Consider the following 115,343-nt stretch of genomic DNA (forward strand, 5'->3'; position numbering starts at 1 on the left):
AATGCATTTAATAAGTCAGTATGACTATAGGTGGGAGATCCATGGCAAGTGATAAAAGACTTCCTTCACAGCAACTCAAATCCGAAATTATTCGAAATATTCGAATAGCATTATTAGAATTAGGAAGGGCTACGAAGGCGGAGTTAAGTCAAAGATTACAATACAGTTTTCCAACGATCAGTAAATTTCTAATGCAGATGGAAGAGACTGGGGAAGTGACGATCATTGGCCTTGATGAGTCTAGTGGCGGAAGAAGGGCTATAAGATACGCCTATAATCCGAATTATCGATTAGGGATAGCTATTTTTTTGGAAAAAAATGAAACAAACTATACGATCTATAATTGCATTGGCGATGTTGTAAAAGAAGGGAATTTACCTAGTATTCTTGAGGAAGACGTTAGTACACTGGTCTCGCTTATCGAAGGTGAAAAAAAGGCTAATCCTAAGATTCAATCCGTCGCTATTGGTGTTCCAGGTGCGGTGAGTTATGGGAAGATTTTTCTAATTCCAGGCTATCCGAAATATCAAAGTCTAGATTTGAAAACATATATAGAAGACCATCTCGCTATCCCGACTATTGTGGAAAATGATATGAATGCCGCTGTAATCGGTTATATGATGCAGAGAAATTTGAAGGAGAAGATTTCTCTGATGTATCTGTATTTAGGGAAAAATGGACCAGGGGCAGGGATAGCCGTTAATGGTGAAATCGTTCGAGGAAAGACGTTTTTTTCAGGTGAAGTTCAATATTTGCCCCAGTATGATAATAGAAATTTTATAGAGGCATTAACTGGAGAAAAAGGTGGTTTAGCGATGCAGTCAGAGCATAGAGTAGATGCGATTAGTCGGTTAGTGGCTACCAGCACCTCTATTTTGAATCCCCATTATATTATTTTTTGTGAGGATGAAGTAGCTCCAGCTATGCTAAATCAAATCGCTGAGCGAAGTGCTACATACGTTCCCAAAGAACATCTTCCCGAGTTAGCGGTAAGCAACTTAAAACGTGATTATCTGAATGGATTACAAAGTCTTGGATTAGGTTTATTGGTTTCACAACAAATAGATTAGAACCATTAAGGAGATAAACGATGGCAACTTTTTTTCTTATTATTATTTATTTAGCATTTATTAGTTTAGGCTTGCCGGACTCATTGCTAGGATCTGCATGGCCGGTAATGAGAATAGACCTAAATGCCTCATTAGGTACTGCTGGAATCCTTTCGATGGTTATTGCTGTAGGCACTATTGTCTCCAGTTTGATGAGTGGTACTATCCTTAAACGTTTTGGTACGGGAAAAGTGACCCTTGTAAGCTGTATTATGACGGCTGTAGCTTTATTTGGTTTTGCTTGGTCACCTTCGTTAGCATGGCTAATTGTTGCTGCGATTCCACTCGGTTTAGGTGCGGGATCTGTAGATGCCGGATTAAACAGTTATGTTGCTACACACTATAAAGCCCATCATATGAGTTGGTTACATTGTTTCTGGGGAGTTGGCGCGACGCTGGGTCCGATTATTATGGGTTCTTTTATCTCTGGTGAAGGTCTATGGCGTGAAGGTTATCTTACGGTTGCTTATATTCAATTGAGCTTAGTTGTTATACTATTCGTTACGTTGCCTTTGTGGAAAAGAGTGGCTGGGAACAATAGCAACTCGAATGCGGATAGTGATCACGAGTTTAATGATCCGGAGCTTGAGCATATCGCAGAGAACACAAAACCTTGGAAATTAAGAGGGGTAAAGCTTGCGATGTTAACCTTCTTATTTTATTCTGCCATAGAAACAAGTATGGGGTTATGGGGGAGTAGTTTTCTTGTGAATATCAAAGATATCCCTGCATCGACTGCAGCGACATGGGTATCGTTTTTTTACCTGGGAATTACTTTTGGTAGAATGGTTACGGGTTTCATTACTTTTAGAATGAGTAATAAAAAGTTAATTCGCTATGGTCAGCTTATTGCTTTAATCGGTACAGTACTGCTAGTACTACCGCTTCCAACTATAGTTTCGCTAGTAGGATTTATGATTATAGGTCTGGGATTAGCGCCTATCTTTCCATGTATGCTGCATGAAACTCCTGTACGATTCGGGAAGAAGCATGCCCAGTCGATTATGGGCTTTCAGATGGCAACGGCTTATACCGGTACCACGCTAGTGCCGCCATTTATCGGTTTACTGGCTTCTAATTTTACATTAGGTATCTTCCCTATGATGATCGTTATTTTCGCTATCGTTATGCTCTTATGTACAGAAATGCTTAATCAATACTCCACTAAAGTTAATGTAGGTTAAATTTGAAATGAATATATTACGGACTAACCCTTCATATATATAGATGTAGAAGGGGGGGAACCGTAATGTGGTTGTTAATGGTTATAGGCATTGGATGTCTCTCCGGTTTTATTTTGTTCAGAAAAAATACCTTGACCACTTATTACGAGCCTATTCAAGGACCGGAGAAATTGTCCATCATCATTCCCGCAAGGAATGAAGAATATAATTTGCGTTATCTGCTCGATTCACTTCAGTCTCAGACCCTTACACCCTATGAAATTATTGTGGTAGATGACTTCTCAGAGGATCGGACGAAAGAAATTGCCGAAAGCTATGGGGTTAAGGTGATTGCGAACAGCAGTCTCCCTGAGGGGTGGACAGGTAAGAGCTGGGCCGTATGGAATGGATATTTACAGGCCTCGGGTGATATTTTTGCTTTTTTGGATGCGGATATCCGATTAAAGCCGAATGCCTTGGCTTCATTATTAAAAGCAAGGGAGCTATCGAAAGGTGTCATTTCGGTAGTTCCTTTTCATCATACAGAAAAGCTGTTTGAGAAGCTCGCCCTAATCATGAATATGCTGGGGATTTTCACGTTCACCTCGGTTTTTGAAAGGAATAACGCCAAAAAAGGGCTGTACGGCTCGTGTATTCTAGCATTAAGGAAGGATTATGAAAAAGTTAATGGTCATCAAAGCATAAGATCTGAAGTGCTGGATGATTTGTCTTTAGGAGAACAATTTATTGCGGCAGGTGTTCCAATCACCAATTATATCGGTTATGGCTTAGTATCGTTTCGCATGTATCCGAAAGGAATCAAAAGTGAAATTGAAGGGTTCAGTAAAGGGGCTGTCTTAAGCACTTCAACGATAAGTCTGCGGACAATTATTCCAATTGCGCTTTGGGTGATCGGACTCGTTATTTCAGAAACCGTGTTTATTTTTGCGAATACTTCATGGTTTATGCCGTTATTGATCGGATATCTCCTTTATATGTTCCAGCTCTTTTATTTTATAAAATATGTAGGTGTATTTGGCATTGTCATACCTGTATTTCACGTGGTGGCAACTGTTTTCTTTATCTTGATCATGCTTTATTCGATATATCAGGTCGTTTTCCTGAAGCATGTAAGCTGGAAAGGAAGGCATATCCAGGTGGGAGGCCGTAAGGACTAATGATCATTTTGTGGGTCACGGGTTTATTTTTGGCGGGATCTCTTATGTTTTCCTTTTGGCTTGGTCTAGCGCGTAAAAAGAACCTGAAAGACATTGGCGATGGTAATCCGGGGGCTTTGAATCTATGGAAGTCGTCAGGCTATAAATTCGGAATTTTGGGGATTATATTGGATTTTTTAAAAGGGTATCTACCTCTTCTATGGGTAATGGGGAGTCATTATAGTCAGGGGTATTTCATTATTCCGTTAGCCTTAGCTCCCATTGCGGGTCATGCCTTCTCTCCCTTTCTTAAAGGAAAAGGTGGGAAGGCAATTGCCGTAACCTTTGGGGTATGGAGTGCATTGACAGGATTCAAAGCTTCTTTAGCGCTAGCAGTCATTTTAGCAGTGCTGAAAATGCTCAGCAGTTGGTTCAAAAGCAGAGGGAATTCACCTGTATCGGATGGTGTGCAAGTAGTTAGCGGAATGCTGCTTCTCTCCGTTTTTTTGTACATTAGTAATTGGTCTGCTCCTATCTTATGGGTATGGTTTGGGAGCTTTGTGATCCTTGTGTATACGCACAGGTTAGAATTGGCAGTGTGGGTGAGGAAGTATTCATCAAGGAAACGAAAAGGAACATAATATAGGCTTGGTATAAACGAGGGTGTCCCGGCAGCTAGCGCATAGCTGTTGAGACACCCTTGTTTGGTGAAGCAGTAGCATCCTCTTTTCAAAAATCAGTGTTCTAGGATTGAGGATTTATGTTTTGACACAGCACGGATAATAAACGCAGAAGCTAAAAGAAGGATAGTGGCAGTGGCAAGGACAACAATAAACGACTTATCAAAAGCTGATTGTGCAGCTTCAACGAGCGCGGATCCAGCGGCAGTAGGCATATTTTCTGCGGCTAGAAGAGCTTCGTCAAGGCTGTCGCGAACGATCGGTGGGACTGTTAGTCCATCAGGGAGAACTAATGATGCTGTATAGATGAATGACGAAAGACTGCCCAGAAGTGTAATACTTAGGGCGCTGCCAAGTTCGAACGATACTTCCTCTATAGATGCGGCCATGCCAGCTTTTTCGACGGGGACATTTAGCATGATTGAATTTGAGGCGGCAGTCATGGCTCCCCCAAGACCTGCACCCAGAATCATTAAGGATGCGAATTGTAACAACATATTCCCGTCATGGAAGAGCAGAAGGGTGCCCATTCCTATACCTGATACTAACAAACAGACCCACTGTACTTTTACTTTGTCCACACGATGTAACACTAATCCGATGAGTATCCCTGAGATGAAGGACGCTATCGAAGTGAATACAACGTACAATCCCGCTTCCAACGGTGTATATCCAAGAACAAGCTGGAGCCGTTGAGTCACGATCAATTCCATTCCAATAAGTGCAAAACAAGACAATAGAGCTGTAGCCACTCCTGTAGAAAAGTGGGAGTCTCTAAACAGTGCAAAATCTATTAATGGATTCTGGCTCTTACGTTGATGGCGCATAAATATGATCATAGCTACGAGACCAATCACGGCAGATAACACAGCGATGGCAATTGAACCTTCACGTCTGCTGATCTCCTTAACTGCATAAACAAGGGCAACCAGACCAATCATAATTTGAACAGAACCAATGAAATCCCATTTTTTATTCTTATTTCCTTTAAGATTTGGGATTAGTAAGATGGCTAAGATCAGTGCAAGAATAACTATGGGAATATTGATGAGGAACACCGATCCCCACCAGAAATGTTCCAGTAAAAAACCACCAACGAGTGGACCCATTCCTGCTCCTACAGAGGAGACAGATGCCCAAATACCTACGGCTAGTGAACGCTCACGCTCGTCCGAAAAGGTAGTTCGAATAATGGAGAGTGTTGCGGGCATCATCATGGCTGCACCAATAGCAAGTAGGGTACGCGCAGCAATAAGTACGAGTGGTGTCGGCGCGTAGGCAGCGATTAATGAAGCCAACCCAAAGATAGTAAGTCCCATAACGAAGAGTTTTTTATGCCCAAGACGATCGCCTAGTGTGCCTAGACCAAGTAATAATCCTGCCATTACGAGTGGATAAATATTTACGATCCATAGTTTTTCCGATGCAGAAGCAGCAAGATCATGCGTAAGTCGTGGTAGAACCGAATAAAGTACGGTCATGTCGATGACGATCATAAAGAGTGCGCTGGACACAATCGCCAGCACAATCCAGCGTTGAAATTTAGATAGATTTGATGAAAACATGGGTACTCCTCCTGAGATGATAGTAGCGAATAACGTTGCCTTGACAAGGTAATGGTGTTCCGTTATTGTACTTTGAGGTATAGGGTAACCCGATAGTCAAGAGGGGTGATTTGAATGTCTATTGATTATGATCAATACTTTACGACGAGCGAGTTCGCAAAGGTATGTGGGGTAACGAAGCATACGTTATTCCATTATGATGACATTGGTATATTAAAACCGGAGATCGTGAAGGAAAACGGATATCGTTATTATTCCTATAAGCAGTTTTATACCTTCGATATTATTGCCGTATTAAAAGGGACGGGAACGCCGTTAAATGAGATCAAAGAATATATAAAAGATCAAAACACATTGCATTTTTTATCCATGCTTCAGCAAAAACAGCTGAAGTTGGTTGATGAACAAAGAAAGTTAGAGCGCATGCAGAGGCTTTTGCAAGGAGCTATAGATAATACGAATCGTGCGCTCCATGTTAATTGTGGAGAACCTTGGGTTGAGGCATGTGATGAAGAGTATTTTATTGCGGTTAGACTCTCGAAGGAGAAGGGTGAGAAGGATCATGTTCGAAAAGTATATCGAATCTTCGATTATTGCGATGAACATCATCTTGAATATGACTTTCCGATAGGTTCGATTATTTGTAAAAGCAGTTTGGAAGAGGGCGACTATGACCCGGATTATTATTGTAATAAAATCAATGATAAACATAACGGCGAGTTACTCTATATCAAGCCAAAGGGTAAATATTTGATCATGAATCACAAGGGATCTTACGAGAGCTTACCTGCCTCCTATGAGAAGCTAAAGTCTTATATTGCAGAAAATAATTTCACCCTAACTGGAGACGCTTATGAATATGAATTACTTAGTTATTTAGCGGTTGGGGATCCAGATAAGTATGTCATTCAAATTGCGGTACAAATATAAGTGAACTCTGCAAGGATCTTAATTTGATCACTCCCAGTTCAAAATATTGGAGTGACTTTTAAATTGGTATTCAAACTGAAACGCTTGGCTTCCAAGCGTTTTTTTTGGTGATTAAAGGAAATTCAGAAGGAAGTGGCAGATGCGGCATTGTTATTGTCTATATTGGTTGACAATGATAATCATTATTATTACTGTGTAAACAGGCATGAATCCTTATGCTCACCTTACCGACGTCAATGCCTCTGAGGTGGTGCACTATGATTGAGTTTTGTTAGTGCCTCTACATAGAAGAAACTACTATTGAAATGAGGTATGCATTGTGAAGATAGACGTTAATCAGTTAGCAGAGCATTTTGCACACACTCCTTTCCAAGTAGAAGGAGTATATCGATATGCTGAAAATCCTGGTGTGCCTTACGCTGAATATACAGATTCTTTTCCTGGATTTGTGTTTCCACTTACAGGAAAGATTAAATTTAAATTTAATGGCACGCCTTATATCTTTTCGCCAGGAAAAGTGGTGCATGGGGGGGCAAAAATGAAACTTGATCAAAAAATATTAGTTAGAGGCAATTGGGAATATATTCTTGTTCAATATCGGATATGTAACTCAGAAGTAAAAGAGTCAAGCTTTTCTCATCAGCATTTTGAATTATTAACAGGTCAATCTCCTCGTCTTGTTGAATTAATTATGCGTCTTTGGCAGGTGTATAATCAGCGTGGAGGCATATCGATGTTTCAGACTGAAATGCTGTTTCGCGAAGTGCTGAATGAGACCTTATTATGTGTTATTAATAGGGAGGATAGCTGTGAATCACATACTTTATTCGAGCGGGTATCTAATTATATTCATCAAAACTATTATCAAAGTCTTACAATAGCTTCGCTTTCAGAACAAAATAACGTTAATCGAAATCGACTATCTTACGTTTTTAGAACGCATGCCGGTATGGGACCCGCAGAATATTTATTAAAATATCGTATAAATATAGCACGAAAAATGCTATTTACTAGTGATGCACCTGTACAACAAATTGCGCAAACGGTTGGAATGGCTGACCCCTTTTATTTTAGTAGAGTGTTCAAAAAACAATGTGGTATTTCTCCTACCGAATATCGAGAGAAGTTCATCAATAATCCATGGTAAATTCAACCTGCATCCATTCTAATCAAAAACCTACTTCACTATAATAATGGTTAAGCAAAGAAACCAATATGTTGGAGGAATTTCGTATGAAAAAGATTAGAGGACTGCTAGTCGCAATACTATTATTAGCAGGTATACTAGCGGGTTGTACTGAAACACCTGCTGAAAATAAAGAATCAACTAAAGAAGGCGTATCTTCAACAGCAGTTAATGTAGATGCAGCTGATTGGCCAAGAACATTTAAGGATGCCTTAGGTAAAGAAATCGTTATCGAGAAAAAACCGGAAAAAATAGCCTCTTTATGGTATTTTTATCCTGAAATTTTAGTTGCATTAGGTGAGCCACCTGCTGCAACTACTGAAAAAGAGTATCTATCTTCTTTATCTTATTTAAAAGGAAAGCTGGATTCAGCTGAAGAATTAGGAGATAAAGTGTCTCCTAGCATTGAGAAAATTCTATCTATTAATCCTGATTATATTTTAGCAACAGAGCATCATGAAGCAGTATATGATTCACTAAATAAAATTGCACCAGTCATTACATTAAAATACAAGGACATCTATGAAGATTGGCAATATGGACTCCGCACAGTAGCCAAGATTATTGGCAAAGAAGACGAAGCGGAAAAAGTAATTGATAACATGATGAAAGATATTACAACTGGGCGTGAAGCATTAAAGTCGATGGAAAGAGAGACAGTAGCGCTTATATTGTCTTGGGATGGAAAAACTTTTAATGTTCTAGGTGAAGGCAATCCGGTCTATAAACTTGCGTTTGATAAAGAAAAGGGACTGGGGCTTACACCGGATAATACATATACAGGTAATAATAATGAATTTACTTCGTTTGAAGGCATATCAACTGTTCAAGCAGACCATATTTTCCTTATAGGTGATATTACAAAAAAGGAGGAATTAATGAATAACTTAAAACAAAGTAATGTGTGGAATGCTATGAATGCCGTAAAGAAAGGCAATGTCTATTTAATGGATAATTCCGCTATTACCGGTGGCCCATTAGCTATTAAATACGCTTTACAAAATATATTATCCGCCTTGCTTAAGCTCTAATAAATTCAGGAAAATAAGGAGTGATTACTATCCACTATCAAGCTATTAATCTAAAAGATAAGTTATCTAAATTTAACGACCTTTGGTCTCCGAAAGTCATTGGTGAAATGAATGACTATCAATTCAAACTTATTAAGATCACTGGGGACTTTGAATGGCATAGTCATCCAGATACCGATAAGGTATTTTTCACCCTTGAAGGGGAGATGATCATTGATTTCCGTGATGGTCAGGTTAAAATTTCCGAAGGTGAGATGTTTGTTCTTCCAAAGGGAGTCGAGATGAAGCCTTCCGCCGAAAAGGAATGCCATATCATGTTAGTGGAGCCTAGAAGCTTAGTAAACACTGGCGGTACTGAGTCCGAATTAACTGCAGCCAATGATACTTGGATCTAGTGTTTGTTACTAGTACTCTATTAACTTTAAACGTATTTATAATGAAACGCTTTCCTCCGCTATTCCCTTAAGGTTTCTGCAAATTGACATAACACCAAATGGTGTTATAATAAAAATGAAACCAGAAGGTGTTACATTAAAATGAATCTTGGAGGAAATTTATGCCGACTCAAGGACCACTACAAGATATTCGTCAAACCATTACACTCAATGCGCCCATTGAAAAAGTATGGAAAGCTGTTTCCACTGCTGAAGGAATAGCTGCCTGGTGGATGCCAAGTACATTTCAACCAGTGGTAGGCCATGAGTTTATTCTACATGCTGGACAATTCGGGGATTCCCCTTGTAAAGTTACAGAGATTGATGAGCCGAACCGTGTCGGTTTTAATTGGGGGAAGGATTGGCATCTTGCTTTTGAATTGAAGGAAATTGATGGGAAGACGGAGTTCACCGTGATTCACTCTGGATGGGACCCAGAAAAGGTAACTGAATTTGGTCAACCGCATCCAATCGTTCGTGGCTTTATGAATGGCGGCTGGGAGAAAATCGTCCAAGAAAAACTTCCTGCTTATATCGAGGCTTAAGATGCCAGTCGCTGAATCTGGACATGATGTATTTCAAGCGATAGCAGATCCTACCCGCCGCAGTCTGCTAAAGCTGCTTGCTAATAAGGAAATGTCCATAGCATCCATCTCGGACTGCTACCCGATCAGCCGAACCGCTGTTAACAAGCATTTACAAGTATTGTCCGATGCACAGCTTGTTAGCAGTCAGAAAGTCGGTCGGGAGACTAGGTACAAGCTTCAGCCAGAGCCTCTACTGGAGCTTCAAGATTGGCTTACCTTTTTTGAACAATACTGGGCTAATAAACTGTTTGCGCTTAAAGAATATGTTGAAGCAGATCATAACAATGAATGATAAACCGAGAGGCGTGAGATCGCGCTTCTCGGTTTTTTTGATGCATAGAAGAATCAGATATAATGAAAATAAATAAAAGGATAAGTTTAACTCAGTTTAAACCTTCGTTTAAATTCAGTTTATAAATGGCGTTTATCATCACAATATAATCTGAAACGTTGGAGGAATTACAATGGTGCATGTACAGAACAAGATCATTTCACCAGACGATCATGAGTGGGCCGTCGAAGCGCGTGGACTGGTCAAAACCTTTGGTGACAATCGCGCGGTGGATGGCGTGAATTTGAACGTGAAAGCAGGTACGATCTATGGCGTACTTGGTCCGAATGGGGCGGGAAAGACTACCGTTATTCGGATGCTGGCAACCTTACTTCGTCCTGATGCAGGCACTGGGCGAATCTTCGGGCATGATGTGGTGAAGGAGTCGCAGATTGTTAGGCAATTAATTGGTGTGACAGGACAATACGCCTCAGTTGATGAGTCATTAAGTGCTACAGAGAATCTTATTATCTTCTCTCGGCTATTAGGGCTTGGACGCGCAGAGTCGCGAAAAAAAGCAACAGAATTACTGGAAGAGTTTGGTCTGACTGAGGCGGCTAAACGGCCTCTTCGAAATTTCTCTGGCGGTATGCGTCGCCGTCTGGATTTGGCAGCTAGCCTGATTGCACAACCACCTTTAATTTTCCTTGATGAACCAACTACAGGGCTTGATCCTCGCACTCGTTCACAGATGTGGGATACCATTCGTCGATTGGTGAATACGGGATCAACGGTTCTTCTGACTACACAGTACCTTGAAGAAGCAGATCAATTGGCTGATCGGATCGCAGTTATCGATCGTGGGCAAGTCGTTGCAGAGGGGACGGCGGATGATTTGAAAGCGTCTGTGGGTACCACATCACTACACCTGAAGGTTCAACATCTAAAAGATATTGAACTAGCTCGCCAGCGTGTGGAACATGTACTCCAAATTCAGTCCGTGGTATCGTACGAAACCGGGAAAATAACGGCACCGATGGCGGACGCTGATTTAGTTACAGACCTACTTATTGCACTTCGTGAGGAAGGTATTCACTTGGCTGAGATGAGTGTGCAGAAACCGACACTTGATGAAGTATTCCTAACAATTACTGGTCATGGTGCTACGGATGAAACGTCAACAGCGTCCCAAGAGTCAAATGTTAAGGAGGCAGCAAGAGTATGAGAACCACTACAATAAATTCGGGTGTTAACCGCCCATTGAAAAACCATACGAGTTTTCGGCAATCTGTACGCAACTCATTAACGATGGCTTATCGTGGGATACTGAAAATTCGACGTACCCCTGAGCAATTGTTCGACGTTACACTTCAGCCAATTATTTTCACGCTGATGTTTACCTATATCTTTGGAGGGGCTATATCTGGTGACGTGGTAAGTTATTTGCCTGTTATTATCCCTGGTATTCTTGTGCAGACCGTAATCACTACCTCCATCGTTACTGGCGTCCAATTACGTGAGGACATGGATAAAGGCGTGTTCGACCGATTCAAGTCACTGCCAATTGCTCGTATAGCTCCGTTAGCAGGAGCTTTGTTGGCGGACACGATTAGATACACGATTGCTACTGTGCTTACATTTACCATGGGCTACATTATGGGTTACCGTCCTGATGGTGGACTGGAACATGTCGCATTCGCTGCGCTTCTTGTTATTGTTTGTGCTTGGTCGATTAGCTGGATTTTCGCTTTCTTCGGTGTGATTGCACGGACTGCTTCTAGTGTGCAGGGGATATCAATGATTGTGTTGTTCCCACTTACGTTTCTATCTAATGCCTTCGTGCCTGTCGATACGCTGCCTAACTGGCTACAATGGTTTGTTAAAGTCAATCCAATCTCACACCTCGTTTCTGCAGTACGACAACTTACTAACTTTGGAACCGTAGGTTGGGATTTCGCGATCTCTTTGATTGGAGCAGCCGTCATCGTCGCAATATTTGCACCTATTACGGTACGTGCTTATATGCGCCGGACATAATATGAAATAAAAAAACGGCAGAAATGCCGTTTTTTTTAATTATGGCTTCTAAAGAACGTATGAATTAAATTGGATACTGATCTATCACAATGTTTTTGCAGTTTCTTCATTTTGAATATGTCCCCCAAAATGCAGATGAATGACGCCATCAATGACGCCCACACCAGGTTCACAACAAGGAGGATGGATTATTCCATGCTACTACTTCTTTATGTCTTTCGATGGTACTATGATATAAAAATAGATGTAAATAGAAAGGGCGACAGTATGAGAAGCTATCTAATTTTGGGGGCAAGTAAAGGTTTGGGAGATGCATTTGTGAAAGGTTTACCTGAGTATGGTGATCGAGTGTGGATCGTCTCCAGAAGCAGACCGGGCAGTCTGGATCTTAATGATGGTATACAGCGGATATGGATTGCAGCAGATCTATCGCAGCCAGATGCCGCACAAGTCTTATCAAAAGGCATCCAAGCGGAGAAGATTGATGTTCTAGTTTATAACGTGGGCATTTGGGAGAAGGAAGGTTTTGAGGATCACTATACTTTTGACAAGGATGAAGCAACTGATATTGCTAACATTATTAATGTGAATATAACTTCAACAATTACCTGCATACAGGCTGTAATACCTAATCTTCGCCAATCGGAAGCAGGAAAAATTATTCTGATTGGCTCCACAGCAGGACTGGATCATACCAATAACGCCCAGGTTTCATTTGTTGCTTCGAAGTTCGGTCTGCGTGGCATTACACATGCATTGCGTGAGCATGTTCGTAAGGATGGCATTGCAGTAACTTGTGTGAATCCGGGTGAGCTGGCAGCAGAAATTCCTTATGAGGATGGCGCAGAAAAAGCGATTGCAGAATATAACGGCACAAGAATTCCTGTTCAGGACATAGTCTCCATTGTGAAATGTATCATTAACCTCTCTAGCGCTTCCTGCGTCAAGGAAATTCATATTCCAGCAATGGCGGATTTGAATGCATAATAAATCTCATATATCCGTTAAGATTTCATTAAGATTTAATACGAAGATAAACCATATAATTGGATTATAGAAAAGGTGATCAAAAATTTAACTTGCTAGTTTTTTAAAAGAATTCCAGAGAGCAAAGCAGTAAATAGATAAGGCTGTCTACCAGTAGAATCATACTAGTAAACGGCCTATTTCTGTTGGAATTTAATAGAGAGTCGGGTGGTTTTTTTGAAAAGAAGGCTTATAAATTCCCAACTTTTTTTGGACATATATTGGGCTAACGAGAATATAACTATACAATAAAACACTTGTTGAAAAAGAGGAAAATACATTAACGGTTAGGAGAAATGAACGATGGAATTCGAACTAGGCAGCATTTTGAAACTAGTGAAACGTAGGCTGCTGTTCATCATTGTATTATGTATTGTTGCGGTCGGAATTGCTAGCTTCGTTAGCTATTATGTCTTGAAACCGAAATACGAGGCGACGGCTTCTATTCTTATTCAAGGGGATAGGCAACAGAAAGCAATCAATGACATTATGGCTGGGCAAAAACTAGTAACCACTTACGGAGAAATTATCCGAAGCAGTAGAATCGCTGAAGAGGTCGTTAGAAGACTGCAATTAAACATGACCCCAGAAAAACTATTAGAAAAAGTGAAGACAAGAACAAGCAGCGAGTCACTCGTGACGACGGTAATTGTAGCGGATTCTAATGCTCAGCGGGCAACGAATATCGCGAATGGCTTTGGTGAGGCCTTTAATGAGAACATCCAAGCGATTATGGGGGTAGAGAATGTTGTGCTTCTTGACCGGGCCAAGGTTCCTTTCGAGGCGATCTCCCCCAAGCCAGTATTCAATATGGTCGTTGCTTTCGGACTTGCATTGATTGCTGGGATCGCAATTTCCATTCTACGGGAATTGGCGGAGAAACCTGTGAAAAGCGCTAAGAATATTCAGTTGGATTTGCAGCTTCCTCTTCTGGGAACCGTGGGAAAATTGAAGCCGCGGAAACGGCGGGAGAAGACGAAATCCATTTCAGTAGAAGGAGCCAGCAGACATGAAGAAGAAAACGCCAAGATTGTATTGCCTGGAACAACCGAAATCATCTAATGGTGACCAATTCCGAACGATACGATCTAATATTCGCTATACCCGGGTTGGTGGAGAAATTCGATCTTTATTAGTTACAAGCTCACTCCCGGATGAAGGTAAATCAACAGTGGCGATGAACTTGGCTATAGCGATGGCGGAAACGGGAAGAACTGTGCTGCTGATCGATGGGGATTTGCGCACACCAACGGTGCATAAAGCATTCGATCTACCCAATTGGATCGGATTAAGTAGTATCCTAGTAGATCAAACCCGTGTGGATGATTGTATTTTCCCTATTGAGGGATCAGAAGGACTTTCTGTATTGACATCGGGTCCGATCTCTCCAAATCCAGCTGATTTACTAGGATCAACAGGAATGAAAAGGTTATTCGCAGAGCTTAGTGAGAGATTTGATACGATTGTTATCGATTCTTCTTCGGTATTAATGCCTTTTTCAGATGCGCTTATCTTGGCAAAGATGACCGAGGGGGTACTGCTAGTCGTAAAATCCGGGAAAGTGCTCTTGAAGCATACCAACTCTGCAAAACAGATCCTTGAGCAGCAAGGAGCGCATATTTTGGGAGCGGTTTTGAATTATCGAAAAAGTAGCAAACGTTACAAGATTCGCGGTGAAGATTTTGCCGATTGGGCCTCAACTTCAGGGTTGGTCTAACGCTTTATGACATTTGCATCTCTTCGTTATTTATTTGGAAATATCACATATGCAGGCGCTCAATTCGTGATTGTAATTTTGCTTAATAAATTTGGCTCATCCGAAATCGTTGGGCAATATTCGTTAGGGCTTGCGGTGACTGCTCCCATCTTTATGCTGTCGCATCTGCATCTGCGTTCGGTCTTGATCGTTGATACATCTGGAAAATATCTTTTTGGAGATTTTTTTGGCCTTCGTCTCGTGACAACCGCAGTTGCATTCACGGTTACAGCAGGTTGTTGCATCCTCAGTGGTGCTGATTGGAATACAGCTTTAGTCATATTTTTCATAGGATTGTATAGAATTGTTGAGTCGGTCAGCGATATTTTATTGGGTATTGTTCAGAAGCAGGAAAGGCTAGATCAAATCTCTTTCTCGAGAGCTGCTAAAGGATTGTTCTCCATAGTTGTCTTCGCCCTCGTATTTATCCCTACTCAGAGTCTCATTCTAGCGTTATTAGTCATGATTATCGGATGGTTAGCAATAACCATTGGATATGATGCTCGCAAAGCGAGAGTGCATACGTCGCTCAGGCCACTTTTTAACAAAAGACGATTATGGGGCTTATTGCTCGTAAGCTCACCCCTTGGCGTGGTGCTGGCGTTGATGTCACTAAATACAAATATCCCACTATACGCGATTTCATATTTTAAAGGTGAACATGACTTAGGCATATACGCTACGCTCTCATACATGATCGTTGCCTGCAATGTTGTTGTTACTGCACTCGGTGAAGCGATAACACCACGTCTTGCCCGTTGGCATGCTAGCGGACGACATAAGGAGTTCGTCTCTTTACTCAGTCGAATGATTGCAATGGGCATAGGAATTAGTGCGATCGCTTGTTTGATCGGGTGGATGTTTGGTCATCAGCTTCTAACTCTTCTATTCAGTCCAGATGTGGCTGCAGAGATAGGTTTATTTCATTGGTTGCTCGTTTCTACCCTATTGGTATTTGTAACGTCTTATCTGTGGTATGCCATAACGGCTACCGGGAAGTACAAAGCACAGATTCCCTTGTTTCTGTGTTCCGTGATCACTAATGGGCTATCTTGTCTAATATTCGTGCCTTTTTTTGGGGTGATAGGTGCTGCTGTAGGGGCTAGTATGGCCTTATTTGTTCAGATGATAGGCAGTGTGATCGTACTTTTCTTGGTAATCCGTCAGGCAAGGAAACAGGTACAACGGGAATTGGCCGCATAGAGGCCATTTCCCATAGGAAAGTAGGGGCTTGTATGACATCTGTACTCGTTGTAGGGAAACCCTACACCATGCGTAATTTATTTCTGTTTGCGGTTATGGGTTACATCATCTGCCTTCCGGCTCAAATTGATTTCGGTGGCACATTTCGAATCGCACCCTCTGACCTTTTCTTAATGCTTGGTTTGTTTGCAGCAGGTTTACACCTCAAATTGGACCGGAGACAGTTCAGTTCATGGCATTGGGGGATGTTGTTTATTTTCGTCCTCGCTTCATTTGTATCCATTTGGCGTAATGGATTCATTACGCAATACGCTCTATTGCAAAAAGATTTTGGGTTTATACTCCTACTGCTGACTTACATCATGTTAGTTCAGGCTGTAGACAGCTGGGATCGGTTATATAAAATGCTACGAGCTTTTTTGATCAGTGTACTGATCTTCAATGGCGTCGCTTTGTTCGATTTTTTTAGTGGAGTCAGGGTTCCGTTTATGGTGCAAGACGGTCGCCTCTCCGGGATGCTAATTGATCCGAATGCATACGGCGGATTACTAGTTACGGCTTTTGCCATTCATATCATGACGAGCGGAGACGGGGTGAAGCTGCTTAGGGGATGGGTGAGTACGCTAGCGACGATCACCTTAGCCGGGGGCATAATAATGACTTTTTCGCGTTCGTCATGGATAGGTCTGTTCCTTGTCTTGCTTACACTCCTGCTGATGAATCCTTCTCGGCTTCTCAAGATCGGCATGGGCTTTAGCGTCGCGTTTGGAGCATTGCTGTTGTATAAAGGTACAGCTTATCTGGATGTGCTTGGGAATATGGCCAGTAGACCCTCGCAGATTCAGTCGCGCCTTGACATCATTGGGAAGGCTGTGGAGTGGATCGCTCAAAGTCCATTATTAGGGATTGGACTCGGTAGCTATAACTATGAACTGCGGATTATTATCCATAATACTCCGATCTGGTTTATGACAGAATTTGGTTTATTGGGCTTGATTGTGTACGGCGGATTCATGATCTGGTTCTTCATCGTCGGGATCCGTTCTTATCGCGCGGCAGATAGGGTGAACAGACCGATCATTATGGCATTACTGCTGTCTCACGCAGCGATGATTGGACTTTCGATGGGTATTGAAGCCTTATTCCAGCGATATTGGTGGTTCATGATGGCTATGAACGCAGCTTGCATCCGATTAACGAATACGGGATGGAAAGGAGTGAAGCGATATCGAACCAAGGGCACTGAAACGTCAACGGGTCGTAACTTACGACAACAAACAGAACAAGCGCAATAAGCGCAATAACAAGAGGTCCGGGAGCATACCTGCTGAAGACTGTAGGCCGGTAAGAGTTGCTTTTGTAGCCTCCATTTTTGGGCATTTTGAGAGTTTCCATCTACCTTACATGGCGTTATTGCAGCAAAAGGGTTGTGAAGTGCATGCTTACGCGCAGCCCGGGGAAGCGAGATTACGGTTAGAAGAGAAGGGGATCGTGTGCCATGATGTACCCATTCAGCGTAGCCCTTTACAGATGCAGAACTGGAAGGCGCTAGGGATATTAACGGAAAGCTTCAAGGAGGAGGGGTTCCAGTTCATCCATGTACATACGCCAGTCGCTTCGATTCTCGGACGGATTGCGGCCCATAAAGCAGGTGTACCTTGCACATTGTATACAGCGCATGGTTTTCATTTTTTCAAGGGAGCTCCTTTTCTGAACTGGATGCTTTATTATCCGCTCGAGAGGTTAATGGCCCGCTGGACAGATGTGTTAATCACCATAAATAGAGAAGATTATGAACGCGCCCAGAAATTTTCTATACGAAAAAAGGTGACTTATGTGAGTGGTGTAGGACTTGATCTCCAGGTTTACGGCAGTGAACAGGGTCATCCTGAAACTGCGACGGAGAAGGCAGATAGGCGACGCCAACTGTTTGATCTGCCGAAGAGTGAGCATGATGAACCTCCCTTCGTCATCCTATGCATTGCTGAATTAAACGCCAACAAGAACCAGAAGCAGTTGATCGAAGCGCTGGGGCAGCTGGGGTCTCAAGCAGGCAACATCCATCTGGCTTTTGCGGGTATAGGACCGTTCGAGCAGACTCTATTAGAACTTGCAAATCGGCTGGATGTCAGCGATCGGGTGCATATCCTTGGGTACCGTAGTGATATTCCGGATCTACTCAGAGCATGTGATGTTGCTGCACTTGTGTCCTATCGCGAGGGGCTACCTCGGGCGATTATGGAGGCGATGGCAGTAGGAAAACCCGTTATAGGTACGCATATTCGGGGGATTCATGATTTGATCGAACATGAGTCAACAGGCATGTTAGTTCCTGTTGGTGATATTACCGCTACCGCTAAGGCTTTTACTCATTTACGTGATGATCCAGCATTAACTACGGCTATGGGAGAAGCAAACAAAGAGAGGATCATTCGTTACGGGTTGCCTGCGGTGCTCCGTGAAATGGACTCGATCTATATAGAAGCGCTAAACAAGGAGGAAAGAAAGCGGGTTCCGTCTGAAATGCATGCGAGCCTATCGGGGGATTGAATATTCACTCTCACTTAAAAGGGGAGTACATGAATTTTTAGTTAATTAGGGAGAAAGAAGTGATGAAAATGCGGATCGTCCGTTTGGTCATGTTGGATGCAGGGATTATTGCGGCTTCAGTGTGGCTTGTGTTTTTACTTCGGTTTGATTTTCAAATCCCTGAGATGTACGTGTGGATGCTTCCGTGGGCAATATTGATTCACATTGCGGTATATGCGGCCTTCTCATTTGGATTCAAAGTGTATAACAATATCTGGCGATACACTGGAATGAGAGAATTACTGCAGCTTCTAAAAGTGAGTGTATTAACCCTCGTTGGAGTGATTGTTGTCAACGTATCCACCCATGCAGTATTTCCTTCCTATCGACTACCAATTTCCATTTATTTTGCAGCCGGTTATGTATTTCTGGGCATTGTTGGGTTACGAATGGTTAAACGTCTTCTAAACGACGGGTTTGAGACAACGGGTGTGAAGGATGCCTTCGAAGGTAATCTTCTAATCGTTGGGGCGGGTAAAGCAGGAATCCTCGTTACGAAAGATATCAAGCATTCAAGGTTCAAATTTATGCATCCGGTCGCCTTCATTGATGATGATGCATCCAAACGAAAGCTGGAAGTAATGGGGCTGCCGATTGTGGGTAACCGGAATTTCATTCCCGAGGCCGTGAAACAGCTGGACATTGCGTTCATTATTATTGCCCTTCCGACAGCGCCACATAATGACTTAATGGAGATTATTGAGATCTGCAAATCAACAAAAGCACAGATTAAGCTAATGCCTAGTATGACAGAAATTTTGGACGGGAAAATGGCAGTCCATCGAATCCGTGAAGTGTCCGTAAACGATTTGCTGGGTAGAACTCCTGTTGAGATTAATACTGAAGAGATTCGTGAGAATTTAGGAAGTGAGTGTATTCTCATCACGGGTGCAGGAGGCTCCATTGGCTCAGAACTGTGCCGTCAGCTAGCTGCGTATCGCCCGAAGGAAATGTTGCTGCTGGGTCATGGTGAGAACAGCATTTACCTGATTGAACAAGAGCTACGCCAGTTATATCCCGATCAGAAGATTCAACCCATCATCGCTGATATTCAGGATGTGTCGCGGATCGATAGTGTTTTTCAGAATTTTCGACCTACGATTGTATATCACGCCGCCGCGCATAAACATGTCCCACTTATGGAGATGAATCCGGTGGAGGCGGTAAAGAACAACGTTATTGGAACAAGGAATGTAGCGGAAGCGAGTGCCAAATATGGTGCTAAGCGGTTCATTCTGATCTCTTCGGACAAAGCGGTTAATCCAACAAGTGTCATGGGAGCTACGAAGCGAGCGGCAGAAATGATTATTAATGATCAGAATTCATCTAGCAAGACGGTTTTTGCTGCTGTCCGTTTCGGTAATGTTCTCGGTAGTCGGGGGAGTGTTATTCCGTTATTCAAAAGACAGATCGAGAGTGGTGGCCCGGTTACGGTTACCCATATGGATATGGTGCGGTATTTCATGACGATCCCTGAAGCAGTGCAATTGGTTATTCAGGCGAGCATACTGGCAAAAGGTGGCGAGGTGTTCGTGCTTGATATGGGTAAGCCGGTTCGGATATACGATCTGGCAAGAGATTTAATACGTCTGTCGGGTTTAGAACCTGATAAAGATATCCCTATCGTGGTCACGGGCATTCGTCCTGGTGAGAAATTATTTGAGGAGCTCCTGACAGAAGAGGAAGGATTGATGGTCACCAATAACTATCGCATCATGATCAGTCGTCCTCAAAGTGTTTCCAGATCTGAACTGAATTTGGTCCTTGGTGTTCTGGAGAATTTGTGCAAACGGTACGAATTTGTGCCAAGCAGTTATCAGATTAAGAAATTATTAAAGCAGCTTATTCCAAGCTATTCGGGCTTTCAGGAAGAACCACAGGTGGCTACTCATGAGCTTGAACGGATCAAATCCGAAGTTCATGCGGGGATCTAAGTGATGAAGTCGTTTATGAGTAGATGGAACAAGAAGTTGCGTTTGCGTGGTAAGAGTGACAAGGAATTCACAAGAAAACAAATAGTCATAAGGCGAATTGGAAGATTCGCCCTGATTGTTTGTCTGATTGTGATTGTAGTTGGCGGCATTTGGATTAGAGGGGTGTTAAATGCTGAGCAGCGATTTCAAAAGGCTGTCCTTAATCCATTGACGATGCCTAACTCAAAAATTTCTGCATTGCCTGTGGGGAAGACGCAGTCGGATGGGACTCTTATAAATCGAGTGAATTCGGATGGCGTGGTACTACCATCGACTGAACCAGCAGCATCGTCAGGTGCAACTGATAAAAAAACTTCATCCTTTAATGTTGTATTAATTGGAACAGATACGTGGGGTGGGGAAATCTCCCGTGCAGACACGATCATGGTTGTGCATGTAATGCCGGAACAGCGGAAGGTGAACATCGTCTCTGTACCGCGCGATACAAGGGTTTATGTACAGAATGTTGGATACACCAAAATTAATCATGCTCATATTGTTGGTGAGTCCAAAGGTGGGAATGAGCAAGGAACGCTGACGCTCATTCAAGCGGTAAGCGACTTTATGAATATTCCCATTCATCATTACATCAAGACGAATTTCTCTGGAGTTCGTGATTTCATCGATTCAATCGGAGGGATCGACATGGTAATCGATCAAGACGTAACAATAACCCCGGAGATTACCATCAAAAAAGGCGAACAGCATCTGGATGGTGTGCATGCACTCTACCTTGCTAGGGAGCGATATTCAACTCCGAACGGTGACTTTAGTCGTCAAGAGGAGCAATTCAATATCGTTAGAGCTGTGGCTAATAAGCTGTTGAGCCCTGAGCATCTTCCGGATCTGGCGGGATTATTACTCCATGAAAAGAAAGACATTATCGATACAAGCTTCAGCGACAGCGATTTGCTTAGCTTAGCTTGGTTATTCAAGGGGATTACTTCCGCGGACTTTCAATACGAACAGATTCCAGGTAACAACAGTTTTGCTCCTGATCCGCTAGTCGGAACTAAGGTGTACTACTGGAGTGCCGATTTAAAACAGGTGAACTCACTTAAGGAACGTCTTTTTACGGATTAAGAGAAAGGCGGGAGGAGTACTAACATGTATCGCCATATGAAACGAGGCTTCGATCTTGTGGGAGCGATCGTTATGTTATGTGTATTTAGTCCAGTCATGGCTGTGGTGGCGTTGTTGATTCGAATGAAGCTTGGAAGCCCAATCTTGTTCAAGCAGCAACGACCAGGGCGGGGAGAGAAACCCTTCTTCATCTACAAATTTCGGACCATGGCTGAACTGTATGACTTGCAGGGTCAGCCGTTACCAGATGAGCGAAGATATATCAAATTTGGCGGAATCATCCGGAAGCTAAGTCTGGATGAACTGCCACAGCTGGTGAATGTTGTGAAGGGAGAAATGAGTCTGATTGGCCCAAGACCCTTACTGATGCGGTACAGCCCTTATTATTCCGAACAGGAGAGGCTGCGTTTCTCAGTAAGACCAGGAATTACGGGATTAGCACAGGTGTCAGGACGCAATACTTCGTCGTGGAAAGACCGGCTTTCGTATGATGTCACCTATGTCGAGACTTTAAGTTTCAGACTTGATGCGCTGATATTATGTAAGACCGTCTTGAAGGTGATTCGCCAAGATGATGTTGTAGCCAATCCAGGTCGGCATAGCCTACCTCTGGATGAGTACAGGTTGAATAAAAAGGAGGGCCAGGCATGAGTGTGCAGTTTAGACCGCTGCATGAAGACGATATACATCATGCATGCCGGCTCTTGAAGAGCAATTTACCGGAGCATGTGTACAATCAAACGATATTTGCTTGTACGGGTTATCCAGCATATCTACAAGCGGCTTGTAAATGTGGAGGCCATTCAGCCACGTTGTTGATTGGAGCCTATCTTGGAGAAGTGCTCATTGGATTCGCGGAATGGCGAAGAATGGAACAAATATTGGTTCTGAATAATTTAAACGTGGATGCGGCGTTTCGCAAGGACGGCATAGGCGGAATGCTCATGGCTTATGGCGAGAAATTAGCCAAGAGGGACGATATTAAGAAGTTGGTCCTGGATGTGTTCTCATGGAATGAACAGGCTCATGCTTGGTACCTTCGCCTTGGCTTTGTAGAAGAAGGACGTACTTATTGGTATGTGAGGGATCTGGAACGTTCATTAACGGCTAATGCAGATGTTATTGCTGCTGGAGCGGATATAGATAATGAAGAAGTGACTTACATTATTGATGATTACCCAATGGCAGAGGCACATCATCTAAAATACGGATTTTCTTCATTTAGGATTAGAACGAAGCAGAAGACTTCAGTTGTGGGTCGGCTCGGCGAGCAGTATTTTCGTATCCAACTGCAGAGTGGGGAGTGGGACGGTGGATATCCACTAACCGATGTGTTACTCGACCTTGACCGGGAGAGAAAGCTGTTATTGCTTTCATCCGATGCATTCTTACGTGAGAGAGACCCAGCGCTAAGCTTAAGCACTGAAAGTATACGCATGATCAAGATATTGGATTAGCAGCGAATGCTTCTGGAGTAATTTTTGTCGAAGGACATCAAGGAAGCGTACGCTAACATAACTTTTAGGAGGTGACGTATGAGTGATTTCATTGTGCTTAATAGCTCACATTCTGAAGAGTGGGATGCTTATTTGAATCAGATGAATAGTAAGGATATCTATTTTTCTGCAGATTTTTTTCGGCTGTTTGAGGATGAGCATCATCAACAGGCGGAGCTGTTTGTTTTTAAGCAGGGTGAGAAGCTCATTATTTATCCTTACTTACTTCGCTCTATTAACCATCTTCCCGCAGTCATCCAGCTGGGACTTGAAGGAGAATGGTATGACATCAGCACACCTTATGGATACGGGGGGCCAATATCTAATGTGCCACTAGGAGTGGAACGAACGGAGTTGTACCGACAATTCAGTGAAACGTTCACAGATTACTGCAGAGAGAAAAAGATCATGACCGAGTTTGTAAGATTCCATCCTTTCATAGGCAATGCCACTGAATACCAAAAAGGGCTTACTACAGAGCTCAATCGGAATACAGCTTACATGGATTTGACAGTTGGCTCAGAGTCAGCGCTAATCCAGAACTATGGCAGCAATCATAAAAGAAATATCCGTAAATTAAAGTCTGCTCCATTCACCATTCGAAAGTCGGATCTTAAGGATCGGATCGAGCCTTTCATCGAGTTATATTACGGTACGTTAAATGATTTACAAGCAGATCCCTTTTATTATTTCCCGCAAAAATTTATAGAAGATACAAGCCTTTTACCAGACGGACGGGTAGTACTGTTCGAGGCGATGGATGGGGAGAGGAGTATAGGGGCAAGTATTGTACTCCTTGATCGACCATGGATGCATTATCACTTATGCGGTTGGGATCGAGCTTATCTGCAGTGGTCACCCACCAAATTTCTCATCCACGCAGCAGCTGTGTGGGGGTTGGAGAATGGATACGAAAAATTCCATCTTGGTGGAGGATATAAGGGGAATGACGAACTGTTTCAGTTCAAGCTAAGATTCGCTACGCAACTAGAGCCACTGGACTATTACTTAGGGAAGCGAATTTTTTTTCCCGAGGTGTATGAGCGAATGATAGCACTCTGTGACACTGGAGTTGCAGGGAATTACTTTCCGCTCTACCGGCATCCATCTCTTTTGAATCAAAATATCATGGACCACGCTCTGAAGTAAGTCAATAAGATATGTATTCCATTTGGATTAAAGCATCCAAATGGAGAAAGGAGCAAGGCATGAGTATTCGTCAATCAAGCATTCTACCCCGAATCTTGTTATCCCCACCGCATGTAAGCGGACGTGAACAGGCTTATTTGGAGGATGCAATTCACTCTGGCTGGATCGCTCCCATCGGACCGCAAGTTGATGCATTCGAGCAGGAGATGGCCGACTATACAGGTTCAAAGGGGGCACTTGCGTTAAGCTCTGGAACAGCGGCAATTCATCTGGCACTCCGTCTTGCTGGCGTTTCTCAAGGAGATTACGTGATTTGTTCTACGCTCACGTTCGTAGCTAGTGCCAATCCTATTTTATATTTGGGGGCTACACCTGTATTTGTAGACTCAGAACCAGAGACATGGAATATGTGTCCATTAGCTTTTCAGCGGGCCTGCCAGGATTTGAATGATAAAGGGATACTGCCTAAAGCAGCCGTTGTTGTCAATTTGTACGGACAGAGCGCAGACATGGAGCCCATTGTAGAAATCGCGAATCGTTACGGTATTACTCTAATAGAAGATGCTGCGGAATCCCTAGGTGCCTTTTATCACGGAAAGGCTAGTGGTACATGGGGCCGCTTCGGAATCTATTCTTTCAACGGAAATAAAATTATCACAACCTCAGGTGGAGGTATGCTTGTGTCGGATGATACCGATGCATTAGACCAAGCCCGTTTCTGGTCTACCCAAGCACGTGACACTGCTCCACACTATCAGCATTCCGAAATGGGTTATAACTACCGGCTAAGTAACCTGTTGGCAGCCATAGGTCGAGGGCAATTGGAGCTACTTGAGGAAAGAGTCGAACGACGTAGATATATTTCTCAAGTGTACTCAGATCGATTGGGATCCATTCCGGGTCTTCATTTCATGCCGGAAGCGCCAAATTGCCGCAGTACACGCTGGTTAAGTGCGCTAACGATTGATGAAGAGATCGCAGGCTTCTCCGCTAATCAACTCTTAAAGTGCCTGGAATTCAACAATATAGAAGCTAGACCTGTTTGGAAACCACTACATCTGCAACCTCTATTCGAGAACGCCTTCTATTATCCATACATGGAGGAACATAGTGTATCTGATCAATTGTTCACAAAAGGTATATGTCTACCTTCCGGTAGCTCTTTATCGGATGATGATCTGGTACGCGTAATGGATGCGATAGAGTCTTGTATTCAGAACCGCTGAAGAATTACTTAGCGATCCATCCGTTAGCACCGGTTCCGCTTTCCTTCACATAAAAAGTGGCTTTCGCTACACCATCTGTTCGCATAGCCAGACTGCCAATCGGAGCGGTAATTGTTCCCTCAGGCGATCCTTCCACGATAAATACTGCAGGAAGTAATGTTCCACCAACGAGTCGGACTGCACGTTTGAAGTTGCCATAGGTAGAGAACCATTCAGTTAAAGCATACGGATTATACAAGGTACCAAGAGAAGTACCCTGCATGGCAACCAATGTTTCGAATTCAAGAATGCGTTTTACCTTTACAGAACGGGTATCAAACACTGCTACATTGTTCAGGTGCAGGAAGGGCTTAGCTGCACCATAAGAAGACGCTAGCACGACTTGATTGGTCCCGCTGTTACGGACAATTATATTGTCGACAGTAACCATCGCGTCAGACTCTGTTGTGAATAATTGCAAGGTACTGCCCGTTAAGTCTTGTGCATCTATCGTCCCCACATAAAGATCTCCTCCGTCGATTCGGACTCCGCTTGCTAAGGTGGAGCCCGAGCCGTACATCCCTAACGAGCCGATATGCAATCTTGGTTTTCCTCCAGCAGCATTAAACGCAGCGTAGATCGCAGGGCCGCCGATTCCATCGAACTTTGCGCTTGCGATATCAATAAATTGTGAATAGATCGTTTGTAAACCGTAATTTGCTTTATGATCCGTCGAGCGAATAGACAAATGGTTGATTTTTAGCGTCAATCCATAGGACAGCAATGCTGGACTTACTGATCCGCTTACACGCATATCTAGTGAACCGATGTCGAGAGTCCAGAGTCTCGTTATCTCATCTGAAAGCCCAGTTGTCATATCATTGCCGAAACCAATAGTCGTCAAGGAGTCAAATCTCTGATAAAAGCTACGCGTTCCCTTGAATATATCGGGTTCCACATCAAGTGAATTGGCGCCATTAAACCCAGGTGCACCACCGCGACTGTTATTTAATACCGCTCTGTTGACATGAAGCTGGTCTACAAAATGGACTACAAAGTTCTTTCGGCCAGCCGTTTCACAGAAAGCATATCCGATATGCACATTAACGGATGGGATATCTTCAGTCCCTCCAATGAAAATATTATCACCATAGCAATCATGAGAGTACACCGATTCGATCGTTATATTTTGCGAAGAAGAAATGAACAAGCCATGAAGTTGATCGTTGACGGCTGTTTTAACAGTCGAAGCACTTCCGTCTATTTCGAGGCTGCCGGATATCGTGATGTTTGAGGCATTTAACATAACAAGAACACGAGTATCCGAGGGTGGGTTAGGGGCAAGCACTAATTTTGAGCCGGCTTCAAAGCTCAGGTTAGTTCCGGTTGGAATACGAAGACACCACCAGTCGAGGACTGAAGGGTTACGCATGTGGCCGGAAGAGACTTTATATACACCAGGCGGAAAAATAACAACCTTGCGTTTGGCATTTCCAGCATTAATTGCATTTTGAATCGCGACGGTGTCATCTTTGGTACCATTCCCTGTAGCTCCATAGGATCGAACATTCACGTAACCGTTAGTTTCAGGATCTAATTTAATAGAAGTGACCGCGCCGTCCGCAATAACGGGCGTTGTTACAGAATTATCTGGAATAGGTGCAGTTGCCATATACTTCACTCCTTTATTTTTTGATTGGAAATATAAGAGTAATGATTGTCGTCCATAAAGGATGACAACATCGTTTCTTCATAAGTATTTTATGTGAACTTTTCTACAGATGCACGGTACAAAGAGCACTTTACAGGGCGAAAGGAGTTTTTTATTTGAAGGTATTAGTAACTGGGGGGCTTGGTTTTATTGGGTCACATGTTGTTGACCGGCTTATAAGAGAGGGGATCGAAACTGTAATTGTAGATAATTTATCGGGAGCTTCCGGCTCATTCTATAGAAATCCTTCGGCACTTTTATACCCGTACGACATTCGGGACGAGACACTGGGTGAAGTCTTTATCCGTGAGAAGCCGGATGTGGTTATTCATCTGGCGGCACAGATTGACGTAAGAGAATCACAGCGCAATCCATTGTTTGATGCGAATGTGAATATTGTTGGCACACTAAACGTTCTGCGGATGTGTGAGGTGCATCAGGTTGAAAAGATCGTCTACGCCTCGTCGGCCGCAGTATACGGTAATCCTGAATATTTGAGCATTGACGAGAAACATCCCCTAAATCCTGAATCTTGTTATGGGGTATCAAAAAGTGTTCCTGAATCTTATATTCGGATGTTTGCAAGCATGCATGGGCTGAAGTACACCATTCTTCGTCTTGCGAATGTGTATGGACCTCGACAAAGCTCGCATGGTGAAGCTGGCGTCGTTTCGATTTTTCTGGATCGCTTAAAGCAAGGCAAGGAGCTTGTGATTTATGGGGATGGAGAACAGACCAGGGATTTTGTCTATGTTGAGGATGTTGCACAGGCGTTTGTAAATGCGGCTTGTACAGACGAGAATGCGGATAATCAGATCATAAATATTAGCTGCGGGGTGGCGACTTCCATTAATACGATTGTAGAAATGATAGGCGGTATTACAGGTCGGGAATCCCAGACAACCTATGAGCTTGCTCGACCGGGAGATATTCTTCACAGCTACTTAAACAACAGTAAAGCAATGGAGCTGATGTCCTGGTCTCCTCACCATGACCTTCATCAGGGACTCAAGAAGACGGTTACAGCCCGATTGACTGTAGGCAGTGCTGTGGACCATTAATCGCAAATATCGAAAGGGGTCATCCCCATGGAACGAAAATTAAATTCGGAAATGTTTGTTCTACGTAGTATAGCCTGCTTAAGTATAGCGCTGTTGCATGCTTTATATCGAGTCTATGACGATGGTAACACGTCTTGGGTAGACTCAGTGGGTCTACTGCTTACCTTTGGCACACCGGTATTCGTATTTATCTCGCAATTCGTATTGTCTTTTGCATACCCGGACGGAATTCCCGCGAAATTTTGGGAGAAACGGATCAAGTATATTTTGCTTCCTTACTTTTTTTTCGGAGCTTTGTACGCAGGGTTAAAAGGATTGGATATGGCGAGCAGTGAGGGGATTCCGCTTCTTCAGGCTTTTTGGTACTTCCTGTGGCGTCATTGGTTACTTGGCGATTTTCATGGCTACTTTATCCTAATTATCTTTCAGTTTTATGCCCTATTCCTCTTATTTCAAAGGCATGCCAGAAAATTCACTCCACGCTCTATACTGATTGCGTCATTCGTTATAAATATGGCTTACTTAGGCTTTTTTAATTTCACCAAACCCGTAGATACGGTAGCTGCTCAATATATTTGGGATAAATTGTATTGGGTTTTCTCTCCGGGGTGGATTTTCTACTTTACTGCGGCTTATTACTTGGGGCGAAATGAGACTTGGTTCCGGGAAAAATTAAAACAGTTCCGTTTAGCTGTCTACGTGCTTCCAGTTGTAACAGGTGCGCTTGTGCTATTCGTGAATGGGCAAGGCTGGATTACGGCACATAGTTCTAAAAGAATTGATATGTTACTTTTCGCCATGAGCATGATTCTGCTACTCTTCACAGTGGCTTCTTCATTGAAAAAAGTGCCGCGTATGCTGGAGTGGAGCAGTAGGTACTCCTTCGGCATATATTTGCTTCACCCGTTGTTGTTGGCTTTATTCGTCAAACTTCCTTCTTCGTTCGGGTTGCAAAACTTTGGACTATTCAGTGTGCTGCTCCAATTTGTCGGATGTGTGGTTGGATCGGCGATCATCATGAATATAGCGAATCGTATTCCAGGCGGAGCCTTTGTCTTTGGTCGAGTCGGAATTGGAATCAATCAGAGGAAGAAACCGAAATCGTCGGATACACCGATAACTACGAGTATTGGGAACCCTTCGAATTAGCTGAAAATTTACCACTACCCTTCCGTTTTTTTAGTTGATTAGTGGTCTTTTAACATTCTCTGGGTAAATGGTCATTCCATCGTACTAGTTCCGCCCTTCAAGCCTTATTAAAAAGGTAAATAGTTGTAAAAAGTTCAATTGCGCTCAAACATTTGCTGCATAGTTTCGGTTTAATTGCATATTGTACAATTATTTTGCGAGAATTCCATCATATGGAGGTAAATGATCACTTTTAAGTGTATAGAGTGCAACTATATCCCAATAAGCTACCTAAAAAGCGCATATAGTTGCACAAAATACAATTAAACAGCGAAAGTCACGCCCACCGCGGCAAAGTTACAGTTTAATAGTGTGTTGTAGCCCGAAAGAGCGTAATCCTGCTGCATCGGACCGTATTGCAGCTATTGCTTCATTTTGCAATCGTTTCAGACTGTATAGCTCTTATTCCCACTAGAATATACATTTTATAGGTGAATTCAGTGAATAGTTGCATCTGAGTCCAATAGGTTAGAAAAATGACCAAAGTCATAAAAATAATGGCTCCTCTGTCCGATCTATAATCGAGGGATCTAAAATAGTTGGAATTATTGGAGAATCCTATTATAATGAGTTTCTTGATTCATAGTAATCATGAATATTTAAATATTTACATCTAGAGAATAATGCAACGTGCAGACATTAGGAGGAAATGAAAAGTGGAACTTGGAATAAGTACCTTTGTCGAGACAACGCCCGATGTCCAAACGGGTGAGACAATAAGTCATGCAGAACGGCTACGTGAAGTAGTGGAGGAAATTGTACTTGCCGAAGAGGTGGGACTAGATGTATACGGAGTGGGCGAGCATCATCGTCATGATTATGCGGCTTCATCACCTGCGGTTGTGTTAGCTGCAGCTGCATCGTTGACTTCGAAAATTCGGTTGACCAGTGCCGTAATGATCCTGTCTTCAGCAGATCCCGTACGTGTATTTCAAGATTTTGCAACGCTAGATGGCATTTCGAATGGACGTGCAGAAATTATGATCGGCCGCGGCTCGTTTACAGAGTCTTTCCCATTATTCGGCTATGATCTGAAAGATTATGAAGAACTCTTTAATGAGAAGCTGGAATTGTTATTAGCTATCCAAAAGTCAGAAAAAGTGACCTGGAGCGGCAAACATAGAGCGGCCATAAACAATCTGGGGATTTATCCGCGTCCGGTTCAAGATCCGTTACCAATTTCGATTGGGAGTGCAGGAAGCCCAGAGTCAGCGATCCGCACAGGGGCGCTTGGTTTGCCTTTTGTTTTAGCAATTATTGGGAATGTTCTTCCGCTTGATTATGCGAAACATGTGCAGCTCTATAAAAATGCAGCGGCTGAAGCCGGATATGATATTTCAAACTTACAGGTTGCCTCGCATTCTCACGGGTTTATTGCTGAGACGAATGAGTTAGCTTTGGAGAAATTTTTCCCTTCAACGCATGCTCGAACCAATGTGCGGGCGATAGAAAAAGGGACGCCACCCTACCATCGTTCCGATTATGATAAAGCGTGCAGCTTTGATGGCGCTCTTTACGTAGGTGATCCAGAAACCGTTGCAAACAAAATCATTCATCTTCGCAAACATGTGGGGATTCCGCGATTCTTTTTACATATGCCCCACGGTACAATGCCTCATGAGGATGTTATGCAGGCGATTAGACTGCTGGGAACGGAAGTAGCCCCTCGTGTTCGTGAAGAAGTAGCGCGCTGGGAAGCAAGTAATCGTTAATGAATAAGCTGCGTCCTTAGGACGTGGCTTTTTTTGTGCGGTATACTAAAATAACGAATAACGTTATATAAGGGAGGGGCCATGGAGACTATTCATTATTTATCTCAATTCAATTTGCTTCAATCGTTAGCGCTGGAAGATCTAATGGAAATGGAAGAGTTGACCCGAATAACAGTGGTTCCGAAAAATACATATATCCAAACACCGCCAACCTTCTCTGAAGGATTATTTTTTGTGAAAAAAGGAAAGGTACGTTTATACCGATTGAATGCGGATGGGAAGCAGTTTACTTCGGATATTTTGAGTGAGGGTAATGTTTTTGGTGAAATGAACGTGATTTCGTTTGGAACGAAAGATCATTACATTGAAGCCATGGAAGAGTGTCATATCTGTACAATTGATCCTGTAAGATTTGAAGAATTCGTAGCTACTCGACCTAGATTTTTGATGTCATTAATGCAAGTATTGAGCGATCGTATAAAAAGTATGAGTCAGTTAACTCATAACCTAGCCATCGGAAATCTGCATGATAAAATATTGTGCGTTCTTTTAAAGCTATCGGATCAACTAGGCGTTAAAAGTGAGGATAATTATTATAAAATCAATGTTCCACTGTCACATCAAGAAATCGCCAATTTGATTGGTGCGAGCAGAGAAGCGGTTACTATGGCATTGCAAGAGTTGGTAAAAGCTGAGGTGCTTCAGACTGGATTCAGAACTATACTTATCCACCATGATAAAGTCTCCGGTAGAAATTTATAAAGATTATGAGTTGTAAATGAGATTACATCTTTATGGTTAGAAATACCCGTATCCTAAATATAAGAAGAAGGTTATTCAAGCCTTTAAAATCATAGGTGAAGGGAAGATTTCTATGGAGCATAGGAAGGGAGCTCGAAAAGTTAGCGATATTCCTGCTGAAGTTGTAGGACTATTGCATAAAGGACAATTACAGACTGTAAATCTAACGGAATGGCTTGCTGTGGACCATATGGTTTTGTTGGGAAATGTGCTGGACGAGCTAGGTTTTGGACAGGAATCCGAACCGATTTTACAAAGGCTTCGCGATTCATCGGAAAAGAAAATCATGAAGCTCATACCGGCTATTGCGCGGGAGTGGCAACAGGTGTTGGAATGCAAATCAGAGGCGGAACAAGTCCGAGTATTCTCAGCTTTAGCGCAGCATCATTCCGATAGTGTCCGCTGTTGGGCTGCCTATATGATCGGTCTAAATCAATCTTTAAGTCTGTCGCAAAAGCTAATGGATATCCGTCCCTTTGCAGCGGATGATCATTTTGGGGTACGCGAGATTTCATGGATGGCTTTAAGGGAATCGGTCATTGCAGAATTGGATGAATCCATTAAGTTCTTAGAGAGCTGGGTTTATGATCAAGATACGAACATAAGGAGATATGCGATCGAATTGACGCGGCCACATGGGGTATGGGCGAAGCATATTATTGCGCTCAAAGAAAACCCAGCAATAGCTCTTCCATTATTAGATCCACTTAAATCAGATCCGGCAAAATACGTACAGGATTCTGTAAGTAATTGGCTGAACGATGCGAGTAAAAGCAATCCGGAATGGGTGCTGCAGCTTAGCGAGAAGTGGTTGATTTCTTCGGATTCCAAGGAAACGAAGCGGATTGTAACACGGGCAACAAGGAGTATAACTGCTCTACGTTGAAAATGAAGTATCACTTTAGAATGGATGATAGAACGTTAAACACTTTGGCTAATTAGCTAATAAGTGTTGGCGTTTTTTTTATGTAACGAAGAAGCGGGCTTGGATAATTAAAGATATCTAATAGTTATAACTTATTATTTAAGCTTAGAAGTGTATAAATATTTATATTGTTAATCTGGAATCCATCTGTTATACTCAAAAACACGATATGTTATAAAATATAACATTAAATTGAGTTGAGGAGGATCTGACTATGAAAAGACAAATATTCCTGAAGGTTAGTGTCATTTTATCAACGGTTTTGCTAGTTGATTCATCAGTTAGTGTTATGTATGCTAACACTGATATTGGTGCTTATAAACCGAAAACTCATGTTCTAAAGGCAAACTCGGAGACTGTTCGCTGGGGGAATATTGGTAAGGGTAATCCAGCTTTAACGGTACAATCAGGAGATATTGTAACGGTCGAGGCAATTACGCATCATTCCGGTGATGATTACGACCGAATGATTAAAGGGGATGCGGGTGTTGAAGATATTTTTCACTGGATAGAAGGGGAGAAGAACGAAGCGCTTCGTGGACCAGGCGTACATATTATGACGGGACCTATCGCAGTAGAAGGCGCTGAGCCAGGGGATGTTCTGGAAGTGAAGATTTTGGACATGAAGCTGAGACCTAATGGAAATGACAAATACGCAGGTAAAACCTATGGCGTGAATGCCGCGGCGAACTGGGGTTATCTATACGGAGATATGGTTGAGGAGCCGAAAAAACGTGAAGTGGTCACCATCTATGAGATGGATACTGAAGGTGGGACGGATTATGCAACTGCTGTTTATAACTACAGATGGACAGCGCAAACCGATCCGGATGGTCAAGTGCACCCGACAATCGACTACCCAGGTGTAATTGTAGACCATAATACGATTGATAAGAACTTTGATGTATTGAAAGGTATAAAGATTCCAGTACGTCTCCACTTCGGCACGATGGGTGTGGCGCCTAAAGAAGCAGATATCGTTGATTCCGTCCCTCCTTCTTACAATGGTGGCAATGTAGATGATTGGCGGATTACTGAAGGTGCAACGATGTATTACCCTGTATCCGTACCGGGTGCGCTACTGTCGATTGGTGATCCGCATGCCGGTCAAGGGGATTCTGAGATTAACGGAACGGCTATCGAGACATCGGTCACTGGTGATATACAAGTCATTCTTCATAAAAAAGCAACGCTTAACAAAAAATTGAATGGGTTAAGTTTCCCATTACTTGAAAATGAGTACGAATGGGTTGTGCATGGCTTCAGTTATGCGAATTATTTGGAGGCTCTCGGAGCAAGTGCACAAACAGATATCTTCAAAAACTCTTCCATCGACAAAGCGATGAAGGATGCTGCTCATAAAACGAAAGATTTTTTAATGGGTGGAATGGATTTGAGTGAGGATGAAGCGTACTCACTGATGTCTGTGTCCGCGGATTTCGGAATTACACAGGTGGTGGATGGTAATTGGGGCGTGCATGCTTTGATCGATAAAGGCCAATTCGGTGATTCGGAGCGCAAGGCAGTGGGATTACGTAGCAGCTTTGAAAGCTTTGGTGCGAAGGTGAGCTGGAAACCGGCTACTCAGACAGTAACTATAAGCTACAATAATAATGTTCTAGAGATGAAAGTCGGGGCGACGACAGGAATGTATAATGGAGAGGTCGTTAAGCTCGTTGCTCCAATAGAAGTTGTAAAAGAGAAGACTCAGGTCAGTGAATATTTCGCGAAATTTTATAAAGCTAAGTTATCTAAAACAGAGTAGGTGAATTAGTATAATTAGCAATCATTTCTTAATCATTATAAGATCCAAACCAGAGGAGAACCGTCTTTATAAAGTCGGTTCTTTTTTTATATATTTAGACCGTCCTGATTTTTATGGCGCTTTAATAAGATTTGGTTTTCTACACGGACTAGACCGTCCAGACAGTAGATGGATTCATGCATAAACCGTTCCATCTCTTCAAGGTTCTCAACTAGAATATGAATGTGAAGGATGCAAGGCCCTGTCATTTCATAAAGTACGGCTACGCGTTCATTTTCTTTCAAGATCCCGACTATATGATTTAAATGAGAAGGCTCTACTTCAAGCTCCAAATATGCGGAAATTTTCTTTCCTAGCTTTTCTGCGTTAATGACGATTGAGAATTGCTCAATAATTCCTTGATTGACGAGCCGGTCAATACGATCCTTAACCGCTACACTTGATAAATTAACTTCTTTAGCTAGATCGGTGTAGGAGATTCTGCTGTTTTGAGTTAGGCGTTCTAAAATATGATTATCGATTGGATCAAGCATACGGAGTCGTTCACCTCTTTTTTCGTAATTGTAACAGAAAAAAATAGGCAATGCCTAGTAGTGCATCACAGCAGGAGTGTGACTCAGCATTCTCAGCTTAAGATGTTGACATTGAAGAATTATTTCACTATACTGGCTGTAATCTTATATACGATATACGTTGAAGAAGCCCAGTAGTAGCTTAGTCCCTGTTCCAGAAAGCCGGGGGTTGATGAAACCCGGTACACACTAAGAGTACGAATTACACTTTGGAGTATCTCGGCTAACACCGAGCGGAATGGCGAACGATATCTCGTCACGAGTGGCATCAAGGCTGTGTTTTAGCATTAGCGTTTCATTGGTGCAATCTGGGTGGTAACACGGTTATTCAATCGTCCCTATGTCTACAATAGACAAGGGGGCGATTTTTTTGTTTTTAAATATAGGGATTTATAGGTTTCGCTTCATCAATTATCCTTATATTTGCTTGGCGGACTGATGATTCGTTATAGGATATCTACTAATTTAAGGGGTGTTAGGCAATGAATATTATCGACGAACTAGAATGGCGCGATGCCATCAATCAACAAACCGATGCCGAAGGGCTTAGAGAATTGACCAACAAGAAATCCGTTTCAGTGTACTGCGGTGTAGACCCGACGGGTGACAGTATGCATATTGGTCACTTGATTCCGTTTATGGTACTCAAAAGATTCCAGCTTGCAGGACATCGTCCGGTTATTCTAATTGGCGGTGCAACAGGTACGATTGGTGATCCAAGTGGACGCCAGTCTGAACGCTCTTTGCAGACACTGGAGCAAGTTCAAGCGAACGTGGATGCACTTACGGCACAAATGAAAAAACTGTTCGTAACCGATGGCGACAATCAAATTCGCATGGTGAACAACTATGATTGGACGCATAAAATCAATGTTATTGAGTTTTTGCGTGACTATGGTAAGAACTTCAGCATCAATTCGATGCTTGCCAAGGATGTTGTAGCGAGCAGATTGGACAGCGGAATTTCCTTTACGGAATTCTCCTACCAAATCCTGCAATCCCTAGATTACCTGCATTTGTACCAGCATGAAGATGTGCAGCTGCAAATTGGTGGCTCTGATCAATGGGGCAACATTACAAGTGGACTGGATTTGATCCGTAGAAAAGAAGGATCTGAAGCTATAGCCTTCGGTCTTACTATCCCGCTTATGCTGAAATCCGATGGCACGAAATTTGGTAAATCAGCTGGTGGAGCAATCTGGCTGGACCCGAACAAAACGACTGCGTTTGAGTTCTACCAGTTCTGGGCGAATACGGATGACCGTGATGTTGTGAAATACTTGAAGTACTTCACATTCCTTTCTAAAGAACAAATTGATGCACTTGCAGAAAAAGTACAGTCTGAACCACATAAACGTGAGGCTCAAAAAACACTAGCTGAAGAAATGACCAGATTCGTGCATGGTGAAGAATTGCTGGAGCAGGCGAAACGTATTACTGCTGCTCTGTTCAGTGGAGATATCAAATCCCTAACAGCTGATGAGATCGAGCAAGGCTTCAAGGAAATGCCGACTTACGAAACTACACTGGAATCCAAAAACATCGTAGAGTGGTTGGTTGATCTCGGGATCGAGCCATCTAAGCGTCAAGCGCGTGAAGATATCACCAAAGGCGCAATTTCCATGAACGGTGAAAAAGTTAGCGATGTAGCATTTGAAGTTACAGCAAATGAAGCGATCGGTGGCCGGTTTATCATTATCCGTAAGGGTAAGAAAAACTACAGCTTGGTGAAATTGTCCTAGAAGGTATAATATTAATAGGTCTTCCTTATATGAATAAGGGAGGCTTATTGCTATATTTGGGATAGTTAGCTTATCATTTACGTATTAAAATGAAAATCGAAGGTGAAATCGTTGGAATTATGTTAAGATTAGGATTCGTGTGATTTATAGATTAACATAATCATCAGAAACCATAATAGAAAATTAGGAGTGGTAATTTGAGAAGACAAAAACCAATGACCATGGAAGAATTAATGAATGAACTTCAAGGTCAAAAAATGAATCAAGAAGATCCCAATGAAATATCTTTTGAAAAGCTGTTTAATGAAGAGTTTATGAAAAAATATTCGAATTGGATGAGTTTTGATGAATTTTTAATCAAAGGGAACTTTCAAGTAAAGACAGAAGAAGATGTTGCTGACATACCTGATGAACTTTTTGATCGTCATGTAGCAAGAGAGACGAAGTTTGCAGATTGGAAATCAATGTTGGAAACAGCAAATAAGGAATACGTCCGTACAACATGAAACAACATTAGTATTTAAAGTCCCCGAAACGGAACTGACCCCGTTTGTAATTTGGGATTAAAGTACCTAACAAGTTTAAATAGCCAGTCGCTGGAAATTCAGCGACTGGCTATTTTTTTCGCTAAAATACTGTAATCAAACGAATCCCATTCTCAAATATACTGCACTCTCATTAGTTTATGGGGAGGTGTTTTTTATGTCCAATTATTCGATTAACTGTGATGTTTTACTCATTGATGATTTGCATCCTATGATTTAATTGATGACATAGGAAATCGCTTTAACAAAGATAGTATATACATAGGAGGGGCAGACTCGTATGGCAACATGCATGCAGACCACAAGGCCACAAACCCTTAATGTCATGTGGAAAACCGTCTCAGAGGATTGTAATCTAGCCTGTGATTATTGCTACTACAGCACAGCAGGGGGGCATCCTCGGCAACCGATCCGGGTGATGGATATGGATCTTCTGGAGCGATTTATCGCTCAGTACATGAAAAGATCATCAGGTATAGCGACTTTTTCTTGGCAGGGAGGGGAGCCGCTATTGGCCGGACTTCCGTATTTTGAACGCGTGATTTCACTCCAAGCTAAGTACGCTCCACCTCATACAATGATTAGTAATGCGCTGCAGACCAACGGAACGCTTATTAACGAGAAATGGGCGGAATTTTTTAAACGGTATAACTTTTTGGTTGGGATTAGTGTGGACGGTCCTGAGCCCATTCATGATGCGCATCGTATAACGGGCTCGGGGAAAGGTAGTTATGATCTAGTTATGCGTGGGGTTCGCCATTTACAGAATGAGGGTGTGGACTATAGTATTCTGACGGTGATCCATGAAGATAACGTAACGAAACCGGACGATTTGATGGCATTTTACCAAGAACAAAAATTTCCCTATGTTCAGTTTATCCCTTGCATGGATTTTGTTTCACAGAAGAGTGATATGCCTGGCCGCTTTCGAATTACACCTGAACAATACGGAGTCTTTTTATGCCGTACATTTGATCTGTGGTACAACGAGGGGTATCCAGAGCTTCCCATTCGTATTTTTGAGAATATGCTTCTAGTATTCATGCATCGGGAGGCAGAGTTGTGCGTTCACAGCTCATGCTGTCCGAAGATGATGGTGCTTGAAACCAACGGGGATGCTTATCCTTGCGATTTCTTTATTGATGAAGAGCACAGGTTAGGAAATATCGGCTATACCGACCTTGAAGCACTGCTTACCAGCCCTATATATGATGACTTTTTGTTAATGAAACCCAATATGAATGAATCATGCTATAAGTGTGAATATCTTAGCTTTTGCAATGGGGGATGCCCACGCAACCGGAATTGGCTTGATGTTCATGATCGTACTGAGGTTGATTATTTCTGCAGTAGCTATAAAATATTCTACTCATATGCCTATGAACGAATGATACTGCTAGCAAACCGACTTAAATCTGAGCAGATGCTGGCGTTCAGGAAAAGTGCCAAACTACTTCCAGGTAGAAATGATCCATGTCTCTGCGGAAGCGGGAAAAAATTTAAGAGTTGCTGTCAACCACTATAGCTAAAATTTTTAAAAAAGGTTGTTCCAACAATCATGCAAATTGTTGTGAAACAACCTTTTTGATATGTTAAAGAATCATTTGGTTTCTCACCATAATAGCCGCACCAGTCACCACAGCTTCTTCTTTTAATGTACCCAGGGAGAAATGAGGTTGGTATTCAGGATAACGGTAAATGTTTCGCTGTGCCACTTCAACCGCCGTTTGGAAAAACAATTCGTGAGAGTGGATGAGCGCACCACCTAGAATGATGGTTCCAGGATGAAACAGGTTAATAACGTTGGCGAGGCCAATACCGAAGTGAATGGCGGCTTGGGTAAATAATTCACGGGCGTGTGGATTACCCTCTCTAAAGGCTTGTACCAATACATCATAAGTCAGCTTCTCCGGCGATACTTTGTATCTTTGGAGGATCAGATCTTTGTCCATCTTTGCCTCTGAACGTGCACTTTGTTCGAGCGCCTGCACAGAAACGAATGCTTCTAAAGCTCCGTAATTCCCTTCATTATTTAATCGGGGTCCGTCTGTCTGGATGATCATTTGACCAATGGCATCTTCCATATCCATCGTGCCATGAACAATACTTCCATGCGACATCATCGCATAGCGGAGCCCTGCTCCAGCATGAACATAGAGCATATGTTGAATGTTAGCGTGACGGATGGACCATCGTTCTCCAAGGAGTGCGGAATTGGCACCATTGTCGAGCAGAGCTTTGAAGCCCGTTCGTTCCTCCACCAATTTGCAAATAGGGAGATTGTTCCAGCCAGAAGAAGGGAAGTGTAGCGGTTTTAAGATAAAACCATTATCCCGGTCAAGCGGTCCCACGGCTCCAATTCCTATGCCAATAATTTGACTGTCCACTAACTGATGATCCCTGAGGAAAGCGCGTATTTGACTACTTACATGATCCATAAATCTTTCAGGTGTGAATGCCTGATCCATTCTCCAGTGAACAATTGATTTTGGGTTCATTTGCATATCAAATAAACCAAGGGAAGAATACAGCCTGGAAATCTCTAAACCGATGATGTAACCGTAGGAAGGATTGATCTGGTATAAAATAGGTCTTCTGCCTCCGCTAGATTCCCCGAATCCGCATTCTATCAGCAAGCCTTCTTCCGTCATTTCATCTAATATTCGGGTCATTGTGCTTTTGGTAAGTGAAAATGTTTGTAGAAGATCTAACTTGGAAACTGTGCCTTGTTCGGCGATTCGGTCGTATAGGAGTTTCTTTGGGGATGGAATGTGTGTCGAGCGCTTTTCCACGATATACCTCCAAGCTATATATAGGGTGAACTAGTAAGATCGGTTTTAATAAAGTTTGTATTTATTAACATTAATATAGTATAACGCATAACCCAAAGAATGTATTTTACCGTTCAAAAAACTTAATTCCATTTTGGGAAAAAGTGATATAATGAAATTACGACAGAAAATATAAGGGTGGAGTCCATGAGAACAACTATGAAAACAAATGCGATGACGAATACAGACCTAAGGATAAGTCTATTGCTCCAGTTGTTTTGGGTTTTTGTTCGAATCGGTCCCGTTACTTTCGGGGGAGGTTATGCGATGATCCCTATGATCGAACGGGAAATTTCCACTAAACGGAAATGGCTAGCTGAAGAGGAGATGGATGAAATTTTATCTTTAGCTGGCGCAGCACCAGGTGGGGTAGGAGTAAATGCGGCGGCATTCATTGGTTATCGACTTGCTGGTGTGAAGGGTGCGATTGCTGCAATCGCTGGGATTACGATTCCAACCTTTATCATTGTTTGTTTGCTTAGCGCCGTTTACTCACTTCTGGCCGACCAACCAAAAGTTATTGCCGCCATGAAGGGGATTCATGGTGCTGTTATTGCCTTGATCCTAGTAGCAGCATATCGAATGGCCAAGAACGCTATATTTGACAAGACTACGGCTGTTACGGCGCTAATTATACCGATTGTTTTATTAGTTTCCGGAATCAATCCCATTTACGTGATCGCAGCTGGATTGATTATCGGGTTTGTATATATGCCAATCAAACAGCTCTTTGGGCTCCAAGTTCGGACAGAGAAGGATTCCTTGAATGATTCAGATGAAGAGTCGAATTATCCGGAGTATTACATCTAGGGGGAAGCGATGTGATTTGGAATTTATTTTTTATCTTTATAAAAATTGGACTGCTCTCCTTTGGGGGAGGGTACGCCATCATTCCGATGATTCAGCATGAAGCTATGGCTGGTGGTTGGTTATCTGAAAGGGAATTTCAAGAGGTAGTTTCCATCGCAGGGATGTCACCGGGCCCTGTTGCAACTAACAGTGCAACCTTGATTGGATATCGTGTAGCTGGAATTGAAGGAGCGATTGTGTCCACATTAGGCATGGTTCTGCCTTCATTAATCATCATCATTTTTATTTCCATCTTTTTTTATCGGGTGAGGGACAGTCAATGGATTAAAACGTTATTTTATGGGTTGCGACCAGTGATTACGGGTTTGATTGCCTATGCTGCGATTCGGTTTGGTTTAAATAGCGTGGAACACGCCTTCGTTACTTGGCAAACCATTGGCACGTTGATCATTGTATTCGCTGCACTTTATGGTTTAATGAAATATAAGCTGCATCCGCTCACCATTATTGTTGCCTCTGGCATTCTTGGTGTAGCTTTTTTTTAGACAGAGCCGGGACGATCCCGGATTGGAGGTAATACATGTCAGAGAATATACGGGCTTGCTGTTCAGCTAGTCGAAATCAAGTTGAGAAACAAGGTTCCATCGATGATGTTTGTAAGGAGAACACAACTATCCAAAGACCAGAAGGGGATACAGATTTCTCGGACATGATCCTTATTCCTGGAGGTACTTTTCTTATGGGGACGGATGACAAAGAGGGGTTCCCCGAAGACGGAGAAGGGCCCGCTAGGAATGTTACCTTATCTACCTTTTTGATTGATGCAAGGGCAGTTACGAATAAGCAGTTTGCTGCTTTTATCAAGGAAACAAACTACGTTACAGATGCGGAGCGTTTCGGCTGGTCTTATGTGTTTCATTCTTTTGTTTCCATGGAGACAGGGAAAAAGGTGACCCAAGTAGCTACTCAAACCCCCTGGTGGTGGGTGGTAGAGGGAGCGAATTGGTGTCATCCGGAAGGTCCGGATTCCCATGTAGATGAACGCCATGATCATCCGGTGATCCACATATCATGGGCTGATGCTGATGCTTATTGTCACTGGGCTGGCAAACGTCTGCCGACGGAAGCGGAGTGGGAGTATGCTGCACGAGGAGGACTAGTTCAGAAACGATATCCTTGGGGGGACGAATTAAAACCGGGCGGAGAACATCGTTGCAATATTTGGCAAGGAAAGTTCCCTGATAAAAATCATGCCAGTGACGGTTATGCAGGTACGGCACCAGTAAAATCCTATCTACCTAACGGATATGGTCTTTATAATATGTCAGGGAACGTGTGGGAATGGTGCGAGGATTGGTTTACTAAGGCCTATCATTTAACTTCCGAATCCGAGAATCCGAGAGGCCCTGTAAGTGGTGTAGCAAGGTCGATGCGCGGAGGATCGTATTTGTGCCATAAATCTTATTGTAACCGTTATCGGGTGGCGGCCAGGAGCAAAAATACACCAGACAGCTCTGCAGGAAATATTGGCTTTCGATGTGCGGCTGATTATACCGGTTGAGAATACATAAAGACTACTACATTAGAAGGAGGAACTTCTTTGTCCTCTATCATTCATAGTCAGTTTGATATCACCGTGCTGGACGTCATAAAAATTCAATATCAGAAGCGGGTTATATTCGATTACGTCCAGTCTTGTTATACCGTCTCCTATATCCAAAAAGGTGAGGTATTGACGACATCCTCCGAGGGAGAATATGTTGCATCTGCCGGAGACGTGATGATCCACCGTCCTAACGAGCCTTTTAATGTGATTTCCAAAACGGATGGTGTACATTATCTGTTTAATATTAACGCTAAAGTTAAAGACGGAAATGATTTTTTTAAGTTATTCCCGCTAGGCAAGGTGATTCGGGTCCGGGATCGAAGCGAATATGAGCGAAGGTTTGACGAGATGCGGAGCCTGTGGTTGCAGGAGGAGGATGATTTCAGAAATGTTCAGGTCGGTTCATTGGCATTTTTTCTCCTTTATGAAATTATGGAGAGCACCAAGCTTGGCGGGCGCCGCTCATCTCGAGACCCCTATGTCACCGACCGTTTTAACGAGGCGTTGCAGTATATGGAGGAGAGACTTGATCAGGAGATTAGTAGAGAGGAGCTTTCCAAGCTCTATCATATGAATCCTGTTTATTTTAGCCGGGCGTTTCAGAAAATATATAAATTGACACCTATGCAAATGCTACGAAAATTGCGGCTGCAGCAAGCTAAACAAATGTTGGAGTATACGGATTATACCATCGAGCATATCTCCCAGAGATGTGGTTATTATGATGCTTCGCATTTCAGTAAGGTATTTCGTGGCGAATACGGCAAGGGTCCGGCAGAGTACCGAAAAAGTATCGAATATACAAAAACAAACATCGTTACTCCATAGCGGAGCTTACCATATTCATATACTCTATAAGCATGAGCAGATCATTCTGAACTGCCCGAATCGATGCGTAACCATTTCGATGAAAAGGAAAGGCAGGGTATAACTCATGAGAATCTTGTATTTGGATTTGGATTCGCTTCGCCCGGACCATCTGGGATGTTATGGCTATCAGCGGAATACCTCCCCGAATATCGATTCAATCGCTAAAGAAGGTGTCACCTTTACCAACTATTATTGTTCAGATGCGCCGTGTCTACCGTCCCGTTCTGCTTTAATATCGGGACGATTTGGCATTCATAATGGGATTGTAGGACATGGCGGGACCGCTGCTGATATGCGTAGAGAAGGGGCGAAGCGCGAATTTAATGACCGGCTGGGAATGGAAAGTCTTCCAGCTATATTAAGGCAAGCGGCCATGAAAACCGCGTCGATCAGCACCTTCGCCGAACGACATTCAGCCTGGACCTTTAATGCCGGTTTTCAAGAAGTGTTCAATGTTGGCGGAAGGGGACATGAGACTGCAGAACAGGTGCTCCCAGTGGCACTTAAATGGCTTGAGGATAATGGGGAGTCCGAGCATTGGTTTCTGCACCTGAATTTCTGGGATCCCCATACACCTTATCGTACACCCAGGAGCTATGGTAATCCGTTCGAGAAGGACCCTTTACCTGAGTGGATCACTGAAGAGGTGTTTGAGCTTCACCGAAAGAAGAAGGGACAGCACAGTATCGAGGATATGAATGCGCTTGCTAAATCACATTACCAACAGCATTTCAGGCACAATCAGGAGATAAAGAACCATGACGACCTGCGTGTTATCTTTGACAACTATGATGCTGGAGTTAAATATCTGGACGAACATCTCGGGCAAGTCTTTTCCAAGCTGAGAGAACTTGGCGTGATGGAAGATACAGCTATTTTGATCTCAGCGGATCACGGAGAGAGCCTGGGCGAGCTAGGGATTTACTCCGAGCACGGCACAGCAGACGAGGCGACTTGCCGCATTCCGATGATTATCCGCTGGCCAGGGGGCAAGAAGGGAATCGTGGAGGATGGACTACATTATCACCTTGATCTCGGACCGACATTAGCAAGCCTTTTGAATTTGAAAGGGGCACCTTCTTGGGATGGTGAAAGTTATGCTGATACCATTCTGGAGGGACTTTCAGGAGGGCGTGAGTATCTCGTAATCTCACAATGCGCGCATGTGTGTCAACGCAGCATCCGATTTGAGGATTGGTTATATATACGCACCTATCATGACGGACACCATGGATTTCCGAAAGAAATGTTGTTTGATTTGAAGCATGATCCTTATGAACAACATAATCTCGCCGAAGTGCGTAAAGACATTTGTATGAAGGCTGTCTATCTGTTGAATGAATGGCATGACAACATGATGAGCTCCATGGACTGTGATATCGATCCATTATGGACGGTACTTATGGAAGGTGGACCCTATCATGCGAAAGGATATGTGAGCTCATCCTCACAGGATGCTTAGCGCTGTCCCTTTGAATGAGAAAAGAAAGACAAATGGAAAGGAGGCTGCCCCTGAATGGGCAACCTCCTTTTTTACTCTCTGGCTTCTTGCTGATCAATTAAAGCCCCGGGAAGCCTCAAAACGGTCTTCGTCCCGCTACCTTCCTTACTGTACAGCAGAACGCCGCAGGGATCACCGTACTTAAGATTTAGACGGTTATTGACGTTTAGGAGCCCGATATGATCGCCGGACTCTATGTTCTTACCAGCAAGCAGCTCGGTTAGCTGTTCCAGTCTCGCAGCAACGATGCCAACCCCATTATCTTCTACAGCGATTTCAAGCAGTCCCGCTTCGCTTTTCTCTACTGTGATCAGCAAGACTCCCTGACCTTGAGCCTCAAGCCCATGACCAAGTGCATTTTCGACAATAGGTTGAAGGATCATTTTAGGTACGGGAATGTGTAACCATTCAGGTGGACAGAACAGTTTGTAACTGAATTTGTCAGGGAAACGGCCTTGGTAAATCCTCACACAAGATTCTGCGATTTTCAGCTCTTCCCCAAGAGTGACCTCCTCTTTGCCTTTGATGCTATACTTGAGCATTGTGCTTAAGGCGGTAGTCATTTCATAAATCTCCCGATTTCCTTTTACGATCGCAACGCCCTTGATTGTATCTAAAGTATTGCTTAAGAAATGGGGATTAATTTGACTTTGCAAATACGAGTATTCGGCACGTTGTTTTTCCAGATCTGTCTGGTAAAGCTGGGTGTTTGCATCGATTAATTGGTCCGTCAAATCGTGAATCCGCGTTGTCATATCGTTGAACTGCCGAGAGATGATTTCAATTTCAGCATAGCCTTTTAAATCGACCTTGTTGTTCAATATTCCTAGACTTCCGCCTTTTAATTGATTCATATAGCGCATAAGCCTAGACAATGGTCTTAAGAGATTCATCATGAGCACAGAGTAGGGAATAGAGACGACCAACAAGATTAATGCTAGAAGAGCATAGCTGACCTTCTTTAATTTCTCCAGTTCTTTCATTAAATTATGGACAGGAACAGCGGTTATGATTTTTCCAGAGATCTCCGGTAAGATAAAGGACTGAATAGCATATTTCTTTCCGTTAACTGTTTCAACGATTGACTCTCCATCCCTTCCAGTTGCCCGAGTTTGAAACTGCTGGAGCATGTCCTCCGGTTCATCACTATTTGAGTAGATCAGCCCTTTATCATCCATCATAAAAAAGCTGGTTCCGACCAATCGAGGGTACTCTGAAATTTCAGTTTGAATAGCCTTCATATCCACAATAACTGCGATGTAGCCGATTTTTTCGCCATATAGGGACGTGTCACCAGAAGCAAAGATGTTCATCCCGAACAGTAATTTTCTCTTGTCGATGACCTTGTCTGGAGGACTGTATCCGCGATAATGAACGATTCCATCATCCCCAGCCGTCTTCATAAGATCGACAGCATATTTTGTTCTTCCCGCTAATGAAATACGTGTGTTAGAGCTACCGATAACAATAATATCTAAGATGTCTGTATTCATATTTCGCGCGATACTCAATAGCCCCTCTACCTTTTGGGATAGGTCGTAGCCTCGAAGCTTATCATTCTCGACTAGGAACTTTTGGACGGTCGAATCGTACCCTACATTCATCATCATGGAAGAAACGTTGGCATAGTTGTTAGAAATCCGTTGCTTGAGAAGGGAGACAAGCTCTGTATTGTATTGCGTATTTTGATTAATGATGGTCTCGCTTGATAGTTGGTATACCCTAGAGACGATGATTGGGATAATAGCAACAATAAACAACCCGAATAGCAAAACCTGAGTACGGATGGATAGTCTCTTAAATGTCTTCATTGTTTTGTTCCCTATATTGCGTTGGTGTCATCTTGAGATGCCGCTTAAAAATTCGCGTGAAATAGAAATAATCCTGAAAACCGCATTTCTCGCCGATTTGGTAAATGGAAAGGTTCGTCTCGACCAGTATTTTACAAGCGTATTCAATCCTTAAACGACTGATATGTTCGATGATGGTCTCGCCGACTTCTTTCTTGAATAATTGGCATAAGTAATTTGGACTTAAGAAAAACTGATTCGCTAAATATTGAATCGAGATTTCTTGATTAAAATGGTTGTGGATGTACAACATGATCTCTTTGACTTTGTTGTTTGAAATTCGTGAAATATCAGTTTCGTTTCTGTTCATAAAAATATCTAGCGTCATAAGAATCAAATCATCGATCATAGCTTCAGCCGTACCGTATCTATAATAGAGCTGTTCATATCCTTCAAAAAAACGGCCGTTAACCCGAGTCCCTTCCCGAGGAAATAAGTACAGGATCGATGTGTAGAGCAAATAGGCTTCTTTAATGGTAAACGTTCCCTCTTTGAATAATTTCTTTAACGATTCCATGGCTGCTATAAAACCGAGCCGGTCTTTATTATGAAGAATCCGGGAAATCTCTTTGAGCTTCTCATCGATCGGTATTTCCTGTTGCTGAATAAACCGATAACATCCTGGCATTCCCGTTGCGAACATGCTGAATGCAGCATGAGAGGCGGATTCTAAAGCCGCATCCAGTTGGTGTATATCCGAAATAGGAGAACCAATTCCAACCCCGCACTCTTGTAAAACCTCTGTATATTCAAGACCCCGAAGGAAGACTTCGTATTGGCACTCTTCCAATAAGTAGCCAAACCGACGGCGGCTCATCGGGAAGACCAGGGGAGAGAACTGGCCGACATCTACAGGTGAACTTAACCCTTGGATAACAATGGGGATATGTGGCGTATCCTTTGACAAAGGAATTCTCTTCTCATCCAACCATAAGCTAATTCGTTCGAGATCTCCGGAACAAACCGCTTCATATAGTTCGAAGTCGTGGACAGGGCTTTCTTTAACCACCTTCGATTCGTGCTGCTGGGCTATTCGGTTGAGCATTCCTTCAATTTCTTCGATTTCAAAAGGTTTCAGGCAATATCCGAACGTACCATAATTCATCGCTTTTTGTGCATAAGCAAACTCTGCATGTCCACTAAGTACGATAAAGATTGTATCAGGAGCGATAGCTTTGCCACGTTGAATGAGCTCAAGTCCATTCATTACAGGCATTTTAATATCTGTTAGAACAAGGGTGGGGCGAAGCGATTGAATTAATTGCAGGGCTTCTTGCCCGTTTTCGGCATCGTCGATGACTTCAAAGCCGTATTTCTTCCAATTCACTCCTGCTTTAATTCCCTCTACAATCCACTTCTCATCATCTGCAATAATTACTGAACGCATAAGTGAATCCCCCTTTCTATATGGAGCTCTTAGATTAATCCTAGCGATTGTGGATCAAGGGGGGTATGGACTATCTTACGCTCACTATGTCCGATATTACGTGTCACAGGAAGGTCACGCACTAAGGTGTGAAAAATCCACATGACCGGAGGTGTATCCTCTATACAAGATAATTTACACTCCCGATATAATTTACCATATAAACCGCTTACAAGCATAAACAATCTCATACAGAAAGGTGGGGAGAAGATTGGCTGATTCTGTAACCGCTCGTACGCCTAAGCGAAGCTTAAAGACTAATGCTCCTAAGCAAAGCTTAGGAAAAACGATTTTACATTACAAGTATTTTTACCTCATGGTTCTACCGGTGTTAATCTGGTACGCCCTCTTCAGCTATGCTCCCATGTACGGTGTAACGTTAGCATTTAAATCATTTGATTACAGTAAGGGGATCCTGGGAAGTCCCTGGTTAGGCTTAGAAAATTTTCAAACGCTGTTGACCGATCCCGATTTTCGAAGGGCATTTTGGAATACGGTCATTATCAGCTTGATGAAGTTGATCACTCATTTCCCGATGCCCATTATCCTGGCGATTGTTTTATATGAGTTTTCCAGGACAAAAATGAAGCGGTTTTTTCAGACGATCCTGACGTTCCCGCATTTTATATCATGGGTTGTACTGTCGGGGATTATCATCAATATTTTAAGCAAGGACGGGATTTATAACCAGATCATCATGTTATTTGGCGGGGATCCAAATTCTCCGCTTGTAGATGAAAGTGCATTTAGACCCGTTTTGTATATCACACATGTGTGGCGAGAGATCGGCTGGGATTCAATCATTTACTTAGCGGCGCTTGCAGGAATCAATCCTGAGCTGTTTGAAGCGGCGGAAGTGGACGGAGCGAACCGGTTTCGCCGTTTGCTAAACATCGCATGGCCGGGACTGAAGAGTACAGTCGCAGTCCTGCTAATCCTTCAAGTTGGACAACTACTAACCCAAGGTTCGAGCTTCGAGCAAATATTCAATCTGTATAGTTCACCGGTATATTCGGTTGCCGACACGATCGATACATACATTTATCGGACTTCATTCACGATAGGGGGCGACTTTGGATATATGACTGCCGTGGGTGTCGTCAAGTCCATTATCAGCCTGATTCTTTTATGGGCGGCCAATTCGTTCGCTAAGAAAATGGGTGAGGAAGGACTGTATTAATTTGCAGGAAAAGGGGAGAAGGAAGTGAGCGACACAACGGTTAAAAAGGGGAAAAAATGGAGTGTCTTCGATATCGTCGCATTCGTAGTTCTGGGGCTTCTAGCACTAGTAACATTTTTTCCCTTCTATAATGTTCTTATTATCTCTGTTGCAAAGTTCGAAGCGATTAGTAAAAGTGACTTTTATATTTTTCCGCTTTCGTTTGACCTGTCTGCATACAAGCTGTTGCTTCAGGATATGAAGTTTTGGACTTCAATTTTAAATTCTGTCATTGTAACGGCGCTTGGCGTGTTGTTCAGCATGACGATCTCTGTAGCTGGAGCATACGCATTATCCAAGCGGGGCATGCCGGGAAGAAACATAATGCTTAGTTTGATCTTGTTCACTATGTTTTTCAATGGGGGTTTAATTCCCTTTTATCTAGTCGTTAAAGATCTAGGATTCGTAAACAATATATTCGTCATGATCATACCCGCCGGTCTCAATACGTTTTACCTGATCATTATGAAAAACTATTTCAATACGATTCCAGAAAGTTTGGAAGAGTCAGCTAAGCTGGATGGGGCAAATGATCTGTACATCCTTTACAAAATCATTATTCCAATCTCTGCCCCATTCATGGCGACCTTTGCTTTGTTCTATGCCGTGGAAAGATGGAATGAATGGTGGTACGCGTTGATCTTTATCAGTGATGCTGCAAAAGCACCGCTTCAGATTTATCTACGGGAGACACTCATTACTTCGAATTCCTTGCTAAGTCAAATGGCACAGACGATGGCCGAGCAGGAGCAGACGGGGAAGGTATACACACCTGCACTTCAAATGGCAGCAATTGTAGTTTCGAGTATTCCGATTATTGTTGTTTATCCGTTCCTGCAGAAGCATTTTAATAAAGGGATTATGGTAGGTTCGATAAAAGGATAAGAAAGATTTTAAATAGATTGATTCTATCCTAAAATAGTATAAAGGGAGGTTTCAAGCATGCTTAGAAAGAAAATGATGACACTGGCATTATGCATAACTTTATTGGCTTTGGTGCTCACAGCTTGCGGTGGAGGCAATAACGACAAAGGGCAGGCGGCATCAAATGGTGAAGGATCTCCAGATTCTTCTAATTCCACGGACACCCCTTACAAGGATCCAATGACCATTTCTCTTGGTTTCTGGGACGCGGATGCTGAAATTGCTAACATCGAAAAAGACCCAATCGCCAAACAAGTGTTGGAAAAGTTCAACATTACATTAAAACCTGTCAATATGACCTGGGATGACTATACCCAGAAGATTCAAATGTGGGCTGCTTCCGGTCAATTGCCTGATATTTTCGCGATCGACGCTGTGGGGACGCAATATCAGCGTAAATGGGTTGAACAAGGTGTTGTCAAAGCACTTCCGGAGCTTTCTAAGTACCCTAACCTTGCAAAATACTTCGAATCGCCGGACATTAAAGGTTTAGGTGTAGACGGAAAGTATTATACCGTTCCTCGCCGGATGTTCCCGAGTGTCGATTGGAGCGCACTGGATCGTATGGTGTTCTATCGATGGGATCTTGCTCAAAAAGCTGGTATCACAAAAGAACCTGAGACCTGGGAAGAGTTTGAAGCTATGCTTGATGCAATCGTGAAGTCGGATCCGGAAGGTAAGCATATTACCGGTCTTACGACGACAACTACCAAGATGCTGGGCGGATTCTTCTGGTTGTACGGTAACCCGGTTGCCACGAGTGATGGAAGCGGCAGTGACTTTAAATGGATCAAAGAGGATGGTAAGTTTATACCCGCTGTATTTTCGAAAAATGCGCTTCCAGCGTTGCAGAACATGAAGAATATGTACGAAAAAGGTTTGATCGATCCAGACATTGCGCTTGTTAAGCCGGCAGAGTCTTATGACAATTTCGTAGCCGGCAAAGCAGCTGCTCTTCTAAGCGGTGGCGGTTTTATAAATTTAAATAGCGATATGTATGAAAAACGCTGGAAAACAGCTTATCCGGATAAGGATATCATGGAGAGCATAAAGGCACTCAAGCCACTTATTGGACCTGATGGTGAACGCTCACATGCTATTTTTAAAACGTACTGGTCGGAAAGTTATTTCAGCAATAAAGTTGACGATAAAAAGATGGATCGCATAATGGCACTCTATGATTATGTGTTGTCTCCTGAAGGCAAGGACCTGTTGACTTATGGCATTGAAGGTGTCGATTACAAGATCGAAAATGGGCAGAAGGTTGTCATTGAAAAGGGTTCATTAAATGAGAAGTATCCAGCTAGCAGATTTCTAAAGAATTTGGTGGCTTATGAAACTTCAGATAGCTATAACATGGATAACCCGACGATCGCTAATGAAGGGATCCGCAAAGAAGCTGTCGATTATATCGATTGGATTCAGAATAATACGAAGGTTCCGGAATACGACATCCGGTTAACGTATATGTCCACCCCAACAAAGGATAAATTTACTGTGCTTGACCATGATGATCTGCTGAAGATTATGCTTTCCAAAGAACCCGTTGAAAGTTACTGGAATAACATTTTGAACGATTATAAGGCTAAAGGTCTTGATAAAATGATAGAAGAAGTAAATGCGAAGGCCAAAGAACAAGGTATTGAATAATTGATGGATAGAGAAGATCCGGGCTGAAACAGCCCGGATCTTCCGTTTAATGATTTGAAGAAGAATCAAGAATGTGCGGCGCTACTGATCGCATACTTATTATAAGATTAGGAGGGGAAAGTCTATGATTCATAGCATTCACTTGACAGGGTTATCCGAGAAACAGTTAGCAGCTGTTTCAGAAGTAGCGGGAATATTGAGTATTCGTATAGAACGGTCAGGGATTCCAGTGAATTGTAAGAAACAAGGGAAGGGCATTCGAATATCTTACGATGAGGTTCAGGTCACTATTACGTATGAACAGGAACATCAATTGATCAGGGCGCTCAGCCGATTTCTAGAGAATATACGTCGTGGTGAGAGAGTTGAAATTAATGAAATGCCGGTTTATGAACAGCTAGGTTTCATGGTAGACTGCTCGCGAAATGCTGTTCTTAACCATGAAGGATATAAGGAATTGATTCGGCGTTTAGCGCTTATGGGATATTCAACGGTTCAACTGTATACGGAAGACACCTACGAACTTGAGGGGTATCCTTATTTCGGTTATTTAAGAGGTCGATATTCAGGGGAGCAAATTCGGGAGATGGACCAGTATGCCGCGCTATTTGGTATAGAATTGGTTCCTTGTATCCAGACGCTGGCTCATCTGGGCCAAGCATTGAAATGGCAAGCACATGCACCGCTAGTGGATTTCCAAGACATTCTCCTCATTGATGATCCGAGAACTTACGAGTTAATTGATCGAATGTTCGCTTTCATGGAAACTCATCTAAGCAGTCGCCGCATAAACATTGGGATGGACGAAGCGCATATGATGGGACTTGGTAAATATCTAGACAAGCATGGATACCAAGATCGATCCTCCTTGATGTTAAAACACTTTAGCACTGTTATGGAAATCGCCAGGAAATATGGTTTCCGTACGATGATGTGGAGCGACATGTTTTTCCGTCTGGCCAGTTCTGGAGAATATTACGATGCTGGAAGTCCAATCAGCCCCGAAATTGTTAAGCTGATCCCTGAAGAAGTTACTTTGATCTATTGGGATTACTATTCGGAAACGCAGGAGAAATACGACGGAATGTTACACAAACATAAGCAGCTGAATGATCATATCGGATTTGCAGGTGGGGCTTGGAAATGGATGGGCTTCGCTCCAAACAATGAATTCAGCCGCAAAGTCAGTCTGCTGGCTCATGATAGCTGTGTTAAGCATGGAATTCAAGAAGTGCTGATTACCGCATGGGGAGATAACGGTGCTGAAGCTTCCGTCTTCTCGGTTCTTCCTACCCTTCAACTTTGGGCGGAGCTGTGCTACACGGGATGTTTCGTGGAGAATCATGTCAAAGAAAGATTCAGTAGCTGCGTGCAAGGCAATTATGATGACTTTATGGCACTCGATGCGGCCAACCTGGTTCCAGGAAATTCGGCACCTGGGGGATGTTCTATCAATCCGGCTAAATACTTGCTTTATCAAGATATTTTGTGTGGTTTGTTCGATCGACATGTTATTCCTACCGTGTATTCGAAGCATTATCAGCAAAGTGCGAAAAAGCTCGAACAGGCGATCACTCGCAATTTGCCTTGGCAATCCTTATTCTCTGTACAAGCCAGCTTATGTCGCTTGCTTGAAATAAAGAGCGAAATAGGGATTTCCATACGTGATGCTTATCATCGAGGAAATGTTGAGGGATTGGCTCATTTTTCCAAGGTGACTTTGCCAAAATTATCAGATTTAGCCAGTCGATTTATGGATGATTATCGGGTGCAATGGGAGCTGGAAAATAAGGTGTTTGGTCTTGATGTTTTTGATCTTCGTATGGGAGGAATGCTTCAGAGGATTAGGACGGCTATTCATCGAATCAATAGTTATGCCGAAGGGAAAGTGGAACAGATAGCTGAATTAGAAGAAGAGCTACTGACGTTCGACGGTCTCGTTGACGATGACGGCCCAAGAGCGATAAGTGCGAATTTGTGGCACATGATCGCAACACCGTCCGTCATCGCAGGGGTATAAGAAGGGAGTGAGGTTATGACTGACACTAATCTGGAACATCAAAATGGCTCAAAACGGCCAAACCTTTTGCTTATCACAGTGGATCAGATGCGTTTTGATTGCCTGAGCATCATGGGACATCCCGTCGTTGAGACACCCAACCTGGATTCTCTTGCTTCAAGAGGGATATTATTTGAACACGCTTACTCAGCTACCCCCAGTTGTATTCCCGCCAGGGCTGCCATCATGACAGGAATGGGCCAAAGATCACATGGGCGGGTGGGGTATCAGGATAAGGTTGAATGGAATTACGCCCATACGATTGCCGGAGAGCTTGCACAAGCTGGTTATCATACGCAGTGTGTTGGCAAGATGCATGTGTATCCTGCACGTAATTTATGTGGATTCCATAATGTAGTGCTTCATGATGGATATCTTCATTACAATCGGGACAAGAGCCAAGTTATATATGATGAACACTATGATCAAGTGGATGATTATTTACAATGGCTGCGAAGACAAACCAATGCCAATTCGGATATCACTGACTTAGGCCTTGATTGCAACGCCTCAACGGTTGCCCGCCCCTGGCACTTGCCGGAAGCGATGCATCCCACGAATTGGTGCGTAACCGAGTCGCTAGACTTTTTGCGAAGAAGAGATCCTGGGAAACCATTTTTCCTATGGTCTTCCTTCGTTCGCCCGCATTCCCCATTGGATCCGCCACAATGTTATCTAGATATGTATAAGGACTTGGAATTTCCCGATCCTCCTGTTGGAGACTGGGTGGATGAGAGTGCCGCCTTCAACGGAGCTAAGGATCCAACCTCTTCGTTCACTCATTTGCCAAAGCGCAGATTGGATCGTGCCCGGGCCGCATATTATGCACTTATAACGCATCTTGACGACCAAATTGGGAGGTTAATCAATGGGCTGCAGGAATATGGAGTTTTAAATGAAACTTTGATTCTATTTACTTCTGATCATGGTGAGATGATGGGGGATCACCATTATTTCCGCAAGTCTCTTCCATATGAAGGGAGTGCTAAGATTCCTTTCTTAGTGTATGACCCGGGAGAAACGCTTGGACTTCTTCCAGGTACCCGGCTCGATTCTATTGTAGAACTTCGCGATATTATGCCAACGTTTCTTGAAGCTGCTGGCATCCAAATACCAGTTACAGTAGAAGGGCAAAGTGTGTTGCCACTGTGTAAGGGGGATCAGACAGTGTGGCGGTCTTATATTCATGGGGAGCAGGCCTATGGAGAAAAGTCGCACCACTTTTTAACGGATGGAAGAGAGAAATTCATTTGGTATTCTCAGACAGGCGAAGAGCAATACTTTAACCTAGTGACCGACCCCTTTGAGAAGGTTAATGCGATCGGATGTACCGATAATTTCGAGCGTATACATGAATGGAGAGATCGTCTTATTCACGAGCTGGAGGGACGAGAGGAAGGGTTTGTAAACAACGGAGAATTGATTGCCGGACGTCCAATTTCTCATATTCTAAAGGCATCTGAATTGGGAAAATGATCTAAACGAAGGGCAATCTGAACATTCAGTTTGTCCTTCGTCTGTTATGGAAATATTAAGGGGTTTAATAGGTGTTTTGATTTACCAGCTACTCCGGCGTTCTGGCAAAGGGTCCTGATCTTGAATCATTCGATGGACGAGCATTTCTACCATCGAATGACGAATTTTACTATAATCGGGATCTTCAAAACGATTGTGGTTTTCATGAGGATCCTCTTTTAGATCATATAATTCACCGTAGGTCTCTCCTGCAAAGATAACTAGCTTATAACGTGTAGTGCGCAAACACTTAGCGTTTATGCCGCGATCATGAGCAATATAAGCGGTTAGGGCAGAATTACGTACATGGGACTCCCTGCCAGCTAGCACTTCCATCTGTGACACGCCTTGAATTCCGTAGGGGAATTTGAGACCTGCGGCTTCAAGCAGGGTAGGGACAATATCAACATGTTCCATCAAAGCAGACACCCGTTGCCCGGAAGCAATCCCAGGACCGCGTACGATCATCGGGATTCGTGTTAACCCTTCATAAAACCACGGCCCCTTGTAAATTAGTCCATGGTCACCGAGCAGTTCTCCATGATCGCTGGTAAAGAGGATGACAACATCATCGTACATTTCTTTTTGACGCCAAGCTTTTATAATACGTCCGATCTGCTCATCAATGAAGGTAATCATCGCATAATAATTTCGAGTGAGCCGTTTCATATGCGCTTCATCAAGAGAATGCTCTTCACCGCCACCAGGCCAATATCCTCCCTGACTCTGACGCAGCAAATGTGGAGGACGAAGAAGCACGTCGTCAGCTTCTCTGGTTGGAGACGGAATGTCAATGTTCGTGTACATATCCGTATAAACTTTTGGAGGGTCAAAGGGATGATGCGGATCAACGAAACTGGACCATAAGAATAACGGTTGCTCGGTTTTGTGGGCGAGGATAGCATCGATACTCCGTTCAGCAATCCAGTAAGTCTGATGCAGCTCCGGTGGAATTTCGCTCTCCCACACATCGTGTTGAGCATCGGAGGCTCTGAAACGGTCTTTACTGAATCGTTCTGCTACTTCCGGGTTGCGTTCCCTAAGCCACTCCATATATTCCCCGATACAATTGTCTTCAGTAATATGATGCTCATCAAATCCGTAGTACGTTCCATCGGAAGCTCTTCCGCGATCTCGATAAGCAGGATCTTCATATTCTTGTGAAAAGTCCTCCTTCATTTGTGGACGGAAGTGCATCTTTCCTATACCGATGGTTTTATAATCCGCTTTTTTTAAATGATCGCACAAGGTAAGTTCGTCTTCTTTTAGTGTGGTACCGATGTTCCAAGCACCATGGACATGAGGGTACCTTCCAGTAAAAATGGAGGAACGTGAGGGCGTACAAACGGGGCTAGCGCAGTAAGCTCCAGTGAAGAGTGTGCCTTCCGAAGTAAGCTTGTCAAGCTCAGGTGTCAGTACGGAAGCATTCTCGATACCTAGTGCGTCCGCACGCATTTGATCTGTGGTAATTAACCAAATATGAGTTCTTTTTGACATCCGTAACCACCCCCCTATGGATATAGTGTATAGCATTACAAAAGCCTCTAGCAACCAATGAATTCTCCATATATTTCATTAGAATCGTCCATATGGGTTGCTATTTTTATTCCTTATAATGAGATAACCTATCTCAACGTTGGAGGAGAAATTTTATGCGGAAGTTATCCATATCAGGGGATCATTTTATATTAGACGAACAACCTATCCGGTTGCTTTCTGGTGCGCTTCATTATTTCCGGATCGTTCCGGAATATTGGCAGGATCGTTTGCTGAAGCTGAAGGCTTGCGGATTGAATACTGTTGAAACCTATATTCCTTGGAATTTACACGAACCAGAGGAAGGGGACTTCAATTTCGCAGGCTTTGCTGACATCGAGGCTTTCGTTAAGCTCGCCGGAGAGCTCGGATTGCACGTGATTTTGCGGCCAAGTCCTTATATTTGTGCGGAGTGGGAATTTGGTGGATTGCCAGCTTGGTTACTTGCAGACGATAACATCCAACTGCGTTGTAATGATAAGGTTTATTTATCTAAGGTGGATGCCTACTTCGATGTGTTACTTCCAAGATTGCGACCTTTGTTAAGTACTAAAGGTGGACCTGTGCTCGCCCTTCAGGTAGAGAACGAATATGGAAGCTTTGGAAGTGATAAGACTTACCTGAAGTATCTGAGAGAAGGAATGATCGCCCGCGGCATGGATGTTCTGTTATTCACCTCAGATGGAGCTGAAGATCATATGCTCCAAGGCGGTATGATCGACGGAGTGTTCGCCACAGTAAATTTCGGTTCACGGGCAAAGGAAGCCTTTGCTAAATTACGTGAATATCAGCCTACGGGGCCGTTGATGTGCATGGAATTCTGGAATGGATGGTTTGACCACTGGATGAAACCGCATAATACCCGCCCCGAATCAGAAGTAGCGGAGACTTTGGATGAAATGCTGGCTCTAGGAGCCTCTGTTAACTTCTACATGTTTCATGGGGGGACGAATTTTGGATTTATGAATGGGGCAAATCTTTTTGACAAATATGAGCCCATCGTAACCAGCTACGATTATGATACACTGCTGGACGAATCTGGTAAGCCAACAGCAAAATTCTACGCAGCTCGAAAAATAATTGAGAAATACGTGACGTTGCCGCCACTGGAATTACCGCCGTTAATAAAGTCACAAGCTTATGGTAAAGTGTTGATGACAGAAGCAGCACCACTGTTCACTCAGTTAGACGTTTTGTCTCACCCAGAAAGTAGAGCATGTCCCGAGCCCATGGAGAAACTGGGTCAGGATTATGGATTTATCTTGTATTCAACGAAGATCAGTGGACCGCGTAGTCATGTGGAGCTCGTTCTTCAAGAAGTACGCGATCGTGCGCTTGTATTCGCGAATGGGGGCTTTGTCGGTACAGTTGAACGCTGGGATCCGAGAGGAATTTCACTAGAGATCCCGATTGAGGGACTGCAAATCGACATTCTTGTGGAGAACATGGGGCGTGTAAATTATGGCCCGCTGCTCCGTGATCCGAAAGGCATAACCTGTGGCGTTAGACTCGGCTATCAATTTTTGCATGATTGGACCATTCGTTCCTTGCCATTAACCGATCTTAAAGGATTATCATTCACTTCGATAGATTGCGAAGAACGTCAGCAGCCCACTTTCTATCGGGGGTGTTTTCAAGTTAGTAAGCCTGAGGATACTTTTTTGCGGCTGGACGGATGGAGTAAAGGTCAAGCTTTTATAAACGGCTTTAATTTAGGTCGCTACTGGGAGAAGGGTCCGACAAAAACGCTTTACATACCGGCACCGCTTCTGCGTCAAGGTGGGAACGAACTAATCTTGTTTGAATTGCATGGCGTATTGGAGCCAGTGGTTACTTTTGTAGATATACCAGAGTTCACATGATATTTAATGGGTGAATAAGTATCGTGATTCTATAGTATTGATCTGATGATTTTTAATATATAATCAAGACAATTGTCATTTCATTAAATTACCACTTGAAGTGAATGATTGAAGTTTTTTCAAGTCCGAAACTTTTTAGGAACTGAAAATGCACGATTAGGGTGGGTTAGAGGAGGATTTTAAATGAGCTATGATTTGATGGCGTTCGAGACGTCTAAAGCACCGCAAGAGAGAGCAGCGTTTATGAAGTGGTATGAGCAGCAAGTGCAGTGGTCGGAAGACCGTGCCTATAGTGATCCATCAGTTTTATCGGAGGCGCTGCAACGCTTTTATAGTGAGTTGTCCGAGCAATTTCCAAATATGAATGTAGAGGATGAGATTTTTGAGGCGATGGAGGAGGCCGGAACGGATAACCGGTTGACTGACTACTCGCTTGGCACATCCGTCATCTATGCGGCGTTCGCGTATTCCGTAGCTGACGAAGCTTACACGGCGATGCGGGAGTTGGCTATAAAACACAAAGTAGGATTTTTTGATGTAAGCAGCAACGAAGGAGATATTATTTTTCCTTGAAGTAAAAACGATTTAGAGTGTAGATAGCTGGTCGCTCTTCTTGATGTTAATGAAGTGGCAACCAGCATGTTTCTAACATTACTTTTTTACTCTACTACAGACGGAATTATACAATCCTTAATCAGAGGCCACCGGTCACGAGGCTGAAGTGTGAATTCTGAGGCGATAGCTACGACAAGTTTTTTTTCTGGAATGCAGCAAATGACATTACCACCATCCCCTAAAGCTGAGTAAGTGTAAATCCCATCTTCTTCGCGTAGCCACCACAAATAACCATAATGATTAGGGTTCATCGCAGTTGAATCTTCAATCCATGTCTCCGAAATAATCTGATTGTTCTCCCATTTTCCGCGGTTCAAATATAATAAACCAAAGCGCGCCATATCGCGTGGAGACAACGTAAGTCCCCATCCTCCTGTGGTGATACGATTGGAGTCTTCCACCCATCCCTTCACATTTACCCCAAATAAATCATCAAACCCAAATGATTTCATCTCATAATCCGGGATTTCCGTCATACCGATCGGACTGAATAATTGCTCGTTACCAAATTCACGGGCACTTTTTCCTGTGCAACGAGTGATGATCGCCGACAGTAAGTGCGCCCCTGCGGTGGAATATTTAAAATCACCAACATTCCCTCGGTGGCCAAGGATATCAAGTGTGAATTTGACCCAGTCGGACGACCTACAGAGTTGCTCCAGTGGTTCATGCCAGTCTTCAAAAGCATAGGGAGCGGTCATGTTGAGCAAATGGCGTATCGTGATTTCTTGTTTTTGCGGGTGTGAAGCAACATCGTCGGGAACATAGTCAGGGAAAAAATCCAGCACCTTCTGATCAACATGCTTGATATATCCGGCATCAATGGCAATACCAATGAGGGCGGATAAGATGCTTTTCGTTACAGAAGCCACATGATGCAGATCATCCGGGCCATAGCCATTGAAGTATTGTTCATAGGCAATATATCCATTGCTCACCACTACAATTCCGTTTATATTACTATAGTCGGATTTAATCTTAGCTTCTAGTTCTGAAAGTTGTTCAGCATCCATTTTTAAGCTAGCCGGATCTGAAGTTTGCCAGTCTTTTGTAGGCCAGTAGTTTTTGTGCATATCGATAACTCCTTTAATCAAATTTTTATGTGATGATGAGTGCGGCTACGATCTTTTCTTAACTGGAAAATACACCTCAGTAACAAGATCCTCAGGATCAGTAGTTTGCGAGGGGTCTGTTATATATTTTTCATAGGGTGAGTTCACCATTTCATAACCTTCATTTTCTATCCATTCTGTGAGCTTCGCATAGACCGATGTCAATTCTGAATAAGGGCCTTTATAAACCGACCTCGCACATAGTTCCTCAGATAATTCTCTCGTTCCTTTTATATTCTCCTTAATAGGTAGGGCAAACTCTGTATCATTCCCGGCAGGATTATATTCTTGGCTGTGATAAATGGTTATTGGCGTGCCCAGCAAGGTCAGCTTTTCAGTGGCAATGGTTTCATACAGCTTGCTAAAATAGTTACCATATCCGAGTGCATAATCATCACTGCTCAACATTTGACGCGTGAAAAGAATATGCATTGGTTTGGTTTCAACAAGCTGCACTTCTATCTTATTTAGGTAGGACATCATAGATATTCCATTCTCTAAATTTAGAACATCACTATTAATTTGCTTTAACGTATATTCGTAAGTTCGTAGTTTCTCTTGTATTTCTCTTTTTTTGAGATGAAGGACTGCACTAAGTTTCTCTTCAAACTGATCCTCCTCCCATTCCAGAATAGCTTTGATTTCTTCCAGAGAGAATTGATAAGATTTCAAACGGTTGATAAAGAGCATTTTTGATAGTTGTTTGATGGAATAATACCTATAACCGTTCTCAGGATTAATCTCATCGGGATGAATTAATCCGATTTCATCATAATACCGCAGCGTTTTGGTTGACACTTCGCATATCTTCGAGAATTCTCCTATAGAAAGCAACAATCTCATCTCCATTTCTTTAATATTTAATGTTCAATTCCACTATGCACCTTCCCCTAAGGGTAAAGTCAATAGCAAACTTTTGTATCCATTCCAAGGTAACGACTTCAAAAAAGCACCCCGAAAACCACATGAATATGATTTTTGAGGTGCTCTATTTTGTATTTGTTTTTGTATAAGAATTCTGTAAATCAGTATGGCTGCTCCGGCACGTGTGGAACAGGGGGACGGCATGAACTGCTGCTGAGCATCTCCTTTACTAAGATCTGCTGCTAATATGATCTCAATCCACGCTCTCGTATGGAGTGCGACGGAGGAGCAGCCAAAAGTATACGGATAAAGACAGCTGTCGGGAGTACGCTAAGGTGTCTTATTATTTTCTGATGGAAGTAACAAGACTTTTTTAAATTATGATTTATTCTAAGTTGAACAAGTGTTAATTAGTCACCTTGCCATCACTCCTCTGTTTATGTCGACGTTCTTCTCACAGATTGATTATTCGAGTCCATACATGATATGTTCAAGATAGAACATACGACTAGGAGGCTGCAGCTATGCTTGTACTGACAAATGCCCGAGTGATTCCTTGGGAAGCAGCACAGCAAACCGGAATTATTCCCATAGAATCGCCTTCGCTGGTGACCTGTACAGCCACGGTGAACTTCCACTATGGGCAGGTACATGGCGTTTTACTTAAAGGCCAGACCCTTTTCCTGTATCCCCCATGCTCCCTGGAGCTTATACATACTCCGGCTTCTGCCTTCACGATATATCATATTGGCTTACTGGAATACGGATTAACGAAAGAGACTCATGAGAAGCGTGTCTATGAACTTACCTCAGAGAACTTGCCTGCACATGGATCAAGGACTGGAACCAGTTCACAAGGGCTACGGATTCTTGCCATTATCCAGGAACTAACCGACAAACGTTCAGGCAGCATTCAGTCCAAAGAAGCCCGCTCCCATTTTCTGCTGAGTGAGTTGCTTGAGTTGTTCAAGCTGGCTGTTAAACCTGCCACAGAAATGGTAGACAGCGTAATTCGGGATGCTATTTACTATATCAATCATCACTATGGAGATCATATCACCCGGGAAGACATTGCCCGCATGACCGGATTTAACGCAAGCTATTTCTCTAGATTTTTTCAAAAACAGGTGGGACGCAGCTTCCAGGCTCATCTGACCCGAGTTCGGATAGATAAGGCAAAGCAATACCTCCTATCCACACAGGCCACATTGAATGATATTGCCTTGTTGGTAGGCTATGCTGACGGTCTATATTTAAGCCGCAAGTTTAAGCAATTCACCGGGATCAGCCCAAGTGAGTATCGATTACAGCCACGTGCGAGACGGATTGCAACCGTTCAGTATACAGGGGATCTGCTTGCCCTCGGCATTAAACCCGTGGCCGCTTCCTTCCTTCCTTGGGCCCTGTCTCCATTAATCCAGGATGAGTTGCATGACGTAATTGATCTGGATGAACATGGCGTGGAAGAAATGCTACGCGCTGAACCGATTGATTTAATCATCGCACCGGATTATCTGTACTACTTGCCGCACAAGCTCGAACAACTTGAACGTATATCCCAGGTCATTGTTCTCCCTTGGAACCAACTGGGTCGACTCGAGACTGTTCGTCTGATTGGCCGAATTGTAGGACGAGAACAGGCAGCCGAGGATTGGATCGAACATTACATAACACGGGCCAGAACCGAATCTGATCGACTAAAAGATTTTATTAAACCTGGTGAAACAGTTGGTCTATATGAGCTGTGGGAAGACGGCACCATTTGTATCTGGAATGCAACCGCTAGAGCAGCCTATAACGTGTATTATGGACTTCATCTTACTCCCCAGCCTAACATCCTCCGGGATGTTCTGGAACCTGACAATCATCAATACATCGAAGAAGATCAATTGGCAGAATATGCAGCAGATCATATGTTTCTTGTTCTTCCGGCACATGAAGGTGGCCTGTATCACGATTCACCAGATACACTTAGCGAGCGCCCGGGCTGGCGCAAGATTATGAATAACGGAAATCGTCGCATATACCCTCTCCAGCTGGAGCAATTCTGGTGTAATGATGCCTTGTCTCTGGAGAAGCAACTTGAACTTATGGTAGATATCCTGATTCGGGAGAATAGTGTTAAGGCTAGGTAACATTTGTCCATATGGAATTGGTCACATTTTGAGATGGACGATACTTGTGTACAAAAGCTAAGATACATAGGAGGTTTAATTGAGAAAGATAATCATTATTGATTGGGGAGAAGCAGAATGACAGGGGTTAAATCAAAATGGTCGGCCGGGCTCATGATCCTTTTACTCGTAATAGGAATTATTGGCTGCTCAGGCCAAGCGGAAGAAACAACAGAAAATAAAACTTCCGCTCCTGCCGTAACAGAAGAACAACCAGAGACCAGCGCACCAGCAACACAGGTCATATCGACAGTTAACGGAGATGTTAAAATTCCCGTAAATCCTCAACGTATCGTTACGCAAGGTTACCTTGCTGATTTTCTGGCACTTGGCGTCAAGCCTGTAGGCGCGCCAGATTATGAGCTGGAAAGCCCATATGTGCTTGATCATATTGAGGGCGTGGCAGACATTGGCCGGATTGACGGGGGATCAGTTGAGAAAATTTTGGCATTACAGCCTGACCTGATCGTTACTGTCGGTGGAGATGAGAAACTGAATGAGCAATATCGTAAAATCGCACCAACACTCATCATCCCTTACGGAACATACGACAATGTCCATGAAGAAATCACGGCTTTTGGTGAAATCTTGAACAAACAGATGGAAGCCAAAGATTGGTTATCCCAATTCGAAGTAAAAGTGCAGGCCGCCAAGGAGTCTATTCAAGGACTAGTCGAGGAAGGTACAACCTTCTCCAACTTCAGTCTGTTCGGCAAAGAATGGTATATCAACGGGGATGGTGTCAATCGCGGTGGACAGGCCATCTATCAACAGCTCGGACTGAAAGCACCAGCCATTGTACAGAAAGAGCTCATTAATCAGGATAAAGATACCGTAGCGATATCCGAGGAAAAGCTTGCAGATTACGCAGGTGACTATATCTTTTTGGATTTGTCTAACGGAGGTTCACTGGATGAAGGTTCAGCAGTTTGGTCATCCCTGGATGCCGTGAAGAACAATCGCGTGTTCAAGCTTGATGGAGAACGCTTCTGGCCCTATGATCCACTTGCCGTGGAAGCACAGGTTCAGGAAATTGCAGATATGATTAAGGAACGTTTCGGTAAAACAGAGAACTAAAGTTTAATTCCTCTTGTCCGATATACAGAGAAAAAGAAAGCCATTCAGAGATTCCTCTGAATGGCTTTCTTTTTTGGTAAGTTAAAGAAAGAACTGATAACCATTTTTCAGATCATATAGCACACTGAAAATGTTTTGTCTCGTCGTATTCTCTATACAGAAGTTAAGTAGACTATTTACGGACAGTACCGCAGCTATTAAGGCTATTTTGATCATTAAATCTTATGAGCATAAATGAGGTGGCTTTGAGCAAATAGCTGCAACTGAGTCCGATAACATGGCGAAATCCAAAGAATTCAGCAAAAAAAGGTCACCTGAGTCCGAACGACTTGCTTGTAACAAGCTATAGAGCATAATATAGCATAGTCCCATAGACCGAGTAATCACTTAATACTAATCGGTAATAGCTAACCAAGATTCCAATGAATTGTCGAAACATGAAGGAAAACAGAAAATTTTATAGAATTATTTTATCGTGATATATCATTTATCTTATATTCTACTGATATCCTATTTATTCCAAGTGTGCACGATGCCCCAAGCGTTTGCTGCAGCTTTACTTCTCCATAGAAAAGGGGCCTACGATGCTCAAAAGGACGTTACTTATTTATTTAATCGCTTTCATCTCGATAGCAACAATACCGCTATCCGTTTTTATAGACAACGATCAGCATGCGAATCACCTGCAAGTTCAGAAGGGTAGTATGGATCTTTCAACGTGGGATTACCAAGAACAAGAGATTATCAAACTAGATGGTGAGTGGGAATTTTATTGGAACCAGTTGCTAACGCCTGAGCATTTTATAGGAGCAAACACAGAAAAACCAGTTCCTTCAGCATGGATGGAGGTCCCTTCACAGTGGAATGGCAAAGTGATTGATGGGGAACCATTACCTAAATTTGGTTCTGCTACTTATCGGATGGTGCTGAAAAATGTACCTGTAAACGGTGTATTTGCCATAAAAAAAACGAACATCCGCTTTTCAAGTTCGATATATGCGAATGGACATCTACTGATTGAGGATGGAAAGCCAGCTATGAGCACAGCCGATTACAAGTCGGGGAATATTCCGCAGGTTGGGCTGTTTTCGTCTGAAAAGGGTGATGTTGAGATCATCATTCAAGTGTCTAATTATGAATATGTAAATGCAGGCATTCCCGTATCTCTGACTTTTGGCGAAGAAGCCGCGATGATGGAGAACCAGCAGAAGAGTATGGCTCGTGAATTTAGCACAGTTGCAATTTTGGGAACGTTATCCCTTATTTTTGTTATCTGCTTTGTAGCGGCTGCGTTGTACCGTAAGAAGGACTACTCCTTATTAGTGTTTGCTATTATTTGTTTGGTGCTCGCGATTTATCATGGATTGATTGGAGAACGTTCGCTGTTACTGTTTTTCCCAAACCTTTCGTTTATTGTCTTATACAAAGTGAAAGATATTACCTCCATATCGGGTTTTATTGTTCTGGCTATATTTTTCTACCAAATGCAGAAAAGCATAATCTCTTTAAAACTTGCGCAAGCCGTAACGATTATACTAGGCAGCTTTATAATTCTGGTAGTGATTCTGCCTATTCGTACTTACACGGTCTTCTCTTCGTATGTGATTTTTGTATATGAATTGATGTTGATTTGGATGTTGTTTAGAGTGGCTCTCCTGTATATTAGAAGCGCAGAAGTAAATCGGATCAAATCGTTGCTGCTGTTCTTGGCTATTCTTGCTATTAATCTGTACTCCATAGACATTATTCTGTTTGCGCTTTCGATGAAAGAGAATCTTTGGCTTGGACAGTTCTACATTGTTGCTTTTAATATCATTATGATCGTACTAATTGTTCTCCGTTTTTTCGAGGCTTATCATACGATAGACGAAATGAAAAACCAGCTAATTGGATTGGACAAAATTAAAGATGAGTTTCTCTCCAACACCTCTCATGAGCTGAAAACACCATTGAATGCCATAGTGAATATTACCGCTACACTTCTTAATGGGGTTGAAGGTCCAGTTACCGACAGGCAAGCGCAGAATCTAGCGATCGTTTTGGGAAGTGGCAGAAGATTAACTTATATGGTAAACGAATTGCTCGATTATTCTAAAATGAAGCATGGAGATATCACATTATATAAAAGCACGTTAGATCTGAAAGCTGTAGTTGATTCTGTCATCGGTATTCATTCGTTCCTGCTCGGAGAAAAGTCGATCCTGCTCATAAACAGTGTTGCTCCAGATTTCCCTACGGTGCATGCGGATGGCAATCGGCTGATTCAGATTTTGCACAACTTGGTAGATAATGCGATTAAATTTACGGAGCAAGGTGAAATACATATTAGTGCAAGAGCTATGCATGAATGGGTTGAAGTTCGTGTAGCAGATATGGGAATTGGAATTGCGCCGGATATGCAAAAACGTATTTTTATGGCCTATGAGCAGGTGGACGAAGCTGAAATCCATAGTCATGGTGGAACAGGTCTCGGACTAAGCATTACCAAAAAGTTAGTGGAGTTACATGGTGGGAACATTAGAGTGGAATCTAATATAGGTAAAGGTTCGGTTTTTATTTTTACCCTTCCACGCTGGGAGAAGTTATCTAATCAAATCACGGGTCCAATGGTTGAAAAGACACTTCCTTATAGAGAGGTTGTCTTCCCTCGTCAGGAGTACCCCGTATATATTAAAGGTAAAATCAATGAACCGATCTTGGTCGTGGACGATGATTTTGCTAACCTTCAATCGATGATCAACTTGTTCAAGCTAGAGGGATATCCCATTGTTGTCGTGAACCGCGGGCAGCTGGCACTCGATGAGCTATCGAAGAATTCAGACTTTTTCCTGGTTGTTCTGGACATTACAATGCCTGATATTTCTGGCTATGAGGTGCTGCAAAAGATCAGAGAAAGGTTCACTGCCTTTGAGCTCCCTGTATTAATGTTAACGGCGAAAAACAGAATTACCGATATGAAATTGTCCATGGACAAAGGGGCAAATGATTATGTGGGGAAACCATTTGAAGCGGAGGAGCTAATGGCGCGAGTGAAAAGTCTGACCCGATTGAGAGCTTCCGTGAAAATGGCAAAAGATGCCGAAATCGCCTTTTTACGTTCTCAGATTAAACCTCATTTCTTGTATAATGCCCTGAATTCAATTGCTGCATTATGTGTGGAAGAACCTGAGCAGGCTGAGGAATTAACACTGGAGCTATCACAGTATTTGAGAAGTAGCTTTGATTTCAAACAGTTGGATTCGTTAACGACCCTGGAGAGTGAGCTAGAACTGGTTAAAGCTTACGTTAATATTGAAAAAGTGCGCTTTGGTTCGAGATTACAAGTCCAATATGATATAACCGCAAATTCAGATAGCCGGATTCCTCCACTGATCTTACAACCATTAGTGGAAAATGCTATAAGACATGGACTGATGTCCAATTTACGCGGAGGAAAGGTCACTATAGCTGTGAAAGAGTCGTCGGATCTTGCTGTGGTCAGCTTTGTTGTAGAAGATGATGGATGTGGAATGAGCGAACACAAGCTGAAGGAGATCATGCGATCAGATGTAGATAAAAGAGGCGTAGGGCTGTGGAATATCAGTCAGCGCATCAAACTTCTTTATGGAAAAAGTGTTTGTATTGAAAGTGTTGAAGGAAAAGGTACACGGGTTTCTTTTGACATCCCCAAACAGCATAGCAAGCGGGTAGGAGGTTGACACATGCTTCGAGCTATTATCGTAGATGATGAAGAACTATCAATTAAGCGGTTAAAAAGAATATTGTCTCAGAGTGGTGAGATTGAAGTATACAGTACTTTTCTGGATCCGACAGAAGCCTATGAATTTGTAAAGGGAAATTCGATTGATGTTGCATTTTTGGACATTTCTATGCCTGACACGAATGGAATGAAGCTTTCTGCCTTTTTACATGAACTAGATGAATCGATTGATGTGGTTTTTGTTACAGGGTACGACGAGTACGCACTGCAAGCCTTCGAACTGAGTGCTGTCGATTATCTGTTGAAGCCTGTAACTGCTCAGCGATTAACTAAAACTCTGGATAAGATCAAAAAAATAAATCGAGGAGTGACGGTTCAGCCTGTTATGGAAGTGCTTTTATTTAATGGACTAAAGATATACCGCCGGACGCAAGACAGAGAGCCCATTAAGTTGAGAAGTCCAAAAACCGAAGAGTTGTTTGCTTTTTTGGTTAGTAAAGGAACCGTTAGCCGTGAAGAAATTATCGACACCTTATGGAGCGGGCTGGAACCTGAAAAAGCGCTCAAAAATCTGAACTCTACCTTATATTATATTCGAAAAGCAATCGGTCCTAGTGTAATAAAGGCGAGTAGAAATGAAATTAGTATAGATGAACGCAGTGTTTATTGTGATTTGTATGAATTTGAGCGATTGTTGAAGCAAATTAGACATGTCTTGAAAAGAAATTCAGCGTGGTTCAATCTAGTGGAAACATTGTATACGGGAACCTTTCTCAAAGGAAAATCATACGATTGGGCCAGTGGGAAGACACTCCGTCTTGAACAGGATTTTATTGGACTGCTGGAACTGGCAGGTAGATTTCACATGGAGCAGAACGAACCTCAACAATCACTGCACTACTTTGAGAGAATATTGAAATTGGACCCCTTGAGAGAAGATATCCATCAGGAAATCATCCATTTATATATTGAACTAGGGCGAATGAATGAAGCCTATCGGCGATATGGGCAATTGGAAGAGACCCTTCAACAGGAGCTAGGAACTTCACCTGATCCTAAGCTCAAAGCGTTGATTAAGAAGATGATGAATTAGTATAAGAAAAAGAGAACCGACGAATCGATTAGATTTCGAGGGTTCTTTTTTTGTTTATTTTTCGTTTATCATAATTTTGTATAATACTCTCGATTATTGTCGAAATGATGACATGATTTAAGCTAGAGGGGGAAAAAGAGTTTGAAGCCATCATTTATGAAAATAGGCATTAGTATTTCGTTAGCCACTGGACTTGTGGTGCAAGGTGTGGGGCCGATCCATCCTCAAATCATGAGTGCAAAATCGAGCTTTGGTTGGCTCGAGAATAGCCCAGTAGTGATACCGTCCATTAATGAAGATGATACTTCCAACGCGGGCGTTGTTGTGTCAAGTCTTTTGGCAGCAAAGGTAAGCGATCCAGCGACAACAGGGATTGCTGTGGTATCTTTTGATAATACCAATGGGGCCTGGCAATATTACAACACACAAGGAAATATCTGGTATAATATCGAGCCGGTGTCGGACACTAAAGCTTTTCTGCTGCTGAAATCGGAGAAAATACGTTTTGTCCCAGGGAAAGATTGGAACGGACAAGCTTCCATTCGCTTTAAGCTATGGGATACTACAGTAGCCGGTTATCAAAATTATCAAAAAAATGCGAATACCACAGTTTCTGCCGCATTCAATCCAGATTTAGGCACTGCCACAATTACTGTAAACCCAGTGAACGATGCACCTTATCTGACAGAACTGAATGGTGGGGACTATCTTAGTTTTGACGGTAGCGGGGATTATGTGTCGTTCCCGGATCAACGTATTTATGGGAACTCTTTTACAGTTGAAGGATTTTTGAAGGTCAATGGTTTTAATACATGGATGAGATTTTTCGAATCTTCAATCGGTGAGGCAGACCACAATATTTTTGTAGGCTTTAACGGAAAAAAAATGAACTTCACCGCGTACACCAATAAAGGAGACATTAATGTCGCTGAAGATTTTCCGATTTCCAAGTGGGTTCATGTCGCGATTGTTTATGATCACACTCAGAAAAAGGGACGTATTTATTGGGATGGCGTTCTTAAAGCAGAAGGACCTATGGATTTAAGTACGGTTGGAAACGTTGCGCGTCCGAACAATTGGCTTGGTAAAAGCACTTGGAGACAGGACGGAGACTATAACGGTGGAATGAGAGACGTAAGATTCTGGAGTAAAGCCAAAACTCAGAGTGACATTGTGCGCGAAATGAACGTCGATTTGAAAGGGACGGAGCCTAATCTGGCTTTAAACTATAAATTAGCAAATAGTAATGATGGTAATGTTGCTTATAATACACTGGTCACTGCAGGTAAGAACGGAACAATTACGGGAGCAAGCTGGAAGCAAGACACTGGCTTCATGGGAAATACTACAACGGACAAAAATAAGTCGGTATCACGATCTTTTAAGGTCACTGATGTAGATGGAGATGACCTACAAGTATCCGCTACCTCCTCAAATACTCTTTTAATTCCGAATAGTGGCCTGAAGGTAAGTGGAAGTGGTGAGTTACGAACGTTAGAAATTACACCGGCGGTAAATGCTTTCGGTACTAGTGTGATTTCTGTCAAAGTAGATGATGGGAAATTAAGCAACACTTACACCTTTAACTTGACGGTAAACGATGTGGGGGATGTCATCGTAACCGGATTGACCTTGAATAAGACAACACTCCAGTTAACAGAGGGAGAAGCGGGAGATACATTGAAAGCTGTCATCGCACCTGCTAATGCCACGAACAAAACAGTAATTTGGAGCTCCAGTGATGAAACGGTTGCGACCGTTGTGAACGGTGTGGTGACACCGGTAGGTATTGGAACAGCAACGATCACAGCAACCTCTATGGATGGAAGTTATACGGCTACATCCGTAGTTACTGTGAGTGCTCCAATCCCACCAGTTGTGAACGTAACTGGAGTGAAGCTTGATCAGGAGACGCTAGACTTAACTGCTGGTGAAGCGGATGCCTTACTACATGCTACAATTGAACCTGTGAATGCAACGGATAAAGATGTAATCTGGAGCTCCAGTGATGAAACTGTCGCAACCGTAGTGAACGGTGTTGTCATTCCAGTGGGCAAAGGAACAGCAACGATCACCGTGACGACTAAAGATGGTAGCTTTACGGCTAAAACGACCGTTAATGTCGCAGCCCCAACACCACCTACCGTTATCGTAACGGGAGTAACGCTAGACCAGACCACCATTAATTTAACAGTGGGAGAAAGCGACGAAACGTTACAAGCGACAGTGGCACCTGCCGATGCAACGAATAAGGGTGTCATCTGGAGCTCTAGTGATGAGACAGTAGCCAAGGTTGTTTACGGAGTAGTCACTCCAGTTGGTGTGGGCACAGCAATCATCACAGTAACGACCAAAGATGGAAGTTTTACAGCTTCAACAACAGTACATGTAAGTGAACCCATTCCACCAGTTGTGAATGTGACTGGGGTGAGGTTAGATCAGGAGACGCTCGATTTAACTGCTGGTGAAGCTGATGGAACACTAAAAGCGACAATAGAGCCTGCAAACGCAACGGATCCAGACGTGATTTGGAGTTCCAGCGATGAGACGGTAGCTAAGGTTGTGAATGGAGTAATTACTCCGGTGGGTGTGGGAACAGTCATCATCACGGCTACGACCAAAGATGGCAGTTATACGGCTTCAACAACAGTACATGTAAAAGCGCCTGTGAGGCCAATTACAGCACCGAGTGCTCCAACATCTATCACTGCAAGCGCAGAGAATGGTCAAGCGATCATCACCTTTACGCCACCAGCTAACGATGGCGGAAGTGAGATCACAGGGTATATTGTCACGGCTATTCCAGGAGGATTGACGGTTACGGGAACGGGAAGTCCGCTTACGATCAGTGGTTTGACGAATGGTACAAGCTACACCTTCACGGTACAGGCCATCAATAAGGCTGGATTCAGCGAATTCTCTGTGGCGTCCAATGCGGTCATCCCGAGCGCTCCATCCAGTGTTGATGTTCCTTCACAACCAACCCCATCAGCAACGCCGGCACCTTTGGCAAATGATGCTTCCATTCTAATTAATGGTAAAGCGGAAAGTGTGGGGTCCGCGACCAATGGTAAACGGAAGGATCAAACGCTAACTACTATTGCTTTAGACCAGAAGAAGCTGGAAGACAAGCTCGCCGCTGAAGGTAAAGGTGCTGTGGTTTCTATCACTGCCACTAGTAAATCGGATGTTATTGTTGGCGAACTAAATGGACAAATGGTTAAAAATATGCAGGGAAATCAAGCAGTACTTGAAATCAAAGCCGGAAATGCGACATTTACACTGCCTGCCGGGCAGATTGATATTGATGCCTTATCCGCGCAGATTGGCAAATCTGTAGCTTTACAAGATATTAAAATACAGATTGAAATCAGCGCACCAACTGCTGATCAAGTTAAAGCATTAGGAGCTGCTGCGCAAAACGGATCATTTTCATTAGTCGGGGCACCGGTGAACTTTACGGCTAGAGGTATTTACGGAGATAAGAGTATTGAACTATCTCAATTTAATACGTACGTAAAACGTACCATTGCTATTCCGGAGGGAATGGACCCGAACAAGATTACAACGGGTGTATATGTTGATGCTGATGGCACAGTGCACCATGTACCTACTAAAGTGGAAGTAATTGATGGTAAATATTTTGCTACAATTAACAGCCTTAGTGCCGGCACTTACTCTGTTATCTGGCATCCACTTGAATTTAACGATGTTGCTAATCATTGGGCAAAAGATGCAGTGAATGATATGGGTTCCAGATTAGTCATCGAGGGATCTGGCAATGGCCAATTTACGCCTGACCAAGCGATTACCCGTGCAGAGTTTGCGGCAATAGTTGTACGAGGCCTCGGACTTGAATTGAATCAAGCGGCAACACCATTTGCAGATGTTAAGAATACGGATTGGTATAATAGTGCGATCAATACTGCATATGCCTATCAATTAATTAATGGTTTTGAAGACGGCATGTTCCGCCCTGATGACCAAATTACCCGTGAACAAGCGATGCTAATTATCGCCAAAGCAATGAAAATCACAGCGTTAAAAGCTAAGCTTCCTAATCAATCCACTGAAGGATTCTTGAACCCATATACCGATGCCAGCAAAGCATCTGACTGGGCGATTAGCGCAATTACTGATTGCTTACAGGCAGGCGTAATCATGGGACGAAGCAGCAATGTGCTTGCTCCTAAAAATGATATGACCAGAGCTGAGGTTGCTGCAATCGTTAAACGTCTTCTTCAAAAGTCTGATTTAATTTAATAATTGACTTACAATAAACATTGAAAAGAAAGAGTATTCATTTGATAACCTTCGAATGAATACTCTTTTCTTTTTTTAGCAGGAGAATGGTTTAACTATCCAGAAAAAATAAACTAGATCGTTTATCAGATCAATTGAAAAGAGGCGAAATCTAATGGAATTACAGCAAAGCATTAATGAAGTTTTTCAGTCGGCACAACAAGGTGATGCTGTACGGCTAAAACAAATTCTAGAATCCCATCCGGCTCTGGTGAATACGGAAAATAATGAGGGACTTACCCCTTTGGGATATGCAGCACATTTTGGCAAAGAAGCAGCGGTGCAGGTGTTATTAGACTTTGGAGCTAACGTTGATGCTGTGTCTCACTCTAAGCTTAGCTATATTCCTTCCAATACTGCACTTCATGCTGCGATTGCTGGGGAGCGGGATATGGGAGTTATCCAGCTGCTATTGAACAAGGGTGCTCAAACACATATTTTTGATAGCGATGGGCATTCTGCCTTGCATTCTGCAGCTTTTCATTCGGATAATGTGGAGCTGATACGCTTGTTAATCGAACACGGAGCTGACGTCCATGCTAAAATTGAAGGTGGTGAATCCGTATTAGCAATAGCCATCCAACAAGAAAACCACAATGTAAAAGAGATTCTTATCGAAAAAGGAGCAATTTGAATGCAAATCACATTAAACCGTAAAGACAATTCAACAGTAGCCTTGATTTCCAGCGAGGGCATTGTAATTAATAATGTAAATGATGCATTGGATCTAATGGCGAACGTTAGATATCAAGAATGCGATAAAATGATTCTAAGAAAAGAGCAAATCACGGATGATTTTTTTGAGTTAAAGACGGGGCTTGCCGGAGAGATTCTTCAAAAGTATACAAACTACCAGATGCGAGTTGCTATTGTGGGAGAATTTACTGGCTATAATAGTAAAAGTCTGAATGATTTTATTTATGAATGCAATCAGGGGAATAAAATATTGTTCAAGAGTACTGAAGACGAAGCATTGGCAGCACTTCATCAAAGTTAAATGTGACTAGAAACAGTGAGGGGACTTAACATGGAAGGTAAAATCACGTATGAATCGATCGATGACTATATTTCCAAGTTTCCACTGGAGCTTCAAGAAATCCTTAATACAATAAGAAAAGTGATCAAAGAAGCGGCACCTGATGCAAAAGAAAAGATTAGTTATCAGATGCCTACTTTTGCACTGCACGGAAATCTGGTGCATTTTGCAGCTTTCAAAAACCATATTGGATTTTATCCAACACCTAATGGGATTGAGGCTTTTAGGGAAGAACTATCCGTCTATAAAGGTGCAAAAGGATCCATTCAATTTCCACTTAATCAGCCGATGCCCTATGAATTAATTAGTAAGATCGTGAAATTTAGAGTGGCTGAGAATATCAAAAAAGCTGAAGATAAGCGTATGTAATTGGTGTGTAAAGAAAAAAGCGTCCAATTGCACACCTGAAGCTTTAGATCCTCACTGGTTTCAGGTGTACAATTCTTCCGTGTTATCATGTACCCGATACTGAACGACGCACAAACGACAGGATAATATCCTGTGAGTAGTCTCCGAAACCACTTCCGAATAAATTCAGGCCTCGTCTATTGGGGGCATCCTCGCGAATCTCAAAGCGTACTCGAATGGGCTCATTGAATGCCAGCTTTAGTGAGCTAATTGTAGTAGGGGAAGAAGCAATTCCATTTATTTTGCTACCCTGTTCTGAGGTACTCCACTCTGTCAGCATTCCATATTCTGTACCACTCTTCCAACGTTCGGGTGTTAACTTTCCTTTCCGGTTACCGAAATCTGATGGACAAGTCCAAGTACCGACATGTAGGTCGTTTATAGTTAATGTGATGTCACTTGCCCAATTTTCTCGGAATGCAGGTGCTTCAGAACAAACCTCAGCAGAAATCCGGATCTCATCAAGCTCGACACCTGGGGGTAGTGGATTGGCAAAATAGTATTCGACATAGCCAGAGTCAGCGAACCATAAGAGAGATGCATCAACTCTTTCCGGCATGTAGAATACCCGAGGATCATCCTGAGAACCGATGACTCCGCCGTCTTTTCCTGCCATACCACAAGAGGGTTGAATAGAGCAGTGGGAGAACATCCCGATGGGCATATGTAGTTCTTCCGTTTGATGCAGACCATCACCTAACTTCGAAGGAAGATCGAGATGGATGGATCGGCAGGTGACCGTGCATATTTTCTCACGATTTGCACCTTGTGTAGATGAGATTAAGTTAACTTGCTCAAGGGTCTGTACATTGATTGAAATTGTAGGTTGAGCTACACCAAGTGTCTCGGCCAATTGACTTACACTCATAGGCTTGTCACCAAGGGCTTCAAGAATGCGGACTCTGACATCTCCAGAAAGTGCTTTAGCAACATCTAAGATGCGTGATGCAGGGTAGCGTATCGTTTCTTGCGAAATATCATTCATGGGTTATATTCCTTTTCGTTAGGATAGGTTGAGGATATTGTACACTGAAGTTTATATATTGTAAAATTATAATATACATTGCGAATTTTATATACTGATGCTAAAATGAGCTCAACTTCTTATTTTGAAAGGCTGTGCTCATATCATGACAACTCCCGTACTGAATGTTGAGAGTCTTCCGATTCCTCGTCCCGAACATCCGCATCCACATTGGCAGCGCAACGAATGGATGAATTTGAATGGGGAATGGTCATTTAGCTTTGATCCGAGCAACGAAGGAATTAGCGAACATTGGTATTCCAATTCAGAAATCACTTACAGTTCGAGGATTACTGTTCCTTTTTCATGGGTAAGTTCATTATCAGGTATTGGCAGTGATCATAAAGGGATAGGATGGTATCGGCGGACTTTGAAATGGCAGTCTATCGACTCACAGACACGACTATTTTTGCGATTCGGGGCAGTAGATTATTCATGTGACGTTTGGATAAACGGAGTGCATGTTGGTTCACACCAAGGTGGATATGGTTCATTTGAGTTCGAAGTTACTCAGTACTGGGTTGAAGATTTAGACAATACAATTGTCGTTAGAGTAGAGGACTTCGATCATGATTACCAAGCCCGTGGCAAACAAGGTTATGGAGAAATTCGCGGAATCTGGCAGTCCGTATGGCTAGAATCTCGGCCCCAGACTTATATGAAAGATGCTAAGTTTGTGACCACTATTGATGGGCAAGTGAATGTGACTGCAAGAATCTTTGCACAAGAAAATGGATCGGCAGAGTTCACGCTGAAATTCGCAGAGAATTCTATATTGCATACTGAGAACATTGATCTTACCGCAGGGGAGAATGAATTTAAGCTCTCTATCCATATAACAGATCCAATGTTATGGAGTCCAGATACACCTTATTTGTACGAAGGCGAACTACAGCTTAGCGGATCTTTTGGCACTGACACAGTCAGCACCTATTTCGGAGTTCGAGAAATCCAAACTGTACGCTATGATGAGCGTGGTTATCGCTGGATTACCCTTAATGGCAAGCCGATTTATTTAAACGGTACCCTTGACCAGTCTTATCACAAAACGGGCTATTTCACTTATCCGACTGATGAAGACATGCGGGATGAAATCTATCTAATGAAACGTTTGGGACTGAACTTTGTGCGTATTCATATCAAGCCAGAGGAACCACGCAAACTATATTGGGCGGATAAACTGGGTATTTTGGTGATGGAGGACATGCCTTGCTTTTGGGGAAATCCGGATGAAAAAGCACGTGCTGCGTATGAATGTGAAGCACTTGAGATTATTGAACGAGACTATAATCATCCATCGATTTTTTCTTGGGTAATGTTTAACGAGACATGGGGTTTGAAGACGAACGCTCAGGACACTAGTCTGACGAGTGATGTAGAGCAGCAGAACAGCTATCTTAAAGAAACACAGGAATGGGTTCGGGAAAAATATCATTGGGCAAAACGGCTGGATCCATCTAGAATCGTTGAAGATAACTCACCATGTAACTATGATCATGTGGAATCTGATATCAATACTTGGCATTTCTACATTAATGGTTATGATCAGCTTAGATCTCATTTGAATGAGGTTGAAGACAAAACTTTTCCGGGTTCAGACTTTAACTGTATCGGAGGTAATGTACAATCTGATGCCCCGTTGATGAACAGTGAATGTGGAAACGTATGGGGTATCGAAGGCGGGGCAGGGGACAGTGATTTAGCATGGCATTATCGCTATATGATGAATGAATTCCGGCGGCATGATAAGCTATGTGGTTTCGTATTTACCGAATTTCGTGATGTTACGAACGAGTTCAATGGTTATTATCGGTTAGACGGTAGCGATAAAGATTTTGGTTATGATGCCTTTGTTCCTGGGATGACGATTTCTGATTTGCATTCGCCGGACTTCATTGTGATCGATGCGCCGCCATGCCAGACAGTAAACGCAAAGGCTGAAGTTAAAGTCCCCCTTCTTCGTTCCAGTTTTTCAGATAAATATCATGGACAGCTTTTAAAGATAAAATGGGAACTTTGGTACGACAATTTGGGAACACGAGTTGTTTCACAAAGTGAGCATATGTCAGTGGAGTGGGACGGATATGGAGTAGCAGATTTACCTCCTCTTTATGTCCTTATGCCTGATCAGGACGCAGTTGCAGTGCTGGCAGTTTCATTGATAAATAATAAGGATGAGGTAATTACACGCAACTTCATTACGTTTGATGTTAGAAGCGGTAATCAGAGTGTAAGGTTTGAAGGGGATGGAGATTGTATTAATATCCCTGTGGATGCGTATAAAGAACACAATTTTGGACAACAATGGGAAGCTATTCAGTGCGCAAAAATCAATGGGGCTGGGCAAGGCCATTATGCATATGAGATAACTCTTCCAGATGGTGTGGAGAAAAAGATGATTGGCGAGATCGAAATCATGTTCGAAGCTAGCGCAAAGCGAGTATTGGCTCGAAATCTTGAAGGTGCAAAACAAAATGAAATGGGACTTGATCTCATGCACGGTGCTGATGCCAGGGTGGAGTATAATCCGAATACGTATTATATGACCGACGAAGAACGTCATCCTTCATGTGTGAATGTTCTGATAGAAGGTCAACGGATTGGCTCCTTCTATTTGCCGGATGATCCTGCCGACAGCCGAGGTGTATTATCTTGGCATTATCAGCCATTAGCGAATAAGTTGGATGAGGCGGGCTCTTACGGCTATCTGTGTAAAGTAAGTGTACCGGGGCAGTTAGCAGCTAGACTAGACCGCAATCGTACTTTCCGTTTGGAGCTTCAAACAGAGGGGAGAGGCTTAGCCTTATATGGCCGCAATGCGGGTCGTTACCCCATAGATATATTGATTCGTTATCGATAACATAGATGGGTGAAGTTGGATCATTCCATTTTAAAAAGCAATCCAAGCCCTAAGGCAAGGATTGCTTTTTTTGTGATGAGCTTATCAGAGAATGGATTAAAGCTCTTTATCATTAATGCTGTTTAGCCAACCTTCAATATCCCCAATAACGGAGCTAATGCAGCCGTCTTCAAATGGTGAAGTCAGACCCGCTAGTTCAACTAGTTTGATAAAGGACTTGCTTCCACCAGCTTGGCATAGCTCCAAATAATCGCTCCAAGCAGATTTGAAATCTTCGTTCGAACGTTTCCAGAATTGGAAGGCACATAGCTGAGCTAGTGTGTAGTCGATGTAGTAGAATGGCGAGGCAAAGATATGGCCTTGTTTATGCCAGAACCCCCCTTGTTCCAGATAAGTGTTACCTTCATAATTACGATGTGGTAAGTATTTCTTCTCGATGTCTCTCCAAGCTTGCTTGCGTTCAGCAGGAGTTGCGTCAGGGTTGCTATAAACAAAATGTTGGAATTCATCGACAGATACCCCGTAAGGAATAAACTGAAGGCTGTCAGATAAGTGATTAAAGCGGTATTTATCCGCATCTTCCTCAAAGAACAAATTCATCCAAGGCCAAGCGAAAAATTCCATACTCATGGAATGAATCTCACATGCTTCATAGGTTGGAAAAGCATATTCTGGTACATTAATATTGCGGCTTTCATACACCTGGAACGCATGACCCACTTCGTGAGTTAAGACATCAATATCCCCAGAGGTTCCGTTGAAATTCGAGAAAATAAAAGGGGCTTGGTATTGGCTAAAATAGGTACAATATCCGCCGCCTTGTTTTCCTTTTTTGCTTACTAAATCCACCAGATTATTGTCTAGCATGAAGTTGAAAAACTCATCCGTTTCAGGTGAGAGTTCTTTGTACATCTTCTTACCATTAGCTACAATCCAGTCTGGATCCCCTTTAGGTGTAGCGTTCCCAGTCTTAAAGCTAAAGTTCTCGTCGTAATATTTCAATTCATCGAGACCCAGTCGTTCAGTCTGACGTTTCTTTAACTGCTGGGAGACGGGAACGATATATTCAAGTACTTGTTTGCGGAAATTAGCAACCATTTCAGCATTATAGTCGGTACGCATCATACGGTCATAACCAAGCTGAACAAAGTTGCTGTACCCAAGTTTTTTAGCTATGCGGTCACGGACCTTGACAAGCTCGTCATAGATGCGGTCAAATTCAGCCTCGTGTTCGGACATAAAACCAAATCGGGCTTCAGAAGCACTTTTACGCATATCACGGTCTGTAGACAATTCGAAAGGTGCGAGTTGAGGCAGTGTACGCTCTTCACCTTCAAAAAGAATCTTGGCAGATGCGATAAGCTGGGAGTATTCTGTTGAAAGTTTATTCTCCAATTGTAAATCTTCAATGATTTCCGGACTAAACGTCCGCAGCGATACTTCAGCAAGCTGGAGTAACTGCGCACCCCATTCCTTTTCAAATTCGGCTCTATATTTGGAATGTACGAGTGCTTTGTAGTAGTCGGTTATGTATTCCTGTACGACAGGCCCGATTTCGTCCATGAATTCTTGTTCGGCTTTGTAAAATTCATCTGTCGTGTTGATAGAATGCCGAACGCTAACCAATGTCTGCATCGTGTCAAACTCATTGCGAAGCTTGTTAATGGCAGTGACGGAAGCTTTTTGTACCTCTAGTGGTGATGTGTCGTTGAGATCTTTCAGCAGGGTGTTAAAATCTTGCTTGAATTTCTCTACATCCGGCCGCTCATAGCGGTAATCATCAAATTTCATAAAAAAATCAACTTCCTTTCTATACCAGATAGTCTCTATTATATAATCTGAACAGCCATTTACGATAGACCTGTGTAAGCTTTTTATGCTTGAAAAAAGAACAAATCTACAAAAGTGTAAAAACTTGTTAGATGAAGTGCGGTTTGATATTATCTATGAATATACTAGATCTCATCAAGAAAAAAATGGTCCATCCAGATATAGGAGAGCAGCGACTGAAGGGATCAATGGCAGGTAAAGATGGTCCATGGTATATTGAATGTACAAAGAAATCGCTCCTTTGGGAAGGGTTGGGTCGTACCTCCATTTTACCAAAACGAGCGATTTCTTTGTTTGTTTTTAAAGGATACAAGAGTCAATTCCCGCTTAAACAACGGTCCGTTCATGCAGCGTCCACTTAAGTGCACACGTTGATCCGACTCAAAAAAAGGAGGCGTCCCCGAAGCCATTACTTGGCTTTTGGGACAGCCCCTTATCTCTGTTTCTATACGAATCTTAGAATTTTTCCACTTTAAGCTATACTTCCTTCCTCCCTCTTTTTTTACCTGTTTCCGTTCAAATGTCGACAAACTTAATATATCATGATATATTATTATGTATAAAGATGAAAAAATTAGAGTCAGGAGATAACGAAAGTTATGAATGAGACAACGTCATCCAAACCGATGTATGAAAAAATATTTGATGAAGTAAAGCAGCTTATTGTTAATAAATCCTATGGACAAGGGGAGCGAGTTCCTTCAGAAAAAGAGCTGGCCGAAACCTATAATGTAAGTCGGATTACGAGTAAAAAAGCTCTGGAAATGTTAGCCGCCGAGCATTTGATTGTGAGAAAACCGGGAAGAGGTTCGTTTGTGGCTGATCCGGCAGTTGACTACTTAGATTCAGCTATGTCTTCTGAGACGATCTCCGACGGGACTGTTTTTAATTCCTTTAATCATGAGGAAAAAACGATTGGTCTGATTATTACCGACTTTGGCAACAGTTATGGAACAGGCTTGATTTATGGGATGGAACAGGCTTCCCGTGATAATGATTGCTTCCTCGTTCTACGAAGAACATTTGGCGTACCAGAGAACGAGGAACAGTCTATTCAGAAGTTGCTTAGCCTAGGTGTAGATGGTCTGATTGTTTTTCCGGCTCAAGGCGAATTTTTTAATGCTGAGATTCTAAAATTGGTGATCGGGCGCTTCCCTTTAGTTTTGGTAGATCGCCATCTGAAAGGAGTAGCTGCTGCTTCGATAGGCACGGATAACATACAGGCTGCACTTAAAGGGACGGAGTATTTATTTGATCTCGGGCATACTCATATCTCTTTCCTCTCTCCGCCTCCAGCGGATACGACAGCTCTTGAGGAGCGGGTGGAGGGATTTATTCAAGCGCATGCGGAGCGGGGGATAGCTGTAGATAAAGGGTTGTGGGTTAGTGATTTAACTTCAACATTACCTAATTCCTTTAATGATGCAAATATTGAACACGATATCTCACGGCTGGTTTCTCATATACAAGAGAATCCAACAATAACGGCGCTTTTTGCTGTGGAATATAATATTGCTCTGCTGGCTAGAACTGCGGTTGAACGGCTTGGGCTGCAGATTCCGGGGGATATTTCGATCATTTGCTTTGATAGTCCGCCAACTCCGCTCGGCTCGGGTTATTCGTTCACTCATTTGCGGCAGAATGAAGAAGAAATGGGGCGACTCGCAGTTGAAAATGTATTGCAAATTATGAACGGCCAGGCTGTATCGAACAAGATAATGCTGGAAGCTAAGTTGATTTCTGGTGAATCCACAGGTCCTGCTAAACCATCCAATTCTAAATAATTTTATACGATTATCCATAAATTAGTTGCTATGAAAACCTATCTTTTGGGATAGGTTTTTTGTTTGTTTTAGATAGATGTTTATCATTACAGAAATATTGATATATCATTATTAATAAATAAACATATTGACATACTAACTACATGACAATATACTAATTTGTGAAAGCGCTTCAAAGGAAAAAGAAAAAAGGGGGTATTATAACTGAAAGCAACCAGAGAAATCCCTGAGTCGATGAAGAAACTGGCATCTAATGTAAAGTTCCAGCTGAATGATCGTCCAAAACTAGCAGAGATGTTCGAGAAATGTATGGCTAATACCTGGAATACAACGTTGAAACGAATGGCGAATGGTACCACTTTTGTCATTACCGGAGATATCCCAGCGATGTGGCTGCGGGACTCGGCCGCTCAGGTTAGACCTTTCCTAATCCTTGCTTCCGAGGATGAAGATATTGCCGACATGATTGAGGGACTTGTACAAAGACAATTCGCCTGCATCCAGCTTGACCCTTATGCGAACGCGTTTAATGAAGAAGAAAATGGGAATGGTCATCAGGAGGATCTAACGGAGATGAGCCCAGGAGTATGGGAAAGAAAATATGAGATTGATTCGTTATGCTATCCGATCCAACTGGGTTATCTGCTCTGGAAGAATACGGGCCGAACTAGTCAGTTCAATGATTCATTTGTTAAGGGTGTAGAAAGAATCATTGCATTATGGACTACCGAACAGAAACATGAGAGCGATTCCAACTATCTTTTTCAACGCCTGAACTGTCCATCTACGGATACATTAGTACGTGAAGGAAAGGGGACGTTGACAGCTTATACCGGAATGACTTGGTCTGGATTTCGTCCTAGCGACGATGCCTGTGAATACGGGTATTTGGTTCCTGCCAATATGTTCTCTGTGGTTGTTTTAGAGTATGTGTGTGAAATTGCCAGAGAGATTCTAAAGGATCAAGAACTGGAATTGAAAGCCAGAAGACTTTCTGAACAAATTAATGAAGGAATACGCCAGTATGGAATCGTAGACCACCCAGAGTTTGGGTCAGTTTATACCTATGAAGTAGATGGCCGCGGACAGGTGAATTTGATGGATGATGCCAATGTGCCGAGTCTACTTTCTATCCCTTATTTGGGTTATGTGAGTGCCGAGGATCCTATCTACAAAAATACCCGAAAGCTTATTTTAAGTAGCTATAATCCTTATTTCTTCGCAGGAAAAGAGGCTGCTGGTATTGGAAGTCCGCATACGCCACCGCGTTACATCTGGCCTATCGCTTTAGCGATTCAGGGAATGACATCTACCAGCGATGAAGAACAGGATTCCTTGCTTAATCTGCTGGAGAAGACGGATGCGGGCACCGGATTTATGCATGAAGGGTTCCATGTAGATCATCCGGATGAATATACACGTCCATGGTTTTCTTGGGCAAATATGATGTTCTGCGAGCTGGTGCTTATGCGCTGCGGTATGCAAGTGAAGCGAAGCTGATATTTGCAAGGTTGTAATTATCAACGCTAAAGGGGATTGAGAACATGAAAAAATGGCTGGTTACCATGCTTGCGCTAGTTATGACTACATCTCTTATCGCAGGCTGCGGGGGGACGAACGGATCAACCGATAAAGGAACAGGAAATGCAGGGAAAACTGGAAGTAATGTTGGGAAGAAAACGGAGCTTACCTTTTGGGGTGACTGGGGCGGAGAAGGGCAGAAGCAATTCGAGACCATGGTGGATGCTTTTAATAAATCGCAGGATAAGATCCATGTGAAATACGTGCTACAGCAGGATATGATTACGAAATTCCTGACTTCAGCAACGAATGGCGGTACTCCAGATGTGCTGTTTTGGGATCGCTGGAGAACTTCGTTGTATGCGCCTAAGAACGTGCTGCATCCAGTGGACGAATACTTAACGCGTGACGGCCTTTCCAAAGATGATTTCTACGCTGAATCGCTTCGTGAACTCTCATATGCTGATAAATTATACGGGTTGCCACTTACGGTAGATGCTCGTGCTCTTTTCTATAATAAAAAACTGCTTGCAGATGCAGGACTTCAGCCTCCAACTACGTGGGATGAGCTAGAAGCAGCAGCTACTAAACTGACTAAATGGAATGGTAATAAATTGGAGACCGCAGGGTTCTCTATGGGAGATTTGGGGCTTTTTAATATGTATCTTCAACAGGCTGGCGGCACCATGCTTACGGAGGATGGAAAGACCAATTTTAACAATGATAAAGGCAAACAGGTGCTAGAGTTCTGGGATCGCCTGATGAACAAAGATAAGGTGTATAAAGTAGGGTTCGAGCTTGGACTTGGGGAAGGGCAGGATGCTTTTGTCACAGGCAAGGTTGCTATGTTGTATTCCGGTCCGTGGATGCTCAGCACTTATAACAAATATGGTAAAGATTTAGATTATGGAATCGTTCCCCCTCCAGCTGGACCAAACGGGGATAAAGGCAGTGTGATGGGCGGATTTGGTCTGGTGATTCCAGAAGGTTCCAAACATAAGGATGAGGCATGGGAGTTCATCAAATGGTGGACGGCGAACAAAGATAATGCGCTGCTCTGGGCAAAGACCAGTCTGAATTTGCCGGGCTTTAAGCCGTCCATGGAAGATCCGTTCTTCAAGGATGATCCCAAATGGCAGCCGTTTCTTGAAACATTGGAGTTTGCTAAGGTCCGTCCAAATCACCCAGGTTATTCTGTGATGGAGACCGATGCGTTGGCACCTAATTTGCAGCTCAATCAGCAAAACAAGATGAGCATTGAAGAAACCTTGAAGAAATCTCAAGAAGAGGGCGACAAGATGCTTAAGGATAATGAGGCAGTGAAGTAAGACATTAGAAGCGATGGGGAGGTTCTGCCTCCCTTTTGCTTAGGAGGGGGAGCTAATGGCTTCTATCAGAAGACTTGAAAAACATCAGGCGCGGACGGCTTATTTGTTCATTACACCCACGGTGTTGCTGTTTACAGTATTCACGGTGATCCCCGTGTTCATGGCATTATATCTAAGTTTCACTAACTATGATGTGCTCAGTAGAAACGACTGGATCGGTTTTGATAACTATCGTCGATTATTAGAGGACAGTCTGCTGTGGAAAACATTCCAAAATGTATTTCTGTATTCGATTGTTTTCGTCCCATTAAATATCATTATTTCGTTATTACTTGCGATTCTGCTTAGTCGCACATGGCGCGGGGTGAAATTGTTCCGCACGTTGAATTATCTTCCAACACTTACATCCGCAGTTGCTGCGGCTACCGTTTGGATTTGGCTTTTACATCCTGAATTCGGATTAGTTAATGGGTTGTTGTCTTATGTAGGTATAACTGGACCCGCTTGGTTATCCGAGACTCGGACGGCGATGCTGTCGATTATCATGCTCACATTATGGCAGTCGGTAGGTTCGAATATGATTATTTATTTAGCAGGTCTGCAAGGCGTGCCTGATTATCTTTATGAATCCGCAAGGTTAGATGGAGCCAATAAGCTCGATTGTTTCCGGTATATTACATGGCCGCAGCTACGACCAACGACCTTTTTAGTCAGTACGATGGCTATTATTGGTGCTCTGCAGTTATTTGATCAGGCTTTTGTGCTAACGCAGGGAGGTCCGGCGAATATGACGAAGACTCCAGTCTATCTGATCTATCAGCAGGGCTTCAATCAGCTGCAAATGGGATATGCGTCGGCACAGGCATTTGTGCTTGCTGTGGCTATTCTCATTTTCTCATTAATAAACATGCGGATCTCAAAGGCGGAAGAGCCCATTGTATAGGGTGGGCTTGCCGAGGAGAAGGAGGTTTAAGGTATGGATAATAGCGGAGGATCGCTACTAAAAAGAAACATAAGTAAATCAATTTATTATATAGCCTGCATTGTTATTGCAATTGTAATGTTCCTTCCCTTTTATTGGAGCGTACTTACATCCCTGAAGCCGGACGAAGAAATATTCGCCATGCCGATTCGATGGTTTCCATCACATATAACCTTTGAGCATTACCGCAAAGCGTTCACAACGGTTCCGTTTGCCCTATTTTTCTGGAATTCACTTGTGCTTGCTGTGGCTGGTGTGCTGGCGAATTTGTTCTTCGGTTCCCTCAGTGGTTACGCGTTCGCGAAGCTGAAATTTAAGCTCAATAAACCGATATTCCGCGTGTTGCTAGCAGCGATGATGATCCCGGGCATTGTGACGATGATCCCGACTGTTTATGTCATGCGTCATCTTCCGCTCTTCGGAGGCAATGATATTTTTGGAAACGGTGGAAACGGATTGATGAACTCCTTCTGGGGGATTATTCTGCCGGGAGCCTCCGGAACCTTTGCGGTGTTCTTTATGCGGCAATTTTTCCTTACACTGCCTAGTGACATGATGGAAATGGCCCGAATCGAGGGTTGTGGAGAATTTAAAATCTTTTGGCGCATTTACTTGCCGCTGACGAAACCTGCACTTGCTACCCTAAGTATTTTCACTTTTCAAGCGGGATGGAATAGTTTCCTATGGCCAATGATTGTGCTGAATGACCCGGATAAAGCGACGATTCAAATGGGGCTTCAAGCCTTTTCGTATAATTTCCAAACCGATTATGGTCCAATGATGGCTGGAGCGTTGGTAGCGATCATACCGATACTGGTGCTGTTTTTAGCGCTTCAGCGTTATTTTGTACAGGGGATAGCGTTCAGCGGGATTAAGGGTTAAGGGTTAAGGGCTTCATAACCTATCGGGGAGATGATGTTTGTGTTGAATGCCTTGAAGAAAACGTCGTTATTCGCACGTGGCGCGTTGGCGGCGGTTTTGCTTATTGCCCCTTTTAGTGGATATCAGCGAGCGGATGCGTTTACGGCGGCCAATGCCGATACGGCTATGAATAGCTTTGTTAATACTTTCTATGATGCATCTGCAAAATATTTCTACACAAACAGCGACCATCTTATTCATTCCGAACATGCTAGTGGTCCAAACGGTGGGCTGTATACCGATTTTTGGTGGGAGGCCCAGTTATGGGAGACGGTCATGGACGCGTATGAGAGAACGGGCAGTAGCACGTATCGAACGATGATCGATGATATCTATACTGGATTTAATGCGAAGTATCCCGATATGATGCTCAATGATTTCAATGATGACTTAGGTTGGTGGGCCTTGGCTTGTATGCGTGCTTACGAGATTACAGGCACTGCTGAATACCGCAACCGAGCCTCTTTTCTATTTGACCAAATCTGGAGCGATTGGGATTCGACCTATGGTGGCGGGATATGGTGGAAGAGAGATGGGACCTCACCTCAGAAAAATATGGCTACAAACGCTCCGATGATCATGACAGCCATCAAGCTCAAGACTGCGACTGGAAATGCGGATTACTTATCGAAAGCACAAACGATGTACACCTGGATTAAAAGCAGGCTTGTTAACGGAAGTAAAGTGAATGATCATGTGGAAGGCAGTGGTTCGGGAACGGTCGTGGACTGGGATTTTACCTATAACTATGGAACTTTCTTGGGGGCTGCTCTGGCGATGAATCAGGCGACAGGGACTAGTTCTTACTTGACCGATGCACATACCGCCGCAGCTTATGTGATGGATAAGATGACGCTTTCTTATTCCTTGATGTACGAGGGCGAGAACGATTCGCCGGGCTTTAAAATGGTATTCGCCCGCAATTTGAACCAGTTGAGATTAGCCACAGGTAACACATCCTACTTAAACTTTTTGCAGCAAAACGCTACACAGGCTTTTAATCATCGCCGGGCATCGGATGGCATTATTGACAGTGACTGGACTGCACCCGCTCGGAGTGGTTACATCCAGAGTATCGCTGCGGGAGCAGGCGCGTCTATTCTACAGCTTGTCCCTGCGGATAATTACACCGGGCCTATAGCTGGGAATGGCATTTATGAGGCTGAGAATGCAAGATTATATGGCATCAATAATGAATCCTCACAGCCAGGATTTACTGGAAGAGGTTATACGGCGGGTTGGAACACCAATAATACGCGGATAGAATTCCATGTGAATCAGAACAGTGCAAGTACGCGGACAATTAGCTTCCGTTATGCAGCAGGAGCTGGGAATGCTGGACGGTATGTCAAAGTGAACGGAACGGTCATAAGTAATAATTTGATTTTTACAAGCACAGGCGGCTGGAGTAATTGGAATACGGTCACGCTGAATGTACCTTTGAACGCTGGCTATAATTCGATTGAGATCGGCTATGATACGGCCAAGGGCAATAATAACTATTTGAATCTCGACAAAATGACAGGTCTATAAGATCGGAATAGGGAGAGCGTCTAAATGAACAAATTGGAGATTGGGGTTTGGGAGGAACGGGCGAATCAAGCGCAGGAAGCGTTGGATACGTTATTCTGGAATGAAGCAATCAAAATGTATAATATCGAAACACCATGTCCAAACGGAGCATGCAATACGATTTTTCATTATTGGTGGATGGCTCATGCCGTGGATGTACTCGTAGATGGATTACTGCGAACTGGAGAGAAACGGTACGCCGAAAGGCTTGCTGCGCTTCACACAGGTCTTCTTAAGCGGAATGGGGGAGTGTGGCCTAATGAGCTGTATGATGATATGGAATGGATGGCTCTTGCATGGCTGCGTGCATATGAGGCAACAGGACTAGAAGTTTATAAAGTAACAACCCTTCTTCTATGGAAAGATATCCAGACCGGCTGGAATGAGCATATGGGTGGTGGGATCGCTTGGCAGAAGACACAGTTAGATTATAAAAATACACCTGCCAACGCACCTGCTGCTATTCTTGCAGCGCGGTTGTATCAAGCTTTTGGAGAAGCTGAGGATTTCGACTGGGCGCTAAAAATATACAACTGGCAAAAAGGGCATCTCGTAGACCTGGAGACGGGATTTGTATGGGATGGCATGAATCGAACCGGCGATGGCTTGATTGATAAGGATTGGAAATACTCCTACAACCAAGGTGTCTATATTGGTGCAGCAGTAGAGCTGTATCGTATCACTAAAGGGCAGGGTTATTTGGATGATGCTCGCCAAACCTTTACTTCTGCTGCCCGTGAGCTCGCTGAACCTGAGGGCGGTGTTCTTCCTGACGAAGGGAATGGTGACGCAGGACTGTTTAAAGGGATCTTGATCCGCTATACAGCAGAATGGGTCAAGATGGACTTTACAGCAGTTGAAGCTGTTGATTTCCTGCGTACAAATGCTGAATGTCTCTGGGAACAAGGGAAGTCCGTTGACGCAGTCTTGTTCGGTACAGATTGGACTTCGGCATCCAATGGTGTCATCCAGCTAAGTTCCCAACTCAGTGCGATCAAGTTACTGGAGAAAATGAGCGAATTGACTAAGGAACAGGTCTGAGGTGATCTATTTATGACACAACCGAAGGAAACGCTGGAGATGATCAACTGGAAGGAACGGGCGGAATGGTTCCAACAATGTATAGAGCGTAATTATTATAATGCTGAGACGGGTATCATGAACCAATGGTATCCCAGAGCGTATAACGTTGAGGGCGAGAATTTTTATTATTGGTGGCAGGCGCATGTCATTGATATTCTTGTGGATGGTTATGAGCGCAGCGGAGATCCTGCTTATTCCTTGAGAATTAAAGAGCTCAGTCAAAGTCTTCAAGTCTATAACGGTGGGACGTTCTTGCATAATTATTATGATGATATGGAATGGACCGCATTGGCGTTGTTGCGTGCTCATAGAGTCTCGGGTGATGAAGCTTATTTAAGCGCTGTACTTGATCTGTGGGCGGATATAAAAACCGCTTGGAACGATAAGCTCGGTGGGGGAATGGCGTGGAAGAAGGATCAGCTCGACTATAAAAATACGCCTGCCAATGCGCCCGCTGCCATTCTAGCCGCCCGTTTATATGAACTTTGTCATAAACAGGAAGATCTGGAGTGGGCACTCCGCATTTATGAATGGAACCAGATGAATTTGGTTGATCCGGCTACAGGTTTTGTGTGGGATGGCATGAACAGACTTGGGGACGGACAAATCGATTTCGACTGGGAGTTCACGTATTGTCAAGGTGTGTTTCTAGGTGCTGGCCTTGAGCTCTATAAGAATACGGGTGACGCCCGCTACTTGGAAGATGCGAATCGAACCGCTGAGGCTTGTATAGAACGTCTATGCAATAAGGATACACTGATGCTTCCTGATGAAGGGATTGATGATACAGGGTTGTTTAAAGGGATTCTGATCCGCTACTTCGTACAGTTGTGTAAACAATCTCCTGAGGCAGCCCGCATTCATGAGGTAATAATGGCCAATGCTAACCGCTTATGGGAAGTGGGGCTGGATAAACAGTTAGGTCTTTGTAGTCCATCGTGGGAAGTGAAACCGGATCTTCCGGTTCAGCTGAGCGCCCAGCTCAGCGGCTTGATGCTGCTGGAGGGTGCAGCGGCACTGATGGAAGTATAAGATACAGGTTTTAAGATAACCAAAATGTTAGTGGATTTAGGGATTTACCTTGCCTGTAGGCGTGGTGAAGCCCTTTTTTGCGTGAGATAAAATATCTAATCATGCATTTCGTTTTACGTTCCTATGACATTCAGTTGATATAATGATCTGAATTTTGAAATGGGAGAGGGGTCAATCAATTTGAAAAAAATAGTTCAGCGCTGGATTTCTGTCGCCCTTGTGACAGCAATGGTGGTGCAATCCTTATGGGTTCTGTCGGGGACGGGCTATGCGGCCGCAGAATCGGCGAACACCGATAATCTGGCGGAGAACATAGTAATCAGCCATTTTTATGGAGGGAAAAAAGACGATGTTCTCGATGTGTACTCAAGCGACTTTGTTGAATTATTTAATCCTACGTCGAAGCCTGTTTCATTAAACGGCTGGTCTATACAATTCGCTGATAACCAGAAAAACAACTGGAAGATAGCAAATTTAGGCGCACCGACAGCACAGATTCCTGCTTACGGCTATTATTTGGTAGCGCTTGGCAGCAACGGAAGTGTCGGAGCTGAATTGCCACAAGCGGATGCCGTGGAGAGTTCTTTTAAACTAGGGAATAACAGCGGTAAGCTAGCCCTATTAAATACGAACCAAAAACTAACCGACAATGATCCGATGAAAGATTCGCTAAAGGATAATGTCGTGGATTTCGTTGGCTACGATGCGGTAGATGCTTTTTGGGGAAGTCCAGCGCCGCAGGCTGGCAAGCAAAATACGATGCAGCGCTTAGTGTTCGATCCATTGGAGCCTGTGACCTACCAGACTTCGGCATCCTTCCCGAATAGCGGAAACAACTGGGATACGAAGAACAACGGAAAGGACTTTGAAAAAGTCAAAGGCGCAAAGGCCCGGAATTCCAGCAGCCCGGCGGCTTATGCTGTTGTGGAGAATAATCAGACTGTACAGATGAAGTCCAGCTCTGCCGTAGATTCAGATCATAATACTATTATTCTGAAAGCCTTCAATGCTGTTCTAAAACAGGGAGTATGGGCTTCGGCTGATTTCAACGTATTCGGTCTTCCGGCAGGTTTATCTGCAACGGCAGCCGCTAGTGGGGATCAAATCACTATTACGATTTCTGGAAATGGCTCTGGCAATTTAGATTTAGATTCTGATGCCAATCTTACGTTTAATATTCTTCCTGGGGCATGGAATCAGGCCAACAAGCCAACTGAACCAGTGAGTGTTTATCAAAAGACCAATACAGTGACCTTGGTTAAGTTTACGCCTTCCAATAAAATTGTAGCTGTTCCAGATTCCTCTACGATCCCTATGAGCAGCGCGAAGAATGTAAACGCACTTCTGCGGTTGAAGGTTAATGCAGGTGTTGCTGTTGATGGCTCCCTAAGTGCAAATGCTTACAGCGTGGAGGGGCTTCCTGCCGGAGATTGGAAGCTTACGGCTGAAGGACAAAGCAGCAGTAATACGATCACTATCGCCATCTCTGGTGCAGCAACATTACCGGTTATGGACACTGTGCCGCTTAATGTGACTTTGAAGCCGCAGGCAGTACAGGATAGTGGTTGGGTAGAATCCGATGGGATCGGAATCTTATTACTCCGGTATAGTCAACCGGTTATTTCTGACGAAGCTCGAAAGCAAGTGGTTGAACAAAGAATTATAGCGGACAATACCGGATTTAATGATCCGGTTACTAAAGCATATAAATATGGAAGTAATGCGATGGGAGCTAATGCTTATACTTTTTTACGGGGTGCGAATTCATTGTTCAAGTCCGATCAGGCGAATCATCTCATTCCATCTCCCGATTCGGTTATCGCAGGGTGGAAAGACAAAGATATTCAAACCTACACACAAGGTGATGCCCATATTCAGAATGTGGGAACCTTTAATGACAGCACAGAAACGATGGTATTTAGTCTGAATGATGTGGATTCTGCGGGAATTGGAAGCTTCTATAACGATTTGGTTCGTTTTGTGACAAGTGTTTACGTCGTGAAATATGATAAAGACAGTTCTGGCATCTTAAATTTACAGGACGCTGATTTCCGTGAAGTATCTGATAAATTCTTGGAAACGTATAAAGATACTCTAGTAGAAATTAATAATGACAATAGTAAGAAGACTACCAAGTTGACCAAAAGCAATGTCACGCCTTACACGAAAAACGTAATGGACAGTGTCTCCAAGGTGTCTTACCCTGAGGCACTGCAAAAACTATTAGGTAAACGCACCTTGAACGGAAAAATTAACATCGCCGGCAATTCGGATAAGTTTGAACTTGCAACTGAGGCTGAAATGACATCCTTGCGTGCAGATTGGGAAAATTATAAGACTCAGGTCAGAGGGAATTTCCCGAACCTAACCGACGAGCAATTTGAGGCTTATTTCACCATCAAGGACATCGCGCGCCGTATCCACCAAGGGATAGGCAGCATCGGTGTTGAACGCTATAACGTGCTGATCGAAGGTCGAAGCGTGGCGAACACGGATGACATCCTGCTTGATGTGAAGGAACAGAATACCAGTGCGTACATCTCCAAAGACGCTTATATCAAGACAGCGGTAGACCCTGATATTTATCTGGGTGTAGTCGAAGCTGCGAACCGTTCTTATCTGATCCGGGAAGTCTCGCCATATAAAGGAGATTACACAGATAAGCCATTCAAAAATAAAGATGAATTGGAGCAATATTTAATAGATGCGGCAAAAGCCTATGCTTATTCGGATTCTCGTCTAGACAAAGTATCCGAAGCATTGAACTACAAATTTGAAGAGCGTTTTGTGATGGATGTACTTCCAGTCTGGAACGATCTTAAGAGCTTCATTCTGAATGCTGCCGAGGATTATTCACACCAAGCGGTAGCGGATTTTGCATTAGTCCAAAGCGATATGCTGGCAGGCAAGCTCATTGATGTCTCGACACTGAATGATTTGACTGTTCAGACAGGTACGTTATTCCCGTCATTCGCTACCGGTATCACCCAGTATGCAGTTAAGGTAGAACACTCCGTCGATTCTATTGAACTAATGGCGAAGGCTACCGATGACAAAGCGGAGTTGACTGCCCAAGGACAACCCTATAGCAACGGAACCGGAATTTCATTTGAGCTTTCAGTTGGAACGAATGAAATCCCATTCACAGTGATGGCGCGGGACGGCTCTACCAAGACTTATACCGTGATCGTGACAAGATCTAAGGCAGAAGAAGTGAAAGGTGTTACAGACTTGAGTGCTCTTACATTATCTAGCGGCACATTGGACCCTTCATTTGCTTCAGAAACCACCGAGTATTCGGTGCATGTGAATAAGGAAGTAACAGGCATTACGGTAACAGCTAGTGTGTACGATAGCTCAGCCACACTTACGGTGAATGGTAAACCGTCCACAAGCGGCCAGCTCAGTGACATGATTCATCTAGAGGTTGGAAGCAACAACATTCCGGTTGTGGTGACCGCGGTCGATGGCACGAGTAAAACCTACAACGTAGACGTTGTAAGAGGAGCTGAGGAAGCAGCCAGTCATGACATGGATTTAAGTGCTCTGATGCTGTCTAAGGGTACGCTGAACCCGGCCTTTAAACCAGAGGTAACAGACTATACTTCTAAAGTGGGCAATGAAGTGTCCAGCATTACGGTAACAGCAAGTGTATATGACAGCTCTGCTGCCTTTACTATAAATGGTACTCCGGCAGTGAATGGACAAACCAGTGAAGCGATTAGTTTGAATGTTGGCAGCAATGTTATTCCGATTATAGTGACATCATCAGACGGTATCCGCAAGACGTACTCTTTGACTGTGATCCGAGCTGAAGCTGTTACAACGCTACCAACGGAGCCTTCTAATCCGTCGACCTCGACAGGAGGGACGAATCATGTTAATCCTTCGGTCAATAGCGGAACAGTCACAGTAAATGGTGGTGTACTGTCTTTGAACGGGATAGAAATTAATGTTCCGGCTGGGGCAAAGGATAAAGGATTTACGGTAACAGTAACTAAACTAAGTGATATCTCGAACCTTTTCACTGAAGTAGAATTGAAATTGCTGGGTGATATTTATGAGATCATCAAGAATGTGGAAGGGGATTTTGCTAAAGCGATCACAATTACACTACCTTTTGATAAGCAGAAAGTGGACTTTAACAAATCCGATGTAGGGTTGTACTGGTTGAACGAGCAGACGAAAAAGTGGGTGAAGCTGGATAATCTGCAACTGGATCTGGAAAGTGGAACGGTGTCGGGAACAGTTACGCATTTTACGAAATTTGCTGTTCTGGTCTCTGATAAAATAGTGGCACCCACCCCTTCACAGGATGTGAATTTTGTTGATATGAAGGGACATTGGGCTGAAGCGAGCATCAGAGATCTGGTTAAACTCGGTGCGATTAATGGCTATCCGGACAATACTTTTAAACCAGATAGTAAGATTACAAGAGCCGAATTCGTAACGATAATCGTCAAAGCCTTCCAGCTTCAGGCTGAAGTGGGCAAAGTGTTTGGAGACACGAAGACGCATTGGGCTAATGAAGCCATTGCAACTGCATCGGCCCTCGGTGTTGTTAATGGCTATAACGATGGTAACTTTGGACCAGACGAGATGGTTACTCGTGAGCAGGTAGCTGCAATTGTCGTTCGCGCAGCGCACCTCTCAGAAGCAGAGATGAGTGTGAACTTCTCGGACGGCGCCAAGGTCTCCGCCTGGGCTCGTCCTGCGCTGGGCGCAGCAATAGCTGAAGGACTTCTTAAGGGTTATACAGATGGAACATTGAAGCCACAAGGCAGTACTACTCGTGCTGAAGCAGCAACTATTATTCTGAGAGCACTAGCTTTAAAAAAGTAAATCCAAATGAAAGGGCTGTTTCCTGGCAGGCATTCACCTGCCAAGGAAACAGCCCTTTTATGTGTCTGGCATCTTCACGAAGAGAAGAGCTGCTTATTGAATAGAGGCAGCATATATCGCTTCTACAGATTTGGAGAGGAGCGCGTTAAACTCTTCGTCTGACTGCCCGGCGCTTAGTCCTTGCGATAACGCACGCGAGAAGCTGGCGATTAATCCTTGATTACGGGCGAGTTTATCGTTGGCCTCTGCTTGTGTGTAACCGCCGGACAAAGCGACAATTCTTAAAACGTGAGGATCATCCATTAATTCACGATAGAAGTTATTCTCCGTGGGGATGGAGAGCTTAAGCATGACCTTCACATCTTTGCCCAGCTTAGACAATTGAGCTGAAAGTTCTTCTTTTAACAGCTTTTCGGACGCTGTTTTATCATCAGAATGGATATCAACCTCAGGTTCGATAATCGGGACCAGTCCCGCTTCTAAAATTTGCTTGCCGACTTCAAATTGCTGTTCAACCACTTTTTTGATGCCGGAAGGATTGGCTTCTTTAATCACCGAGCGCATTTTCGTTCCAAAGATACTCCGTTCGTTGGCCCGCTTCAGAAGATCACTTAAGCCGGGAATTGGCTTCATGAGCTGTACCCCGTTTTCTGGTTCGGCAAGTCCTTTATCGATTTTCAAAAAGGGCACAATGCCTTTTTCCTCCCACAGATAATCAGCAGTATATTTTCCGTCGATGAGACGGTCCATTGTGTTCTCGAATAAGATGGCACCCAGTATATACTTCGAATCAAATGCAGGGCTCTTGATAATGCGCGTTCGCATCTCGTGAACCATTGCATACATTTGATCTTCATTGGAGTAGCTGTCCTCTGTAATGCCATATTGCAGCAGCGCTTTAGGTGTACTTCCACCACTTTGGTCCAAAGCAGCTATAAATCCCTGTCCCGTCCGAATTCGATCCCATTGTTTCATATTCATGAAAAAATCTCCTTCCTTTCGTGAACTGAATGGCTATTCATGCGTTCTTTAATTATAACACTTAATATACTGGCCTTAAACAAGAGGCAGGGTGAATAAGGGGGTAGCCGTCCAACATGAGTGGGTCTCAAGCAAGGAGTTAAGGGCTTCTGCGTCCGATTCAACCAAGGAGATCAGCACGAGTTGACGTAACGGACTGCTTTGCAACTATTGGTCTAGTTTGTGCATTTTTTGAGAGAAATCGGACTGTTTAGCTCTTATCATCTCTCGGAAGCATACTCTGATAATCTTCCTCGAAGAGGACCTTTTTTATGCTTGAAAATCTAAGTTGAGATAAAGCAAGATCGATTTGTAATATTTTATTGACGTCGTCCATTTTAAAATGATCAATTACTTGAAGTTAGTTTAAAGATACAAGGGAGCGTGAGTAAAGTTGACGACTGGAAATTTTATTCTTGTTACTAATTGGCTGTTGTGATGGATTTTAAACCGGAGGGAGAGGATTCAAGTTTGTTAAAGCCGCACTGGGATTGGAATTTTTCTTTAATCAACGTGAATATCCGAGTAATTTAATGCGAATGATCCCATACTATTTTCTTTGTGACATTAATCATAATTTCCAATTCACAGCTTTGTGAAAATAATAACTTTTCGTAAATGTCGAAATGAGGTTGACGTATGAAAATATCAGTCGTATGATTGATTCTACTGAGTATGTTAGTAATTAAAAGTAAGTATATAAATAATATATAACAACAGGAGGAATGAAAGTGGAATCATCAACATTTGTGCTATTCGGCGCTACAGGAGATTTGGCAAAACGTAAAATCTATCCTGCACTATATAACCTCTTTTTAGATGGTCAAATTTCAGGTCCTCTTTCTGTGATTGGATTAGGAAGAAGAGAAGTTTCGAATGAAGCCTTCCGTAAGCAAGTTCTGCAATCCTTACAGACTTTTTCCAGACAACCAGCGGTTGACTCACCGCAATTGCAGGTGTTCTTGGAAGCTTTTGAATATAGTGTTCTAGATGTGGGGAATACCGAAGATTACTTGAAGCTCCTGGAGCATGTTAAACGTCGCGAGCAGTTGTTCAATATTCCAGAGAATCGGATGTTCTATTTGTCTGTGGGTCCTGAGTTCTTCAAGGAAATCGCTGCTAATATTCACTCAAGCGGTCTGGGTTCCACGAAAGGCTGGAAGCGTCTGATTATTGAGAAGCCTTTTGGCACAGATTTAAAATCAGCAAGAGAACTGAATGATAGCTTGAATGCCGTATTTACTGAAGAAGAAATCTTCCGTATTGACCACTTCCTGGGTAAACCGATGGTCCAGAATTTGGAGGTTCTGAAGTATTCTAATCCAGTGCTAAGAGCACTGTGGAAAAATAGATATATCGCGAATGTTCAAATTACAGCGAGTGAGACTGTCGGCGTTGAAGAACGGGCAGGATATTATGATAAAGCTGGTGCACTTCGTGATATGTTCCAGAACCATATGCTGCAGTTGATGATGATGATGGCAATGCAGCTTCCTAAAGGCAGTACACCTGAAGAAATCCGTGGGAAGAAAATATACGTCATGGAACATCTCATTCCAATTAGCAAAGATGAGGTTAATAAACATGTTGTCCGTGGACAATATGCAGAGGGTGAAATTAAAGGGAATGCTGTAACAGGTTATTTGAATGAGCCGGGAATTAATCAATCCTCGCAAAATGAGACGTTTATCGCAGCGCGTTTATTTATAGATGATCCGCTATGGAATGATGTACCTTTCTATGTTCGTACTGGGAAGAGAATGAAGGAGAAATCCACACGTATTGTTATTGAGTTTAAAGAACCGTTTAATGATAGTAATAACTTGAATAAAGGAAATGACGTACCGAATTTACTAATTATCGAGATTGGACCGAATGAAGCCATAACGCTACAGCTTAACACGAAAGATCAGCTGCAAAAAGGAAAGCTTGAGCCTGTCCGCGCGACTTATGAAGCGGGTACCTCAGATGTTCCGGAAGCCTACGAGAATCTAATCTTCGATGCACTTCGTGGAGATGCTACCTTCTTCGCTCACTGGAGAGAAGTAGAGCTGTCATGGCAGTGGGTTACACCTATTCAGGAAGCGATGGAAGAGGGGCTTATGCCACTTCACACTTATGCGTCAGGATCATATGGTCCAGATGCGGCTATGGAGCTATTGGGTGAAGATCGCTGGTGGTTCGATGAGGCAGATCAGGAGACAGAAGTTACGTCTGCTCAAGCTGAAGTTGCAGCAACGCAAGAATCTATACGGCCAGGGGCGTAAGCCCCTGCCTGTTTTTTTTACCAAATTTGGAGAAATTACATCACAAGAAGCTATATATCGGAGGGGAATTACATGAAAGTAGGATTAGTTGGATTAGGAAAAATGGGCTTTAATTTGGGCCAGAATTTGCTGGATCATGGGCATGAGGTTGTCGCATTTGATTTGAATGCACCTGCTGTGGAGGAAATGAAAGCAAAGGGCGCTAAAGGAGCAGTGACACTTACTGAACTGGTACAACAATTGGAAACGCCTAGAATCATTTGGATTATGGTACCACATCAGGTTGTGGACTCTGTCATCGCTGAGATCACACCTTTGTTATCCAAAGGAGATATCGTCATAGAAGCGGGGAATTCCCATTATAAGGAATCCATTCGCCGTTATGAGCAATTGAAAGAATACGGAATCAGCTTTATGGATGCAGGTACCTCAGGAGGAATGGAAGGCGCGCGGAACGGCGCTTGTTACATGGTTGGTGGAGATCCTGAAGCTTGGGAGGTTGTGGAGCCCATCTTCCGTGATACGGCTGTGGAAAGCGGCTTTTTATATGCCGGTAAAGCTGGTAGCGGCCATTTTCTGAAAATGGTGCATAACGGTATCGAATACGGCATGATGGCTGCCATCGGTGAAGGCTTTGAGGTGCTGGAGAAGAGTGAGTTTGATTACAACTTTGAGGAAGTCGCCCGGGTGTGGAATCATGGATCTGTTATCCGTTCTTGGCTGATGGAACTGGTTGAACGTGCGTTCTCGAAAGATGCTAAATTGGATGAGATCAAAGGGATTATGCACTCCTCCGGAGAAGGCAGATGGACCCTCGAAACCGCATTTGATCTGCAAGCTGCAACACCAGTGATCGCGATGGCGTTATTAATGCGCTACCGTTCACTTGAGACCGATACCTTCACTGGTAAAGTAGTGGCTGCACTCCGGAATGAATTTGGTGGACATGCCGTTGAAACGAAGTAATTAATGTTAATCATTAGCCCGAATTTCCTCGCAATTCATTCTGCGGTGAAATTTGGGCTTTTGTTTTGCAAAAATTAATAAATGGAGAGAATAGATCGAGTACGACTTTAATCCTTTTAACATATTTTAGAGTTAGATGGGGAAATTACGATAAGGGGGAGTTGACATGCGAAACGGAATTCGAGAAAGAATTCATTTTCTGTATAAATTTCTGCATGCGCCCCGACAATTAGGAAGCGTTACTCCCAGTTCACGCTGGCTGGCAAAAACGATGCTCGACATCCTTCCGTGGCAAGAAATGCATAACATAGCTGAGCTGGGTGCGGGCACTGGAGCCATCACAAGATTTATTCCAAGCAGGGAAGAGACCGGGATGAATGTGCTCCTGTTTGAGAAGGATCCTGATTTTCGTCATCAACTAAGACTTAAATTTCCTGGCCGTATTTTTCTAAACGATTGCCTGCGGCTAAGGCTTGCACTTCATAATAGAAGGTTAGAGAAGTTAGACTGCATCGTGAGCAGTTTGTCTTTTAGGAATTTCTCAGCCTCAGATCGAACGCTTTACTTTGAACAAATCATCTCTTCTTTAAAAGAGAGTGGCTGGTTCATCACTTTTGAATATTTTCCTCAAATGAAGAAGGAATTAATGCAACATTTTGATATAGTGAGTGTTAAATGGGTGCTGTTAAATTTCCCGCCAGCGCTTGTTTACATCTGTAGGAAGAAGGCTTCTACACAAGTAAAGCAGGCAGATCCTATTCATTCTTCCATAGATGTAATATCAATTTCTCAGGTTTCTACAGAAAGATAAGGCTGAAAAATACAACAAATGCCGTCACCCATAGCGCAATGGGAACGGCATTTGTTAAATTAGGCTCAGTATGTTATTACCTATGTTAATAGAGAACCTCAATATTGTCCTCGTTCAGACGTTTCAGCCAAGCTTCAGAAGGCTTACGGTCCGTGATCAAGAAATCAATTTGGCCAAGCTCAACCAGCTTCGTAAAAGCAGTCTTATCGAATTTGGTGTGATCCGCCAGGAGCACGACCTTGTTCGCTTGCCGCAGCATGAACTTCTTAAGCTCACACTCCGGTTCGTTGGAATCTGTGATGCCTCGTTCCATATCCATTCCTTTACAACTGATGACCGCAGTATCCACATTGTATCTTTGAATGGTGTCATGGGCTACGGGTCCCACCAGCGATAATGACCGGTAGCGAAGTGACCCGCCGGTAGAGATGATATCCATTCCTGAATTCGAGAACACATGCAAAATATTAATGGAGTTTGTGATGATGGTTAAATTGTTTTTGTTGCCGAGCAATTTTAGAAACTCAAAGGCTGTAGAGCTTGGATCTACCATTAATGTATCTCCATCATTGATTAAATCGAGTGCCTTCAAGGCGATTCCCCGTTTAATATCTGTATTCAAGGCATTTCGTGTAACAAAAGGCAGATCCTCATTCGTATGACGATTCAGCATAGCACCGCCATAGGTACGACTAAGGATGCCATCCTTCTCAAGCTTCTCCAAATCTCTGCGTATCGTCTCTTCTGTAACTTCAAACATCCGGCTCAAATCAGAGACCAGTACCCGTTTATCTTGATGGACGAGATCTATAATTTTTTTACGTCTTTCGGCTGCAAGCATAGGAATCACCTTTCCAAAGCTATATTTTACAATCATAGCGCTAAATATCTGTGTTTTGCAATGAAAACAACGTAAAAACATCTGTACTTTCCAATAATATTCACAAAACAGATATAAAACAAACAAAAACAACATAAATTATATTTAAAATGTTGACAACAAAGATTTAGGGGCATACGATGAAGAAGGAAATAATTCCCTTAGAGATTAGTCGAGTTAGTGTGATGCAAGGCCGGCCCAGCTGCTATTCAGAGGCCAGCCTGAGGCGCAGCAGCCGGAATACTGCGCTCTAGAATGCAGAGTAAAGTGATTAAACTTGGTGTTGATGAATTAACATTAGGAGGCTGGTCAAGAAATGAGCACACATGTGTTTTACGTTTCACCCGATCAATATTCGTGAGTAAATGGTGTATGCATTTTTCCTAGGCGGACTTGGTTATTTGCATGCGATGGTGCATCAGCTTGGAGTAGATGAGGTCGATCTTGATCTTTTAGCCAGAGAACTCCATGAAGGACGCTTGTGCACCGGGTAATCCTTTTATTCCTACGAAGGAAGAAGTCATTGCACTATTCAAAAAAATACTATAATTCATCCCTTACTTTAGGAGATTCTTTATGAATAATCATATCGCCGTGGATATTGGTGCCTCTAGTGGGCGGTTAGTACGCGGAATACTGCAAGAGGGCGTCCTCACCTTAGAGGAGCTTCATCGGTTTAGCAATCGTTTTGTAGAACAAGAGGATTCTTATTTCTGGGACATAGATTATTTATTCGAGCAGATTATTATAGGGCTTCAGAAAGCTAAGGGGCAAGGCATTACAGCGTGTACGCTGGGGATAGATACATGGGCTGTAGATTATGTTCTTGTGGATGCAGAGGGAACACGTATTCAAGAGGTTTACGCTTATCGTGATCGTAGAACCGATAAGGCTATGGATGAGGTAGCTAAGCATATTTCTCCTCAAACTATATATGAAAAGACTGGTATTCAACAGTTATCTTTTAATACGTTGTATCAGCTTTATGTTCACAGTGAAGAAGAAATAGCCCAAGCGGATCAAATTTTACTCGTGCCTGATTATCTGTATTTCAGATTAACGGGGTGCAAGATCAATGAGGTTACTAATGCATCTTCAACTCAGCTATTGAATCTAGAGAGTCGAGATTTCGATAATGACCTGTTGGATTTTCTGAATATTAAAAGAGATCAATTCGCTACATTGACTGAACCTGGAGTAATTATTGGCCCCCTCGATGAAGCACTATTTCAGGAATATGATCTTCCGGATTGCCAACTGATCTGTGTAGCCACACATGATACAGCTTCTGCAGTGCTGGGTGCCCCTCTTCAAAGGGACTCCGCGTATATCAGCAGTGGAACATGGTCATTGCTCGGTGTTGAACGAACTCAGCCACTCAATTCTATGATGGCCATGAAGGCCAATTACACCAATGAATGGGGCGCATACGGAACCTATAGATTCCTCAAAAATGTTATGGGCCTTTGGCTCATCCAAGAGGTTCGCAGGCTAATGGACGATCGTTATAGCTTTGCGGAACTAACAGAGCTTGCACATGGAGAAGAAGGCTTCCGGAGCCTGATCTCCTGTAATGATCCAAGATTTCTCAATCCTTCAAATATGATAGAAGAGATTCGTAATGCCTGCGCAGAGAGCGGGCAGCCTGTTCCTGAGACGCCAGGTCAGTTGGCTCGCTCTATTTTTGACAGCTTGGCATTAACGTACCTTACTTACTTGGAAGAACTAGAAGAATTAATAGAAAGCCGGATCGAGGTTCTGCAAATTGTGGGTGGAGGTGCTAACAACAGCCTGTTATGCCAACTGACTGCTGATGTTATAGGCAGAGAAGTTAAGGCTGGCCCAACGGAATCCACAGCACTTGGTAATCTAGTGGTGCAGATGATTAGCACGGGAAGCCTAACTGATATTAATGAAGCAAGAGATATTATCGCTGAATCATTTGAGATAAAGTCGTTCACACCGCGCCAGACCGCTCATCTTGAAGAAATTCTAATTCGCTGGAAAGAGCTTCAGTTGTCCAAAATACAACATCAAATCTAATTAAACTTACGCTATATGATTTTAGGAGGTACTACAGCATGGATCAGAGTATTATCACTAGCTATAATGAAGCCAAAAAATTATACGCAGCCCACGGGATTGATGTGGAGAACGTGCTGGAGCGGCTCGCGCAAATTAAGATTTCCATCCATTGCTGGCAGGGCGATGATGTACAAGGGTTTCTTTTTAAAGATAAAGAACTAAGCGGGGGAATAGCGGTAACAGGAAGTTATCCCGGCCGAGCTCGCACGCCAGATCAACTGCGTCAAGATTTAGAAAAAGCATTATCCCTTATTCCTGGTAAGCACAAAGTAAATTTACATGCGATCTATGCAGATACAGATGAAAAAGTTGATTTAGATGAATTGGAGCCACGCCATTTCCAATCTTGGGTAGACTGGGCGAAAGAGCAGGGGCTGGGCCTTGATTTTAACCCTACTTGTTTCTCACATCCTAAAGCTGCAGACGGTTTTACGCTAAGTCACTCTGACGAGAAGATTCGTAACTTCTGGATTAAGCATTGTAAGGCTTCGCGGACGATTGCTGAACATTTTGGTAAAGAGCTGGGGCAGCCTTGCGTAACTAACTTTTGGGTGCCAGACGGATATAAAGATGCACCAGTCGATCGTTTAGCGCCAAGAGTGCGGTTAAAGGAGTCGTTGGATGAGATTTTCAGTGTGGAAATAGATCCTCTTTATAATATTGATGCTTTAGAAAGTAAATTGTTCGGAATCGGTTCTGAGAGTTATGTGGTTGGATCACATGAGTTCTATATGGGCTATGGTTTAACTCGCGGTAAAGCTATCTGTTTGGATGCCGGACATTTCCATCCTACGGAGATGATCTCAAATAAGCTATCTTCGATTCTTATGTTTAGCGAGCAGTTGCTGCTGCATGTAAGCAGACCCGTCCGTTGGGACAGTGATCACGTTGTAACGATGGACGACGAGCTGCTGGAAATTGCCCGTGAACTGGTGCGTGGGGATTTACTCTCCCGAACGAATATCGGACTCGATTTCTTTGATGGCAGTATTAATCATATCGCTGCTTGGGTGATTGGTACACGCAATACCATTAAGGCGTTACTTCGCGCAATGCTCGAACCGGTGGAAGAATTAAAGAGAATAGAGCGGATTGGTGATTACACTTCACGACTAGCGCTTACGGAAGAATTCAAATCGTATCCGTTTGGAGCCGTGTGGGATTATTATTGTGCATCACAAGATACATCCGTTCGGGAGCAATGGCTGGCGGAAGTGAAGAGTTATGAACAGGAAGTTCTGTCTGCAAGATAGAGTGCTAGAGTGGATGTGGAGAGCAGCATATACAAAGGAGAGATTGACAATGAGTACATCTGTTTTGGAATCCAAAGGGTATATTGCAAGTAGTGAGGCTCCATTTATTCAGGAAATGTCAGAGATTACCCGTCATATGTGGGAGCTTGGCTGGGATGAGCTGAATGGCGGTAATGTCAGCTATCTGCTGGATGAAAATGAGGTTGCTAAATATATTAACGTCCTAGAGCCACTACGCACCATTAAACTTACCTTCCCTGTAAAAGAATTAGCCGGCAAATACTTCATCGTGACAGGCTCTGGCAAGTATTTCAGAAATGTGATCAAAGACCCGGAAGCCAATCTCGGTGTGCTTCGTGTTAGTGCCGACGGTGAAAGCGTAGAAGTGTTATGGGGATTACGGAACGGGGCTGTACCTACAAGTGAATTGGCTTCACATTTCATGAGCCATATTGAGCGACTGAAGGTTGACCCTACGCACCGTATCGTATTGCATACACATGCTACGAATGTTATCGCGATGACCTTCACGCATGATCTGGATGAATTGAAGTTTACGAAGACGCTTTGGGAAATGTGCACAGAATGCCTTGTTGTTTTCCCGGATGGCGTTAGTGTCATTCCATGGATTGTTCCTGGCAGCAGTGAAATCGGCCGCGAAACGGCTAAGAAAATGAAGGATCACCGCCTAGTGATCTGGCCGCAGCACGGGATTTTCGGCACAGGCTCCACTATGGATGCCACTTTTGGTCTAGTAGAGACTGTTGAGAAGGCTGCTAAGATCTACAACTTGATTGGCGGAAGAGAAATGAAGCAAAAGATCACGGATCAGCAGCTGTGGGATTTAGCTAAGGCGTTCGGAGTAACTCCAAAAGCTGGTATTCTTGAGGGTTAAGAAGTTCGTAATAGGATAAAACCGGGCATTCGCAGATTTTGCGAGGTCCGGTTTTTATGATTTTTTCTTACATGAAGATCTTAAAATTTGCATTTCCCATCTTTTGGGTGGATAATAAGCTTACTTAAAGTTATCTAATAATTAAATGGAGGTAACATATGAATACTGAACTCTTATTCACACCTTTTCAAGTGGGGAATCTTACATTAGCCAACCGAATTGTCATGGCACCTATGACACGGGTATACTCTCCGGATGGTGTACCAGGGAGTAATGTTGCCGCGTATTATCGCAGACGGGCAGAGGGTGGAGTAGGATTGATTGTTACCGAGGGCACAGCCATTAATCATCCTTCGGCAGTCAGCCACGCCAATATCCCCAATCTACATGAAGAAGCGGCTTTAGAGGGCTGGAAGCAGGTGGTAGAAGAAGTTCACGCAGCTGGAGGTAAGATCATACCCCAATTATGGCATGTGGGAATGGCGCGGACTATAGGGGAAGGCCCTAATGTTGAAGCCCTTCCTATTGGCCCTTCTGGTTTGAATTTAGCAGGAGAACCTGTGACAGAGCCGCTGACTACAGCTGAAGTTGAAAGCTTAGTCTCAGCATTTGCTCAAGCAGCAGCGAACGCGAAAAAAGTGGGTTTTGATGGCATTGAGATTCACGGCGCACATGGGTATCTGATAGACCAGTTCTTCTGGGAAAGAACGAACAAACGTACCGATCGATACGGTGGTGATTTGGCAGGTAGAACAACATTTGCTGTTGAGATCATTGAAGCGTGCCGTAAAGCGGTTGGGCCAGATTTTCCGATCGTGTTACGCTTCTCTCAATGGAAATTGGGTGCCTATGATGAGAAGCTGGCAAAAAATGCAGCTGAGCTCGAAAGCTTTCTGACCCCACTTAGCAATGCTGGGGTGGATATTTTCCACTGCTCCACTCGTCGCTTCAGTCAACCTGAATTTGAGGGATCTGAACTAAATCTGGCGGGATGGACTAAGAAGATTACTGGGAAGCCATGCATTACAGTGGGCTCTGTTGGCTTACAAAGCGACTTTTTCGCAGAAGATAAAGCTCAGAAGCCAGAAGATAACATAGATGAATTGCTGGAAAGAATGGACCGTGAAGAGTTTGATTTAGTGGCAGTTGGCAGAGCACTTATTAGCGATCCAGCTTGGCCTGCCAAAGTTCAAAGTGGAGCTATAGATGAGATTATTTCGTTCACTCCGGACGCTACTAAATCACTGTACTAATGCTTGTTGAACACAGCATGGCATTTTTTTGTGTAAGAGACCGTTTATCTGTTTCAATAGGATAATATCTGCTTATATTACAAGCATACCCCCCTTTAATATAATGGAATTTGACCCTGCCAATCGTTGGCGGGGTATTTTTTTGTAGAGAAGAACTATTCTATTCCGTCATTCAAAGGTCGGGTACTTCTAACTTAGCCCAGCAATATGTTATAATTTTAAATTAGCAAAGTATAAAAATAATAGTTTAACAATAGAGGACGTGAAAACAGCATGACTAAGGGGAACCATAACTCACCGGACTTAAAATCCGGCAAGGGTTCTAAAGATTATTCGAGATATTTTGATTTTAGCGACGCTAAGGTGATTAGTGAAGAAGAAGGTAAGATTACTTACCGGATTAAAGGAAGAAATGTGCAAATTAATAGCCAGCCTGATTACAAAGAAGGAAAACGGCGTGGCAAGGAAGAAATAGAAGTGCATTATGATTTCCAGATTCCTGAAGAAATGCAGAATTTCGGAGTAGACAAATATTATCATATTACGACTTATGGCTGCCAAATGAATGAGCATGACACGGAAACGATGAAAGGCCTATTAGAACAGATGGGCTACAAAAGCGTTGACGATCGGAATCATGCGGATCTCATTCTGCTCAACACTTGTGCCATTCGTGAGAATGCCGAGGATAAAGTATTTGGAGAGCTTGGTCATCTTAAGAACTTGAAGATTGAAAAGCCAGGTCTTTTGCTGGGCGTGTGTGGCTGCATGTCGCAGGAGGAAGGCGTTGTCAATCGGATTATGTCTAAGCATGGATTCGTGGATATGATCTTTGGTACGCATAATATTCACCGTCTGCCCCATCTCATTAAAGAAGCTGTATTCAGTAAAGAGCTTGTAGTGGAGGTATGGTCTAAGGAAGGCGACATTATTGAGAACTTACCGAAGAAACGTGAAGGTATGCGTGCTTGGGTAAACATCATGTATGGCTGTGATAAGTTCTGTACGTACTGTATCGTACCTTTTACACGGGGAAAAGAACGAAGCCGCCGTCCGGAAGACGTCATTGCTGAAGTAAGAGAGCTAGCGCGTCAAGGATTCAAGGAAGTGACTTTGCTAGGGCAGAACGTAAACGCATATGGTAAGGATTTTACAGACATCGATTACACCTTTGGTGACCTAATGGATGATATGCGTTTAATTGATATTCCGCGCATCCGCTTTATGACCTCGCATCCACGTGATTTTGATGATAAATTGATTGAAGTACTCGGCAAAGGCGGCAACCTGGTGGAGCATATCCATCTACCGGTTCAATCGGGAAGTACTGCCGTACTTAAGAAAATGAGTCGCAAATATACTCGTGAAGCTTATCTGGAATTAGTTCGTAAGATCAAGATAAGTGTGCCTAATGCGGTATTAAGTACCGATATTATCGTTGGTTTCCCTGGAGAGACTGATGAACAATTTGAAGATACCCTATCGCTAGTGCGCGAGGTTGGGTATGATATGGCATATACGTTCATTTATTCACCTCGTGAGGGTACCCCTGCAGCAGCTATGGAGGACAATGTACCGATGTCAGTGAAGAGCGAACGTCTGCAAAGACTCAATGATCTCATTAAAGAGAATAGTCGGATCATTAATGACCGTATGCTAGGTGAAGTCGTCGAGGTACTGGTAGAAGGCGAGAGTAAGAATAACTCGGAAGTCCTTTCTGGCCGTTCCCGTGCGAACAAGCTGGTCCATTTTGAAGGTTCGAAGGAGCTTATTGGCACCTTTGTAAAAGTGAGAATTACAGATACCAAAACATGGTACATCAAAGGGGATATTGTGGCAGAAGCTGCTGCTGTTCATTAATCATCACATACGAATGGGGAGATGGCTTGTGAGTACAGAGGAACAACGTTTGAATAAATATGGGATGAAGACTTATAATACCCGTGACTTGATCGTACGCGAGGATATTATGGGTAAAGCTAAAGAACTAGCTTCATTGATCTCGACAAGTGAAGAAGTAAAGCATTTTCAGCAGGCTGAGCAAAAAATCCTGAACCACGAGCGGGTTCAAGGTCTAATTGCAACGATTAAGAAAAAGCAGAAGGAGATTGTCGCCTTCGAAAGCTTCAATAATAAAGATATGGTAGCCAAGATCGAGCGTGAAATTGAAGTGTTGCAGGATGAAATTGACGGCATTCCAGTCGTGAACGAATTTCAACAGAGCCAGAGTGACATCAATTATCTTCTCCAGCTTGTCATTTCCGTGATTAGAGATACGGTTTCGGAAAAAATAAATGTGGAAGCCGGCACCGAAGCGCCTCCGACCACATGCGGATAACCCACACTCAGTTTAGGGGGCGGATGCAGATCCGCCCCTTTAAGTTTTACACTATACATAATCCTAATCTTTCTAAGTCCAGTTGTTGATTTTAGAAGTTAAGGTTTGGTACATTTAAAGATACGAATTAGTAAAATTATAGCTTCGGAAAAGGATGGGGCAAATATGAGCGAAAATGGGGAACAAACCTATAACGCCAAAAAATATCGTACACCGGACGGAGTTCCGGCCGACATCGTAATGTTTACACTGACCAAACGCGAACGTAAGACGGTCACGAAGACGCTTCCCTTACGTGAGCTTAAGGTAATGTTAATTAGACGAAAGAAATGGCCATGTGCTGGAATGTGGGCTCTCCCAGGCGGATTCTGTCAGGAGGATGAGTCCATTTATGCTGCGGCTACACGTGAACTCAAAGAAGAGACGGGTGTAGATGGCGGTCATTTGGAATATCTGGGTGTTTACAGTACACCAGGCCGCGACCCTCGCGGATGGATCATCAGTCATGCTTTTTTTGCCCTTGTAGAAGAATGGATGTTGGAGCAGAGACAAGCTTCGGATGATGCTGGCGAGGTAGGTTTATTTACGTTGCAGGAAGCACTTGAAGAGCTGGAGCTCGCTTTTGATCACCATGATATCATCAAGGATGCATACTTGCGAATTCAACAACAAATGCTTCAGACTACGATCGCAAGACAGTTTTTACCTAGACATTTTACTCTCAGTGAGCTCTATCAAGTCATTCAAACGGTAGTGCCGGAATTTAAGGAACCGAATTTTATTCGTAAAATCACTTCAACACGTAGCCGTCAGGGTATATTAAAAGAAGTAAGAGATGAAGAGGGAAATGCGCTTAGTTCAAATCAATACTCCCAGCGTCCAGCTCAGCTCTATATGTTCACAGATCATGAGCCTTTGTTATCCATCTACACGTAGTGGTTTAAATCAAGAGAGGGGATTCATCTCATGAGAGCACTAATAGTGATCGACTTTACGAATGATTTTGTCAACGGAAATCTGCCGGTGGGTCAGCCAGCCGTAGATATCGAGCCTAGAATCAGCCAATTAACGTCGGAGTTTGCCCAAAATGGCGATTATGTCGTTATGGCCGTGGATTTACATGAAGAGCAAGACCCTTACCACCCGGAGAGCAAACTATTTCCTCCTCATAATATACGCGGGAGTGAAGGACGTGAGTTGTTCGGAAGTTTGAAATCTGTGTATGAGCACAATCGCGATTCCATTTATTGGATGGACAAAACGCGTTATAGCGCTTTTAGTGGAACGGATCTGGAAATCAAGCTGCGGGAGCGTGGCATTACTGAACTTCATTTAATTGGGGTCTGCACAGATATTTGTGTACTGCACACCGCAGTGGATGCATATAACAAAGGATTTGCAATTATTGTGCATGAAGATGCAGTTGCCAGCTTCAATCCAAATGGACATACTTGGGCGTTAGAACATTTCCGGGGAAGTTTAGGAGCAGACGTTGTTAAGGCATAATACTAGAACAGAACATACACATATAGCAGCGTAGATATTAGGAGATGAGGACTTGAGAAGAGAACTTGCACTACATACGGATAAGTATCAGATCAATATGATGTACGCTCACTGGGTGAACGGAACGCATAAACGGAAGGCTGTATTTGAAGCTTATTTCCGTAAGCTACCTTTCGGTAACGGCTATGCTGTTTTCGCTGGGTTAGAGCGTATTGTTGGTTATATCGGCGGTTTGCGGTTTACCGAAGATGATATCCGTTACTTGTCTGAGCAAGAAGAGAACTATGCGCCAGCTTTTTTGGAGGAACTGTTGCAGTTTCATTTTCAGGGAACCGTTCATTCGATGAAAGAAGGCGCATTGATTTTTCCAGATGAGCCATTAATCCGTGTGGAAGGGACAATTATGGAGGCTCAGCTGGTGGAGACAGCCATTCTGAACTTCATGAACTACCAGACGTTGATCGCTACTAAGGCTTCACGAATTAAACAGGTGGCTCCGAATGACATCTTGCTGGAGTTCGGTACCCGGCGTGCGCAAGAAGCTGATGCAGCGGTGTGGGGGGCTAGAGCGGCCTATATTGGCGGCTTTGATGCTACTTCCAACATGCTGGCAGGCAAAATGTTTAGTATTCCAACCAAGGGAACACATGCACATTCCTGGGTCCAGAGCTTTGGCAGCGAGCAGGAGGCTTTTGATGCCTATGCTAAGGTGATGCCGGACGAAGTTACACTTTTGGTCGACACCTTCGATACACTCCGTAGTGGGGTGCCTAATGCAATCAATACGGCCAAGAAGCTTGAGGCTCAAGGTAAAAAAATGGTCGGTATACGTTTGGATAGCGGTGACTTGGCTTATCTATCCCGTCAAGCGCGTAAGATGTTGGATGATGCTGGTCTGGACTATGTGAAGATAGTCGCTTCCAACGATTTGGATGAGAACACGATCATGGATCTGAAGCTGCAAGGCGCAGCAATTGATACTTGGGGTGTGGGTACACAACTGATCACCGCCTCGGACCAACCCTCTCTGGGTGGCGTCTATAAGCTGGTGGAAATTGAGTCCGCTACTGGAGAAATGATCCCGACGATCAAGATTTCTTCGAATCCTGAGAAAGTATCCACGCCTGGCAAGAAGGACGTATTCCGGATCATAGGTAAAAATGGCAAAGCACTTGCGGATTATATCTGTTTCCCAGAAGAGGAAGCTCCGCGTAACGGTGCACGTTTGAAGCTGTTTAATCCGCTCCATCCATACATGCATAAGTATGTTGAGCGTTACGAGGCATTGCCTATGCTAGAACCTATTTACGTTAATGGATTTCAAGTGTATACTTTGCCGGATTTGAATGAGGTTCGCCGTTATCATCGGGAGCAAAAGGATCTATTCTGGCCGGAGTATCAACGTAAGTTAAATCCCGAGGTATATCGGGTGAATTTAAGTGAAAAGGTCTGGACTAGCAAGCAGCAGTTAATCGCTGAGCATATACGACCGGATATAGAGTAGATTTTGCAGGAGCAATTCTGTCAACAGTGTTAACGCGGGAGAGTGAAGTACCCGCGTTTTTTTGTTTTTTCGGGAGCAAATAAGGAGGAGAACCTGATGGACAAGGCTAAGCATGCTTATACCTCGAACATGAACTTTAAGCCGGGCGAAATCATTACTTTTGGCACGTATTCACAATCGAAGGATGGTAAAGAACTGCCGATTGAATGGCGAATTCTACATAACTCAGGTAGTGAACTGTTTGTTTTGAGCGAGTACATTTTGGAATGCAAGAGGTATCACGGCAAGAGCGCAGATATTAAATGGCGTGATTGCGTGGATATTACGTGGCACGAAAGTGATTTACGAGTGTGGTTAAACGATGAATTCTATCATACCGCATTCAATGCTGCCGAGAAGGAATTAATAAAGACGACTCATTGCACAGACAACGGAGAGGGTACCCCTGATACAGAGGACAACGTTTTTTTGCTTAGTGTTGAGGAAATAAAGGCATTCTCAGAGATACATGGCAAAGAACTACGGCGTGCGGTTGGCACGGAATTTGCTAAAATGAAAAAGTCCGATGGATGCAGCTTATATGTATATGATAAAACGGATAAAGATAACTATATCATCAAAGACGGCGAAGAGACTGGTTGCTCCTGGTGGTGGCTGCGAACACAGGGAAACAAACCTTCGCGTGCTTTTTTTGTCGGTCCGAGCTGTAGCATTCGCAGCTATGCGAATGTTAGTGTAGCCCGTGACGGCGTGCGCCCGGCTTTGATAATTAATCTTCCATGATCAAAAAAATTGGTCTAGAATGTATACATTTAAAAGAGGCGTATCCCACTCTTCGCTAATGTGAAGAGCAAGGGATACGCCTCCCATTCTAATAACTACAGTCCGATAAACATATTTCTACTAAACGGCCCCCAGTTTGCCCCTGTATACCCGGATCTCCCTTCTAAATTAACAAAACAAGGGAGCAAGATATAAAGAACACCCATAGTAGCATTCGTATTGAAGGTCATAACAAATCTCATTTTTGAATTATCAATTGCAGCTATCATTCCCTTATCAGCACGAATCGTATTCTCTCTAGTAAGAGCCTCTCCCATTCCTACACTTGCTATGTCATTTGGATTTGGCATATTACTTCTTATCCAATAATTCGAAATATTTGTTGCTGATGCTAAATCCGCAGGTTGATCGTAAGTAACTAAAATTTGATTCATAGCAATTTGTCTTGCCTCTACGACGACAGGATGAGACATCACCATTTCTCTTTCGTCAACAGTTGTATTTCTCATCCCATTGGGATAAATCGAAGTAGGATTATTATACATAGACATTTCTGGTCCCCCCATTATTAATTACAATAGTCATTTGTCACGAGACATTGTATGTAAGGGAGTCATGATTAGTGTTAAATAAATAAATATACAAAAAAAGCGAGGGAGAGTAATGTAAACGCGTGGCTGCGAACTCGTTTTGAATGGCAACAATTAAAAGAGGCGCATCCCTCTCTTCGCTATTGTCGAAGAACAAGGGATACACCTCTTTTTGATACATCAGTCCTAGCTAATACTTTAGTTCTTTTTCTTGAATTTTACGAACGACCAAATCGTTAGCATCAACAGGACTCCTAAACAGGTGCCTATGCTGATACGGTTCTGGGCATCAAAGAGAAAGGAAACCGCAATAATAGTTAAACATGCAAGTGTAATAGCAGTTATATAAGGGAATCCCCATACCTTAAAGGTTGGTTCTTTCGGATAGGATCTTCTCAGCTTAAGCTGTGACATACAAATACTGATCCATACGAGAATAACTACAAAGCCTGGAACAGCCATTAGTAAACGGAACAGTCCATCCTGTGCGAAGTACGCTAACAATGAACCGATAACAAGAACAACGGCACAGAGCTTCAGACTGTTGATGGGTACACCTTTTGCAGAGGTTTTTGCTAAGCTGCGTGGTGCTTCGCCCTGTGACGCCATAGAGTGCAGCATCCGGGTGGCGCCATAGATTCCAGAATTGGCAGCAGAGAGTACCGCTGTAATCAAAATGAAGTTCATAACGTGATCGGCACCCTTAAGTCCTGTAGCGGCT

Annotated in this window: 91 protein-coding genes, 1 pseudogene and 1 other annotated feature (1 of these 93 running past the window's edge); of the genes and pseudogenes, 77 read left to right on the forward strand and 15 right to left on the reverse strand. The window is 43.2% G+C overall.

Annotated features, from left to right (window positions below; genetic code table 11):
* The first annotated feature begins 41 nt into the window (after positions 1-41).
* The 4 genes from CA600_RS02670 to CA600_RS02685 all read left to right on the forward strand — a co-directional run bounded on the left by CA600_RS02670 (position 42) and on the right by CA600_RS02685 (position 4,070).
* On the forward strand, positions 42-1,070 hold the full coding sequence (locus CA600_RS02670; RefSeq protein WP_094868803.1) for an ROK family transcriptional regulator: 1,029 nt from the start codon (positions 42-44) through the stop codon (positions 1,068-1,070).
* Positions 1,071-1,090: 20 nt separating this feature from the next.
* Positions 1,091-2,293, forward strand: a complete 1,203-nt coding sequence (locus CA600_RS02675) for an MFS transporter (protein WP_094868804.1) — start codon at positions 1,091-1,093, stop codon at positions 2,291-2,293.
* 65 nt (positions 2,294-2,358) lie between these two features.
* A complete protein-coding gene (locus CA600_RS02680) occupies positions 2,359-3,450 on the forward strand; it encodes a glycosyltransferase family 2 protein (protein WP_094868805.1) in 1,092 nt (363 codons plus the stop codon).
* Positions 3,450-4,070 (forward strand): glycerol-3-phosphate acyltransferase, encoded by a 621-nt coding sequence (locus tag CA600_RS02685; RefSeq protein ID WP_094868806.1) that lies wholly within the window; start codon positions 3,450-3,452, stop codon positions 4,068-4,070. The genes CA600_RS02680 and CA600_RS02685 overlap by 1 nt, the downstream gene beginning before the upstream one ends.
* Positions 4,071-4,165: 95 nt before the next feature.
* Here the strand turns inward: CA600_RS02685 and CA600_RS02690 are convergent, their stop codons facing one another.
* Complete coding sequence (locus CA600_RS02690) at positions 4,166-5,674, reverse strand: MFS transporter (protein ID WP_094868807.1); 1,509 nt, start codon at positions 5,672-5,674, stop codon at positions 4,166-4,168.
* Positions 5,675-5,788: 114 nt separating this feature from the next.
* Here CA600_RS02690 and CA600_RS02695 point away from each other — a divergent pair, with 114 nt between their 5' ends.
* From CA600_RS02695 to CA600_RS02790, 20 genes are all read left to right on the forward strand, one after another.
* Positions 5,789-6,604, forward strand: a complete 816-nt coding sequence (locus tag CA600_RS02695; RefSeq protein WP_094868808.1) for a MerR family transcriptional regulator — start codon at positions 5,789-5,791, stop codon at positions 6,602-6,604.
* A gap of 319 nt (positions 6,605-6,923) precedes the next feature.
* Positions 6,924-7,751 (forward strand): helix-turn-helix transcriptional regulator, encoded by an 828-nt coding sequence (locus tag CA600_RS02700; RefSeq protein ID WP_094868809.1) that lies wholly within the window; start codon positions 6,924-6,926, stop codon positions 7,749-7,751.
* A gap of 86 nt (positions 7,752-7,837) precedes the next feature.
* A complete protein-coding gene (locus tag CA600_RS02705) occupies positions 7,838-8,821 on the forward strand; it encodes an ABC transporter substrate-binding protein (protein ID WP_094868810.1) in 984 nt (327 codons plus the stop codon).
* A 29-nt stretch (positions 8,822-8,850) separates the two neighbouring features.
* On the forward strand, positions 8,851-9,216 hold the full coding sequence (locus CA600_RS02710) for a cupin domain-containing protein (RefSeq protein ID WP_094868918.1): 366 nt from the start codon (positions 8,851-8,853) through the stop codon (positions 9,214-9,216).
* Positions 9,217-9,377: 161 nt separating this feature from the next.
* Positions 9,378-9,800 carry an SRPBCC family protein gene (locus CA600_RS02715; RefSeq protein ID WP_094868811.1) on the forward strand — a complete coding sequence of 141 codons (423 nt, stop codon included), beginning with the start codon at positions 9,378-9,380 and terminating at the stop codon, positions 9,798-9,800.
* A 1-nt stretch (position 9,801) separates the two neighbouring features.
* Positions 9,802-10,134 carry an ArsR/SmtB family transcription factor gene (locus CA600_RS02720; protein ID WP_042128608.1) on the forward strand — a complete coding sequence of 111 codons (333 nt, stop codon included), beginning with the start codon at positions 9,802-9,804 and terminating at the stop codon, positions 10,132-10,134.
* A gap of 172 nt (positions 10,135-10,306) precedes the next feature.
* The gene (locus CA600_RS02725; RefSeq protein ID WP_094868812.1) at positions 10,307-11,338 is read left to right on the forward strand and encodes an ATP-binding cassette domain-containing protein; all 1,032 of its coding nucleotides are present in this window, start codon (positions 10,307-10,309) and stop codon (positions 11,336-11,338) included.
* Positions 11,335-12,150, forward strand: a complete 816-nt coding sequence (locus CA600_RS02730) for an ABC transporter permease (protein WP_094868813.1) — start codon at positions 11,335-11,337, stop codon at positions 12,148-12,150. Before CA600_RS02725 ends, CA600_RS02730 begins: the two co-directional genes overlap by 4 nt.
* A 267-nt stretch (positions 12,151-12,417) precedes the next feature.
* Entirely contained in the window at positions 12,418-13,137 is a 720-nt protein-coding gene (locus CA600_RS02735) for an SDR family NAD(P)-dependent oxidoreductase (protein ID WP_094868919.1), read from the forward strand.
* Positions 13,138-13,479: 342 nt separating this feature from the next.
* On the forward strand, positions 13,480-14,238 hold the full coding sequence (locus CA600_RS02740; protein WP_094868814.1) for a YveK family protein: 759 nt from the start codon (positions 13,480-13,482) through the stop codon (positions 14,236-14,238).
* Complete coding sequence (locus tag CA600_RS02745) at positions 14,186-14,893, forward strand: CpsD/CapB family tyrosine-protein kinase (RefSeq protein ID WP_094868815.1); 708 nt, start codon at positions 14,186-14,188, stop codon at positions 14,891-14,893. The genes CA600_RS02740 and CA600_RS02745 overlap by 53 nt, the downstream gene beginning before the upstream one ends.
* A 6-nt stretch (positions 14,894-14,899) precedes the next feature.
* Entirely contained in the window at positions 14,900-16,135 is a 1,236-nt protein-coding gene (locus CA600_RS02750; RefSeq protein ID WP_094868816.1) for an oligosaccharide flippase family protein, read from the forward strand.
* A 32-nt stretch (positions 16,136-16,167) separates the two neighbouring features.
* Positions 16,168-17,430 carry an O-antigen ligase family protein gene (locus tag CA600_RS02755; protein WP_094868817.1) on the forward strand — a complete coding sequence of 421 codons (1,263 nt, stop codon included), beginning with the start codon at positions 16,168-16,170 and terminating at the stop codon, positions 17,428-17,430.
* 73 nt (positions 17,431-17,503) lie between these two features.
* Positions 17,504-18,685 carry a glycosyltransferase family 4 protein gene (locus CA600_RS02760; protein WP_256989704.1) on the forward strand — a complete coding sequence of 394 codons (1,182 nt, stop codon included), beginning with the start codon at positions 17,504-17,506 and terminating at the stop codon, positions 18,683-18,685.
* A gap of 62 nt (positions 18,686-18,747) precedes the next feature.
* Positions 18,748-20,658, forward strand: coding sequence for a polysaccharide biosynthesis protein (locus CA600_RS02765; RefSeq protein WP_094868819.1), 1,911 nt, complete (start codon positions 18,748-18,750; stop codon positions 20,656-20,658).
* Positions 20,659-20,661: 3 nt separating this feature from the next.
* On the forward strand, positions 20,662-21,780 hold the full coding sequence (locus tag CA600_RS31670; protein WP_256989698.1) for an LCP family protein: 1,119 nt from the start codon (positions 20,662-20,664) through the stop codon (positions 21,778-21,780).
* Positions 21,781-21,804: 24 nt separating this feature from the next.
* Positions 21,805-22,431, forward strand: coding sequence for a sugar transferase (locus CA600_RS02775; protein WP_143812086.1), 627 nt, complete (start codon positions 21,805-21,807; stop codon positions 22,429-22,431).
* Positions 22,428-23,237, forward strand: coding sequence for a GNAT family N-acetyltransferase (locus CA600_RS02780; protein ID WP_094868820.1), 810 nt, complete (start codon positions 22,428-22,430; stop codon positions 23,235-23,237). Before CA600_RS02775 ends, CA600_RS02780 begins: the two co-directional genes overlap by 4 nt.
* A gap of 78 nt (positions 23,238-23,315) precedes the next feature.
* Positions 23,316-24,425: a GNAT family N-acetyltransferase gene (locus CA600_RS02785; protein WP_094868821.1), complete on the forward strand. Its 1,110-nt coding sequence runs from the start codon at positions 23,316-23,318 to the stop codon at positions 24,423-24,425.
* Positions 24,426-24,484: 59 nt separating this feature from the next.
* Positions 24,485-25,651: an aminotransferase class I/II-fold pyridoxal phosphate-dependent enzyme gene (locus CA600_RS02790; RefSeq protein ID WP_094868822.1), complete on the forward strand. Its 1,167-nt coding sequence runs from the start codon at positions 24,485-24,487 to the stop codon at positions 25,649-25,651.
* Positions 25,652-25,655: 4 nt separating this feature from the next.
* Here CA600_RS02790 and CA600_RS31500 read toward each other — a convergent pair whose 3' ends face one another.
* Positions 25,656-27,302, reverse strand: coding sequence for a glycosyl hydrolase family 28-related protein (locus tag CA600_RS31500; RefSeq protein WP_094868823.1), 1,647 nt, complete (start codon positions 27,300-27,302; stop codon positions 25,656-25,658).
* Between the two features lie 155 nt (positions 27,303-27,457).
* On the opposite strand from CA600_RS31500, the gene CA600_RS02800 reads away from it, so the two are divergent.
* The 6 genes from CA600_RS02800 (at position 27,458) to CA600_RS02825 (ending at position 34,793) form a co-directional block, all read left to right on the forward strand.
* On the forward strand, positions 27,458-28,402 hold the full coding sequence (locus tag CA600_RS02800; RefSeq protein ID WP_094868824.1) for an NAD-dependent epimerase/dehydratase family protein: 945 nt from the start codon (positions 27,458-27,460) through the stop codon (positions 28,400-28,402).
* 27 nt (positions 28,403-28,429) lie between these two features.
* Complete coding sequence (locus CA600_RS02805) at positions 28,430-29,551, forward strand: acyltransferase family protein (protein ID WP_094868825.1); 1,122 nt, start codon at positions 28,430-28,432, stop codon at positions 29,549-29,551.
* 695 nt (positions 29,552-30,246) lie between these two features.
* A complete protein-coding gene (locus tag CA600_RS02810) occupies positions 30,247-31,302 on the forward strand; it encodes an Atu2307/SP_0267 family LLM class monooxygenase (protein ID WP_094868826.1) in 1,056 nt (351 codons plus the stop codon).
* Positions 31,303-31,383: 81 nt separating this feature from the next.
* Positions 31,384-32,064, forward strand: a complete 681-nt coding sequence (locus CA600_RS02815; RefSeq protein WP_094868827.1) for a Crp/Fnr family transcriptional regulator — start codon at positions 31,384-31,386, stop codon at positions 32,062-32,064.
* 112 nt (positions 32,065-32,176) lie between these two features.
* Positions 32,177-32,989 (forward strand): DNA alkylation repair protein, encoded by an 813-nt coding sequence (locus CA600_RS02820; protein ID WP_094868828.1) that lies wholly within the window; start codon positions 32,177-32,179, stop codon positions 32,987-32,989.
* 253 nt (positions 32,990-33,242) lie between these two features.
* A complete protein-coding gene (locus tag CA600_RS02825; protein ID WP_094868829.1) occupies positions 33,243-34,793 on the forward strand; it encodes an acetamidase/formamidase family protein in 1,551 nt (516 codons plus the stop codon).
* Between the two features lie 86 nt (positions 34,794-34,879).
* On the opposite strand, the gene CA600_RS02830 is transcribed toward CA600_RS02825, so the two are convergent.
* Positions 34,880-35,326 (reverse strand): Lrp/AsnC family transcriptional regulator, encoded by a 447-nt coding sequence (locus CA600_RS02830; RefSeq protein WP_094868830.1) that lies wholly within the window; start codon positions 35,324-35,326, stop codon positions 34,880-34,882.
* A gap of 151 nt (positions 35,327-35,477) precedes the next feature.
* Positions 35,478-35,708 (forward strand) — a binding site (T-box leader).
* Positions 35,709-35,847: 139 nt separating this feature from the next.
* Here CA600_RS02830 and tyrS point away from each other — a divergent pair.
* From tyrS to CA600_RS02845, 3 genes are all read left to right on the forward strand, one after another.
* Positions 35,848-37,107 carry a tyrosine--tRNA ligase gene (gene tyrS / locus CA600_RS02835; RefSeq protein ID WP_094868831.1) on the forward strand — a complete coding sequence of 420 codons (1,260 nt, stop codon included), beginning with the start codon at positions 35,848-35,850 and terminating at the stop codon, positions 37,105-37,107.
* 215 nt (positions 37,108-37,322) lie between these two features.
* Positions 37,323-37,613, forward strand: a complete 291-nt coding sequence (locus tag CA600_RS02840) for a hypothetical protein (protein WP_094868832.1) — start codon at positions 37,323-37,325, stop codon at positions 37,611-37,613.
* Positions 37,614-37,932: 319 nt separating this feature from the next.
* Positions 37,933-39,177, forward strand: coding sequence for an anaerobic sulfatase maturase (locus CA600_RS02845; RefSeq protein WP_094868833.1), 1,245 nt, complete (start codon positions 37,933-37,935; stop codon positions 39,175-39,177).
* 67 nt (positions 39,178-39,244) lie between these two features.
* On the opposite strand, the gene CA600_RS02850 is transcribed toward CA600_RS02845, so the two are convergent.
* A complete protein-coding gene (locus CA600_RS02850; protein WP_094868834.1) occupies positions 39,245-40,444 on the reverse strand; it encodes an ROK family protein in 1,200 nt (399 codons plus the stop codon).
* 186 nt (positions 40,445-40,630) lie between these two features.
* Here CA600_RS02850 and CA600_RS02855 point away from each other — a divergent pair, with 186 nt between their 5' ends.
* From CA600_RS02855 to CA600_RS02875, 5 genes are all read left to right on the forward strand, one after another.
* On the forward strand, positions 40,631-41,293 hold the full coding sequence (locus CA600_RS02855; protein WP_256989699.1) for a chromate transporter: 663 nt from the start codon (positions 40,631-40,633) through the stop codon (positions 41,291-41,293).
* A gap of 11 nt (positions 41,294-41,304) precedes the next feature.
* Positions 41,305-41,838, forward strand: a complete 534-nt coding sequence (locus tag CA600_RS02860; protein WP_094868835.1) for a chromate transporter — start codon at positions 41,305-41,307, stop codon at positions 41,836-41,838.
* A gap of 35 nt (positions 41,839-41,873) precedes the next feature.
* A complete protein-coding gene (locus tag CA600_RS02865) occupies positions 41,874-42,854 on the forward strand; it encodes a formylglycine-generating enzyme family protein (RefSeq protein WP_094868836.1) in 981 nt (326 codons plus the stop codon).
* A gap of 39 nt (positions 42,855-42,893) precedes the next feature.
* A complete protein-coding gene (locus CA600_RS02870; RefSeq protein ID WP_094868837.1) occupies positions 42,894-43,727 on the forward strand; it encodes a helix-turn-helix domain-containing protein in 834 nt (277 codons plus the stop codon).
* Between the two features lie 106 nt (positions 43,728-43,833).
* A complete protein-coding gene (locus tag CA600_RS02875) occupies positions 43,834-45,231 on the forward strand; it encodes a sulfatase (RefSeq protein ID WP_143812087.1) in 1,398 nt (465 codons plus the stop codon).
* A 71-nt stretch (positions 45,232-45,302) separates the two neighbouring features.
* Here CA600_RS02875 and CA600_RS02880 read toward each other — a convergent pair whose 3' ends face one another.
* Positions 45,303-47,081, reverse strand: coding sequence for a cache domain-containing sensor histidine kinase (locus tag CA600_RS02880; protein WP_094868838.1), 1,779 nt, complete (start codon positions 47,079-47,081; stop codon positions 45,303-45,305).
* Complete coding sequence (locus tag CA600_RS02885) at positions 47,068-48,507, reverse strand: response regulator (RefSeq protein WP_094868839.1); 1,440 nt, start codon at positions 48,505-48,507, stop codon at positions 47,068-47,070. The genes CA600_RS02880 and CA600_RS02885 overlap by 14 nt, the downstream gene beginning before the upstream one ends.
* 250 nt (positions 48,508-48,757) lie before the next feature.
* Here CA600_RS02885 and CA600_RS02890 point away from each other — a divergent pair, with 250 nt between their 5' ends.
* The 5 genes from CA600_RS02890 (at position 48,758) to CA600_RS02910 (ending at position 55,874) form a co-directional block, all read left to right on the forward strand.
* Complete coding sequence (locus tag CA600_RS02890) at positions 48,758-49,726, forward strand: ABC transporter permease (RefSeq protein ID WP_256989700.1); 969 nt, start codon at positions 48,758-48,760, stop codon at positions 49,724-49,726.
* Positions 49,727-49,750: 24 nt separating this feature from the next.
* The gene (locus tag CA600_RS02895; RefSeq protein ID WP_094868840.1) at positions 49,751-50,650 is read left to right on the forward strand and encodes a carbohydrate ABC transporter permease; all 900 of its coding nucleotides are present in this window, start codon (positions 49,751-49,753) and stop codon (positions 50,648-50,650) included.
* 57 nt (positions 50,651-50,707) lie between these two features.
* Positions 50,708-52,339 carry an extracellular solute-binding protein gene (locus CA600_RS02900; protein WP_094868841.1) on the forward strand — a complete coding sequence of 544 codons (1,632 nt, stop codon included), beginning with the start codon at positions 50,708-50,710 and terminating at the stop codon, positions 52,337-52,339.
* Positions 52,340-52,463: 124 nt separating this feature from the next.
* On the forward strand, positions 52,464-54,359 hold the full coding sequence (locus CA600_RS02905) for a family 20 glycosylhydrolase (protein ID WP_094868842.1): 1,896 nt from the start codon (positions 52,464-52,466) through the stop codon (positions 54,357-54,359).
* Between the two features lie 15 nt (positions 54,360-54,374).
* A complete protein-coding gene (locus CA600_RS02910; RefSeq protein ID WP_094868843.1) occupies positions 54,375-55,874 on the forward strand; it encodes an arylsulfatase in 1,500 nt (499 codons plus the stop codon).
* 81 nt (positions 55,875-55,955) lie between these two features.
* On the opposite strand, the gene CA600_RS02915 is transcribed toward CA600_RS02910, so the two are convergent.
* Entirely contained in the window at positions 55,956-57,410 is a 1,455-nt protein-coding gene (locus tag CA600_RS02915) for a sulfatase-like hydrolase/transferase (protein ID WP_094868844.1), read from the reverse strand.
* 155 nt (positions 57,411-57,565) lie between these two features.
* On the opposite strand from CA600_RS02915, the gene CA600_RS02920 reads away from it, so the two are divergent.
* The gene (locus CA600_RS02920) at positions 57,566-59,311 is read left to right on the forward strand and encodes a glycoside hydrolase family 35 protein (RefSeq protein WP_094868845.1); all 1,746 of its coding nucleotides are present in this window, start codon (positions 57,566-57,568) and stop codon (positions 59,309-59,311) included.
* 183 nt (positions 59,312-59,494) lie between these two features.
* Positions 59,495-59,884 carry a hypothetical protein gene (locus CA600_RS02925; RefSeq protein ID WP_094868846.1) on the forward strand — a complete coding sequence of 130 codons (390 nt, stop codon included), beginning with the start codon at positions 59,495-59,497 and terminating at the stop codon, positions 59,882-59,884.
* 86 nt (positions 59,885-59,970) lie between these two features.
* On the opposite strand, the gene CA600_RS02930 is transcribed toward CA600_RS02925, so the two are convergent.
* The gene (locus tag CA600_RS02930) at positions 59,971-60,999 is read right to left on the reverse strand and encodes a serine hydrolase domain-containing protein (RefSeq protein ID WP_094868847.1); all 1,029 of its coding nucleotides are present in this window, start codon (positions 60,997-60,999) and stop codon (positions 59,971-59,973) included.
* A gap of 45 nt (positions 61,000-61,044) precedes the next feature.
* Positions 61,045-61,872, reverse strand: a complete 828-nt coding sequence (locus tag CA600_RS02935) for a MerR family transcriptional regulator (protein WP_094868848.1) — start codon at positions 61,870-61,872, stop codon at positions 61,045-61,047.
* Between the two features lie 554 nt (positions 61,873-62,426).
* On the opposite strand from CA600_RS02935, the gene CA600_RS02940 reads away from it, so the two are divergent.
* From CA600_RS02940 to CA600_RS02975, 8 genes are all read left to right on the forward strand, one after another.
* Positions 62,427-64,037 carry a helix-turn-helix domain-containing protein gene (locus CA600_RS02940; protein ID WP_094868849.1) on the forward strand — a complete coding sequence of 537 codons (1,611 nt, stop codon included), beginning with the start codon at positions 62,427-62,429 and terminating at the stop codon, positions 64,035-64,037.
* A gap of 117 nt (positions 64,038-64,154) precedes the next feature.
* Positions 64,155-65,153, forward strand: a complete 999-nt coding sequence (locus tag CA600_RS02945) for an ABC transporter substrate-binding protein (protein ID WP_094868850.1) — start codon at positions 64,155-64,157, stop codon at positions 65,151-65,153.
* A 584-nt stretch (positions 65,154-65,737) separates the two neighbouring features.
* Positions 65,738-68,851 (forward strand): hybrid sensor histidine kinase/response regulator, encoded by a 3,114-nt coding sequence (locus tag CA600_RS02950; RefSeq protein WP_094868851.1) that lies wholly within the window; start codon positions 65,738-65,740, stop codon positions 68,849-68,851.
* A 3-nt stretch (positions 68,852-68,854) separates the two neighbouring features.
* Entirely contained in the window at positions 68,855-69,946 is a 1,092-nt protein-coding gene (locus tag CA600_RS02955) for a response regulator (RefSeq protein WP_094868852.1), read from the forward strand.
* 141 nt (positions 69,947-70,087) lie between these two features.
* Complete coding sequence (locus CA600_RS02960) at positions 70,088-74,209, forward strand: S-layer homology domain-containing protein (RefSeq protein WP_094868853.1); 4,122 nt, start codon at positions 70,088-70,090, stop codon at positions 74,207-74,209.
* A 154-nt stretch (positions 74,210-74,363) separates the two neighbouring features.
* Positions 74,364-74,882, forward strand: a complete 519-nt coding sequence (locus CA600_RS02965) for an ankyrin repeat domain-containing protein (protein ID WP_094868854.1) — start codon at positions 74,364-74,366, stop codon at positions 74,880-74,882.
* Positions 74,883-75,245, forward strand: a complete 363-nt coding sequence (locus tag CA600_RS02970) for a DUF4180 domain-containing protein (protein WP_076283444.1) — start codon at positions 74,883-74,885, stop codon at positions 75,243-75,245. It begins immediately after the preceding gene.
* Between the two features lie 30 nt (positions 75,246-75,275).
* Entirely contained in the window at positions 75,276-75,653 is a 378-nt protein-coding gene (locus CA600_RS02975; RefSeq protein ID WP_094868855.1) for an iron chaperone, read from the forward strand.
* 85 nt (positions 75,654-75,738) lie between these two features.
* On the opposite strand, the gene CA600_RS02980 is transcribed toward CA600_RS02975, so the two are convergent.
* Positions 75,739-76,677: an ArsR/SmtB family transcription factor gene (locus tag CA600_RS02980; RefSeq protein WP_094868856.1), complete on the reverse strand. Its 939-nt coding sequence runs from the start codon at positions 76,675-76,677 to the stop codon at positions 75,739-75,741.
* Positions 76,678-76,822: 145 nt separating this feature from the next.
* On the opposite strand from CA600_RS02980, the gene CA600_RS02985 reads away from it, so the two are divergent.
* Positions 76,823-79,576, forward strand: a complete 2,754-nt coding sequence (locus CA600_RS02985) for a glycoside hydrolase family 2 protein (RefSeq protein WP_094868857.1) — start codon at positions 76,823-76,825, stop codon at positions 79,574-79,576.
* 96 nt (positions 79,577-79,672) lie between these two features.
* Here the strand turns inward: CA600_RS02985 and CA600_RS02990 are convergent, their stop codons facing one another.
* The gene (locus CA600_RS02990) at positions 79,673-81,367 is read right to left on the reverse strand and encodes a M3 family oligoendopeptidase (protein ID WP_094868858.1); all 1,695 of its coding nucleotides are present in this window, start codon (positions 81,365-81,367) and stop codon (positions 79,673-79,675) included.
* 638 nt (positions 81,368-82,005) lie between these two features.
* Between CA600_RS02990 and CA600_RS03000 the strand changes: the two genes are divergently transcribed.
* The 9 genes from CA600_RS03000 (at position 82,006) to CA600_RS03035 (ending at position 96,471) form a co-directional block, all read left to right on the forward strand.
* Complete coding sequence (locus tag CA600_RS03000; RefSeq protein ID WP_094868860.1) at positions 82,006-83,190, forward strand: GntR family transcriptional regulator; 1,185 nt, start codon at positions 82,006-82,008, stop codon at positions 83,188-83,190.
* Between the two features lie 234 nt (positions 83,191-83,424).
* Positions 83,425-84,690, forward strand: a complete 1,266-nt coding sequence (locus CA600_RS03005) for a glycoside hydrolase family 125 protein (RefSeq protein WP_094868861.1) — start codon at positions 83,425-83,427, stop codon at positions 84,688-84,690.
* 44 nt (positions 84,691-84,734) lie between these two features.
* Positions 84,735-86,039 carry an ABC transporter substrate-binding protein gene (locus CA600_RS03010; RefSeq protein WP_094868862.1) on the forward strand — a complete coding sequence of 435 codons (1,305 nt, stop codon included), beginning with the start codon at positions 84,735-84,737 and terminating at the stop codon, positions 86,037-86,039.
* Between the two features lie 55 nt (positions 86,040-86,094).
* Positions 86,095-86,982, forward strand: a complete 888-nt coding sequence (locus CA600_RS03015) for a carbohydrate ABC transporter permease (protein ID WP_094868863.1) — start codon at positions 86,095-86,097, stop codon at positions 86,980-86,982.
* A 33-nt stretch (positions 86,983-87,015) separates the two neighbouring features.
* Positions 87,016-87,903 carry a carbohydrate ABC transporter permease gene (locus tag CA600_RS03020; protein ID WP_094868864.1) on the forward strand — a complete coding sequence of 296 codons (888 nt, stop codon included), beginning with the start codon at positions 87,016-87,018 and terminating at the stop codon, positions 87,901-87,903.
* A gap of 39 nt (positions 87,904-87,942) precedes the next feature.
* On the forward strand, positions 87,943-89,475 hold the full coding sequence (locus CA600_RS03025) for a glycoside hydrolase family 76 protein (protein WP_179281502.1): 1,533 nt from the start codon (positions 87,943-87,945) through the stop codon (positions 89,473-89,475).
* Positions 89,476-89,499: 24 nt separating this feature from the next.
* Positions 89,500-90,555 (forward strand): glycoside hydrolase family 76 protein, encoded by a 1,056-nt coding sequence (locus CA600_RS31085; RefSeq protein ID WP_179281503.1) that lies wholly within the window; start codon positions 89,500-89,502, stop codon positions 90,553-90,555.
* 12 nt (positions 90,556-90,567) lie between these two features.
* On the forward strand, positions 90,568-91,629 hold the full coding sequence (locus tag CA600_RS31090; protein ID WP_256989701.1) for a glycoside hydrolase family 76 protein: 1,062 nt from the start codon (positions 90,568-90,570) through the stop codon (positions 91,627-91,629).
* Positions 91,630-91,809: 180 nt separating this feature from the next.
* The gene (locus tag CA600_RS03035) at positions 91,810-96,471 is read left to right on the forward strand and encodes a cadherin-like beta sandwich domain-containing protein (protein ID WP_179281504.1); all 4,662 of its coding nucleotides are present in this window, start codon (positions 91,810-91,812) and stop codon (positions 96,469-96,471) included.
* A gap of 93 nt (positions 96,472-96,564) precedes the next feature.
* On the opposite strand, the gene CA600_RS03040 is transcribed toward CA600_RS03035, so the two are convergent.
* Complete coding sequence (locus tag CA600_RS03040; protein ID WP_094868867.1) at positions 96,565-97,452, reverse strand: fructose bisphosphate aldolase; 888 nt, start codon at positions 97,450-97,452, stop codon at positions 96,565-96,567.
* Between the two features lie 770 nt (positions 97,453-98,222).
* On the opposite strand from CA600_RS03040, the gene zwf reads away from it, so the two are divergent.
* From zwf to CA600_RS03055, 3 genes are all read left to right on the forward strand, one after another.
* Positions 98,223-99,758, forward strand: a complete 1,536-nt coding sequence (zwf, locus tag CA600_RS03045; protein ID WP_094868868.1) for a glucose-6-phosphate dehydrogenase — start codon at positions 98,223-98,225, stop codon at positions 99,756-99,758.
* 72 nt (positions 99,759-99,830) lie between these two features.
* Positions 99,831-100,724 (forward strand): phosphogluconate dehydrogenase (NAD(+)-dependent, decarboxylating), encoded by an 894-nt coding sequence (gnd, locus tag CA600_RS03050; protein WP_094868869.1) that lies wholly within the window; start codon positions 99,831-99,833, stop codon positions 100,722-100,724.
* Positions 100,725-100,890: 166 nt separating this feature from the next.
* Positions 100,891-101,535: a class I SAM-dependent methyltransferase gene (locus CA600_RS03055; RefSeq protein WP_179281505.1), complete on the forward strand. Its 645-nt coding sequence runs from the start codon at positions 100,891-100,893 to the stop codon at positions 101,533-101,535.
* An 85-nt stretch (positions 101,536-101,620) separates the two neighbouring features.
* On the opposite strand, the gene CA600_RS03060 is transcribed toward CA600_RS03055, so the two are convergent.
* Positions 101,621-102,376, reverse strand: coding sequence for a DeoR/GlpR family DNA-binding transcription regulator (locus tag CA600_RS03060; RefSeq protein ID WP_094868924.1), 756 nt, complete (start codon positions 102,374-102,376; stop codon positions 101,621-101,623).
* A gap of 458 nt (positions 102,377-102,834) precedes the next feature.
* Here CA600_RS03060 and CA600_RS31675 point away from each other — a divergent pair.
* The 11 genes and pseudogenes from CA600_RS31675 to CA600_RS03115 all read left to right on the forward strand — a co-directional run.
* Positions 102,835-102,964, forward strand: a pseudogene (locus CA600_RS31675) (lactaldehyde reductase); the annotation flags it as partial.
* 27 nt (positions 102,965-102,991) lie between these two features.
* Positions 102,992-104,458 carry a rhamnulokinase gene (gene rhaB, locus CA600_RS03070; RefSeq protein WP_094868870.1) on the forward strand — a complete coding sequence of 489 codons (1,467 nt, stop codon included), beginning with the start codon at positions 102,992-102,994 and terminating at the stop codon, positions 104,456-104,458.
* Between the two features lie 38 nt (positions 104,459-104,496).
* Entirely contained in the window at positions 104,497-105,753 is a 1,257-nt protein-coding gene (gene rhaA / locus CA600_RS03075) for an L-rhamnose isomerase (protein WP_094868871.1), read from the forward strand.
* Between the two features lie 49 nt (positions 105,754-105,802).
* Positions 105,803-106,648 (forward strand): rhamnulose-1-phosphate aldolase, encoded by an 846-nt coding sequence (rhaD, locus tag CA600_RS03080; protein WP_094868872.1) that lies wholly within the window; start codon positions 105,803-105,805, stop codon positions 106,646-106,648.
* A gap of 158 nt (positions 106,649-106,806) precedes the next feature.
* Positions 106,807-107,901, forward strand: a complete 1,095-nt coding sequence (locus CA600_RS03085) for an NADH:flavin oxidoreductase (RefSeq protein ID WP_094868873.1) — start codon at positions 106,807-106,809, stop codon at positions 107,899-107,901.
* 273 nt (positions 107,902-108,174) lie between these two features.
* Complete coding sequence (gene miaB / locus CA600_RS03090; RefSeq protein ID WP_094868874.1) at positions 108,175-109,761, forward strand: tRNA (N6-isopentenyl adenosine(37)-C2)-methylthiotransferase MiaB; 1,587 nt, start codon at positions 108,175-108,177, stop codon at positions 109,759-109,761.
* Positions 109,762-109,789: 28 nt separating this feature from the next.
* Positions 109,790-110,239, forward strand: coding sequence for a RicAFT regulatory complex protein RicA family protein (locus CA600_RS03095; protein WP_060623306.1), 450 nt, complete (start codon positions 109,790-109,792; stop codon positions 110,237-110,239).
* Between the two features lie 165 nt (positions 110,240-110,404).
* A complete protein-coding gene (locus tag CA600_RS03100; protein ID WP_042128449.1) occupies positions 110,405-111,175 on the forward strand; it encodes an NUDIX domain-containing protein in 771 nt (256 codons plus the stop codon).
* Positions 111,176-111,205: 30 nt separating this feature from the next.
* Complete coding sequence (locus tag CA600_RS03105) at positions 111,206-111,745, forward strand: cysteine hydrolase family protein (RefSeq protein WP_094868875.1); 540 nt, start codon at positions 111,206-111,208, stop codon at positions 111,743-111,745.
* A 52-nt stretch (positions 111,746-111,797) separates the two neighbouring features.
* The gene (locus CA600_RS03110; RefSeq protein WP_076283476.1) at positions 111,798-113,249 is read left to right on the forward strand and encodes a nicotinate phosphoribosyltransferase; all 1,452 of its coding nucleotides are present in this window, start codon (positions 111,798-111,800) and stop codon (positions 113,247-113,249) included.
* 96 nt (positions 113,250-113,345) lie between these two features.
* Positions 113,346-114,032 (forward strand): DUF6273 domain-containing protein, encoded by a 687-nt coding sequence (locus CA600_RS03115; RefSeq protein ID WP_094868876.1) that lies wholly within the window; start codon positions 113,346-113,348, stop codon positions 114,030-114,032.
* 95 nt (positions 114,033-114,127) lie between these two features.
* Here CA600_RS03115 and CA600_RS03120 read toward each other — a convergent pair whose 3' ends face one another.
* The gene (locus CA600_RS03120) at positions 114,128-114,583 is read right to left on the reverse strand and encodes a hypothetical protein (RefSeq protein ID WP_306440371.1); all 456 of its coding nucleotides are present in this window, start codon (positions 114,581-114,583) and stop codon (positions 114,128-114,130) included.
* A gap of 237 nt (positions 114,584-114,820) precedes the next feature.
* Positions 114,821-115,343 carry the end of an amino acid permease gene (locus tag CA600_RS03125; RefSeq protein ID WP_094868877.1) on the reverse strand. Its footprint extends 821 nt past the window's final position, so 523 of the gene's 1,344 nt are visible here — the last part of the coding sequence; its start codon lies off the right edge, out of view; its stop codon occupies positions 114,821-114,823.

This window comes from Paenibacillus sp. VTT E-133280 (assembly GCF_002264385.1).
Classification (GTDB): domain Bacteria; phylum Bacillota; class Bacilli; order Paenibacillales; family Paenibacillaceae; genus Paenibacillus_AQ; species Paenibacillus_AQ nitricinens.

Bases quoted from the DNA above. Each gene is read 5' to 3' on its own strand.
- CA600_RS02670 (WP_094868803.1), top strand. From the start codon at position 42: ATGGCAAGTGATAAAAGACTTCCTTCACAGCAACTCAAATCCGAAATT.
- CA600_RS02675 (WP_094868804.1), top strand. From the start codon at position 1,091: ATGGCAACTTTTTTTCTTATTATTATTTATTTAGCATTTATTAGTTTA.
- CA600_RS02680 (WP_094868805.1), top strand. From the start codon at position 2,359: ATGTGGTTGTTAATGGTTATAGGCATTGGATGTCTCTCCGGTTTTATT.
- CA600_RS02685 (WP_094868806.1), top strand. From the start codon at position 3,450: ATGATCATTTTGTGGGTCACGGGTTTATTTTTGGCGGGATCTCTTATG.
- CA600_RS02690 (WP_094868807.1), bottom strand. From the start codon at position 5,674: ATGTTTTCATCAAATCTATCTAAATTTCAACGCTGGATTGTGCTGGCG.
- CA600_RS02695 (WP_094868808.1), top strand. From the start codon at position 5,789: ATGTCTATTGATTATGATCAATACTTTACGACGAGCGAGTTCGCAAAG.
- CA600_RS02705 (WP_094868810.1), top strand. From the start codon at position 7,838: ATGAAAAAGATTAGAGGACTGCTAGTCGCAATACTATTATTAGCAGGT.
- CA600_RS02715 (WP_094868811.1), top strand. From the start codon at position 9,378: ATGCCGACTCAAGGACCACTACAAGATATTCGTCAAACCATTACACTC.
- CA600_RS02720 (WP_042128608.1), top strand. From the start codon at position 9,802: ATGCCAGTCGCTGAATCTGGACATGATGTATTTCAAGCGATAGCAGAT.
- CA600_RS02725 (WP_094868812.1), top strand. From the start codon at position 10,307: ATGGTGCATGTACAGAACAAGATCATTTCACCAGACGATCATGAGTGG.
- CA600_RS02730 (WP_094868813.1), top strand. From the start codon at position 11,335: ATGAGAACCACTACAATAAATTCGGGTGTTAACCGCCCATTGAAAAAC.
- CA600_RS02735 (WP_094868919.1), top strand. From the start codon at position 12,418: ATGAGAAGCTATCTAATTTTGGGGGCAAGTAAAGGTTTGGGAGATGCA.
- CA600_RS02740 (WP_094868814.1), top strand. From the start codon at position 13,480: ATGGAATTCGAACTAGGCAGCATTTTGAAACTAGTGAAACGTAGGCTG.
- CA600_RS02745 (WP_094868815.1), top strand. From the start codon at position 14,186: ATGAAGAAGAAAACGCCAAGATTGTATTGCCTGGAACAACCGAAATCA.
- CA600_RS02750 (WP_094868816.1), top strand. From the start codon at position 14,900: ATGACATTTGCATCTCTTCGTTATTTATTTGGAAATATCACATATGCA.
- CA600_RS02755 (WP_094868817.1), top strand. From the start codon at position 16,168: ATGACATCTGTACTCGTTGTAGGGAAACCCTACACCATGCGTAATTTA.
- CA600_RS02765 (WP_094868819.1), top strand. From the start codon at position 18,748: ATGAAAATGCGGATCGTCCGTTTGGTCATGTTGGATGCAGGGATTATT.
- CA600_RS31670 (WP_256989698.1), top strand. From the start codon at position 20,662: ATGAAGTCGTTTATGAGTAGATGGAACAAGAAGTTGCGTTTGCGTGGT.
- CA600_RS02775 (WP_143812086.1), top strand. From the start codon at position 21,805: ATGTATCGCCATATGAAACGAGGCTTCGATCTTGTGGGAGCGATCGTT.
- CA600_RS02780 (WP_094868820.1), top strand. From the start codon at position 22,428: ATGAGTGTGCAGTTTAGACCGCTGCATGAAGACGATATACATCATGCA.
- CA600_RS02785 (WP_094868821.1), top strand. From the start codon at position 23,316: ATGAGTGATTTCATTGTGCTTAATAGCTCACATTCTGAAGAGTGGGAT.
- CA600_RS02790 (WP_094868822.1), top strand. From the start codon at position 24,485: ATGAGTATTCGTCAATCAAGCATTCTACCCCGAATCTTGTTATCCCCA.
- CA600_RS31500 (WP_094868823.1), bottom strand. From the start codon at position 27,302: ATGGCAACTGCACCTATTCCAGATAATTCTGTAACAACGCCCGTTATT.
- CA600_RS02805 (WP_094868825.1), top strand. From the start codon at position 28,430: ATGGAACGAAAATTAAATTCGGAAATGTTTGTTCTACGTAGTATAGCC.
- CA600_RS02815 (WP_094868827.1), top strand. From the start codon at position 31,384: ATGGAGACTATTCATTATTTATCTCAATTCAATTTGCTTCAATCGTTA.
- CA600_RS02820 (WP_094868828.1), top strand. From the start codon at position 32,177: ATGGAGCATAGGAAGGGAGCTCGAAAAGTTAGCGATATTCCTGCTGAA.
- CA600_RS02825 (WP_094868829.1), top strand. From the start codon at position 33,243: ATGAAAAGACAAATATTCCTGAAGGTTAGTGTCATTTTATCAACGGTT.
- CA600_RS02830 (WP_094868830.1), bottom strand. From the start codon at position 35,326: ATGCTTGATCCAATCGATAATCATATTTTAGAACGCCTAACTCAAAAC.
- tyrS (WP_094868831.1), top strand. From the start codon at position 35,848: ATGAATATTATCGACGAACTAGAATGGCGCGATGCCATCAATCAACAA.
- CA600_RS02840 (WP_094868832.1), top strand. From the start codon at position 37,323: ATGACCATGGAAGAATTAATGAATGAACTTCAAGGTCAAAAAATGAAT.
- CA600_RS02845 (WP_094868833.1), top strand. From the start codon at position 37,933: ATGGCAACATGCATGCAGACCACAAGGCCACAAACCCTTAATGTCATG.
- CA600_RS02855 (WP_256989699.1), top strand. From the start codon at position 40,631: ATGAGAACAACTATGAAAACAAATGCGATGACGAATACAGACCTAAGG.
- CA600_RS02865 (WP_094868836.1), top strand. From the start codon at position 41,874: ATGTCAGAGAATATACGGGCTTGCTGTTCAGCTAGTCGAAATCAAGTT.
- CA600_RS02875 (WP_143812087.1), top strand. From the start codon at position 43,834: ATGAGAATCTTGTATTTGGATTTGGATTCGCTTCGCCCGGACCATCTG.
- CA600_RS02880 (WP_094868838.1), bottom strand. From the start codon at position 47,081: ATGAAGACATTTAAGAGACTATCCATCCGTACTCAGGTTTTGCTATTC.
- CA600_RS02885 (WP_094868839.1), bottom strand. From the start codon at position 48,507: ATGCGTTCAGTAATTATTGCAGATGATGAGAAGTGGATTGTAGAGGGA.
- CA600_RS02900 (WP_094868841.1), top strand. From the start codon at position 50,708: ATGCTTAGAAAGAAAATGATGACACTGGCATTATGCATAACTTTATTG.
- CA600_RS02905 (WP_094868842.1), top strand. From the start codon at position 52,464: ATGATTCATAGCATTCACTTGACAGGGTTATCCGAGAAACAGTTAGCA.
- CA600_RS02910 (WP_094868843.1), top strand. From the start codon at position 54,375: ATGACTGACACTAATCTGGAACATCAAAATGGCTCAAAACGGCCAAAC.
- CA600_RS02915 (WP_094868844.1), bottom strand. From the start codon at position 57,410: ATGTCAAAAAGAACTCATATTTGGTTAATTACCACAGATCAAATGCGT.
- CA600_RS02920 (WP_094868845.1), top strand. From the start codon at position 57,566: ATGCGGAAGTTATCCATATCAGGGGATCATTTTATATTAGACGAACAA.
- CA600_RS02925 (WP_094868846.1), top strand. From the start codon at position 59,495: ATGAGCTATGATTTGATGGCGTTCGAGACGTCTAAAGCACCGCAAGAG.
- CA600_RS02930 (WP_094868847.1), bottom strand. From the start codon at position 60,999: ATGCACAAAAACTACTGGCCTACAAAAGACTGGCAAACTTCAGATCCG.
- CA600_RS02940 (WP_094868849.1), top strand. From the start codon at position 62,427: ATGCTTGTACTGACAAATGCCCGAGTGATTCCTTGGGAAGCAGCACAG.
- CA600_RS02945 (WP_094868850.1), top strand. From the start codon at position 64,155: ATGACAGGGGTTAAATCAAAATGGTCGGCCGGGCTCATGATCCTTTTA.
- CA600_RS02950 (WP_094868851.1), top strand. From the start codon at position 65,738: ATGCTCAAAAGGACGTTACTTATTTATTTAATCGCTTTCATCTCGATA.
- CA600_RS02955 (WP_094868852.1), top strand. From the start codon at position 68,855: ATGCTTCGAGCTATTATCGTAGATGATGAAGAACTATCAATTAAGCGG.
- CA600_RS02965 (WP_094868854.1), top strand. From the start codon at position 74,364: ATGGAATTACAGCAAAGCATTAATGAAGTTTTTCAGTCGGCACAACAA.
- CA600_RS02970 (WP_076283444.1), top strand. From the start codon at position 74,883: ATGCAAATCACATTAAACCGTAAAGACAATTCAACAGTAGCCTTGATT.
- CA600_RS02975 (WP_094868855.1), top strand. From the start codon at position 75,276: ATGGAAGGTAAAATCACGTATGAATCGATCGATGACTATATTTCCAAG.
- CA600_RS02980 (WP_094868856.1), bottom strand. From the start codon at position 76,677: ATGAATGATATTTCGCAAGAAACGATACGCTACCCTGCATCACGCATC.
- CA600_RS02985 (WP_094868857.1), top strand. From the start codon at position 76,823: ATGACAACTCCCGTACTGAATGTTGAGAGTCTTCCGATTCCTCGTCCC.
- CA600_RS02990 (WP_094868858.1), bottom strand. From the start codon at position 81,367: ATGAAATTTGATGATTACCGCTATGAGCGGCCGGATGTAGAGAAATTC.
- CA600_RS03000 (WP_094868860.1), top strand. From the start codon at position 82,006: ATGAATGAGACAACGTCATCCAAACCGATGTATGAAAAAATATTTGAT.
- CA600_RS03005 (WP_094868861.1), top strand. From the start codon at position 83,425: ATGAAGAAACTGGCATCTAATGTAAAGTTCCAGCTGAATGATCGTCCA.
- CA600_RS03010 (WP_094868862.1), top strand. From the start codon at position 84,735: ATGAAAAAATGGCTGGTTACCATGCTTGCGCTAGTTATGACTACATCT.
- CA600_RS03015 (WP_094868863.1), top strand. From the start codon at position 86,095: ATGGCTTCTATCAGAAGACTTGAAAAACATCAGGCGCGGACGGCTTAT.
- CA600_RS03020 (WP_094868864.1), top strand. From the start codon at position 87,016: ATGGATAATAGCGGAGGATCGCTACTAAAAAGAAACATAAGTAAATCA.
- CA600_RS31085 (WP_179281503.1), top strand. From the start codon at position 89,500: ATGAACAAATTGGAGATTGGGGTTTGGGAGGAACGGGCGAATCAAGCG.
- CA600_RS31090 (WP_256989701.1), top strand. From the start codon at position 90,568: ATGACACAACCGAAGGAAACGCTGGAGATGATCAACTGGAAGGAACGG.
- CA600_RS03040 (WP_094868867.1), bottom strand. From the start codon at position 97,452: ATGAATATGAAACAATGGGATCGAATTCGGACGGGACAGGGATTTATA.
- gnd (WP_094868869.1), top strand. From the start codon at position 99,831: ATGAAAGTAGGATTAGTTGGATTAGGAAAAATGGGCTTTAATTTGGGC.
- CA600_RS03055 (WP_179281505.1), top strand. From the start codon at position 100,891: ATGCGAAACGGAATTCGAGAAAGAATTCATTTTCTGTATAAATTTCTG.
- CA600_RS03060 (WP_094868924.1), bottom strand. From the start codon at position 102,376: ATGCTTGCAGCCGAAAGACGTAAAAAAATTATAGATCTCGTCCATCAA.
- rhaB (WP_094868870.1), top strand. From the start codon at position 102,992: ATGAATAATCATATCGCCGTGGATATTGGTGCCTCTAGTGGGCGGTTA.
- rhaA (WP_094868871.1), top strand. From the start codon at position 104,497: ATGGATCAGAGTATTATCACTAGCTATAATGAAGCCAAAAAATTATAC.
- rhaD (WP_094868872.1), top strand. From the start codon at position 105,803: ATGAGTACATCTGTTTTGGAATCCAAAGGGTATATTGCAAGTAGTGAG.
- CA600_RS03085 (WP_094868873.1), top strand. From the start codon at position 106,807: ATGAATACTGAACTCTTATTCACACCTTTTCAAGTGGGGAATCTTACA.
- miaB (WP_094868874.1), top strand. From the start codon at position 108,175: ATGACTAAGGGGAACCATAACTCACCGGACTTAAAATCCGGCAAGGGT.
- CA600_RS03100 (WP_042128449.1), top strand. From the start codon at position 110,405: ATGAGCGAAAATGGGGAACAAACCTATAACGCCAAAAAATATCGTACA.
- CA600_RS03105 (WP_094868875.1), top strand. From the start codon at position 111,206: ATGAGAGCACTAATAGTGATCGACTTTACGAATGATTTTGTCAACGGA.
- CA600_RS03115 (WP_094868876.1), top strand. From the start codon at position 113,346: ATGGACAAGGCTAAGCATGCTTATACCTCGAACATGAACTTTAAGCCG.
- CA600_RS03120 (WP_306440371.1), bottom strand. From the start codon at position 114,583: ATGTCTATGTATAATAATCCTACTTCGATTTATCCCAATGGGATGAGA.